The following is a 115,343-nucleotide window of genomic DNA, read 5'->3' on the forward strand; positions in this document are numbered from 1 at the left end:
GGCGAGTTAAGAGCTCAAATGCGTCGTCTGGACGCCTTAGGTGAGCGTTTAGCTGGTGTCGCTAATCTCGACAATGGTGAGTTTAACTTTAATCAGGAACTTCCCATTGGTGGGCCGGAACTAGAAGTTGCTGAACTTCCTCACAGCTCTGGTAAGGATGTCCTCACTGAAATTGAAGATATGCTGTCGCAGATCTCTGACAAACAAAAACAGCTATCGCTACTTGAATCTGTGATGATGAATCACCAACTTAATAATGATGCGTATATTGCAGGCCGTCCAATTTCAGATGGTTGGTTGTCTTCGCAATATGGAGTTCGTAAGGACCCTTTCAATGGCACACCCGCTATGCATAAAGGGTTAGATTTTGCCAGTTATAACGAAGACGTTAAGGTTATTGCTACCGGAGCCGGTGTTGTCACCTGGGCCGGCGACAGATACGGTTACGGCACCTTAGTCGAAATTGACCACGGTGGTGGCTTAAAAACCCGTTATGGTCATAACGACGAGTTAACAGTTTCAGTAGGGGATGTTGTTACCCGCGGTCAGCAAATTGCGAAAATGGGCAGCAGTGGTCGGTCGACCGGACCACATGTTCATTACGAAGTTTTGCGTAATGGCCGTCAAATTGACCCTAATCAGTTTGTGTATCGTAAAGCTGACTCAAAATAACTCGGTAATTAATTAGAACGTAGGCGGTACTTTAGGTACCGCTTTTGTTGTTCAGGAAAGTAACACAGGATAAATCAATCTCATGCTAGGCAGTCTGTTTCGAAAAGTATTTGGTAGTCGCAACGATCGCATTCTCAAAACTATGAAGAAAGACGTTGAGCGAATTAATTTGCTGGAACCCGAGTTTGAAGCGTTAAGTGATGCCGAGCTAAAAGAGAAAACCGCTGAATTTCGCAAGCGTCTGAACGATGGTGAGCGCATAGAGAAAATTTTACCCGAAGCCTTTGCTACTGTTCGTGAAGCCAGCAGACGTGTTTTCGGGATGCGTCACTTCGATGTACAGCTTATTGGCGGTATGGTACTGAACGATAACCGCATAGCAGAAATGAAAACGGGTGAAGGTAAAACGCTGACAGCGACCTTGCCTGCTTATTTGAATGCGTTACCGGGTAAAGGTGTTCACATTATTACGGTGAACGATTATCTGGCCAAGCGTGATGCTGAATTCAACCAACCATTATTTGACTTCCTTGGGTTGACCGTAGCGTTCAACATTCCGGGCATGGCGCCTGAAGACAAGAAAGCAGCTTATCAGGCCGACATTACTTACGGTACCAATAACGAGTTTGGTTTTGATTACCTGCGCGACAATATGGCCTTTGCGCCACAGGACAGAGTTCAGCGCGAATTAAACTACGCTTTGGTCGATGAAGTCGACTCAATTCTGATTGATGAAGCCCGTACGCCGCTGATTATTTCCGGTCCGGCTGAAGACAGTTCAGAAATGTACCGCAAAATGAATGAGCTGGTTCCACACTTGGTTCGTCAGGAAAAAGAAGACACTGAAGAAGAACAAGGCGACGGCGACTTTACCATTGATGAAAAAGCCAAGCAGCTGCATCTTACCGAACACGGTCAGGAACACATTGAAGAGCTGCTGAAAGAGAAAGGCATGCTGGACGCTGATGATTCGCTATACTCAGCCGCTAATATCAGTTTACTGCACCATATCAATGCTGCTTTACGCGCTCATCATCTATTTCAAAAAGATGTGGATTACATCATCAAAGACGACAAGGTTGTCATTGTTGATGAACATACAGGACGTACAATGGAAGGTCGCCGTTGGTCTGAAGGTCTGCATCAGGCAGTAGAAGCCAAAGAAGGCGTGCCAATTCAGAACGAAAACCAGACATTGGCATCTATTACCTTCCAGAATTATTTCCGTCTATACAACAAGCTAGCCGGTATGACCGGTACAGCCGATACTGAAGCCTTCGAGTTCCAGTCTATTTATGGTCTGGAGACCATTGTACTGCCAACCAACAAACCAATGGTTCGTGATGACAGAGCCGATCTTATTTATCTGACCACACTGGAAAAATACGAAGCTATAGCCGAAGACATTGAAGAGTGTCGTAAGCAGAAGCGCCCGGTGCTGGTGGGTACGGTTTCTATTGAAAACTCTGAGCTTTTGTCACAGTTGCTGAAGAAAAAGAAAATTCCTCATGCGGTACTGAACGCTAAATTCCACGAACACGAAGCAGACATTATTGCTCAGGCAGGCCGTCCGGGAACGGTAACCATTGCGACCAACATGGCCGGTCGTGGTACCGATATTGTTCTGGGCGGAAGCTGGATGGCAGAAGTTGAAAAGCTGGAAGAACCATCTAACGACAAAATCGAGAAAATAAAGCAAGACTGGCAGAAACTGCATGATGCCGTAATTGAGGCTGGCGGTTTGCACATTATTGGTACTGAGCGCCATGAGTCGCGTCGTATCGATAACCAGTTACGCGGTCGTGCTGGTCGTCAGGGTGACCCGGGTTCATCGCGTTTCTATTTGTCGCTGGAAGATCCACTTATGCGGATTTTCGCTTCAGACCGCATTGGAACTATGATGAAGCGTCTGGGTATGAAAGAAGGCGAAGCCATTGAACACCCTTGGGTAACGCGAGCTATTGAAAATGCGCAACGTAAGGTGGAAGGACGTAACTTTGATGTCCGTAAACAATTGCTTGAGTATGACGATGTAGCCAACGATCAGCGTAGTGTTGTCTATGACCAGCGTAATGAATTGCTGGACGAAGGTGATATCTCTGAAACCATCGTTGCGATACGTGACGACGTGATAAATTCAGTGATCAGCGAGTACGTTCCGCCTCAGTCTCTGGCTGAGCTCTGGGACTTAAAGGGTTTGGAAGAGCGTCTGCGTGGCGATTTCCACATCGAGCTGCCATTACAGCAATGGCTGGACGAAGAAGATCATTTCCATGAGGAAGTGTTGCGCGAGCGAGTACTGGAAGAGCTGGTTAAAGCTTACCAGGAAAAAGAAGAGATGGTGGGGCCTGAAGTGCTGCGCCGCTTCGAAAAATCCATCATGTTGCAAAGCCTTGACCAGCACTGGAAAGAACACTTAGCAGCAATGGATCATCTGCGTCAGGGTATTCACCTGCGTGGTTATGCTCAGAAAAACCCGAAACAAGAATACAAAAAAGAGGCTTTTGAACTCTTTACCGAGATGCTGGAAGCCCTGAAACTCGACGTTGTGACTATTCTGAGCAAGGTGAAAGTACGAGCTCAGGAAGATGTGGACGCAGTAGATGAACAACGTAAAGCAGCCGATAGCGCGCCACGTGAGTTCCGCCATGAGCAAAGTGGCCCGGCAGCTGAAGAGCCTCAGAAAAACACTGATAATGCTCAGGGACAACCGGTTCGTAAAGGCGCAAAAGTGGGTCGTAACGAGCCATGCCCTTGTGGGTCAGGCAAAAAATATAAACATTGTCACGGTAAACTATAGGTTTTTATGGAGACCCAAAAATCGCCTGCTGTCCATGTGGCAGTAGGCGTGATTGAAAATGAACAGGGCGAAATTTTTATCGCTCAACGTCATCCTGAACAACATCAGGGTGGTAAGTGGGAATTCCCCGGCGGTAAAGTCGAAGCTGGCGAGAATGTTCAACAAGCATTGCAGCGCGAACTAAAAGAAGAGTGCGGTATTGATGTGACCGACATGGCTCCATTAACCGTCATAGAGCATCAGTACAAAGATAAGCGAGTTTTACTCGATGTCTGGTGGGTGCTTTCATACAGCGGTGAAGCGCGTCAGTTAGAAGGTCAGGACTGGTGTTGGGTTGATAAAAACCAGCTGGATGCATTCCAGTTTCCGGAAGCTAATCAACCCATTGTCGAATGCATTATGCAGTCATTGAACGCTTATTAGTACAGCAACTCGTACTCTAATGGCTACTACCTGAACTAATAATCTGATTCTTCGTTGTTATAGTCGTCGTTAGCTATGACAACTGGCTCGCCCGGGATGCTTTTTTCCTCGTTTGCCCATTCACCTAAATCAATCAGCTTGCATCGCTCACTGCAAAAAGGTCTGGCAGGGGATTTTTCTGACCACTCTACCTTAGTCTGGCAGGTTGGGCAGTTAACACTAATACTCATGGACTACACCTTGCGAGTTCAAATTCAATATCGTGCAGGGATGTTTCTTTGCTCTCCCCGGGTAAGGGCATGAATCGTACCGTAAATCGCTGCCGATGCCCACTGATCACCGGATAAATCTTGGCAGAGCGGGGGACCTTAATTCGCAGCATAGCAAGCAGTTGCTCTGAACTTTCCTGCAGGAAGCCATTTTGCAATTGTATTGGCGCAAAAACGGATTGCTCGCGTAATAATGTCAGTTTTAAGGTAATAGCCAGTTCAACAAGAGCCAGTGTCTGACTCCAGCGTTCGCATTGTTGCTGCTTTTCTTCAGCAGACTGACTTAACCATAAATGTAGCTGAGGTAATTCAAATAAGCCGCTCATGCCCGGCTGGCTGAATCGCTGGCGTATACTCGTTAGCAGTGCATCGTCTTTGAGTTGGCGCAAGTACTTTGGAATATCCTGAAGCGTGTTGATGCAATGCTCAATTTCACTAATGGTTCTTTGCAATGCGTCACGGTCTACGTCGGGGTGTTCTTCCCATTTTTGTAAACGCTGTTTGTCGAGCTCTAAGTCTTTTGTCAGTTCGGTACGGATGTCACAGCGCTCAAGTAGTTCGGTGACAGCAAACAAGGCATTAAAAAAGGGTTCAGCCTGTTCATCAAAACAGACTCGGCTGGCTTTTAACTGTTCGAAGCCATGTTCTAAACGCAAATAAGTTCGCATACGCTCCTGAAGCGGATATTCATAGAGAATGTTGTCGTTATCAGTAGATGTCATGCGATTGCCGATTGTTGAACTCTGTTGCTATGATAGCGGATTACTCTTCCTGTGCAACGGTTGCCGCAAGATAGCGCTGATGCAATTGGTTAACTTGCCGACGTAATTGGTCGATACTGCTCTCGTTATTCAGAATATCATCCGCTTTGCGAAGTCGTGCCTTACGACTCAGCTGAGCTTTCATTATTGCCTCAACTTCTTCTTTTGGACTCTCGTCGCGCTGAATGGTTCTTTGCAGTTGCAATTCTTCCGGAACATCCACGACTAATACCCGCTGGCAGTACTTATCTAAATTATTTTCCAGTAACAGCGGCGCTGATAAAATTACATAGGGTGAGCTGGCCTGTTCCAGTTGAGTCAGAATTTCCTCGCGTATGGCTGGGTGTAACAAGCTGTTCAACCAGTCTTTTTCTGCAGGGTCAGAGAATACTTTTTGGCGTAGCGCTTTGCGATCAAGCTCGCCTTTGTCGGTTAGCAGATCTCGACCGAAATGTTCTGCAATTGCTCGCAGGCAGGGGGTGCCCGGCATTACCACCTGACGGGACACAATATCGGCATCGATCACGGTTATGCCCAATTTTTCAAACTCAGCTGTGGCTGCCGACTTTCCGCTACCGATACCACCGGTTACACCAACTACATAGGTCATACTCAAGTTCCCCCTAACCAATGCCAGTAGCTGAACAACAGCTCCATACCATAGAAATAACTCAGCAGGCCTCCGCCGATTAGAAAAGGCCCAAAAGGTATGGGTTGAGAGCGGCTTTGCCGGCGTAACATAATCAGGCCTATTACGGCTCCGCAAACCGAGCTGGCAAGAATTGTGACCGGCAACAGAGTCGCGCCGGTAAAAGCGGTGATAGCTGCCAGCAGTTTAAAGTCACCATAGCCCATACCTTCTTTGCCGGTGATAAGCTTATAGGCCCAGAACACGCTCCAAAGGCTAAGATAACCCGCTGCGGCACCAATAATTGCGGAGGTTGGAGTCATGTCACTTAAGTCAGAGATAGACCAGAGCAAAGCCACCCAGAGTAAAGGGTAAGTGAGCTGATCGGGCAGTAACTGATGACGCCAGTCAATGACGAACAGGCAAATTAATAACGAAAAGACCGTAGCATATACCAGCGCTGGCAGAGTGAAGCCGAAATACCAGCCTATTATGCCAAACGCCAGGCAACTGATAATTTCAACCAGCCAGTAGGTAACCGGAATGCGAGTTTGACAATGGCGGCAGCGTGCGCGCAAAACCAGATAACTCAACAGCGGAATATTATCGTACCAGGCAATAGAGGCCTTGCATTCAGGGCAATGGGAACCCGGAAACGCGATGGAAAAGCGGTCCTGTTTGGTTACCGGCGTTCCGTTCATTTCGGCACATTCGCGCTGCCATTGGCGTTCCAGCTGTATTGGTAGCCGGGTGATCACTACATTCAGGAAGCTCCCAATAACAGCTCCCAGCACCAGCGCGACCATCAATGTCGGTATTGATCCGGCAGCAAGCAAGTATTCCATACTTCTATTCCTTAGTTATTGAAACTGCTGCCCCATAGAAAACAGCGGTAAATACATAGCGACCAAAAGAGTGCCTATAATGCCGCCTAAAACGACCATCAGCAAGGGCTCTGCCAGTGCAGTCAGGCGCTCACAATTTTCCTCAAAACGTTGTTGCTTGAAATCGGCAAGTGCGGCGAAGGCATTATCGATTTTACCATTTTGCTCGCCAACTTTAAGAAAACTGAGAGTGCGGGGCTCATTCAGCGCACTGGAACGGAAACTGTCTACCCAACCGTTACCGGACTCTAGTTGCTGATGAATTTGACGCAAGGCTGCTTTATGGGGCAACCAGTTCAGGGACGATTCGGTGCTGAGAATAGCTTGCCGGGTTTCAATACCGGCACGCAGAGCTACTGCCAACCGGTGAAACAGCTGCTGCAGCTTAATATCCTGTAGCAATTGACCAATAACGGGTAATTGAGCAAGTGTGCGTTGGGAGAACAGCGGAGCTTTGTTTTTAACGGTCAAAAGAGTAACTGCCGCAGCTAATATCGCACTGAAAATGACAAATGCCTGCTCTTTCAAAAAAGCTGATGAATTCAGTAAAACGGCAGTGAGCCAGGGTAGTTCGCCTTCGCCAAAAAGCTGAGCAAAGGCAGGCAAAACCCAGCCCATCATCATGAAGCAAACACCAGCTGCCACGAGTAATACAATGACGGGGTAACGCAGCGCTTTGGTTAATTGCTTTTTCAGTTGATGCTGGCGTTTTTCCAGTTCTTGTAACTGCTGTAACGCATCCGCAAGCTGTCCGTTTTGTTCCGCCCAGGCTATGGCATTTATGTCAGCTTTGGGTAACCAGTGTTCATAATAAGTCAGTGCTCGACTGAAAGAGAAGCCATGCTCAATGCTGCGAATACAATCTTCAATTAACCAGCGCAGGCTTCTGGACTTAGTTTCACAAATACTGTGCCGCAGAGCTTCTGAAAGCGGCAGGCCACTCTCCAGTAAACTGGCGGTTTGTTGCAACAGAATGTACCAGAGCGATAATTTAGGCCTAATAAGTTTTCTCTGACGCTTCGATAAGCGTTTTATTTTTGTGCAACGGATATGATGTTGCGATAACAGCTGTTTCGCCTGCAACAGCGAGTCTGCATGAACCAGCCCAGACGCATTGTCAGCCTGCCACTGCCAGCAGTAATCAAGCGTCTTCATAAGTGAAACGCTCCTTTTCCGCAGGGCTGATTAAGCCGCTATCGATATAATGCTGTAGCGCCTGCGAAAAATCCGGAAGCTTCAAATGGCCCAGATAGTGACGCAAATCTTCAATGGAGGCTCGTGAGTTGGTTAATGTCTCAATTAACCCTTCAGTTGTATCCAGCCAGGGCACCACCTCAAATACTGCCTGACGGTTTTTCTCTGTTCGGCTGTGGCTGTCGGCTACAGGCAGTAAACGTTGACTGACAATAAGCTTTAATGAGCTGCGAATATCCAGGGGATTAACGCCCAGAGAGTGCAAACGCTTTAATGTATCCAGGCAGTTGTTGGTATGCAGTGAACTCAGAACTAAATGACCCGTTTGCGCGGCCTGAACTGCAATTTTGGCTGTCTCCGCATCGCGGATTTCGCCAATAAGGATGACATCGGGGTCTTGCCTAAGGAGGGCGCGAAGAATCGATGCGAAGGTCAGCCCCTGGCGCGCATTGACCATCACCTGACTGCAGCCCGGCAGCGGGACCTCTACCGGATCTTCAACACTGCAAACGTTGCTGCGCTCAGTATCCAGCTGGCTCATTGCGCTGTACAAAGTTGAAGTTTTGCCGCTACCTGTCGGTCCGGTCACCAGAATTAACCCCTGCGTCTGGCTTAAACAGCGGGCAAACCAAGCGTACTGCTGTTCCAGCAGCCCGGTTTGCTGTAAGGGGGTAATGTTGTGTGTGGGCTGTAAGCACCGCAGCACCAATTTTTCACCTCCGATAACCGGACAGCAGTTTAATCTGAATTCCAGTTGCGTGTTATCACGGAATTGCACGGACAAGCGTCCGTCCTGCGGTTGACGTTGTTCGGTTAAATCGAGGCTGGCCTGTACTTTAATTCGCGAGTAAACCTGCTGCGCAAACTCTCGCGCTATAAAATCTAAACGGTGCAACTGGCCGGCTTCTCTGCCTCTGACAACAACACCTTGGTTCAGAGGTTGCAGATGCAGGTCAGACAGCCCTTTCTCTGAGCAGTACAACAGCAACTGGTCAACGTATTCGATAGCCGAGTCCTTTGGCAGTTGAATACCGGATCGCTTGCCTTTGCCACGAATGAGCAATACTCTTTTATCGCTGTAAAAGCTCAGTAGTACCGCGTCAACCGGCGCAAACCCGGGTTTTTGCAATAACATGAGCCACTTTTCCCCTTGCGCAAAAGGCAGCAAACCATGTTGTTGTAGGAAAGGGTCGTACTCATTTTCCGACGAACTCGTCGGCCCGGGCAGGTGGGTGAGTGAACAGCAGGCGAAATCAGTCATTAGTAGCTTACCTGTTGTTCACAGTTTTGCACTACTGAGCGCATTTCGCTGTAATCGGAACAGGCAATGTTCCAGTCTAAATGCGTATTCGTGGCGTTGGGTGTCAGTTCAATCTGCAGTGGCTGATTATTAATACTCACCGAGTTGAGAGTTAGGCGCACCGCAGCAGATTCGGTCAGACTGAGGTCGCTGAGCTCATCGGGGAGAGGCGAGGGTAAACCGGGGATGCCTTTATTTCCGGCTTGATTGCATTTATTTAACTGCCCCTCAATTTGCCAGCACAAAGCAATACCCAGCTGTAGTGGCTGAGCATGGGCTAAGGCTTTACTGACTTTGGCCTGCTGGGTGTAATAGGTGTACGACGGAACGGCAATAGCCGAGAGGATGGCAATGATGGCCACCACGACCATCATCTCGATAAGACTAAAACCCTTACCTGGCAAACGAAGAACGGGCAAACGGCGAAAATGTGCTTCCTGCATAATTCAGCTCCCTGTTTAAGAACAGCAGAACTGTGGTTCACCCGGGCGAATTAGTAAATTCTATTTTCCTGTAAGTTATTGGCTATCCACCGCCATTTTCTAGTTATCTTCTGAAATTCTCATTGATAAATCAATTGCCTGGACGTTCTTTGTCAAAGCGCCGGAGGAGATAAAATCAACCCCGGTGGCAGCCAGTTCCGGTAAACGCTCATCGGTAATATTACCCGAAACTTCTAGTTGCGCGCTGTGCCCGGCATTGTCACGGTTTTGCTGCACGGCCTGCTTAATGTCTTCAATACTGAAGTTGTCCAGCATAATCACGTCGGCTTCGGCCTTCAGAGCCTGTCCAAACTCATCCAAATTTTCGACTTCAACTTCCACCGTTTTACCGGGGTTCAGGCGTTTGGCCGTAGCGACAGCCTGAGTAATACCCCCACAGGCAAAAATGTGATTCTCTTTAATCAGGTAGGCATCAAATAAACCAATGCGGTGATTCACACCGCCACCGCAGCGCACCGCGTATTTCTGTGCTAAACGCATACCAGGCAGAGTTTTCCGGGTATCCAGCAGTTGTGTTTTATAACCGTCGAGCAATTTGCTGTAATGATAAGTGGTGGTCGCGGTAGCAGATAGCGTCTGTAAAAAGTTAAGTGCCGTGCGTTCGCCGGTCAGCAAAATGCGGCTGGGGCCCTTTAAGCGGCAGAGTTCCGTATTGGCTTTGACGTTATCGCCGTCTTTTACCAGCCATTCTATTTCTACCTGATTTCCCATTTGGCGAAACACCTGATCAACCCAGGCACAACCACAAATGACAGCGTCTTCTCGGGTAATAATGCTGGCGCGGGACTGGCTTTGTTCCGGAATCAGTTGCGCAGTAATATCTAAACGGGCATCTTCGCCGAATAAATCTTCTTTCAATGCGGCGCGCACACCGTCCTGAATAGCAAGTTGCAGCTCGGGCTGACTCATAGATGGCTTTACCTTTTAACAGACAATACGGATACTAGGGGGCAAACTTTACCGTTTTGTTGAGCCTGTGAAAAGCGACCCGATAAAAAATCATAAAATAACCACTGCGGTGCAGCATCCGTCCCCGCATTACGATGATCGCCCGCAAAGCGCTGAAGTCAGTCTGCTGGTCATTCATTGTATTAGCCTGCCGGAAGGACAATATGGTACACCTTATATTCGCCAGCTGTTTATGGGCGAACTGGAACCCGATGCACACCCGGATTTTGCTATTCTGAACGGACTGAGGGTGTCGGCGCATTGTGTGATCCGCCGCAATGGTACAGTTGAGCAATACGTGCCCTTTGATAAAAGAGCCTGGCACGCGGGTATGTCCCGTTACTGCGGGCGTAGGCGATGTAACGATTTCAGTATAGGCATTGAGCTCGAAGGAACCGACCACAGTGCCTATACTCAACAACAATACGAACAATTAATTGCAGTCACTAAGGCGTTAATCAGCACATATCCTAGGTTAAACCGTCGACGTATTGTCGGCCATCAGGATATCGCCCCGGGTCGTAAAACGGACCCGGGCAGTGAATTTGACTGGCAAACCTATTTAAATGCCTTATAAGGAGTCATGAATGGTCCTCATTGCGTTGCTGATTGCATTAAGCGTTGAGCGTTTGTATCACAGCCCGGCCTTTTTGCACTGGTCGTTTTTTCTGGAACGCTGGCAACACTGGAGTGCGGCACGGCTTACAAACGAAAAGTGGAAAAGTGAGCCTCTGCAACTGGTTCGCCTGCTGGTTCCTGCTTTGGCTGTCGGTTTTCTGGTGGTGTTGCTGGACAACCTGATGGTGACCTTTATTGTCAGTATTTTGTCTTTACTGCTGGCGATGAATTGCGAGCCCGCCCGCAAAAGCTATAAGGCTTATTTAAAGGCCGCAAACCGGGGCGATGAACAACAGGTAAATGAACATCAACACGCATTAACTGAATTTGCCGGGCAGCATCAGCCAAAGCAGTTAAGTGACTCGTTAATCTGGATCAATTACCGGCAATATATTGCGGTAATGTTCTATTTTGTGCTGTTTGGCAGTTTCGGCGCTCTGGTATACGCCAGTCTGCGTTATGCCGAGAAGCAAATAAGCGAACCGGAGTCGACTAAACTCTGGCAGCAATTTATGTGGTTTGCAGACTGGGTTCCGGCTCGCTTAGCTGGATTCGGTTTATTAATTGTCGGGCATTTTTCGCGGGCGTTCCCAGTTTGGGTCAAGCACAGTCTGAACCCGCAGGCCGACCCGGATAAACTGCTTTTTAATGTCGCCAGCAAAGCAGAAGACATCCCTCAGCACCCCGACGACAGAACCGAGCACATCGCTTGCCAGTTGCGCTTAATGCGCCGCCAGCAGATTTTCTGGGTGTGTGTTATTGCCGCCTTAACCTTAACGGGTTGGGTGAATTAGAGGTTGTACCAGCTGAGAAAAATTTGGGCTCAGCCGTTAAATGATTTAGAATAACCGCATCTTTTGGTCTGACCAATTCACCGTTATGCCAGATTTACCCATAAAACAGACGAAGCTTTCCGACACTATCGTGGCGCATCTGGAACAGATGATCGTCGATGGTCGGCTTAGTGCCGGGCAAAAACTGCCGGCAGAGCGTCAACTGGCTCAGCAATTTAATGTTTCACGCCCATCGCTGCGCGAAGCCATTCAAAAATTGGAAGCCAAAGGTGTGGTAGAACGTCGCCAGGGCGGCGGAACTTACGTTGTGAATAGCATCAATGAGCAACTAACAGAGCCACTGTTTGAGCTCTTGGCCAAGCACCCTGAGTCGCAGTTTGATTTGCTTGAGTTCCGTCATGCACTGGAAGGCATCTCGTCCTTTTATGCAGCATTACGAGGCACCGAGGCCGATCTGGATCGGATTTCTGAGAGTATAAAAGACTTAGAGAATAGCCGGGCTAACAGCATCGATGATCAGGTCAATGCAATAGTGGAATTCTATCACCGTATTGCAGAGGCCTCGCACAACGTTATTTTGTTGCATGTCATTCACGGCATGCAGGAATTACTGGCCGAAAATATTAGGCAGAACCTGGAAATACTGGCGGGTCGTGACGACTTGCTGGGAAAACTGAATCAACACCGTCAGCAGCTGGTTAGTGCCATTGTTGCCGGTAAACCGGAGCAAGCGCGGGATGCGTGTCATCAACATTTAGCCTATATTGAACAGACATTGTTAAACTTAGGCAAAGAACAGTCACGCATTCAACGTTCGCTACGACGTTCCTGAATTGATAAAAAGGTAAGGAATAGCTATGAGTGAAGAATTAAACAAAGATGTCGACCAGCAGGAAACTCAAGAGTGGTTAGACGCTCTTGAGGGGGTGCTTGAGGCTGAAGGCCCGGAAAGAGCGCACTATCTGTTAGAGCAACTGGTCGACAAAGCTCGTCGCAATGGCGCTTATTTACCGTATAAGCCAACCACGGCATATCTGAATACCATTCCTGCCAGTCAGGAACCCACTATGCCGGGTAACCAGACGCTGGAATCGCGCATTCGTTCAGCCATTCGCTGGAATGCCGCCATGATGGTGTTGCGTGCATCGCAAAAAGGCGAAGAGTTAGGTGGCCACCTTGCCAGTTTTGCTTCTTCGGCGATGTTATACGATGTTGGCTTTAACCATTTCTTCCGTGCGCCAAATGAAGACGATGGTGGTGACTTCCTGTTTATTCAGGGCCATGTGTCACCCGGTATTTATGGTCGTGCTTTCATTGAAGGACGCTTGACCGAAGAGCAATTGAATAACTTTCGTCAGGAAGTCGACGGTAAAGGCTTACCTTCTTATCCGCACCCGAACTTAATGCCGGACTTTTGGCAGTTCCCGACGGTCTCTATGGGCTTAGGCCCAATTCAGGCTATCTATTTAGCCCGCTTCCTTAAGTACCTGACTGACCGTGGCATTAAAGACTGTTCAAAACAACGTGTTTACTGCTTCTTAGGTGACGGTGAAACCGATGAGCCAGAAAGCTTAGGTGCTATTGGTCTGGCTGCTCGCGAGGAGCTGGACAATCTGACTTTCGTTATTAACTGTAACCTGCAGCGCTTAGACGGGCCGGTACGTGGTAACGGTAAAATCATTCAGGAACTGGAGGGTAACTTCCATGGCGCCGGCTGGGAAGTGATTAAAGTTATCTGGGGGCGCTACTGGGATCCGCTGTTGTACCGCGACACCGAAGGTAAATTGCAGCAGTTAATGGAAGAAACCGTTGACGGTGATTACCAGAACTTTAAAGCCAAAGGTGGCAAGTTCACCCGTGAAAACTTTTTTGGTAAGTACCCTGAAACCGAAGAAATGGTCGCCAACTTGTCTGACGAAGACATCTGGCGCTTAAACCGTGGCGGGCATGACCCGGTAAAAGTCTACTCGGCGTACCATAAAGCCGCTAATACCAAAGGTCGGCCACAGGTTATTTTAGCGAAAACCGTAAAAGGTTATGGCATGGGTGCTGCGGGCGAAGGTAAAAACATTGCCCACCAGGTTAAGAAAATGGATTTAGACGCGGTTAAGCACATGCGTGACCGTTTCAATATCCCGTTTGAAGACAAAGAGCTGGAAGACCTGCCTTACTACAAGTTTGACGACGACAGCGATGAAATGAAGTATTTGAACGAGCGTCGCGAGAAGCTCGGTGGTTATATGCCAGTGCGTCGTCCGGAAAGCGATGTTGAGCTTGAGCTGCCCGCACTGAAAGCTTTTGATGCGGTTCTGAAAGGTTCAGGGGATCGTGAAATTTCCTCAACTATGGCCTTTGTTCGTGTACTGACAGCGCTGCTGAAAGACAAGAAAATTGGTAAACGTATTGTGCCAATTATTCCGGATGAAGCTCGTACCTTTGGTATGGAAGGCTTGTTCCGTCAGGTGGGTATTTATTCGCACCATGGCCAGAAATACACGCCGCAGGATAAAGACCAGGTTGCCTATTATCGTGAAGATAAAAAAGGCCAGGTGATTCAGGAAGGCATCAACGAACTCGGTGCTATGGCGTCCTGGATTGCAGCGGGTACCAGTTACTCGTTAAATAACGAGCCGATGATTCCGTTCTACATTTACTACTCAATGTTCGGTTTCCAGCGAGTCGGTGACTTAGTCTGGGCCGCAGGTGACAGTCAGACCCGCGGCTTCCTGGTCGGAGGTACTGCCGGTCGCACAACGCTTAACGGTGAAGGTCTGCAGCACCAGGACGGACACAGCATGGTTCACTTTGGCACGGTGCCAAACTGCATTAGCTATGATCCGACATACGGTTATGAAATTGCAGTTATCGTGCACGATGGCCTGAAACGCATGTTTGGCGACCAGGAGAATGTTTTCTATTACCTCACTGTAATGAATGAAAACTACCATCAACCAGAAATGCCGGAAGGTGTCGAAGAAGGCATCATCAAAGGTATTTACGAACTGGATAAAGTGAAGGCCAAGAACAAAGCTAAAGGCGATGTTCAGTTGTTAGGCAGTGGTACTATTTTGCAGCAAGTGCGTGAAGCAGCGACAATCTTGTCTGAAGAGTACGACGTGAACTCAACAGTTTACAGCGTAACTTCATTCAATGAGCTGGCGCGCGATGGTCTGGATACTGACCGTTGGAACATGCTGAACCCTGAGAAGAAAGAAAAAGAAGCCTACATTACGCAAGTGATGAAAAAGGCGAAAGGACCGGCAGTAGCAGCAACAGACTACATCAAGCTGTACGCTGATCAGGTTCGCGCCTGGGTACCAACCTCTTACCGGGTATTAGGTACCGACGGCTTTGGACGCTCGGACAGCCGCGCTAACTTGCGTAAGCACTTTGAAGTGAACCCGCACTATATTGTGGTTGCAGCACTGAAAGAACTGGCAGACCAAGGTGATATCGATAAGAAAGTGGTAGCTAAAGCTATCAAAGACTACGATATCGACACTGACAAGCTGAACCCGCGTTTAGCATAAGGAGGTACTGAGATGGCCGATCAAATCGAACTCAAAGTCCCCGACGTGGGCGGCGAAGAAGTAGAAGTCATTGAAATTTTGGTCAGTGAAGGCGATACCGTTGAGCAGGAAGACGGTATCGTTACTGTCGAAAGCGACAAAGCTTCCATGGATATCCCGGCATCTTCAGGCGGTAAAATTACCGAGCTGAAAGTAAAAGTTGGCGATACCATTAGCGAAGGCGACGTGCTGGCAATGATTGAGGCTTCCGGAGGAGCCGACGAATCGGATGAGTCTGACAGCGAAGAGGAAGCTGAAGACAAAACCGACGACAAAGCGGACGAAGAAGCAACCAAAGACAAAGCTGAAGAATCGGAAGATAAACAGGAAGAAGAGAAAGATGAAGACTCTGAACCTGAGAAAAAATCTTCCGGTGGCGGCAGTAAAGTTATCGACGTAGAAGTACCGGATATTGGTGACGAAGAAGATGTCGAAATCATCGAGATTCTGGTCTCTAAAGGCGACTCTGTTTCTGCCGAAGATGGTTTAATTACCCTGGAAACGGACAAGGCGACTATGGATGTGCCTTGCCCTGAAGACGGCGAAATTGAAGAAATGCTGGTGAAGGTCGGCGACAAGGTGTCGCAGGGCTCAGTTATCGCCAAGCTGAAAGTTTCCGGCGGCGCTGATGACTCTGAAGCTGAAGAGAAAGACTCAGCGAAAGAGGAGAAGTCAGAATCTAATAAAGAATCTGATAAAGACTCTGGCAAGAAATCTGAAGACAAAGACCAGAAAAAAGACAGTGGTAGTAGCGTTAAGCCAAGTAGCGAACGCCAGCCTCCGGTGCCTGATCATCCAAGCCAGCGGAGCGATCGTAAAGAAGGCATTCTGCATGCGTCACCTGCGGTACGTCGTGTGGCACGTGAATTCGGTGTCGACTTATCGCAAGTGAAAGGCTCGGGCCCTAAAGACCGCATACTGAAAGAAGACGTTCAGGAGTTTGTTAAATACGAGCTGTCCCGTCCCAAAGCCGTGGCTGGTGCAACAGGCCAGGGCGGCGGTGGATTGCAGGTTATTGACCCGCCTAAGGTCGATTTCAGCAAGTTCGGTGAAGTGGAAGAAGTTCAGTTGTCGCGCATTCAGCGTAAATCTGGACCAAACCTGCACCGTAACTGGGTGACTATCCCTCACGTAACACAGTTCGATGAGGCCGACATTACTGAGCTGGAAAACTTCCGCAAGTCAGAAAACGAAGTGGCTAAGAAGAAAGATCTGGGCTTCAAGATAACGCCGTTAGTGTTTATTTTGAAGGCCTGTGCCAAAGGCCTGCGTGAGTTCCCGACCTTTAATTCGTCCTTATCAGAGTCTGGTGAATCACTGTACATGAAAAAGTACGTGAACATTGGCGTTGCGGTTGATACGCCAAATGGTCTGGTGGTTCCGGTTATTCGTGATGTCGACAAAAAAGGCATTTACGAGCTTTCGGAAGAACTGGTGGAAATTAGTTCGAAGGCGCGTGACGGTAAGTTGAAAGCAACCGATATGCAAGGTGGGTGTTTCTCAATTTCCAGCCTGGGCGGTATTGGTGGTACAGCCTTTACGCCTATCGTGAATGCTCCTGACGTGGCCATTCTCGGGGTCTCTCGTAACGAGATGAAACCGAAATGGAACGGCAAAGAGTTTGAACCACGTCTGACTCTGCCATTATCGTTGTCATACGATCACCGTGTTATTGATGGTGCTGAGGCCGCGCGTTTCACCGCCTATTTAAGTGGTGTACTGGGAGATATCCGCAAATTGGTGCTTTAAGCACCAATTGGGGTAGGAAATACGAAAAAATTCGCGCTACAATAGCGCCACATTTAGCGTTGACTGAGCGCAGCCGGTGGCTCAACTGGCTGTGACAAAAAAGGGGTTAACATGAGCGACAAAATTACAACACAGGTAGTGGTGTTAGGTTCGGGCCCGGGCGGATATTCAGCAGCTTTCCGTGCAGCTGACTTGGGTCTGGATGTTGTTTTGATTGAGCGTTACAGCACCTTAGGCGGTGTTTGCCTGAACGTTGGCTGTATCCCGTCAAAAGCATTGCTGCACATGACCAAGCACATTGAAGAAGCTCAGCACCTGGCAGAAGAAGGTATTGAGTTTGGCGAACCGAAAATCGACCTGGATAAGCTGCGCAAACACAAAGAAAAAGTGGTTGGCCAGTTAACCGGCGGTCTTGGTCAGATGTCAAAAATGCGTAAGGTAAAAGTTGTTAACGGTTACGGCAAATTTACCGGCAGCAACACCATTAAAGTTGAAGGCGACGACGGCGAAACCGAAGTTAAATTCGATAACGCGATTATTGCTGCAGGCTCTCAAGCCATTAAATTGCCGTTCATTCCACATGACGACGACCGCGTATGGGATTCCACCGACGCGCTGGAACTGAAAGAAATTCCTAAGAAAATGTTATTGTTAGGCGGTGGTATCATCGCTCTGGAAATGGGGCAGGTTTACGCATCACTAGGTTCTAAGGTTGATGTGGTTGAAATGACGGACCAACTGGTACCGCCAGCGGATGCCGACATCATCAAGAACTTCAACAAGCAAATCAAAGGCCGTTTTGAGAATATTATGCTCAATACCAAAGCGACCAATGTTGAAGCGAAAAAAGACGGTGTGTATGTGACCTTTGAAGGTGATAAAGCGCCAAAAGATCCAGTCAAGTACGACGCTGTACTGGTTGCTGTAGGCCGCGCACCAAACGGTAATAAAATTGACGCAGACAAAGCTGGCGTTAATGTCGACGACCGTGGCTTTATCAAAGTTGATAGCCAAATGCGCACCAATGTTGACCATATCTTTGCCATTGGCGATGTTGTTGGCCAACCCATGTTGGCGCACAAAGCGGTACATGAGTCGCACGTGGCGGCAGAAGTGATATCCGGTAAGAAGCACTTCTTCGAACCTAAAGTCATTCCTTCTATCATGTACACTAACCCGGAAGTTGCTTGGGCAGGTGTTACTGAGAAAGAAGCGAAAGAGCAGGGCATCGAATATGATGCAGTGACTTTCCCCTGGTCAGCTTCAGGCCGCGCTATCGCTTCAAACGCACAGCAAGGCATGACCAAGCTCATCTTTGATAAGAACAACCGTATTATTGGTGGTTCTATGTGTGGCACTAACGCTGGTGAATTGTTGGGCGAAGTTTGCCTGGCAATTGAGATGGGCTGTGATGCAGAAGATATCGCTCTGACTGTTCATGCACACCCAACCTTACATGAATCAGTTGGTTTAGCTGCTGAAATTCAGGAAGGTGCTATTACCGATATGCCGAATCCTAAGGCGAAAAAGAAGAAGTAACATTTTGTTACGATAAATCATCGGTAAAACGGCTGCATTCATCGCGAATGCAGCCGTTTTTTTTGCGCTGAATTTAACAATGCGCTAGTTTAGTGGGGTTAAAATAACGAACACAAAAGAAAGGGTAATAACCGATGAAAAAATTAACCGCTGTAGCGCTTGGCGTATCTATGGCTTTAACTCTGGGCGCCTGTTCTCCACAGCAGGAAGAATCAAAACAACAAACCCAGCAGGCTGAAGAAGCAAAAAAAGAACTGAGCTCTGGCGTTGTACTTGAGAACTTTGATCACAGTGTTAAACCGCAGAACAATTTATTCCATTATGTAAACGGTACCTGGATTGATAAAACAGAAATCCCTTCTGATCGCTCATCTGTAGGTTCGTTTTTCGATTTGCGCGAACAAAATCAGAAACGTTTACGCGATATCATTGAATCAGCAGCCTCTTCTAACCCTGAACCAGGCACAAACGAGCGTAAAATTGGCGACTTCTTCAATGCCTATATGGATGTTGAAACACTGAATGAGCTAGGCGCAAAACCAATTGCGAGTGACTTAGACGTTATTCAGGCACTGGAAGATTACGACTCAGTTGCTGAGCATATGGCACGCATGTTCCGTGGTGGCGTTTCAGTTCCATTTGGTTTTTATGTTTACCCAGATGCGAAAGACCCGCAAATTAACGCGATGTATGTTTCTCAGTCAGGCTTAGGTCTGCCGGATCGAGACTATTACCTGAAAGACGACGAAAAGTTCGAAGAATTCCGTAACGCATACGTCGAATACGCAGAAGACATTCTGGGTATGGTTGGGGTCGAAGACGCAGCAGGCGCCGCAGAGCGTATTCTGAAGTTAGAAACTCAACTGGCAGAAATTCAGTGGAGCCGTGTAGAAAGCCGCGATGCGAATAAAACCTACAATAAAAAATCAGCCGGCGAAGTTGCTGAAATGCTTAACAACTTTGATTTCAAAAAGTTTATCGAGACGTCTGAGTTATCTGATGTAAAAGAAATGGTTATTCGTCAGCCATCTTATTTTGAAGAATTTGGTGAACTGTTTAATGAAGTGGACTTACAGGCGTGGAAAGACTACTTGAGCTTCCGTCTTGTGAACGAGTACGCTTCTGCGTTAAGCGAAGATATCAGCAAGCGTCGCTTTGATTTTTACGGCACAACATTACGTGGTACACCAGAGCAGGAACCTCGCTGGAAACGCGCGGTTGATGCAACCAACAGCGTATTAGGTGAAGTGTTAGGTCAAGTTTACGTTAAAGAGTACTTCCCGCCAGAAGCTAAAGAGAAAATGGAAGGTTTGATTGAAAACCTCCGTGACGCTTATGGTCAGTCTATTCGTAACTTGGAGTGGATGACGGACGAAACCAAAGAAAAAGCTTTGGAAAAACTGAAGAAATTTGACCCTAAAGTAGGTTATCCAAGCAAATGGCGTGACTACAGCGAACTGGAAATTTCGTCAACTGACTTAGTTGCTAACTACAAAGCTTACGCCGAGTTCAATTATCAGGAAGAAATTGCCAAAATTGGTGGTCCTGTTGATGAAGAAGACTGGGGTATGACTCCGCAAACAGTCAACGCCTACTACAGCCCGGTACGTAACGAAATCGTTTTCCCGGCTGGCATTCTGCAGCCTCCATTCTTTGATATGGACGCTGAAATGGCGGTGAACTATGGTGGTATCGGTGCGGTAATCGGCCACGAAATGGGACACGGTTTTGACGACCAGGGCGCCAAATATGATGGCGACGGTAACCTGCAAAGCTGGTGGACTGATGCTGATAAAAAGGCGTTCGAGGAACGGACTCAGCAACTGTCTGAACAGTATAGCCAGTACGAGCCAATTGAAGGCCTTAATGTTAATGGTGACCTGACTCTGGGTGAAAACATCGGCGATTTAGCCGGCCTGACCATCGCGTACGAAGCCTACAAAATGTCATTAGAGGGCGAAGAAGCCCCAGTTCTTGACGGCTTTACCGGTGAACAGCGCGTGTTCATTGGCTGGGCTCAGGTATGGCGCGGCAAGTATCGCGAAGACGCAATTCGTGAGCAGGTTATGAGTGACCCGCACTCGCCAGCGGAGTATCGAGTAAATGGTACTGTTGTTAACGTTCCGGCGTTCTACGAAGCCTTTGATGTTGAAGAAGGTGACGAATTGTACGTTGCGCCTGAAAACCGCGTTACTATCTGGTAATATAGCGGACTATGAAAACATTAACGGTTGTCTGGATATTGGTTACAGCACTGCTGGTGGGGAGTTTCTCCTCACCAGCAGTGCATGCTATGCCGATGTCAGACACCGTTAGTGCTTCGTCATCTCAGGATATGTCACAGCATGACTGTTGTGATGAGTCCGATATATCAATGGAGCAATCGAACTGCGACAGTGAAAGCTCCTTTTGCCAGCAGTGTGAACAACATTGTGCGGGTCAACTGGCGCTGTTGAACCCATTCAAACAACTTTCGCCAGCAGCATCCACGCACGCTGCCCATCCCCTTTATTCAAACCTTCCGGTTATTACTGAAACGCTGATACGTCCGCCGAAATACGCAGTTTAAGCCCAGTTTTTACGTCTTAAACCTTTGTTTTCGAGGAAATACCATGCGTTATTGGATAGCGATATTACTCCTGATCCCACTTCTATCTGTGGCTCAGGAACACAACCACAATCATTCAGAAGATCAAAACCCGTTTGAGCAGAGCTCCGAGTACGTGTGCCCTATGCACAGTCAGGTGGTTCGGAACGAGCCGGGAACCTGCCCAATTTGTGGGATGGATTTAGTCGAGAAAGAGCCTAAACAGGACCTTTCTGAGCATGAAGGAGAAAAAAGCTTCACCGTGCCGGAGTCCAGTCAGCAGGCTATTCGGGTAACTACCGCAAAAGCGGTTCGCAAAGACCTGCAACCGCAGCTTATGGCACAGGCTCAGGTACGCTGGCAGGAGTCCGCTCAGCGGCATATCCACAGCCGCGCCGAAGGCTGGGTAGAAGAATTACATGCTGACGTTGAAGGACAGTGGGTAGAGAAGGGTGACAAACTCTACAGCCTGTATGCACCAGACTTAGTTGTGGCTCAGGACGACTACCTGCAGTTACTTGATTCACTCTCAGATATCCGTAACGGTAACAGTCAGCAAAGTTTTAAACGCCGCGGCCAGCAGCGTCTGCGTTTGCTCGGTATGAGCGAAGCGCAGATTAAAGCTCTGGAACAAGGTGGCGAAACCGAATATGTGGTCGATTACTACGCACCTGAGTCGGGCTATATTACCAGTCTGGATATTCAGGAAGGCATGTACGTGTCTCCGGGGCTTAAGTTGCTGACGCTGACGCAGGATAATCAACTGTGGTTCTTTGCCGATGTTCCGGCGCATTACAGCAAACAGTTAAAAATCGGGCAAATGGCCCATATTTCTTCTGAGCACTTCCCTGGCGGCCACTGGATGAACGCCATTGACTATATTTATCCACAAATTGACCCGGTAACCCAGACAATCAAAGTACGTATTCCGGTTAACGACTCTATTGATCGGCTGCGTGAAGGACTCTGGGCGACGGCTCATATTGAACTGGAGGCAGTAAAAGATGCTGTGGTTGTGCCGGTTGCCAGCTTAATTGTCACCGGTGCCAATAACCGCGTGGTGGTAAAATCCGGAGCGCGCGAATTTGAAGTGCGCGAAGTGACGACCGGGCTGCGTGTGGGTAACCAAATTGCCATTGAAGAAGGCTTGCAGGAAGGTGAGTTAGTGGTCACTTCCGGGCAATTCCTTCTGGATTCAGAGGCCAGCTTGCAAGGTCTGGGTCTGGATAGCAGCGATGATGCCCCTGCGCCACAACATAACCACTAGGAGGTTTTATGTTAGCTCGTATTATTGAAGCCTCCATACGTAACTCGTGGATGGTGTTGCTGCTGTTCTTAGGTCTTGCATTCTGGGCCTGGCAGTCGCTGCAGCAAACCAAACTGGACGCAATACCGGACTTATCGGAAGTTCAGGTTATCGTCAAAACCAATTACCCGGGGCAAGCGCCGGCGGTAGTGGAAGAGCAGGTGACGTACCCGCTTTCGAGCGTGATGCTGTCCGTACCTAAAGCCACCTCAGTGCGCGCTTTTTCGTTCTTTGGCGACTCGTACGTTTACGTTATTTTTGAAGACGGAACCGACCCTTACTGGGCCCGAAGCCGGGTGAACGAGTATCTGGATCAGGCACAAAGCCAGCTTCCTGACCAAGTTCGGCCGGAGTTAGGCCCCGATGCGTCCGGTATTGGCTGGGTGTATCAATACGCATTGGTTGATGAAACCAATCAGCTCAATCTGGGTGAACTAACCCGCTTGCAGAACTGGTTTTTAAAACAGGAACTGCAAAGTGTGCAGGGGGTAGCAGAAATTGCCACAGTTGGCGGCATGGTTGAAACCTACCAGGTAGTGGTGCAGCCGGAAGCTTTACATCGTTATAACCTCACCCTGAACCAAATTAAGCAAAGCATTCAGCAGGCCAATAACGAAGTGGGCGGTTCGGTGGTTGAAATGGGTGAAGCCGAATACATGGTACGTGGCCTGGGATATCTGAAAAGCATAGAAGACATTCGCAAAATTCCCTTGCCGCTCACATCAGAGCAGCAGGGTACGGTGCTGTTGGAAGAAGTGGCGGATATTCGCATTGGACCGCAGGTACGCCGTGGCATTACCGAGCTGAATGGCGACGGTGAAGTCGTGGGCGGTATTGTGGTTATGCGCCATGGCGAAAATGCTCTACAAACCATTGCCGCAGTAAAAGATAAACTAGAAGAGCTAAAACAGGGCCTGCCCGAGGGCGTTAAAGTGGTGCCGACCTATGACCGCTCAAACCTGATCCAGGCATCGACAGATAACCTCACCACAAAGCTGATAGAAGAAATGTTCTTTGTTGCTGTGGTGTGCATTTTGTTTCTCTGGCATGCACGCTCGGCAGTGGTGGCCATTGTCAGTTTGCCGCTGTCGGTACTGTTCGCAGTGTGGATAATGAACATGCTGGGTATCAGCGCCAACATTATGAGTCTGGGGGGAATCGCCATTGCCATTGGCGCGCTGGTGGATGCCGCCATTGTCATGATAGAGAACACCCACAAGCACCTGCAGAATTATCAGGAGCGGCACAAAATCGTGGCTAAAGGCTCGGCGCGGCTTAAAGTTGTTAATGAAGCCTGTCGCGAAGTGGGGCCTTCGCTGTTCTTCTCGCTACTGGTCATTACCGTCAGCTTTGTTCCGGTGTTTGTGCTGCAAGGCCAGCAAGGGCGTCTGTTTGAGCCTTTAGCCTATACCAAAACTCTGGCCATGGCCGCTGCCGCAATTATTGCCGTGACACTTATTCCCGTGCTGATTGCGTTGCTGGTGCGCGGGAAAATACCCGCTGAAGAAAAGAACTGGCTGTCTCGCGGTTTAATTGCGCTTTACCGACCACTGCTGGCTTTCACACTTAAGTTCCCTAAAACCATTATTGTACTGGCTCTTTTGATCACCGCATCTGCCTGGCACCCGTATAAGCAGCTTAATTACGAGCTGATGCCGCCGCTACATGAGGGGGACCTAATGTACATGCCTACCACACTGCCGGGCATCAGTGTTGAAAGTGCCGGTAAGCTGTTACAGCAAACCGACAAGCTCATTGCTGCGCAGCCCGAGGTTGAGCGCGTATTCGGTAAAGTTGGTCGTGCTGACACCGCCACCGATCCTGCGCCAATGACCATGATAGAAACCAGCATTACGCTGAAGCCGGAAAGCGAATGGCGTGAAGGAATGACGGTAGATGACATTATTGCTGAGCTGGATGAGCGGGTGCAGATACCCGGCGTGACTAATGCCTGGGTACAGCCCATTCGTACCCGCATTGAAATGCTTGCCACTGGTGTTAAAACCCCGTTAGCCATTAAAGTGAGCGGTAGTGATTTTCGTGAAATAGAAAAACTGGCCACCCGTATTGAAGATACGCTTTCTGAGCAGGATGCAACGGGTTCGGTCATTGCAGAGCGTTCCGGCGGAGGTCGTTATATTGAGATAGAGCCGAAATTGCGACAAGCGGCTCGTTACGGCCTGACCCAGGCCGATATCCACGAGCATATTCAGTACGCCATTGGTGGAGCGAATATTGCGACATCGGTACAGGGCAATGAGCGTTTTCCTATTAACCTGCGTTATCCGCGAGAGCAGCGCGACCATATCGAGAAGCTGAAAACCCTGCCAGTTAAATCGGCTTCCGGGCAGTGGCTGACTCTGTCCGATGTCGCCGATATAAGGGTAACTCAGGGGCCGGCCATGCTGAAAAGCGAAGATGCCCGTTTAAGCAGCTGGGTCTTTATTGAGCCGGATAAAGGCGTCACGGTTGGTGACTATATTACCCAGGTTAGTGGCGTTATGGATAAGTTGGAAATACCGGTAGGTTACAACTGGAGCTGGACCGGGCAATATAAAGCCATGCAACAGGTGGAAAGTGACTTAAAAGAAATCATTCCTCTGACATTGCTGGTTATTTTGTTGTTACTGTACATGACCTTCCGTTCTCTACCGCAGGCGTTACTGGTGATAGGTACCTTACCGCTGGCATTAACCGGTAGCTTATGGCTGATTTATTTGTTGGACTACAACCTGTCACTGGCGGTTATTGTCGGCATGATAGCTCTTGCCGGTGTCGCTGCGGAATTCGGAGTGGTTATGCTGTTGTACCTGAACAACGCATGGAAAGCCGTGGCATACGACAAAAATCAGCTAAAAGCAGCAGTAGAAGAAGGCGCGTTGCTGCGCGTCAGACCGAAAGCCATGACCGTGCTGACCATTATTGTCGGCCTACTACCGATAATGCTGGGCGGCGGTGTTGGTAACGAAGTCATGCAGCGCATCGCCGCTCCTATGGTGGGTGGTATGGTACTGGCACCACTAATTTCCATGCTAGTGATCCCCGCCGTGTTTTATCTAGCGCGGAAATAACGCGGAGTAGCCTGACATTTATGTCAGGTGAGGTGGAAGATAGCGAGCGCTGGAGGTTGCAGGAACCATTGAGGAGGACGCCCGTAAATACATCCCTGTAGGGCTTGGGCAGCGCCATCCATGGCGCCGCACACCTCCTCAATGGTTCGCCGCAACCGTCGGGCGCGCTCACTATCTGCCACCGCACCTGACGCAAACTGCACCGAGCTTTCCGCCCGGCATCTCACCTGACATAAATGTCAGGCTACGTGCTGTGATCGTCACGCGCGCAATTCCCCCAAAATTAACGTCAGGCGAAACTTTCCCAAATGGCATTAGCCGCCGGGCCTAACGTCCTGTTTGCGGAGCGCACTAGGTGAATTTCCAGACGCACTTGCTGGACGAATCCGGGAATGCTGATTTCTACCAGCTTGCCCTGCTCAAGGGCGTCCAGAGCAATGTGTTTAGGAATAATGCCCCAGCCAAAACCTGCCATTAGCAATTCAAACTGAGTGTTAACCTCATTTACCCTTATGCGCTGCTGGCTGGGCAGACGCAGTACTGCATCCAGATTAATGCCTATCTCCAGGTTTTGCGGCACCAGCATAGGCAGCTCTAATAAATCCTGGCGGCTTTGCGGCATACGACCAAACTCTTTCATTAGCGCAGTTGAAATCACAACCGTTAATTCAAACGGTGCTACCGGCAGGGTTTCAAAGTCGCCATATTGACGAAATAAAGGCAGCCAGGGGCACAAAGCTAAGTCGGCACTGCCGTTATCTATACGCTTCAGCGCCCGCATTTGTGACTCGCCGTCTACGTGCAGTTCGGTAGTCGGGTATTGTTGTTGAATGTGCTGGATGCTGGGCACCCAAAGCTTACTGTCGCAGGTATGGTCATAGCATAGTGTCAGCAGGGGTTCGGCCCCATGTTTCAACTGTGTTGCCAGCGACTGGAGACGCTGTTGCTGACGCACCACTTCTTCTGCCTGGCGTAAAAAGTGTTGCCCCTGCTCGGTCAGTTCCAGTCGATAGCCATCGCGGTTAAATAGAGCGAAACCCGCGTTCTCTTCCAGTTTTTTTAACGCCATGCTAACCGCGGACTGTGTGCGGTTGAGTTGCTCGGCTGTTTTTTGCAGACTACCGAGGTTAGCTACCGTGATCATCATTTTTAGGTGAGATAAATTCATTAAATTTTTCTGATTATCTTTTTAATTTTAATTCAATATAACTGTAACTATACTTACGGTAAACTTATTCCAATTAAATTTCCCTGAAAATATCGGAACCGAATTCATGCGCTGGCTGAAACCTCTTTCTATCGCTCTGGCCGCTGTTGTTGTAGCGGCGTGCAGTGAACAAGCAGAAGTTAATGATACTCAACAGGCGCGCCCCGCGCGGCTTATGCAGGTGGCTGAAGCCGACGGGCCACGGTTACGTGAATTCCCTGCTGTGGTAGAGGCGGCCAAAGTGGCTCAACTGACGTTCCGTGTCGCCGGAGAAATTACTGAGTTACCAGCCCGCCCGGGTACCGAAGTCAAGCAGGGCGATCTCATCGCGCAGTTGGATCCAACCGACTACCAACTGGCTGCTGATCAGGCAAAAGCACAATATGAGCTGGCATCATCTCAATACGACCGAAACAAAGTTTTGGTTAATGAAGGAGTCATGTCGGAAGGCCAGTTTGATCAGATAGAGTCAGAGCTTGCGGTGGCAAAATCAAACTACGAAACCGCCAAAGCGAATTTAGGCTATACCAAGCTCACTGCGCCTTTCGACGGCGTTGTGGCGAACCTGGCCGTGGAAGCTTATGAAAATGTGCAGGCTAAGCAGCCTATTGTTACCTTACAAATCAGCAACGCGATTGATATCAGCATTAATGTACCGGAAAAACTTTTTGCCAAGGTCAAAAAACAAATCGATTACCAGCCTGAAGTGCGCTTTGATGCCGCGCCGGAATTCACTTATCCGGCTCACTTAAAAGAGTGGGATTCGCAATCGGACGGCGCGACGAATACCTACGAAGTCGTGTTCACACTACCTAAACCGCAAAATATCAATGTTCTGCCGGGTATGACGGCAACAGTTATTGTCGACATTAATGAAGTACTGCGTTCCTCTCAAATAGGCATGGTGGTGCCGGCAAAAGCGGTGTTTAGTGACACAAATGACGCTTCCTATGTCTGGGTTGTTAACGACGATATGCGTGTGCAAAAACGTAAAGTGAATGTCGGACCAATGACCAACGATGGCCTTACGGTACTTGACGGGCTGCAAGAAGGTGAAACCATCGTCATAGCCGGGGTTCATCAGCTGAAAGAGAATCAGCAGGTGCGTGAATGGCAACGTGAACGGGGTCTGTAATGAATATAGCTCAATACAGCATGGAGCGAAAAACCACGAGCTGGATGTTATTTCTCATCCTGTTAATTGGTGGTCTGGTTGCCCTGACTCAACTCGGTCGCCTGGAAGACCCCAAGTTCACAATTAAGCAGGCCATGGTCATTACGCCATACCCGGGCGCATCGGCTCAGCAGGTAGAAGAAGAGGTAACCTATAAGCTGGAAAATGCGATTCAGGAGCTAAGTTACGTTGACCACGTTAAGTCTATTTCCAAGCCCGGGTTGTCGCAAATAACGGTTGAGATGAAAAGCATCTACCGCGAAGAGCACTTGCACCAAATATGGGACGAATTGCGGCGTAAAATTAACGACACCAAAGGTCAGCTTCCTCCGGGCACCAGCGAGCCTATTATTCGCGATGACTTTGCTGACGTGTATGGCGTTATGATGGCCATTACCGGGCCCGATTATTCCTATAAAGATATTGAGCATTATGCTGACTTTTTGCGTCGTGAACTGGTTTTAGTTGATGGTGTAGGCAAAGTCACTCTTGCGGGAGAGCAACAAGAGCAGGTTGTGGTAGAAGTGTCGCGCTCACGCCTGGCAAATTTTGGGGTTCCCCCCAGCCGTATTGCTGGGCTGCTGCAAACTCAGAATGCCGTAGCAAACGCCGGACGGGTAACCGTTGATCAGGAAGCATTGCGCATTGCAACCAGCGGTGAATTTGCCAATGTGGAAGATATGGCAAAGCTGGTTATTAGTAACCCCGGTGCTGAACAGCGTATCTACTTGCGTGATGTAGCGACCATTTATCGTGAAACCAAAGACATTCCGGATCATGTGGTGCGCTATAACGGAAAGGCTTCCTTGTGGCTGGCATTGTCGTTTGCGGATAACGTGAATGTTGTCGAAGTGGGCGAGCGTCTGCAAAAACGAATGGATGAGCTGGAGTATGCTAAGCCGATAGGGATGTCTGTCGACCGTATTTACGATCAGCCGCATCAAGTTGAAAACTCAGTTAATGATTTTCTGCTGAACCTGGTAGAGGCGGTGGCCATCGTTATTATTGCATTACTGCTGACCATGGGCTTCCGTAGTGGCTTGCTTATTGGCACGGTACTGTTGTTGACGGTGCTGGGGACCTTCATTTTTATGCGCCTGGGAGATATTAACCTGCAACGAGTTTCCCTCGGTGCGTTGATTATTGCGCTGGGCATGCTGGTGGATAACGCGATAGTCATTGCCGACGGTATTATGGTCGGTATGCGACGGGGCATGAGTAAAGTGGATGCCGCCGTTAGCGTGGTCAAGCAAAACCAGTGGCCGCTACTGGGAGCGACTGTTATCGGTATTATTGCCTTCGCGCCAATCGGTTTATCGTCAGACGCCACTGGTGAATTTGCCGGGAGTTTATTCTGGGTGATGCTCATCTCCTTGCTGCTGAGTTGGGTGACTGCACTGACCCTCATTCCGTTTTTAGCCGACCGCTTATACTCTGCGAAGGACATTGGTAATAGCGATGAGCAGGACGATGTCTTTTCTCATCCGGTTTATCGTGGCTATAAGAAAATGCTGGCTGTTTGTTTGCGTCACCGCATTATCAGTATGCTGGTAATGCTCGTGACGTTGGTGGCAGCGGTGGTTGGATTCGGACAGGCGAAACAAGCATTTTTCCCGCCATCGACAACGCCGTTATTTTATGTCGATCTCTGGTATCCACAGGGTACCGACATTCGTCATACCGAACAGGACTCTAAGCGCCTGGAAGACTACTTGCTGGAGAAAAGTGAAGTGACCTCCGTAGCCACGACCATAGGTCAGGGAGCCCCGCGGTTTACCTTAACTTATCTGGTGGAAAAAAGTTACGAAAGTTATGCGCAGCTACTGGTACGGGTAGAAGACAAAGACGTTATGGACTCTTTAATGCGTGACATTCGTCAGCGAATTCGTGAAGAGCATCCGGACGTAGAGGACAAACTGATACGGGTTGAAATTGGTCCGGCTACTCCGGCAAAAATTGAAGCACGTTTTTCCGGCCCGGATATTGATACCCTGCGTGAGTTAAGTAAAAAGGCCCAGGCCATTCTTGCCGAAGACTCAGGCGCAGTAAACATTCGTTCAGACTGGCGTACGCCGACCAAATTGTTGCGGCCGGAATACGACGAAGCGGCAGGCCGGCGCGCCGGCATTACGAAAGAAGACGTGAATAACCTGCTACTGGCTAATTTTGTTGGCCGACAAATTGGCATTTACCGCGATGGCACTGATTTATTACCGATAGTGCAGCGTGCGCCTGCAGCTGAGCGGGTCGACTTAGACAACTGGCAGGAACTGCAAATTTACAGTCCGGCGTTCGACCGTTTTGTACCTTTGGCTCAAGTTGCACGTTCAATTGATGTCGTTTGGGAAGACCCTTTAATACTCCGCCGTGACCGTAAGCGAACACTCACTGTTATGGCCGATCACGACTTACTGGGAGAGGAAACGGCCGCGCAAGTATTTGAGCGGGTCCGGCCTAAGCTTGAGGCTATCGACTTGCCGCTAGGCTACGAATTAACCTGGGGCGGCGAGCATGAAGCCGCTGGTAAAGCCGAAAAAGCGTTGTTTGGTGCCTTGCCCTTAGGTTTTCTGGTGATGTTTATTATCACCGTGCTGCTGTTTAACAGCATTCGTCAGGCCGCTGTGTTGTGGACGACCGTACCACTTTCCATTATTGGTGTGACTGTTGGGCTCCTGCTGTTGGATAAACCCTTTGGCTTTATGGCGTTACTCGGCTTCCTCAGCCTTTCCGGCATGCTGATTAAAAACGGTGTGGTGTTACTGGAACAAGTGAATGCTGAGCTTGACGCCGGTAAAGAAGCAACCCATGCGTTAAGCGATGCTGCGGTTAGCCGTGTTCGTCCGGTAGGCATGGCGGCAGCCACCACCATTTTGGGGATGATCCCGCTGCTGTTCGATGACTTCTTTGCCAGCATGGCAACGGTCATCATGTTTGGTCTCGGTTTTGCCACTTTGCTGACCTTGTTTGTTGTGCCTGTCATGTACGCCATAGTGCAACGAGTACCGCGCCCGTAACCCGGGCGCATTCACCCCATTTATACCCTGAATTATCTGTTTTATAGCCCCGTGTCATGGGAATTTAACAGTAAAATCCGTATAATGCGCCGCACTAGTGAACCGTCTAGAATTCATGCAAGCAAATGAGAGGTACTATAAGTGCTTAAAGAATATCGTCAGCACGTAGAAGAGCGCGCCGCAGAAGGCATCCCTCCGAAGCCATTAAATGCCGAGCAAGTAGCCGATTTAGTGGAATTACTGAAAAATCCCCCAGCAGGCGAGGAAGACTTCCTGGTTGAGCTGCTGGCCGAGCGTGTACCGCCGGGCGTGGATGAAGCAGCCTATGTTAAAGCAGGCTTTTTAAGCGCCGTTGTTAAGGGCGAAATTGAAAGTCCGGTTGTGAGTAAAGAATACGCAGTGAAGCTGTTGGGCAATATGCACGGCGGTTACAACATCGTCACTTTGGTGGAATTGCTGGACGACTCTCAGCTGGCTGAACTGGCGGCAAAAGAACTGAAAGAAACCATCTTAATGTTCGACGCTTTCCACGACGTGGAAGAGAAAATGAAAGCCGGTAATGCGCTGGCGAAAGAAGTGGTTGAATCCTGGGCCAATGCTGAATGGTTTACCAACAGCGACGAGCTGGCTAAGTCCATTAAAGCAACTGTCTTTAAAGTGACTGGCGAAACCAATACCGATGATCTGTCTCCGGCACCAGATGCATGGTCTCGTCCGGACATTCCTTTGCATGCTAAAGCGATGTACAAAATGCCACGCGAAGGCATTACCGATGCGGGCAAGCAGATTGAAGAATTAAAAGAAAAAGGTCACCCGGTTGCCTTCGTTGGCGACGTAGTGGGTACCGGTTCTTCACGGAAATCAGCGACCAACTCGGTATTGTGGAACATCGGCGAAGACATGCCGGGCACACCGAACAAACGTGCCGGCGGTATCTGCATCGGTTCTAAAGTTGCGCCTATTTTCTTCAATACCATGAAAGACGCAGGTGCGTTGGTGTTTGAAGCCGACGTTGAAAAAATGAACATGGGCGATGTCATCACTATCTACCCATACGAAGGCAAAATCGAGAACGAAGCCGGCGAAATTATCGCTGAATACGATTATGCGTCCCGCGTCATTCTGGATGAAGTCCGTGCCGGTGGCCGTATTAACCTGATCATTGGTCGTGGCCTGACAGAAAAAGCACGTGAATCTCTGGGCATGGGTCCATCAGACTTATTCCGTAAGCCAGAGCAACCGGCAGACAGCGGTAAAGGTTTCTCGCTGGCGCAGAAGTTGGTCGGTAAAGCTTGTGGTATGGAAGGTGTTCGTCCGGGCGCTTATTGCGAACCTAAGATGACCACTGTCGGCTCTCAGGACACTACCGGTCCTATGACTCGTGACGAACTAAAAGACCTGGCATGCCTTGGTTTTAACTCAGACTTAGTTATGCAGTCGTTCTGCCACACCGCCGCTTATCCTAAGCCCGTTGACGTTGAAACTCAGCACACCTTGCCTGACTTTATCATGAACCGTGGCGGCGTAAGTTTGCGTCCTGGCGACGGTATCATCCACAGCTGGTTGAACCGTATGTTGTTGCCAGACACAGTTGGTACTGGTGGCGATTCGCACACGCGTTTCCCGCTGGGCATTTCATTCCCGGCAGGCTCTGGTCTGGTCGCGTTCGCTGCAGCTACCGGTGTTATGCCGCTGGATATGCCTGAATCTGTATTGGTGCGCTTTAAAGGTGAAATGCAGCCGGGTATCACCCTGCGTGACTTAGTTCATGCCATTCCTGCATTCGCTATCAAAGAAGGTCACCTGACCGTTGATAAGCGTGGCAAGAAGAACATTTTCTCAGGTCGTATCTTAGAAATTGAAGGTCTTGATCACTTAACCGTTGAGCAGGCATTTGAATTGTCTGATGCTTCTGCTGAGCGTTCTGCTGCCGGTTGTACCATCGATTTGTCTGAAGAGTCGGTTGCCGAGTACCTGCGTTCAAACATCACTATGCTGCGTTGGATGATCAACGAAGGCTACGGCGATGCGCGTACGTTGGAGCGTCGTGCCCGTAAGATGGAAGAATGGTTAGAGAACCCGCAGCTAACGCGTGCCGACAAAGATGCCGACTATTCTACGGTTATCGAAATTGACCTGAACGACATTAAAGAGCCTATCGTTTGCTGCCCGAACGACCCGGACGACGCGAAGTTCCTGAGCGAAGTTTCAGGTAATAACGTTGATGAAGTCTTCATTGGTTCGTGCATGACCAACATTGGTCACTTCCGTGCGGCGGGTAAATTGTTAGAGAAAAACTCTGACCCATTAAATACCCGTTTGTGGATTGCACCACCAACGAAAATGGACAAAGCGCAGCTGGAAGTTGAAGGGTATTACGACATTTATGAGCGTAATGGCGTTCGTACCGAAATGCCGGGTTGTTCACTGTGTATGGGTAACCAGGCACGGGTAGAACCGGGCGCAACGGTGCTGTCTACCTCAACCCGTAACTTCCCGAACCGTTTGGGTGATGGCGCTAACGTTTACCTGACTTCTGCAGAGCTTGCCGCTGTCGGTGCAATTGTTGGTCGTCTGCCAACACCGGAAGAATACCTGGAGTACGCACAGGACATCAACTCAATGGCTGGCGAAGTCTATAAATACCTGAACTTCGACCAGATGGATGCCTTCCGCGACGCAGAAAAAGCGGCCAAGGAAAACATCATCCCAACCATCAACGTGGCTTAATGAGTGCTTAGGTTGCAAGGACTCTTTACGAGGACGCCCGCAAGTACTTCCCTGTAGGGCTTGGGCAGCGCCATCCATGGCGCTGCACACCTCGTTAAGAGTCCTCGCAACCGTTGATCGCACTCATTAGCAATTTATAAAACCGCTTCGGCGGTTTTTTTGTGTCCGATATTCAGTAGCCTGATGTTCACATCAGGTGGGATACTGTCTCTTAGTGAGGAAAAAGAAAGATTAGCGCGTGCGTAAGAAAGGGGCAGGTTCTTCACTTATGAGCGTTATGAGTGTTGAGTACTTCTGTGGCGGAGTGTCGAAGGCCATGGAAGGCCTTCGTCAAGCCCTCATGGATGAGCTCGTAGCGTCTCCGTCACAGAAGTACTCAATGCTCAAGCGAAATAAGTGAAGAACCTGCCCCTACCTGATAGCGGGGCTTTTGTTCTATTTCTGCTCGGCAATCCAGTCGTTGATGTGCTGCTCGAGTACTTTCAGTGGCACGCTGCCGTTTTCCAGTACCGCATCGTGGAATTCTCGAATATCGAACTTATCACCCAGCTGTTGCTCGGCTTCTGCACGCAAACGCTTAATGGTCAGTTCGCCCAACTTGTACGAAAGTGCCTGCGCAGGCCAGGTAATGTAACGGTCAATTTCGGTTTTCACATTATGCAGTGACAACGCGGTGTTATTGGCCATAAAGTCCATTGCACGTTCACGACTCCAGCCTTTTGCATGCATACCGGTATCCACCACTAAGCGCGCCGCGCGCCACATTTCGTAGCTTAAACGACCAAAGTTGCTGTAAGGGTCTTCATAGAAACCGGCTTCCAGACCTAAGTACTCAGAGTACAGACCCCAACCTTCACCAAACGCAGAAATATAGGTTTGCTGGCGGTACTCTGGTAAATCTTCCAACTCGCCGGCAATAGCGTTTTGTAAATGATGACCCGGAACGGCTTCGTGCAATGTCAGCGCTTCCATCTGATATAACGGACGGCGATCCAGTGCGTAGGTATTGACCCAGTAGAAACCGGCGCGGTCGTCGCGATTCGTTCCAGAATAGCGACCTGTGGTGTATTTCGGTGCTATTTCTTCAGGAACCGGGGCAATGCCGTATGGCTTCCGTGGTAGGGTCTTGAACAGCTTGGGTAATTCGCCATCCATCTTTTTTGCTATCCAGGCAGCGTAATGCAGCAATTCTTCTGCGGTTTCCGGATAGAACTGGTCGTCGGTACGTAAGAACTCGACGAACTCATCAAAGCTGCCATCAAACCCGCTTGCTTCAATAGCTTCCAGCATTTCACCACGAATACGCGCCACTTCCTGTAGACCAATTTGGTGAATTTCATCCGCAGTTAAATCTAACGTAGTGTAATGTTTAATACGGTTTTGATAAAAAGCGTCGCCATTCGGCAGTTCGCTGGCACCAATGGTTTCACGTGCATTTGGAAGATACTCGGTGACCATAAAGTTGAAGTAGTCGTCATACGCCGGCATGACTTGCTGGTCAATGGCTGTTAAGGCATCTTCTTTTAGTTGCTTCCATTGCTCGTCATTAATAAAGCCCGGTTGTTCGGAAAACGGCGAGAAATAAACGCTTTGATCAGCGTCCTGTACAATGTAGGCCAGTATACTCTCTTCAAAGCCCGCCATTGCGGCAGCTGGCTGGGTATAACCTTCTTCTATCGCCTTACGCAACCAATGCGTTTGTTGTTCCATGTAACGAGGAATGGAACGCAGTTTCGCAATGTAATTCTGATAATCTTCAGCCGAAGAGAACGAGGTGTACGATGGCATAAAAGCAAGAGAACTATGGAAACTACCCTCTGCTGTCAATGGCATGTAGTGTGCTTTAAAACGATACTCATCTACTTTATTTTTTAACGTATAATGGATCATCGCATGATTAATTTGGTCATCCCGGCTAAGCGCGTTAAGGTTAACGGCGTTAAGCTGTTCGAGCCACTTTGAGCGTTGTTGATAGCGTTTTTCTAACGCCTCCGGTGACATATCGGTCAGCTCAGTATCGCTGGACTTATTCAGTTCTTCCCAGATAGTGTCAGCCAGCTGATGAAACTCGGCAGCAGGGCTCAGTTGCTGTGTGCTGCTACGCTGGGTTTGGTTATCAGCTGTGGTGGTGCAGGCAGTAACGCCCAGCAAACCAAAAATAAGTATCAGATTGCGCATGATTTTTCCTTGCGGTGTCATAACGAATACAGGCATTCTATAATGCCTCTTACGCTAATTAATGTAAAAGCGAATAGAACGAACCCACAAAAATAACAGTTAAATGGGAGAATAGGGTGGATAAAGCTCAGTCAGGAGTCTACGCGGAACCTAATCTGCATGGTCTGACGTTGTTTTGTCATGTCATGAGCGACGACGTTGAAAGTTTACGTCGCAAGTTAGCTCGTTTTCCAGCAATTTTACGCGATCTTGACGCCCGTTTCTCTGAAGGCATGTTAACAGGCTTTGTTGGCATAGGGGCGGACTACTGGGATATTCTTTATCCGCATAAGCGACCGCTTCACTTGCAGGCTTTTCCCGAGCTCAGCGATGGCGACCGTGAAGCGCCAAGACACCCCTATGATCTTGTTATACAGATTCGTTGTGATCGTTTTGACGCTAACTACTTGGCGGGACGCACGTTAATGGAATGGTTTGGCTACGACATTGAAGTGGCTGAGCAAATCCGTTCCTTTCGTTATCTGGACGGCCGCGACTTAACCGGCTTTATCGATGCGCCGGATAACCCGCGGGGTATGCGCAAGCGTAATGTCGCTTTAGTTGAGGCGCAGGACGATGCGGACTTTGTCGACGGCAGCTACTTATTCGTACAGAAGTTTCGGCATGACTTGCGTCGTTGGGACTACTTAGGCCCTGAAAAGCAGGAGCTGCTAATGGGACGCGAGAAAGTATCTGGTGAACGTTTATCAGAAGCCAAAATCGAAGGTGTCACTCACGCTGCGAAAAGTCGCTTAATTGATAGTAGCGAACAGCCTATTCCACTATTGCGGCAGAATATGCCCTGGGGCGACTTGCGCGAACAGGGGCTTCTGGCAATGTATTTTAGCCATTCGCCTAAAATGGTTGTTCAGTGGCTAAAGAACCGTTATTACGCCGACGAACAGGGAGCTTACGACCCTTTACTAGATTACTCACAAGCCGTGTCCAGCTCAGGTTTTTTTGTTCCTTCAATGCGCTTTATGGAAGCGAACAAAGAAGTTGCCGACGACATAGCTGACTATGAAGAGGGCAGTACCGCCTGATTCGCAAACAGCTCGCGTACTTTTCGCAGAGTGAATTCAATATCAGCAACTTTAAGCGGTGCAATAAAAATCGTGTCGTCACCAGCAATAGTACCAAGTACGCCTTCCTTTTTACCGACCGAATCCAGCAACCGCGCAATTAACTGGGCGGCGCCCGGGCTTGTGCGAATAATGACCATCACATCATTATGCTGAATATCCAGTACAAGCTGGCTTAATGGTGCCCGGGTGGAAGGCACGGCTAAATCAGGCGGTAAACAGTAGACCATTTCCTGTTTCGCATTGCGGGTACGAACCGCTCCTTGCTTACTCAGCATGCGCGACACTTTAGACTGGCTAATGTTATCAAAGCCCTCGGCTTTTAAGGCGTTAACAATTTCTCCCTGAGAGCCGTAACGCTCTTCGCGGAGCAAAGTTTTAAAAGCTTCGAGTAACGTGTCCTGCACCATGTGAGTGTCAAATTCCTATGCTGTTTACGTGCTATAATAATAGACAGTGTACTGCATAAAGATGCGCTATTCGAGTGCTGAATGTGTATCGCGCAAAGTTGTATTTTTATTGATATAGGAGTACAGTTTTGCCCCAAATCCTGCATTTTTAAGCAGTTTAAATTGACCAACAAAAACGGAGTCTGAGATGAAAGTAGCCGTATTAGGTGCGGCCGGTGGTATCGGCCAGGCATTGTCATTACTTCTGAAAACCCAATTACCAGCAGGTTCAGAATTATCGTTGTATGACGTTGCGCCAGTAGTTCCAGGTGTGGCGGTTGACTTAAGTCATATCCCTACCGACGTAAAAGTAACAGGCTTCGGTAAAGACGACTTAGCATCAGCATTAGTTGGCAGCGACATCGTATTGATTCCTGCCGGCGTACCACGTAAGCCGGGTATGGATCGCTCTGACCTGTTCAACATGAACGCCGGCATCGTTAAAAACCTAGTGCAAGGCGTTGCAGACAACTGCCCTAACGCCTGTGTTGGCATCATTACTAACCCAGTAAACACCACGGTTCCAATCGCTGCCGAAGTCCTGAAAAAAGCAGGCTGCTACGATAAGCGTAAACTGTTCGGTGTTACTACGCTGGACGTTATCCGTTCAGAAGCCTTTGTTGGTGAGTTGCGTGGTCTGAACCCGGAAAACGTTAATGTACCAGTTATCGGTGGGCATAGCGGCACAACCATTTTGCCATTGCTGTCTCAGGTTGAAGGCGTTGAGTTTACAGAGCAAGAAATCAAAGACTTAACTCACCGTATCCAGAATGCCGGTACTGAAGTTGTCGAAGCCAAAGCTGGCGGCGGTTCAGCAACCCTTTCTATGGGTCAGGCAGCAGCACGCTTTGCCTTGTCACTGCTGAAAGGCCTGCAAGGTCAGGACACTATCGAGTGCACCTACGTAGAAGGCCCGGGCGACAATGCTAAGTTCTTCGCGCAGCCAGTACGCTTAGGCAAAAACGGCGCCGAAGAAATCCTGTCTTACGGCAAGCTAAGTGCATTCGAACAAAAATGCATGGACGAAATGCTAGACGGCCTGAAAGGCGACATCCAAACTGGCATCGACTTCGCCAGCTAAGCTTTCAGCAATCCGCTCTTGAAAATATTGGGGCGGGCCAGCATTGGCTGGCCATTGCAGGTTATCTTCCGAAAGACGCCTGCAAGTACGTCCCTGTAAGGCTTGGGCAGCGCCATCCTTGGCGCTGCACACTTTCTCCAGATAACCCACAATGGCGTATCGCCAATACTGACCACCCCCAATACTTCCACGCTATTTGCTGAAAGTTATGTAGCCTGATGAGATGGTCCCCTCCCTCCTAAGCGGCATCGCAATGTGCCAATATAGAGGTTCAAGCTTCTATAGAACAGAGTGGAGAGGACCAATGGCTATTGTAAACAGAATTGCCCTGGATTTGGCAAAGGATTTTATTCAGGTTTTGGCGCTGGATGAAAATGAGCAGGAAGTTTTTAATAAAAAACTGCGCAGCAATAAAGTGTTAGCGAAGCTGGCGACGCTGAGCCGTACGGATGACTGTGAAGTAGCGGTTGAGTCCTGCGGCATGAGTCATTACTGGCGCCGCGAATGTGAAAAGCTGGGTTATAAAACGGTGGCGTTGCCACCGCGTTTCGTCAAAGCGTACCTGCAGGGTGAGAAGAACGATGCGAATGACGCCCGGGCAATAGCCGAGGCGGCATCACGACCCAACCGTCAGACGGTCAGGCTGAAAAGCATTGAGCAGCAGGACTTAGCATTGATGGTCAATCAGCGGGAAGGCTTCGTGCAGACGAGAACGCAGTTCTCGAATAGGTTGCGGGGGCAACTGGCCGAATACGGCATTCTTTTACCGAAGCGAGTCGGTACGATATTACAGAGAGTACCGGAGGTACTGGAAGACGACAGCAATGCGCTGACGCTTCAGTCACGGGACCTCATCAACCGGCTCTATCAGATGCTGCGAGCGGTGGATGAAGAAGTTAAAGCGCTGGATAAGCACTTAGCGACACAGGCCGAAAGGAATGAAGACAGTCAGCGGCTGATGACCCTGCCGGGTATCGGACCGATAACAGCGACCTCGCTGCTGGCACTGATAGGTGATGTGAGTGAATTTAAACGCGGCCGCAACCTGTCGGAATACCTGGGACTGGTACCACGGCAAAACAGCAGTGGCGGTAAAGACCGTTTAGGCGGTATTACCAAAAAAGGGAACACCAAACTCAGGACACTGCTGGTGCATGGCGCCCGCTCGGCACTGCGGGTGGCACAACAGCGCCACGACAGGCTGAGCCTCTGGGCACAGGATGTCGCTAAACGCAGAGGCAACAACGTTGCAGCGGTGGCACTGGCTAACAAGCACGCCCGGATAATCTGGGCGATGTTAAAGAATAAAGAAGATTACCGGATGACTGCTGCTTAACAGCATTCAGTAAAAGAGCACAGCGAAGGTTCATTCCTTCCGGGAGTTGCAAACGTCAACAGGATGGTAAAATAGGGTAAACCGACGACAACTGAGACTGTTGAACGTCCGTACATAAAGTACGTTAGCCTGATAAGCCAGTTGTCGTGCGGAGTTCATCCAGGCCAGGTGCGCAAAGCGCGCACCATAAACAGGCCGTATATATGCGAGCGCCCCGACATTTACCACGAGTTGCCGTTGCAAAACGGGAGGGGACCATATATGACGTTCACGTCAGGAGTTATCTTTGGACTTTCCACCTGATGTGAATATCAGGCTACGAAAATGGTTGGAGGGCAGGTTGCTCACTTGTGAGCGTTACGAGTGTTGATAGCTTCTGTAGCGGAGTGTCGAAGGCCAGGGATGGCCTTCGTCAAGCCCTCATGGATGAGCTCGTAGCGTCTCCGCTACAGAAGCTATCAATGCTCAAGCGAAACAAGTGAGCAATCTGCCCTCTCCCAAGCCCTACAGGGAAGTACTTGGGGGCGTCCTCCGAAACAGAACCCGCTCCCCCAAGGCATTTCTTACGCCACCCGGTCGACTGCAAGGTGGGTTAGGGTGAGCAGGGCTTGTTTGTAGTCGGAGTCGGGGAGTTCACTTAGGGATTCACGCGCTTGTTCGGCGGCTTCTAAGGCTTTGTCGCGGGTGTACTGCAAGGCTCCTGTCCGCTCCATAGCGGTTAGCACGGTTTGTAAGTGCTCACGTCCGTCGCCTTGCTCAATGGCTTCGCGAATCAGCTTTTGCTCTATTTCGTTGCCGTGCCACATGGCGTATAGCAAGGGTAGTGTAGGCTTACCTTCCGCTAGGTCATCACCGGCGTTCTTACCCATAGATTCGCTATCCGCGGTGTAATCCATTAAATCATCTACCAGCTGAAAAGCAGTGCCCAGGTAACGACCGTAGTCGGCCAGTTGCTGGGTTACTTTTTCGTCTTGTGCGGTTAAGACACCGGCTAACTCTGTAGCTGCTTCAAACAACTTGGCGGTTTTGCCGTAAATAACATTAAAGTAGCTGGCTTCTGAGGTATCTGGGTCGTTACAGTTCATTAACTGCAGTACTTCACCTTCAGAAATGATGTTGGTGGCATCCGCTAAAATCCGCAGAATCCGCAGTGAGTCTAAATCGACCATTAACTGAAAAGCGCGGGTATAAAGGAAGTCACCAACGAGTACGCTGGCTTCATTACCGAACACTGCGTTGGCGGTTTTGCGTCCGCGGCGCAGTTCCGATTCATCAACGACATCATCGTGAAGCAGAGTCGCGGTATGAATAAACTCGATAATCGTAGCAAGTTTGCGGTGATCGTTACCTTCATAACCCAGAGCCCGACAAGCTAATATGGCGAGCAGCGGCCGTAAGCGTTTACCGCCACTGTTGACAATATAAAGGCCTAATTGGTTAATTAAGGCAACATCCGATTGAAGTTGTTCACCTATTAATGCATTAACACCAAGCATGTCGTCTTTGGCTAATGCGTTAATGGACTGCATATCCATCATAGATATCTGTTTATTTACAAAATTTAACGGAAAACAGATGGTACACTATTTATAGCAGAGCGGAAACTCAATCCGCGGTAAGCGGTGCCGCTTTTAAGTTCAAATTAAGGGTTGCGATCGCTGACTGGATTACGTACAATTCGCGCCCTGATTTGAATTTGGATGCCCAATAGGGTTGTGGAGAATAATATGTACGCAGTATTCCAAAGTGGCGGTAAGCAGCACCGTGTGTCTGAAGGCCAAATCGTCCGCCTGGAAAAACTGGAAGCAGCTACCGGTGATGTAGTTGAATTCGACCAGGTTTTGATGGTTTCTGACGGCAACGATGTAAACATCGGTGCTCCGTTCGTGTCCGGTGGTAAAGTGAAAGCGGAAGTGATTGATCACGGTCGTGGCGATAAAATTAAAATCGTTAAGTTCCGTCGTCGTAAGCATTCTCGCCGTCAACAAGGCCATCGTCAGTGGTTCACGGAAGTGAAAATCACTGGTATCAACAGCTAATTAAGGAGTAACGACATGGCACATAAAAAGGCTGGTGGTTCTACTAAAAACGGTCGCGACTCAGAGAGTAAACGTCTCGGTGTTAAGCGCTTCGGTGGTGAGTCTGTGTTAGCAGGCAACATCCTGGTTCGTCAACGTGGTACTAAGTTCCACGCTGGTGCGAACGTTGGTATTGGTAAAGACCACACATTGTTTGCAACCTCAGAAGGCAAAGTGTCTTTTGATGTGAAGGGCAGCAAAAACCGTAAATTTGTGAGCGTTATTACTGACTAATAATGTGAACATAAACTGAAAAGTTTCGGTTCTGAAAGCCCTGCCTTACGGCGGGGCTTTTTCATATGTGCTAGAATTTTGCACAGTATTCTATAAGTGATAAGTAGCAGATTGCGATGAAATTCGTTGATGAAGTAGAAATCCGCGTAGACGCGGGTGACGGTGGTAATGGTTGTATCAGTTTCCGTCGCGAAAAATATATTCCCAAAGGCGGCCCTGACGGCGGCGATGGTGGCGACGGCGGTGATGTCTATCTAGAAGCAGACGAGAACCTGAATACCCTTATCGATTATCGTTTTGAACGTTTTCATAAAGCTGAACGCGGTAAAAACGGTATGGGCAAAAACTGTACGGGCAGGCGCGGTAACGACATCGTGCTGCCGGTTCCTCCTGGTACCCGCGCTACCGATATTGATACTGGCGAAGTTCTTGGCGATTTGACGAAACACGGTCAACGTTTAATGGTAGCCAAAGGTGGTTTCCATGGTCTGGGTAATACGCGTTTTAAAAGCAGTATAAACCGTGCGCCACGACAAAAAACCGATGGTACTCCTGGCGAAGTACGCCCGCTAAAGCTGGAACTGATGTTGTTGGCTGATGTTGGTTTGCTGGGTATGCCGAATGCCGGTAAATCGACTTTTATTCGCTCGGTTTCCGCAGCACGCCCTAAAGTAGCCGACTATCCGTTTACCACCCTGATACCAAACCTGGGTGTTGTGCGTCCCGCTCCGCATCAGAGTTTTGTTATTGCCGATATCCCCGGTCTTATTGAAGGCGCGGCCGAAGGTGCTGGACTAGGCATACAATTCCTAAAACATTTAGAGCGTTGTCGTTTATTACTGCACTTGGTAGATTTAGCCCCGTTTGATGAAACCGACCCTGCCGAGCAGGCGCGTATTATTATCAACGAGCTGGAAAAATACAGCCCGAAACTGGCTGAAAAGCCACGCTGGCTGGTCATCAATAAAGTCGACTTGCTGCTGGACGAAGAGGTTCAGGAAAAAGTAGATGAGCTGGTTAAATCTCTGAACTGGGACGGCCCGGTGTTCCAAATCGCAGCTCTGGAAGGGCGTGGCAGCGACGCGCTTTGTCGTGAGGTAATGTCTTATCTTGAAACATTGCCAGCACCTGACACTGAGCAGCATGAAGAAGCCGATCCGGTCGAGTTCATGTGGGACACTTACCACGAAGAAGTTCTTGAAGAAGAGATGGATGACGAAGATGACGACGATGACGATGATCACGACGTCGAAGTTATTTATCAGAAGTAGCCTGACATTCATGTCAGGTGAGGTCTTGGTCCTGACGTAAACGTCAGGCTACGCATTAAGGATATCGCCGAATGAAAATATCACTCGTGGTTGCTATGGCCGATAATCGGGTTATTGGAAAAGATAACAAAATGCCATGGCACCTGCCGGACGAGTTGCAATATTTCAAAAAAATTACCTTAGGTAAGCCAATTGTTATGGGGCGCCGGACTTTTGAGTCAATTGGTCGTCCTTTGCCCGGCCGCAAGAATATCGTTCTAAGCCGTCGAACGGATCGTTCGGAAAATCAGGACAGTCAGGTGGTTTGGGTGTCTGGGGTGCAACAGGCAATAGCCGCTGCAGGTCCGGTTGAGGAACTCATGATTATCGGCGGTGGAAAAATTTATGAGAAATTTTTACCCCTCGCAGACCGACTATATGTTACTAAAATAGAACTAAATGTTGAGGGTGATACTTACTTTCCCGATTATCATCAAGTCGCCGACTGGCAAGAGATAGAGCGGCAAAACTTTGCCGCTGATGAGCGCAACTCCCATAACTTTAGTACTCTTATTTTCGACAGAGTAAGTTAATAAGAAGTTATAAATTCAGTAACTTACATGTATTTTAAGCCATTGCAGCAGGCTTGAGTTCGTAGTATCATCTTGATGAATTTTTGAACAATCTTGTGATGGGGTTTTAGATGAAAGCAATTGTATTAGGCACCATGATGGCTGCCGTTGCGGCAACTGGCGTAACGTTTTCAAAGAGCGCAGAGGCAAATGAATTAGCCTTAAGCTTATGCACATACGTACAGGGTGATGACACCATGCGTATGCGTAAAAAATTACGTGATGCTCGTGTCCGCGTACGCGATATTTACAGTGGTATTCAGTGTAATGGTCAGAGCTTATTGCAATTTGCCATGTCAAATGGCTCACAAGACATTGGTGAGTTCATTGTTGGTCGCTTGTCAGTAGATGAACTGAAAGCTTCTGGCGACTACGAATGGGCGCAATCTAACGGTCATGGCAGCAGTGCAATTGCAGTAGCAATTAAAGATCGCGCTGGCCTGTAAGTTAGGCACTAATAAAATTATTTTCTAAAAGCCTGCAATTTTTGCGGGCTTTTTTACATCTTCTAACAAATCAATCAGTGACTTACCTTGTAATTCTCCCCTGTTCTCTACGACAATAGATCCGTTGCATATATAAACGGAACCGCTATGAAACAATGGATGGCATTATCGCTACTGTTACTGGGACTGATACCGCATAGCGGTCAGGCACAGACAAAAATAAATGAAGCTTCGGGCTGTTATTTACCCGGCGTGCAAGAGAAACTGCACTGTGGCACAGTTTCAGTTCCTGAAAATTACGAACAACCCGACGGCAAGCATATTGGTATTTACTACGCGATTCTTCCCGCTATTCAGGAAGGAGCGCAAGCCGATCCTATGCTCATTCTGGCCGGAGGGCCGGGACAGGCCGCTACCGAATTAACTCCAATGATAGCGCGTATGTTCGAAGCGGTGCGTCAAAAGCGCGATATCCTTCTAATTGATCAGCGTGGCACAGGTAAAAGTCACCCGCTTGAATGTGGTATTGAACGCCCTGATGAATTGATACGAGCTGACGATGAGCAGGACCTTAGAGCCTTGAGTCGTGAATGTCAGGAACAGTACCCTGATACAGACACAACGCAATATCATACGGTTAACGCAGTTAAAGACTTTGAGCGAGTACGTGAACATTTAGGTATAGAGCAACTGAACCTTTATGGCGGCTCTTATGGAACGCGCGTTGGACTAACTTATTTACGTGAAGCACCGAGCTCAGTTCGTACGGCTACCCTCGATGCCGTAGCTCCGCCTCAGGTGATCATCGGGCCTTTTGGTCAACACGGAGCCAATGCATTTGACGAAATGCTCAAAGACTGTTCCGAACAAAGCCCGTGTCATGAGAAGTTCCCTAACCTAGAGCAAGAATACTATGAGGTGATGAGTGAGCTTGAAGCTGAGAATATATTGCTGGAAACGCGTGACCCCCTCTCTTTTGAGCCGCTGGAAATAAAACTGACTCCCGGGCGTTTTAGCTCAATTATTCGTGTTGCTTTATATCACCCCAGTACTCGTCAGTTATTGCCTTACGCGATTCACTCAGCAGCTGAAGGAAACTACCATGCAATACTGGGGCTGATGGGCGGTACTATGTCACAAAACAGTATTTACCTGGGGCTTATGCTCTCGGTTGTGTGTGGCGAAGACTTGCCAAGGGCGACTCCTGAGCTTTTCGCTCAGGACGGCAACAATGAGTTTATTGGCAGCCGCACCGGTGATGCCTTTGTCGACATGTGTGCGGGTTGGCAATCATCGAGTGTTCCATCTTATTGGTCCGATCCGGTTGTTAGTGATAAGCCGGTTTTGTTGTTATCGGGAGAGCTGGACCCGGTGACGCCTCCGGAATGGGGCGAAATTGCCCACAGAACCTTACCTAACAGTAAACATCTGATTGCACCTAACGCCGGGCATACCATAGCCAGCCATACCTGCGCTAATAAGCTCATTGCAGATTTTATCGAGCAAGGTTCTATCGAAAATATTGATGGCAGCTGCTTAAAAGAACAAAGGCTGAAGCCATTTGTGCTGAACCAGAATGCAGCGGGGCTATAAATAATGATAAACGTAGATGCACTGACAAAAACATTCAAAAATGTGCAAGCGCTGGACTCTCTTTCATTTCAGGCAAAAGATGGCGAAATTACCGGGCTTCTTGGGCCTAACGGAGCCGGGAAAACGACTTGTCTGCGTATTATTTACGGGTTGTTGCAGGCAGATACCGGCAAAGCAGAGATTGAAGGTGTTGATGCCAACCAGAACCCGATTGATGCACGCCGTAACCTCGGTATATTCCCTGATAAATTCGGTTTATACGAACGCTTGACCGTACGCGAGCAAGTAGCTTATTTCGCCGGGCTGCACGGGCTAAAAGGCACGGAGCAAAAGCAGGCGGTTGAGAAGGTGATAGAGAAACTGGATATTAAAGAACTTGCAGACCGTCGTACTGCCGGGTTTTCACAAGGTCAGCGGATGAAAGTAGCGTTGGCTCAGGCTTTAGTACACAGCCCGAAACACTTGATTCTGGATGAACCCAGCCGCGGTCTGGACGTGATGAGTACCCGAATTTTAAGAGATGTGTTGCGCGAACAACGCGCTCAAGGCACCTGTATCTTGTTTTCCAGTCACGTTATGCAGGAAGTTGCCGCTCTATGTGACCGAGTGGTGGTGATGGCAAAAGGCAAAGTGGCAGCTGAAGGAACACCGCAGGAGCTGTGCGATATGACCGGCGAGCAACAGCTGGAAGACGCCTTCGTTAAAATTATCGGTACCGACGAGGGGATAGCAGCCTAATGAGTGCATTAACTTCCGTATGGAAAAAAGAGTTCCGGGACGCTATTCGTGATAAACGTTCTGTTTTAGCGGCAATGTCCTATGCGTTTTTTGGCCCTTTATTAATGGCCGTAGCCTTCTTTTTCTTAATAACCCAACTGACCGACCCAGCAGACGTTGAAATTACCATTGAAGGCAAAGAAAATGCCCCTCAACTCGTTGAATTTTTGAACGAACGTGGTGTTGTTGCTAAAGAAGGGGAGTGGGCGAAAACCGAAACGCCAATAATATTGACCTTACCGCAAAACTGGCAGGAAAGTGTGAGTAAAGCCGAACCGGTGGAGGTAACATTACGCGCCGACTGGTCCGCACAAAAACAGCAGACCGAAATTAAGCGTGTAGAGCAGGCCGTTCAGGCATACTCCAGTCAAATAGCGGCTTACCGTCTGACTTTACGGGGTGTGGATCCGCGTGTCGTGCAACCAATACAGTTACAAAAGCAAGACTTAGCAACCCGGGGCTCAAAAGCGGCCTTGATTATGGGCAGTGTGCTGGTATTTATTATCTTGTCTGTATTCTGGTCTGGTATGAATGTGGCTATTGATATCAGTGCTGGTGAGCGTGAACGTAACTCGCTGGAATTTTTGCTGAGTCAGCCGTTAAGCACCTGGGACATTGTTACCGGTAAAGCACTGACCGCAACGACCTTTTCATTGTTCGGGGCAATACTGTCACTGGTACTCATACCCATTATATTTGCCTACGTTCCATTACACGAAATTGGTATGAACGTGAACTTTAGTGTGGGTATGATGCTACTAATGTTTGTTTTGCTGGTACCGCTAGCTTTGTTCGCGACCGCCCTGCAATTGTTTGTGTCCTTTCGCGCGAAAAACTTCAAAGAAGCACAAACCTACATCAGCTTCTTATTGATCATTCCCATGGCAGCGTCATTCGGTGTCGAATTTGCACGGCTTAAAAATCCAATTCTCTACTATCTCCCGCTAACCGGTCAGCATCAGGCTTTTCTGTCACTGATACGCGGTGAGAACGTGAATGTCATGGGAACGGTCATCAGCGCAATTGCCACCCTGGCAGCCGCTCTGCTGCTCATGAAATACATAGCCCGAATGCTCAAAAGCGAAAAAATCGTCTTCGGCCTGTAGCGGGGCTGAATAGCGAGCGCTGAGGTTACAAGGGCCATTGTGGAGGACGCCCGTAAATACATCCCTGTAGGGCTTGGGCAGCGCCATCCATGGCGCTGCACACCTCCACAATAGCCCTGTGTAACCGTCGGCGCGCTCACTATCTTCCGCTTTAGTTAAGAAGCCACTTAAGCCGTGATGAGAGAGATTAGAAGGGCAGGCTGTTCACTTGTGAGCGTTACGAGTGTTGAAAGCCTCTGTGGCGGAGTGTCGAAGGCCATGGATGGCCTTCGTCAAGCTCTCATGGATGAGCTCGTCGCGTCTCCGTCATAGAGGCTTTCAATGCTCAAGCGAAGCAAGTGAGCAGCCTGCCCCTGTCCCCCCTCAGTCGCGTAGGCGGCCGTAGTGGTAGTAGAGCCATTGGCCGAGGCGGCGGAAGCGTGGTAATGGAAAGGGCTTTAGTTTTGACTGGTAGTACGGTAGCTCGGGCAGGTTTTTTTCCATGGCGGCTTCTGCCAGTCTTTGACCGGCCAGGGCGGTAAAGCCAACACCGGCGCCGCAGTAACCCATGCTGGCGTAGATATTATCTTTCACTTTGCCTACTCGCGGGTAATCGTCCAGTGACACACTGACCCAGCCACTCCAGAAATACTCCCACTTGTTCACTTCTCGCAGTTGCGGGAAAGTCTGGTGTAATGCCTGCAGTAAGCGTTTAGCATATATCGGCTTCTCTGCGCTTTTCCCTTGAATGGCACCACGACCACCAAACAATAAGCGGTTATCGGGCAGTAAGCGGAAGTAATACTTCAGGATGCGTGTATCCATTATGGCGTATTGAGGTGAAAGCTTAATACTCTCAACCTGTTCGTTACTCAGAGGTGGGGTGGTAATAATGCTTGAGAGTACCGGTAGCGAGCGGCTGGCAAGCTCCGGCAACAGTTTCCCTGAGGTATAGCCATTAGAACAAACCAACAGCTTACGGGCGCGTACAGAGCCTTTGGCGGTTTGCAGATACACTCCTTTGCCGCCAAGTGACACGGCCTGAGTTACCGGGCAGTGTTCAACTAATTGCGCACCAGCGGCAGTTGCCCTTCGCGCGGTAGCTGCTGCTAACAAAATGGGGTTAAGGGTAAAACAATCAGTAAAGCGTAATGCGGCATGGGCCTGTGGGCTTGAAATAAGCCCCGAGAGTTGATTTTGGGTGAGCCATTCAACGGGTTGATTAAACTTTTTAAGCTGCTCATATTGTTGTTTCAATGGTGCCACGGCGCTGTTGCGGTGCGCTATTTTCAGGTAGCCACCGTTTTGGCGCTGGCACTGCGAAGGGCAATAACGCAAAGTTTCTTCAACCAGTTGCAGTGCCTTTTGATGTTCATCGGCAATGTCTTGCGCAATGTCAGCACCAAGGCGTTCAGCCCAGGCCGACAAGCCCAGTCGGCCGGTACTTTTCATCACAAACCCGGCATTACGCGACGAACAACCCCAGGCCAGTTGGTTGGCTTCAAAAACTGCAACAGAATGCCCATTTTCGGCCAGAACCCGAGCCGCATTTAACCCCGTATAACCCGCACCAATAACAGCAAATTCGACTTCCTCCGGCGCATCCACACACTCCGGAAACTCGGCCTGCGTATGCTGCTGCCAATAACTAGGCTCAGGAGCATCATGAGGCCCCGGAGGCGCATTAACCAAAGGATCATACATAAACACCCACCTATAAAACGGAGAGGGAAGACAGCGAGCGCTGAGGTTACAAGGGCTATTGTGGAGGACGCCCGTGAATACATCCGTGTAGGGCTTGGGCAGCGCCATCCATGGCGCTGCACACCTCCACAATAGCCCTATGTAACCGTTGGCGCGCTCACTATCTCCCGCCTCATGGATGAGCTCGTCGCGTCTCCGCCACAGAGGCCTTCAATGCTCAAGCGAAACAAGTGAGCAGTCTGCCCCAAGCCCATGCAACCTCAGCGCTCGCTATTCGGAGCCTTACGTATCGAATTTCAGCAGCATTTCGCCGGCGTTGCAGTAGCAGGTGCCGTCGCATACTGGGCAATAGTAACCGTCTTCTACTGAGGCTTTGTACCAGCGCTTTTCATGTTGCTTAATCATTTCACCGCCGCAGCGGGTGAAATATTCATAGGCGCTGTTATTGGGGCTTTGCATCCAAATGTGCGCTAAACCACCACGGCAGCCCAGTTCTTTGGCGGTTTCAATACTACGGAACAACAGTTCTTTGCCTATGCCCAGACCGCGTGCCTTTTCTGACACCGCCGCGCATTTAAAGTAGCACAGCTTCTCGGCTGGAATTGGCCAGGCGTCTGGGGTGCAAAAATCATCGATTGGCCATTGTCCGGGCGCCAGGGTAATGCGCACGCCCAACGGGGTCTCGCCGCGCAAAGCTATCCAGTTCAACTGCACGTTACCCGCGGTTCCGCCAGCCAGATACTGCTGGAAACTGTCTTCGTTCAGGTAGTTGTCGCCATGAACTTCGTTGGCCAGATCAATAACGGCCGCCATATCGGCAGCCGTTATTTCACGATAAATAATATCGCTCATTAGTAGCGGTACTCGTCTGTCTTAAACGGACCTTCCACATCAACGTGAATGTAGTTAGCCTGATCCGCGGTTAGCTTAGTGATAACACCGCCGAAGCCCTGCACCATATAACGCGCGACTTCTTCGTCCAGTTGCTTAGGCAGAACTTCTACACGCAGATACTCTTCCTGCTGTTTAATTTCCATGTCGGCAAATTTCTGTTCGAACAAGTGAATTTGAGCAAGTACCTGGTTAGCAAATGAACCATCCATAATACGGCTGGGGTGACCGGTTGCGTTACCCAAGTTAACCAGACGGCCTTCGGCCAGCAGTATCAGGTAGTCGTTGTCGTCGTCTGAACGGTAAATTTTATGAACCTGCGGCTTAATTTCTTCCCAGCGCCAGTTTTTACGCATAAAGGCTGTATCAATCTCGTTATCGAAGTGGCCAATGTTGCAAACCAGAGCGGTAGGCTTAAGTGCCGCCAGCATGTAGCGGTCACACACGTCCATATTACCGGTTGTGGTGACAATCAGGTCGGTATTGCTCAGTAAGTCTTTGTTGATGTTGTCGCCGGTACCGTTGTTTTTGCCTTCAAGGTAAGGAGAAACCACTTCAAAGCCGTCCATGCAGGCCTGCATGGCACAAATTGGGTCAATTTCGCTGATTTTAACAATCATGCCTTCCTGACGCAGGCTAGCGGCAGAACCTTTACCCACATCACCGTAACCAACTACCAGAGCTTTCTTACCTGACAATAAGTGGTCAGTGGAACGCTTAATGGCATCGTTTAGTGAATGACGGCAGCCGTACTTGTTGTCATTTTTTGACTTAGTTACGGCATCGTTCACGTTAATGGCCGGTACTTTCAGAGTGCCTTTTTCCAGCATATCGAGCAAACGGTGAACACCGGTAGTGGTTTCTTCAGTAATGCCGTGAACTTTCTCCAGCATCTGCGGGAATTCGTCGTGGATCATCAGGGTTAAATCACCGCCGTCGTCCAGAATCATGTTGGCATCCCACAATTCGCCGTCTTTGTGACAAGTCTGCTTTAAGCACCAGTCGTATTCTTCTTCGGTTTCACCTTTCCAGGCAAATACCGGCACACCGGCAGCAGCCATAGCGGCAGCAGCGTGGTCCTGAGTAGAGAAAATGTTGCACGACGACCAACGCACTTCGGCACCCAGTTCAAGCAAAGTTTCAATCAACACGGCGGTTTGAATGGTCATGTGAATACAGCCAATAATACGAGCACCTGCCAGTGGTTTGCTGTCAGCGTATTTACGGCGGATAGTCATCAACGCCGGCATTTCAGATTCAGCAATCGCAATTTCCTTGCGGCCCCATTCGGCTAAGCTAATATCTGCTACTTTGTAGTCTTGTGAATTTTCTGCACTCATAGTGACTCTCTTTTTCAGTGATTTCTGTCAGTGAATTTTAAGTAAATTCAAGCAGTTTGGGCGCTCATAACGCGCTCAATTAATTGTTGCTGTCGGTCTTTATTCAGTCGGGGACCAAATTCAGTGACCAGCTCCGCCGCCGCATGGCTGGCTAAACGACCAGCGTCTTCCAGCGACATATTACGCGTTAAACCATAAAGCATAGCACCAGCAAACATGTCGCCTGCACCATTGGTATCAATGGCTTTAACCGGCACGCCCGGAATATGTACCTGACGTTCACGGTTAGCAATTACAGCACCGTCTTTACCTAAAGTAATAGCAACCGTGTCGGCCTGCTTTAGTAATACGGATAAAGCCGCCTGAGGATCGTCCTTACCGGTTAATAATTCTGCTTCTTCGCGGTTGCAGAACATTAAATCGACACCACCATCCAGAATTTCATCAATTCCGCTACGGAAAAACTTCACCATGGCAGGGTCAGAGCAAGTCATAACCAGCTTTGTATTGTTTTCCCGTGCCACTTTTTTCGCATGCTGAATCGCGCCACGCGCAATTTCTGAGGTAATTAAATAACCTTCAATATAAAGGTAGTCTGCCGCTGCAATGGCATGGTCGTCAATTTCCGCACTAGATAAATCGGCCGTTATGCCCAAATGAGTACGCATGGTGCGTTCGGCGTCAGGAGTCACCATAACCAGACAGCGCCCAGTAGTGCCCGGATTCTTTTGTTGGTGAAGGCTGGTTTCTATGCCTATTTTTTCTAAATCCTGACGGTAAAACATGCCTGCTTCGTCGTCAGCAACTTTACAGCAGTAGTAGGCCTTGCCGCCGAATTGAGCGAAAGCCACCAACGAGTTAGCTGCTGAGCCACCGCCGCTTTGCTTTTTCAATTCGCCCAGTTGGCTTAGTTCTGCAATCAGAGTGTTTTGAGCGTATTCATCAATCAGCTCCATCATGCCTTTTTTTAAATCGTGCTTTTTCAGGAAGTCCTCAGAGACTTCAAACTCCTGATCCACCAGCGCATTGCCAATGCCGACTACATCAATGGTTTTCATAATATTAAACGGTTGCTTATTAGGGCGCGTAGTATACCCGATGAGTCACTCAGGGTCGATAAATGAACAAGGCAAAAAGTGCAATAAGCAGACAAGCAATGAAAAAGCCCTGCCATTGCCTTTGCCAGCGGGAAGCTCTCGGTATTAACAACTCGGCAGGTCGTCCATCAAAACGTTGTCTGGCGATACGAATTCCCTGCACTTGTATAGGCCCGCCCAAACTTACCCGGTGGCAATAGCTGAAGCTTTGCAGCCAGCTGAGCAAAATAGTAGAGAACAAAGGGTTACGTTTTAACGGCTGCAGCCTGAATTTATTACGCTGAAATAGCGCCATAAACCGTGCTGCCAGGGCCAGTATAAATGAAGGTAAGAAATGCGTGATGGTGTGAAGCCAGTGTGTTGCCAGACCAAAGTGTCGGTACTTTGCCTGTGCAACCGGCCAAACCTGAGTCAGTTCAGAAAGGGTTCGTACTCCAAGAGCCGCCAGTGGCCCACCAACAAACCAGAAGAGCAAAGGTGTAAAGCGATGCTCCAGAATACTGGTTGCGCGCAGTTCGATGCTGGTTTTGGCAATGCCGTGTTCACTCAGTAAATCGCAGTCACGCCATGTTATGCGGCTTAGCCAGGCGCGGGCTGCGTTCTTACGGCCGCGCTGAAGATGGCTGTCGGCTAGTTTGACGGCGTGACTGACGGGTTGTTGACGCAGGCTAACCAGTAAAATTAACCAGCCAATAGCTAAAGACACTTCAGCACCGGCAAATACAATGGCCGCTGGCAGTAATACCAGCAGTGACATAGTTAACCAGGCCAAAAAACCGGCAAGGCGTTGCTGGCCGACAGGGCGGTTGGGTCTGTTAACCTTGCCGCTCATGTAGGCGGCCATTAGCCGCAAAACGGCAAAGGGGTGCCACTGCTCCGGCCAGGGAAACCAGCGCTCTGCCAGCAAAGCTAGCAGAGCCAGAGCAACAGGTGATAATATAATGTCGGTTAAAAGTTCCGTGTTCATGCAGCTATACTGCCACGGAGCAAGTTAAGCGGCAATTGGCTGTTTATTCTTATCTTTATTTGTGGGTACCGCGGCGCGTACATGTTCAGCCTGACGGATTTTACCGTGAATGTAGTCGTGTAGCTCGGCAACCCGATAACCAGGTTTTGCTTTAAAGCGCAGGAACGGCAGTCCGGCAGCGGCTAAGGTGTTTTTCAGGAATAAGTTACGTTTCTGCTGGTTCAGTGATGACTGACCCGGTTCCAGCTCGATAGCTGCTTTAACCTGCATGGTGTGAATGTCGCACAGCACATAGTCTAGAATGCGCTGGCTGGCTTTGTTGTGGGCATCTTTGCGTGCGGTTGAGGACAAGCCCGAGCGTACGGTTACAATGTCGCTTAACCGAACTTTAGTGAATATGCGAAAGCTGTCACCGACGGACTTTTCCAGTAGAGTCAAAAACTGATCTTCCTGCGCGGTGCACAAGGAAACGTCTTTTAGCTTATAAGGGTAGGGCACATAGTTTTCAGACATTCGGCTGGCAATAATAGCCACCGCAATTAACACTACAACAAACAACAACAGGATAATTTCCATTTTTCACACCTCATCAGAAAATTGACGCTCTGTGAGGTGTGAAGCAAAAGCTGTGCCAGTTATGGCTGCTTATGGAATTAATTTAACCTGATTTACGCCGAGTAACCGCCGGGAACACCTTTGGTCGTGACACTCACTGCGTCGTGCGCGTGCAGTGACTCATAGTGGTTAACCCGCAACCAGAAATCACGGAAGTTCGACATCTGGTTTAACTGATGTTGTAAGCGACGCGAGGCGTCCTCACAGAACATCAGGTTCTGTCCATTTAAACGCGCAAACTCTTGCTCGTCTTCACGTTTAACGGCGGCTTGTACTGGTGTTTTAAGAGCCCCTTCAATGGCGTCAATGAGTTCTACAATGGGAAAGTCATTAACACTGTCGCTTAAGGCAACTTTAACCTCAGCAACTGAACGTTGGCTGTGCGGTGTTGCAACAATACCTTCGGTGGAACCCAGCCACTCGTGCATGATGCTGGCATCTACCTGTTCCTGACCGGCAAATTTCTCGCTAAAGGCATCCTGAATTAACTGGCGCGCTAAAGCCGCAGAGCAAGGGCAAGTCGATGAATAAGGGACATCGACAGACAACTCCAGCTTTAACTGACCCGCATCGTAGCGGCCGGTTAAGCTGACGGGGTACGCTTTCCAGCCCTGCTTTTTGCTAATCAGTGATTTGCGGCGCAGGTGATAGTCAAAATCAAACTTAATAAAGGCCTGATCACTGATGTCTTTATGACTTTCGATAAAGTCATTCAGCAACTGCTTTAAAGTATCGTGACTGAGCTCACCTTCGGTCGACATTTTGTCCAGCAACAAATACAAGCGAGACATGTGAATACCCTTGGTTTTCGGGTTTTTCAAATTGACAAAAGCTTCCACTTTAGCTGCTACCGGGCGTTCTGGTACGCCGGCTGCTGCTACCATCAATGGAACTTCAATATTGCTCATGCCAACCCAATCGAGAGCTCCCTCTGTCTGGGCCTGCGTTTGGTTGGCTACGTCGGGCATAACTGTTGGCATTCGTTGTGAACTCCAAGTGTCGTGAATATTGTCCGGCCTGTTTGATCTTGATCAATGAGGCTCAGTCTAAAGGTGGGCATTATATCGCAGAATTTCACTAGGTGACACCGATTGCCCTAATCGATTCTGTCTGCACAGTGGTTGACTCAAAACAGGAATACGCCGAGGATAGGGTTTTGGATTGATGGAGCATAAAAAGATGGCAGAAAAATCGGCGATAGACACCGAGTTATTACAGCAATACGTCGATACCTTAGGCGTTGAAGGCGTGAATTCAACGCTGGCGACTTTTGACGGTATTATTCAAAGCTATGCGCAATTATTGCATCAGGCAGCTAAAAGCCGTAATGAAGACGAGCTACGCAAACAGGCGCATAAAGTTAAAGGTGCTTGCGGTTCAGTCGGTTTAACTGAGTTATCTAAGCTGATGGAAAAGGTTGAGAAAGACGAGTGGGAGTGGCCGGTAGCTGAGCGTTTATTAATTGAATGGGCCGATGCGGTTATTCCGCACCGACGCCAAATTGATGCCTGGTTAGCTGAGCATCACTGAGCTTGCTGATCAACCTCGCCGATAAAGCGATAGCCTTCACCATGGATGGTGGTTATTAAGTTCGGTGTTTCCGGGTGAGACTCAAAATGCCGACGAATGCGACGAATGGCAACGTCAACGGTACGGTCATTCGGACGCAGTTCGCGATCCAGCATACGTTTAACCAGTGTTTCACGGTCAAGAATGCGGCCCGGGTTAGATAAAAATACTCCAACGCACGATACTCACTTTTCGGCAAGCGGAACATTTGGTTTTCCGGTGAGTACAGGCAGCGACTGTCGCTGTTCAAACGCCAGCCATGGAACTGGAATTCAACACTGTTGTTTTCAACCGGACTGCCTGAGCGTGATGCTTCAATACGGCGACACAGGTTGCGTACACGAATTGTCAGCTCTTTTGGGTTATAAGGTTTAATGAGGTAGTCATCAGCCCCTAACTCCAGTGCTAACAGGCGGTCATCTTCGCTGTCACGACCGGTTAAGAAAATTAACCCAATGTTGTCGCTTTCACGTAAGGATTCCGCAAGTTCCAGACCATTTTTACCTGGCAAATTGACGTCCATAATTACGACATCCACACGTTCCTGACGCATGATGTTTTCCATTTGCAGGCCATCAGCAGCATCAAAAACTTCGTAGCCTTCTTGTTGGAATAGACGTGTGAGGGTCTGGCGCGTAACAACTTCGTCTTCAACAATCAGTATTCTGGCATTCATAAGCGTTGATTTTCCCGGAAAGTTCGTCGCTGTGCGTACGGTGTTGAACTTATATTTATAAAAGTTATGACGTTACATTATGACTTTTGTTTGAGATTTTTCAAGCATTGCTGACCAAAGTGACAGGAAAACGGACAATAAACTCCACGCCGTTCTTTTCTTCACTAAAGAAGTGAATGTTTCCGCCCAGTACCTGAGTCACTAAATTGTAGACCAAATGCAGACCCAGCCCGCTGCCGCCGGAACCTCGTTTGGTGGTCACAAAAGGGTCAAATATTTTACGGTTAATATCACTGGGAACACCTTTACCATTGTCGGTATAAACCATTTCCAGCTTGTCATCACCTACCATAGTAAAGCTAATGTCCACTCGTCCGCTGCTATACCCTTCAAAAGCATGGATCATAGAATTGACAATAAGGTTAATAAGCACCTGATTTAACGGTCCGGCTTTAGCGCGCACAGTCAGCCCTTCAGGGCATGAAATACGGATAGGGAATTTCTCCGGGTCCAGACGTCTGGGCTTAACCGAAATAAGAACATCGTTCATGAACGACGGAATATGAATATCCCGGTCAATTTCTGATGACTGATCAACTGCCACCTGCTTGAAGCTGGTAACCAGATCCGCCGCCCGGCCCAAATTACGGTAAATAATTTGCAGGTTTTCATCGCAATCACTTAAAAAGCGCTCGAACTCTGAGGTTGAAATTCGCTTCTCGTCGAATTTCTCCTGCATTATCGTTAATTTGTCCTGCAGCAAAGTGGAAGCGGTAACTGACAGACCTATTGGTGTATTAACCTCGTGGGCAATACCGGCCACCATGTCGCCCAGTGACGCCATTTTTTCCGATTCAACCAGTTGCCCCTGATACTGGTGCAATTGTTCCAGTGTTTTAAGCAACTCACTGTTGGATTCTTTTAGTGCCTGGGTACGCTGAGTAACCTGACGTTCCAGCTCGGTATTTAACTGACTGGCTTCTTCTTCGGCCCGGCGCTGCCGGCTAATGTGTTGCTGCACACGATCAAGCATGGTGTTAAATGCGTGCGCCATCATATCGAATTCAACCAGCTTTGACGGCGCCAGGCGCAATGAATAGTTTTTGTCCCGGGCAACCTGAGAAATCACATCAACTACGCTGTCTAATGGCGTGACAATAGTCTTTCGCAAGCGCAAAGTTATTAGCCAGCAAAGTAGCAGTGTCAGTACGAAAACCACGCTGGCAATGCCAATTGAGCGCCACATGAATAAGCGGGCCTGCTCCAGTGAGCCACGCAAATACACGTAACCAATGACTTCATCGTCAAGTACTACGGGCTGAGAAACTTCAATGTAGTTGTCGTTAGTTTGCGGTGTTGTCAGTTTATCCAGTTTAGCGAACCGCGCCGGAATAGGGGGCAGGCCTTTTTTATTGTAGCTCGAGAAAAAGGTCAGTTCGTTACTGGTTTCATCCATTTTGTAGACATGAACATGCTGAATAAACGAGGTGTTCTCTAATGAACTCAGGCGTTGTTTTTCGTTAGCGTTGTCATTAAAAACTAAGCTGCTGGCAGCGTTGCCAGCCACAATGCGGGAATAAGACAAAGCCTGGTCATGCAATGATTCCTGATATTGTGCAACCTGGCTCACAATATTAACCGTAAAACCGACGAGAAGCGCGAAGCTGGTGACCAACAACACGATATAAATCAGTATGCGCTTCAGTGAAATGGTATGCATTCAGTCTACGGCTCAATCTCTGAAAAAATTATATGTTTACTAATGTTAGCAAAGCGTTAACAAAAAAGGCATCGGTTAAACAAAAAAACGGCTTATTTATCGACAAGTGGCATGGTAAACACGATAACGGCCATCGTCGGCTATAACACTGCAGTTGCCAAACACCGATTCAATGACCTCTGGCCAGGGCAAGAAACGGTTCGCAACGACTCTAAAAACACCTTGCTTATTCAGGTGTTGCCGGGCATTGCTAATAAATTCACGAGCAATTTCATAATCGGTTCTCTGTCCGGTGTGAAACGGAGGATTACTGACAATGAAATCAAACTGTCCGGCATTGTCCGGTATGCCATCGGCTAAACGCAACTCAGTTTTTACTGGTTCATTGGCCAGCGTTATCTCACTGGCAGCAATGGCAATAGGACTCACATCACAGGCCATAAGTTCAGTGGCCACTGAAGCTAACTGCTTAGCGATAACTCCCGCACCGCAGGCAAAATCCATACCGCGGCCTTTGGGTAGATCCTTAATATGTTGCAGTAACAGCAAAGTTGCCGGGTCAATATGCTCACGACTGAATACGCCAGGCAAAGTAACAAAAGACTCTTGTTGCTGGTTTAATTCATAAGTGATGTTTTTGGCGTAGTCCTCAATCGAGGCGCTTTGATGAACCTGCTCATTGCGTTCACTGGCAAAAAGCAGGCAATGGTTTGCCGAAGCCAGTTTCTGCGGCGGCTGTAACCAGGCAGGCAAATGTTTCATTAAAGGTTGAATACCAGAGCGTTTTTCGCCGGCAAACCATACCGGAGTGCCAGTTGGTAATGACGCTAACTGTTCCAGTAAATACTGATTCAGCTCTTTTTCCTTTGCTACCAGAAATAAAACACCGTCGTAATGACTAAGGTTAGGAGGTTGAATTTGGCAAAAAACCGGGCGCCCGGCTGCTTTCCAATAAGCCGCGTGACCCGCGTGAAAACTCCAGGCCGAGGCATTAGGTAAGGCAGATAATTCGCCACCACCGGGGTGAATAACCAATAATGAGCCATTAGCCCAGGGTTGCGCGGACTGACGCCCAAGCATGGATAAAATTGCAGCTGACATAGTGATACTTAACGGCTTAGAGTAAGCTGTCTACTCGTAGTTGTTTGTCCTGAAGTAAGAACATTGTACCATTTCGATGTTCTTTTATGCGCAGACTTTTCTCTTTAAAGATAAACAAAATACCCGGAAAGACTTCTTTGCTGACCATAGTGCGCAAAACTGGGTGGTTTTCGAAAGCCTCCAGTATTGAATCTATGCTGGTTCGGGTATTAATAATGCGGGTCTTAAGTTTGCGTAACTCAATTTTTAGTTTTTTCTGGTATTCCAGCTTTTTCACACCATCTTCCAGTTTGTCGCAACGATTTAACCCTTGCTGTACCACTTTTACCCTGGCCAGAGTTTTTGTCAGCAACGCTCGCATACTATTTAAATGCTCAAGCGACTGAGGGTCAGCAGGCGGCAGCGACCAGTAAATTCGGGTTTTTGTGCCGGCCGGCGCGCCCAACTGCCCACAATAGACATGAGCACAGGTTTCAATAGTGCCGCCAATGAGTTTGCCGCGGGCATTACGACCTTCACCACCAATGGCCAGAGGGCCTTTTGTTATAACATGGCAATGGGTTAGTTGTTTGTCTGTATTCACACCCGTTTGAGCTTCAAAGTAGGAATACTGGGCATAGGCACACCAGATGGAGCCGCCCGCAATAAGTTTGGTGGACACGTCCGGTATCCATTCATCGGCGTCTTCGTCGTTCTCAGCATTATCGCCTGAATGAATCAGATGACCGATACAACCTTTACGCACCGTGATATTGCCTTCGGCATGTAACTCAGCTGAATCGACATAACCACCTACCGTAATATCGCCTGAACAAGTGACTTTCATTCCTTCACTGACATTACCGGTGACAATTACGCTACCCTTAAATTTAACGTGGCCAGTTGATACATCGACGTTGTTTAGCTGCATAACATCATCAACCTGCACGCTGTTTTCGCTAAAGCTGGGCATGCCGGTCCGGTCTGCAACAATTAAATTGGCATCGGTATCGCTAACACGAGTGCCTTCACCGGGTTTAAAGTCGCGGTCCTCACCGTCGCGGGCTTCCAGTTCCTGGCCAAAAACAGTAAAGCCAGCGCGACCTTTGCTCGGAGGTATTTTCTGTAATAGCGGATGGTCAGGATCAACCGTGACTTCAGCACCTAAATCGCGCATGTCTGCCGTACCGTCTTCACGTAACTGAGGACGTAAAACGCGCTTGCGGGCATCGTCTGTCAGGGGTTTAAATTTGGCATTACTGCCATTGATAGGGTACTTGCCCTTTGCCACAGTAACTGACAACTCAGCACCCGGTGGAGCTTCATTAGTGTGTTCAACCAAGGCGTCAATAGCCTTGCGCTGAATGCCGGAGGTAATTTTCTTTTCCTTCAGCTTGGCAATGATAATTTCCTGCGTCAGGGCTTTGCCGCCATAACCGACAATACCGCTGGCGGTGACTTTCATATCGTCGTCGCTTACCTGCAAATTTAAATCGGCGTCAAAAATCTCAGCAATAGCGACTTGAAAGGGAATGCTGCTGTTAGAGTCTTTACTGTAATGCTGGGCGTACTTTGTTGCAGTTTGTAGCAGCATTTGAGGATCAAGTAATTTTGCAGCCGAAAACTTAGAAGCCTGCCAGGCTTGCTGGAGTTTATCTGCTTTGACCTCTGAGGGAGGAGTGCCGGCATCAATACTGATGTACACATCTCTTTCAGAAACCCGGAAACTGACCGGACTGGACATAGGGCGCCTGTACTCTAACTGTTGTTATAATTTTTATCGGGCTATTTTAACGAATGTTTACCCTTTTTTGTATTAAATTTAATCGTCCGGGACAACATCATTACAGTAGCTTGCTATTTTTTCATTCACTGCGGCTAATTCAGCGTTAACTTGTGTAACTGCTTCAATGCGCTGTTCGTAAGTCTTTAACTGCCAGTCTTTGAAAAGTTGTGCAGCCAAAAGGCTCAAGTCAGTCGCGCCAATAGTAGCACTTAAACTTTTTAACGTATGTAACTTTAAGCGGGCCGCTTCAACATCTTCTAATAAGTCCTCTGTATTCAGCAAAGGAGCAAACTGTTCCAGATAACAGTTCAGCACTTCCCGGTAGAGGCTGTGCTGATTGTCACAATGGCGCAGACCGCGGTTAAAATCAATCTGTGCTGAATTACTGCTCATAAGGTTTGTTCTCGTAAACCTCGGTAAAAGAATCAACGCTTTCGGTGGCGTCCGACATGGCGTCTTTATCAAACTGTGCAACATTGAATAAGGCTTCGCCTTCATTAGCTACCGGAATATTGCTGCAGCCTATAATAATGCCGCGTACCGGAGATTCAATCGCATCGCCTTCGCCACCATGCGGGTTAACGCTTAAGGCTAATACTTGTTGTTTCTGAATGGTTTGTCCTAGCTCAACTTTGGGAATAATAAGGCCGTCGCGTTCTGCCCGAACCCAGGTGGAACGACGGGCAATGACAGGTGTAATACGACGACCACGACGGCGGCCTTTCATCATTTTCAAATGCTTCATCACGTTTTCTACACCAATAACGCCGGCACTTATCGAGGCCTCATCAAAGCGCAGTCCTTCACCTGCCTCATATAAAATGAGAGGAATACCGAGCTCATTGGCTAAAGCCCGCAAGGAACCGTCGCGCTCTTTAGAGTGCAGAATAACCGGCGTGCTGAAAACCTTCGCCATGGCCAGTGCTTTTTCGTTTTCAACGTCTACCCGAATTTGCGGCAGGTTACTGCGGTGAATAGCTCCCGTGTGCAAGTCCACAATGTGGGTCGACTTTTTGACCAGCTCTTCACTGAACAAATACGCCATACGACTTCCCAGAGCACCGCGTTCCGAGCCGGGAAAGCAACGGTTTAAATCACGCCGGTCAGGCAAGTATCGAGACTGCTGAATAAACCCAAATAAGTTAACAATAGGCACCACGACTAAAGTGCCGCTGAGCGTGCGGGCGTCGGTGGTATTAATTAAGCGTCGGCAAACTTCAATGCCGTTCAGCTCATCACCATGAATAGCCGCGCAAATCAGCAATACCGGTCCGGGCTTTGTGCCATGAAACACATCTATGCGTAAGTCCAGCGGTGCGTCGTTATATAAACGCAACGCGGGCAGAGTTATATGCTGATGCGATCCCGGCTCTACCCATTGTCCAGCCAGTTCAAAACCGTTCATTTTATCCTTGCCCTTTGGTACGGGTTTTATGCGCTTTGGCGTTTTTCTCAAGGAAGGTAATAATTTGTGACGCAACGTCTTTCTCGGTTGCCTGTTCAATACCTTCAAGCCCGGGTGACGAGTTCACTTCCATAACTAATGGCCCGTGGTTAGAGCGTAAGATATCCACACCCGCTACGTTAAGCCCCATGGTTTTAGCGGCTTTAACCGCCGTTGCGCGCTCAGCCGGTGTTAGTTTAACTAACGACGCGCTGCCGCCACGGTGCAGGTTTGAACGAAATTCGCCGGCTTTTGCCTGGCGCTTCATTGCTGCAATAACTTTGTCGCCAATAACCAAACAGCGAATGTCCGCACCACCAGCTTCTTTAATGTATTCCTGCACCATAAAGTTGGAGTGCAGACCCATAAAGGCTTCAATAACACTTTCAGCGGCCTGACGGGTTTCGGCTAACACCACACCAATGCCCTGAGTACCTTCCAGCAATTTAATAACCAGCGGCGCGCCGCCAACCATGTCAATGAGGTCAGGAATGTCCTGTGGCTGACTGGCAAAACCAGTTGTCGGCAGGCCTATGCCTTTTCGCGACAGCAATTGCAGTGAGCGCAACTTGTCGCGGCTACGGGAAATGGCAACCGACTCATTTAACGGATAGCTGCCTATCATTTCAAACTGGCGCAAAACAGCGGTGCCATAAAACGTCACTGACGCTCCAATACGCGGAATAACACAGTCGTAGTGGGGCAGTTCCTTGCCGTGCTTATGGATGGATGATTCACGCGCATTAATGTTCATGTAACATCTTAGCGGGTTAAGCACGTCAACTTCGTGGCCACGCTCTTCAGCGGCTTCCACTAAGCGGCGAGTTGAATAAAGTGAGGCGTTACGCGATAAAATCGCAATTCTCATTGCTCTTCTCCTAATAAGTGAGAGGCTTGTGGATCTACGATAAAGTTTCCGCGCATGGCTTGTCGACCCAATAACATACGGAACTTCATGGTGTCTCTATTAGTTAATGTCAGTTCGACCGCCTGGTCAAACTTACCCAGTTGTAATCGGGTTCGGATCACATAACGGGTTTCAGTATGACCGCCGGAGTCGGTTACTTCACGTTTATCAAATACCGGGGCTTCGCACACTTGTTCGCGCAAAGAGCCTTGCTCCGGGTGCATAAAAATACGCAACCATTCCTGGCCGTCGCGTTCAAAAGGTTCAAGTTTGAACGCGTGTAAACACGAAGTTTTGGCGCCAGTATCGACTTTCATATGAATCAGATTAATATTGAGTTCAGGAAGTGCTCCCCACTCTTGCCAGCCAATTGTTGTCATTGTGCTACCTTGTTGTAAATCTTGAATGCTTAATACAGTATTTTTGGTAAAACGCAATTTTTATTTATGTAGCCTGATGAGATGGTCCCCTCCCTCCTAAGCGGCATCGCAATGTGCCAATATAGAGGTTCAAGCTTCTATAGAACAGAGTGGAGAGGACCAATGGCTATTGTAAACAGAATTGCCCTGGATTTGGCAAAGGATTTTATTCAGGTTTTGGCGCTGGATGAAAATGAGCAGGAAGTTTTTAATAAAAAACTGCGCAGCAATAAAGTGTTAGCGAAGCTGGCGACGCTGAGCCGTACGGATGACTGTGAAGTAGCGGTTGAGTCCTGCGGCATGAGTCATTACTGGCGCCGCGAATGTGAAAAGCTGGGTTATAAAACGGTGGCGTTGCCACCGCGTTTCGTCAAAGCGTACCTGCAGGGTGAGAAGAACGATGCGAATGACGCCCGGGCAATAGCCGAGGCGGCATCACGACCCAACCGTCAGACGGTCAGGCTGAAAAGCATTGAGCAGCAGGACTTAGCATTGATGGTCAATCAGCGGGAAGGCTTCGTGCAGACGAGAACGCAGTTCTCGAATAGGTTGCGGGGGCAACTGGCCGAATACGGCATTCTTTTACCGAAGCGAGTCGGTACGATATTACAGAGAGTACCGGAGGTACTGGAAGACGACAGCAATGCGCTGACGCTTCAGTCACGGGACCTCATCAACCGGCTCTATCAGATGCTGCGAGCGGTGGATGAAGAAGTTAAAGCGCTGGATAAGCACTTAGCGACACAGGCCGAAAGGAATGAAGACAGTCAGCGGCTGATGACCCTGCCGGGTATCGGACCGATAACAGCGACCTCGCTGCTGGCACTGATAGGTGATGTGAGTGAATTTAAACGCGGCCGCAACCTGTCGGAATACCTGGGACTGGTACCACGGCAAAACAGCAGTGGCGGTAAAGACCGTTTAGGCGGTATTACCAAAAAAGGGAACACCAAACTCAGGACACTGCTGGTGCATGGCGCCCGCTCGGCACTGCGGGTGGCACAACAGCGCCACGACAGGCTGAGCCTCTGGGCACAGGATGTCGCTAAACGCAGAGGCAACAACGTTGCAGCGGTGGCACTGGCTAACAAGCACGCCCGGATAATCTGGGCGATGTTAAAGAATAAAGAAGATTACCGGATGACTGCTGCTTAACAGCATTCAGTAAAAGAGCACAGCGAAGGTTCATTCCTTCCGGGAGTTGCAAACGTCAACAGGATGGTAAAATAGGGTAAACCGACGACAACTGAGACTGTTGAACGTCCGTACATAAAGTACGTTAGCCTGATAAGCCAGTTGTCGTGCGGAGTTCATCCAGGCCAGGTGCGCAAAGCGCGCACCATAAACAGGCCGTATATATGCGAGCGCCCCGACATTTACCACGAGTTGCCGTTGCAAAACGGGAGGGGACCATATATGACATTCATGTCAGGTGTGATAGCTTTTTACGTAAGCAACGAAAACTGCTACTTTTGATAAAATAAGTAATAAGACTCAACTTAAGGATAGCCTATGTCGGTTTGCCCATCTTGTGATTGTCGAAAACCTTTGGGGTTTGGCATTAAAATGGCCTTTCAGCCCATTGTTGATATTTCTGACAAAAGCGTATTCGCACACGAAGCCCTAGTGCGGGGAGAAAACGGCGAGGGCGCAGGCCGAATATTGGGGCAAGTGACAGAAGACAACAAGTATACCTTTGATCAAAGTTGCCGGGTTAAGGCAATAGAGACCGCGTCTCGTATCCAGCTACCGGGCAGTTTGAGTATTAATTTTATGCCTAACGCCATTTATGAACCGGAAACCTGTCTGGCAACCACCTTATCGACAGCCCGCAAAACCGGGTTCGACCGGAATAAAATTATTTTTGAGGTGACTGAACAGGAACAGGTTGTGAGTCAGGAGTTTCTGGTGGAAGTGTTTGAGGCTTATCGTAAAGAGGGGTTCAGAACCGCCATCGATGACTTTGGTGCCGGTTACGCCGGGTTGAATTTACTGGCTGACTTTCAGCCGGACATTCTGAAAATTGATATGAAGCTTATTCGTGACATTAACCAGAATAAGGTAAAGCAAACTCTGGTTCGTTCCATTCAGCAAATTTCAGAAGAGCTGGGGATTCAGCTTATCGCCGAAGGCATTGAAACCGAAGACGAGTATAAATACCTGCGCGACAGCGGCATTACCCTAATGCAAGGCTACTTCTTCCAAAAACCCATGCTGGAAGCCTTCCAGAACATTAATTTCCCGTAGCCTGACATTTATGTCAGGTGAGATATCGCTCCTGACGTGAACGTCAGGCTACGTACGCGATGCCTGTAACTTCTGCAAATGCGCTTTAAAATCGTAAATGTCGCGGTCCAGCGCATTGGAACTTACGTAAAGGTCGTAACCAAGTAATTCCCGCATTTGTTCCATGCGCTTACCAAACACACCAATTAGCCCCTTATAAACAGTGCCATTAGGGCTAATGTAACTGTCTGGAATATCAAAATAAGGCGTATAATCCTCGCGCTCCGGTGCCTGATGCCGCAAAGCCATAGTCAGCAACTGACGTTGTTCGAACAATAAGGCAGAAGCAAGCCGGGGCGAAATATCATCCAGCACTTCTTCAACCTGATACAACCGGAACCCCAGAAAGGGGGCGTCTTCAAGCTCCAGCACCCGGTTCACTCGGGGAACGTCGTAACGGATAATATTCTCCCAGCGAATCTGCCATTGTCCACGGCGGTGCAAATAACGAATGCCGTCTTCGGTGATCACCAGTGAAACCGGAGGCTCTATCACTTTACCAATGCCTAACAGCAAGAATATGCCGGACGTTGCGCCGAGCACCACAGTAACACCCACCGGAATATCGTCTCGCACCAGATGAAGGAAAACCAGTAGCGCAAACAACAATACCGCCAACCCACAAAAGGTTAATGCATTGCGCTTAGCCTGAGGACTGACATTAAATTGCATAGTTTCTCCTGTGTACAACCGATGATGCCTCGGATTACATAAACATCCGCTGCAATATCTGCCGGGTGAAATCCTTCTTAAGATAAAAGCCCCGTGGGCGCACTTCAATTATAGTACCTTCCGGGCCAATGGCCTCGGTCAGCGCCGAACCGTCTGCGGCTTTGGGGCGAATTTGCATGGCTTCCCCCTGACGTGCGGTAATACTCTCAACCTGGCCCAAAGCAATACGATCCATGTGTTCTTCCCAGTCGTTGCGCAGCAAGGCTTCCTCCTGTTCGCTAGGCACCCACAAAAACGCACTGCCAACTACCCGCTCGGCTAAAGGCACTTCGCGGCGGCCGTCAATGGGTAGCCACAACACCTGTTGTAATTTATTTCGTACGTTAGAAGTGGTCCATTGGACTCCCTGAATATTTACTAAAGGAGCGGTACAGACAAAAGTGGTTTCCAGCGGTTCACCGTCGGGCGTTACCGGTAGCGTTTTGAGTTCAACACCCAGCTCAGGGAAGTCCTGCGTGGGCTTGGAGCCCGCAGTGGCGCCCAGTTGCAGCTCCAGTAGTTGTCCCACCCAGCCTTTGTCGCGGCGTAAATCTTTGGGTACCTGCAACCCGGTTTCAGCAGCCAGGTCAGCAAATGTACGGCCAGCTAAAGCCGCCGCGCGCTGAAACAATTCATCAATGGACTGAGGGCGTTGTGGCTTGTCGGTCATGACTTAAATCTTCGTAAATAGTGAATCAGCATTTGCCCGCAACCGGGCTTTATGGAAGAATCCACTGTAACAGAGAATAATTGAGGATGCTCGCGTGATAGATGCAGAAGGGTTCCGGGCAAACGTAGGAATCGTCATCTGTAACGGGCATGGGCAGGTATTTTGGGCTCGTCGAATTAACCAGCAAAGCTGGCAATTTCCGCAAGGAGGAATTCACGAAGGCGAGACCCCTGAGCAGGCAATGTACCGCGAACTCTACGAAGAGGTCGGGTTAAAGCCGGAGCAGGTTGAAATTCTGTACACCAGCCGACAGTGGTTGCGTTATCGCTTGCCAAAGCGCTTAATTCGACGTGAACAGCGGCCCATGTGTGTTGGACAAAAGCAAAAGTGGTTTTTGTTACGGCTAAAATGTCGTGAAGAAGACGTAGATGTTTTACATTCAGGCCACCCTGAATTTGATGGCTGGCGCTGGGTCAGTTATTGGTACCCGGTGCGGCAGGTCGTATCCTTCAAGCGCGATGTATATCGTCGGGTGATGAAAGAGTTTGCCACGCAGGCGATGCCATTTCGAGCTTCGGGAGGGCGTCAGCACAGGCGCAAACGTTAAATATGATGTTGGTTACATTGCAAAGGATAGTCCAGGGCGTCAATAAAGCGCCTGATTTCAACATGGCATTAACTACCATGGTGAGTCAGGTGCGCGAAGCCTTAGAAACCGACAGTTGCAGTGTATTTTTGGCCGACAACGACCAGCGTCAGTTTGTTATGGCGGCCAGTGACGGCTTGCGTGCCGAAGACGGAAAACCCGTCCGGGTCGACTTTGGCGAAGGTATTATCAGTTTAGCGGCACAACGAGAAGAGCCGCTAAACATTGCCGATGCCAGTATGCATCCCGCCAACAAAAAACTCAGCGACACCAACGAGAATATTTATAAGGGCTTACTAGCCGCTCCTATTATCCACCGCCGCAAAGTGCTGGGTATAGTGGTGGTGCATCAAAGTGTGGCGCGCAGTTTTAGTCGTGAAGAAGAAGCTTTTATTGTTACTTTGGCAGCGCAGTTGGCGGCAGTTATAGCGCATGCCGATGCCAAAGGTTTGCTGGTTAGTGAACACTCCCCCTGGATACACAGCTTAAGGGGCTTGCCCGGTTCGCCCGGTGTGGCCGTGGGTGAGGCTTATGTGTCGCGACCAGAAGCGCGTATAGATGAAGTGACTCCACGACGTTCCGACAAACCCATTCACGAAATTCGCAAGTTCCGTCAGGCGGTTGCACGTACCCGAGCCGACTTAAAAGAACTGTCCAGGCGCATGGCGGGGCAGGTGCCGGATGATACGCTGGCAATTTTCGATGTGTACCAGGGCATGCTGGACGCGGCCAGTATGGGCGACGCCGTCGAAAACATGATTAAAGAAGGCTGGCGCGCGCAAACCGCATTAAAATACGTGGTCGAGCAGTTTGTTGCTCAGTTTGAGGCATTAGAAGACTCTTATCTGCAAGAACGCGCCACCGATGTGCGTGACATAGGTCAGCGGGTGCTGTTGCACTTACAAAACCGTCAGCGTAAACGCAAGCCCTTGCCGGACAACTTCATTTTGATAGCGGACGAAGTCACTGCTTCAATGTTGGCCGAGCTGCCGCGAGAGCAAATTGCCGGTATCATTTCATTAAATGGTTCGAGTAACTCGCATGCTGCTATTATGGCGCGCAGCATGAACATTCCGGCGGTGCTGGGTGTCGACGACATCGAGCTGCACTTCTTCTCCGACCGCTTGCTGGCAGTGGATGGCTACACTGGCGAAATTTATGTGGACCCGCCAGCGCAAGTATTAACTCAGTTTCATCAGTTAGCCGAAGAAGAACAAGAACTGCGTGACATTGTTACTGAGCATAGTCATTTGCCTGCAGAAACGCAGGATGGTCAGCGCATAAGCCTGCACCTGAACCTTGGGCTGGATGTTACTCACGACTACCTGAAAACGCTGAACATCGATGGCGTGGGTCTGTATCGCTCAGAAATACCTTTCATGATGCGCGACCAATTGCCCACAGAAGACGAACAAACGGAAATGTATCAGGAAGTGCTGGATCAGTTTCCTGATCAGCCAGTGGTTATGCGTACGCTCGATGTTGGCGGAGACAAGCCGCTACCCTATTTTCCGTTAAAAGAAGACAACCCATTTCTGGGGTGGCGCGGTATAAGGTTAACTCTGGACCATCCGGAAATTTTCCTGATTCAAATTCGCGCTATGTTGCGAGCCAGTATTGGCAAAAGCAATTTGCGTATTTTGCTGCCCATGATAACTAGCACCAGCGAAGTTGACGAAGCGTCACGGCTTATCAAACAAGCGTACTTTGAGGTAGCCGAAGAGCAGGGCTGTGAAGTGGGTGTTAACCTGTTTCAGCCGCAGCTGGGCGTGATGATAGAAGTGCCCGCCGCTATTTATCAGTTGCCGGCGATGGCCAGCAAAGTCGACTTTTTCTCGGTCGGCAGTAATGACCTGACACAGTATTTGCTGGCGGTGGACAGGAATAACCGCCGCGTTGCCAGCCTTTATGACGCCTACCACCCGGCAGTATTAGCCAGCCTGGATGAAATCGCCCGGCGCTGCGAAGAAATTGGTAAGCCCGTTAGTGTCTGTGGCGAGTTAGCCGGTGATCCGGGCGGTGCTTTACTGCTGGTGGCTATGGGTTATCGACAGCTCAGTATGAACAGTTATAACGTCGACCGGGTGCGCTGGATACTGCGTAATGTGCGTTCCAGCACGTTAAACGTGATGCTGGCTAAAGCTTTGCAGGCACGTAACCCCGATCAAATTCGCAAAATGATTGCCGAGAAGATGGAAAGCATCGGACTCGGTGGTTTTGTCAGAGCAGGGAAATAAGCATGTTACTCACCACCTGGATTTGGTGTATTGGCGGCGGAGCAGTGGCGGGTTTATTAGCCGGCTTGCTGGGTATTGGCGGTGGTCTGGTTATTGTGCCACTACTCATTTATTTACTGCCTATTATTGGCGTGCCGCCGGAGCTGGTTGTCCCCAGTGCTATCGCCACCAGTCTGGCAACCATTTGTATGACCACAGCCAGTGCATCACGTGCGCACGCCAAACATGGTTTGATGGAAAAATTCTGGCTAATTAGGGTATTGCCAGGGTTATCGGTTGGCGCAATGACGGGCGCTTTTCTGGTCACTGTTGTTGATCCGGACTGGTTAAAAATCATTTTCTCAATTGTGTTAATAGCCCTGGCTGCCCGCATGGTACTTCCGCAGAAAACTGGCGAACCATTAACTTCAGTTTCTAAACGGTTAGTGGCTCTGGGCAGTTATATTATCGGGACCATATCGGGCCTGGTTGGCATTGGCGGTGGTGCGCTGACCGTGCCATTTTTAAGCCGTATGCGCTTACCGGTGCGCCAGGCTATCGCTATTTCCTCGCTCGGCAGTTTTGTTATTGGTTGTAGCTCGGTCGTAATGTTCATTTTAAATGGCTGGTTGTCGGGTAGGGAAACCGGTGCTTTAGGTCTAATTAATGTGCCTGCCTGGTTAGGGATTTCCGTTGCATCGGTGCTATTCGCCCCACTGGGTGCTAAACTGGCGCACAAATTACCAGTTAAACAGTTACAGCGCGTTTTTGCGGCGTTTTTAATTCTGGTCGCCATACAACTTATTTTTAACTAACCATAAAGCAGGGAGTACAAGCAGTGCCGTCTAATGACTATTGGCAATTTCCCGCCATTGATCCTGTTCTTTTTCATATTTGGGGACCTTTGGACATTCGCTGGTATGGCCTTGCCTATATAGCGGCTTTTGCCTTCGCTTATTTTTGGGGCATGCGCCAGACCAAAACAGACCCTAACTGGAGCAAAGAAGAGTTCAGCGACCTGATGTTCTGGGGTTTTATTGGCGTTATTCTCGGTGGTCGCATCGGTTATACACTGTTTTATCACTTCGACTACTTTATCGATAACCCGTTGTACCTGTTCTATATTCACGAAGGTGGTATGTCGTTCCACGGCGGTTTGCTGGGTGTTATTGCCGCTATGTATCTGTATGCCCGCAAAAAACAGCGCTCGTTTTTGCAAGTAGGCGACTTTGTTGCTCCGTTAGTGCCTATGGGCTTATTTTTCGGACGCATTGGTAACTTTATTAACGGCGAGCTTTGGGGGCGTGCGGCAGAAGTGCCCTGGGCTATGTATTTTCCCAGTGGCGGGCCGGTGCCACGCCATCCGTCACAGCTATACGAAGCTTTGTTAGAAGGCCTGCTGTTGTTCGCCGTTATTCTGTGGTTCCAGCGCAAACCCCGAGGCGTTGGTGCGGTTAGCGGGTTGTTCCTGCTCGGCTATGGTGTTGCACGCTTTATTGTCGAATTCTTCCGCGAACCCGATGCTCACTTAGGTCTGCTGTCTTTAGGCATGTCCATGGGCCAATGGCTGACCCTGCCAATGATTATTCTGGGTATTATTCTCATGGTACGTGCAAAGAAGCAATTGCCTACAGGCTGATGGATACGGGATGTAGCCTGACATTCATGTCAGGTGAGATATTGGCCCTGACATGAATGTCAGGCTACGAAGAGGGCATGCGGGATACCGTTCCTGACGTCAACGTCAGACTACTGCAGATGGGCTTTCACAGATAAGATCTCACCTGATGCAATAGCATCAGGCTACAGCATCAGGTACGATGTAAAACATTACGCAAAATACAATTTATATAAAAAATGAAACAATATTTACAACTGTGCCAACGCATTGTCGACGAAGGGGTCTGGGTTAAAAATGAACGTACAGGCATTAACTGCCTGACGGTTATAAACGCCGACTTAGAGTATGATGTTGCGAACAATCAATTTCCTTTAATTACTACTCGGAAAAGCTATTACAAGTCGGCTATTGCTGAGCTTCTAGGATACTTGCGAGGCTACAATAGTGCCGCTCAATTCCGCGATATTGGCTGCAAAACCTGGGACGCCAATGCCAACGAAAACCAGGCCTGGCTGAATAATCCGAATCGCAAAGGCGAAGACGACATGGGCCGTGTATACGGTGTGCAGGGGCGCTCATGGCAAAAGCCGGATGGCAGCCACTTAGACCAGCTGAAAAAGGTCATTAATAACCTGTCGAAAGGCATTGATGACCGTGGGGAAATTGTTACTTTCTATAACCCTGGCGAATTTGAACTGGGTTGTTTGCGTCCGTGCATGCATACCCACAACTTTTCGCTGTTAGGCGACACGCTTTACCTAACCTCTTACCAACGCAGCTGTGACGTGCCCCTGGGACTCAACTTTAACCAAATTCAGTGCTTTGCTCTTTTAGCTTTGGTGGCACAAATTACTGGTCACAAGCCGGGCAAGGCCTACCACAAGATAGTGAACGCTCACATTTATGAGAACCAGTTGGAACTCATGCGTGATGTACAGCTGAAGCGAGAGCCTTTTCCATCGCCACAGCTGCATATTAACCCAGAGATAAAGTCTTTAGAAGACATTGAAACCTGGGTCAGCAAAGACGATTTCATCGTCAGCGGCTACCAGTGTCACGACCCCATTAAATACCCATTCGCAGTGTAGCCTGACGTTTACGTCAGGAGCGATGTCGAATACACGGCATCGCTTAATTATTTAAGCGGTATTTTTACCGAGGATACCTCACCTGACATAAATGTCAGGCTACATCACCAGCGTAGGTTGTGTCATGGGTCATATGCGGCCAAGTTACTGTCTACCCAAGATTCGTTAATGTAAGCCCAATCGGGCGGGTATCGATTGTTACGCAGGTAACGATTCAAAGTTGAATAGGGCCATTCGGTAGCGTTTGAAACGTAACGGTGTTTTACCGGGTTGTAGCAACAGTAAAGTAAATACATGTATAGCTCTTTCTCATTACGAATTGTGTGCTCCCAATACCCTTTCTGCCATAGGCTGCTTAACTGGCGCTTTTGTCTACTTTTATTCTTATAGTGCTTACTATAATTTTTGGCGGAGAACTCAGGTAAAGCTTTAGAAGTTAAGGCCTTAATTTTAGACCATCGGACTGGAGCATTCGTGTCCATTATTCGCAATACGCAATGCAGGTGATCAGGCATGACAACCCAGGCCTCTATTTCAAAAGGGTGAGTACGCATGGTTTCTCTCACGGCATTGCGTAACGCCGCCAGAACATCAGGCCGCGTCAGTATTTTTTGCCTTTTGTGGGTGCAGAGAGTAAAGAAATACCATCCACCTTCGTAGTATCTGCGTACATTAGTCATGCAGGTAATTAATAGCCATAACCCGGAAACGGTCAATTTCATTGTGTTGTAGGAAAACGGCGTATTGGTTGATGTGGCTTGACATTGATGTAGATACCATCTTGTACCAATCGACTTCAAACACTCAATGATGTTTGAGGTCGATATTCTTCCTGGTGCTTGATAACGCCGAAGCAGATTTGTACCAGTTTCCTCATGGCGGCACCAAGCGCCTGCATTTTCGTCTTACCCTGAGCTAACAACCTTTGTTTCTGATAAGCGATGTCCGGGTTACAACGGCTGGCAACTACGGCCGGCAGGTACAGTAAAGCTCGTATGGCCGAAGGCCCGATTTTGCTTAACCGGGTCATCCCTTTATGTGAGCCGGACTCCTGTAGCCTGGGTATCAACCCCAGATAGGCCGCCGCCTCTTTGGCGCTGCTGAAGCGTTTTACGCTGAACAAGCTGGTCAGCTCTCGGGAAACCGTCGGTCCCACACCATCAATACTCTCAAGCAACTCACGGTTTTTCTTTAACTGCGGGTGCCCGTCAATATGGTCATCAATTTCTTTTAGCAGTGCTTTAATTTCCTCATTGAGAACGGCGATCATGTCTTCAATCGATTTCACCACCCGTGGTGAAGTGTCGGTATTCGCGCAGGCTTCCAGCCGATTCCTCTCGCGCAAAACGTCCTTTTGCAAAGCATTCAGGCGTCTGAGTAACAGTTTCAGGTGCCGGGCTTCCGGCGATTCAGGCTCCCACCAGGTAATGTCACCTTTATGGGCTTTATCTTCCGTAAAACGAGCCAGCAGGAGGCTGTCGGATTTGTCCGTTTTATGGGTAACGCCAAGCGACTCGAAGTATTTCTTTGCCCGTCCCGGGTTAGCAATAAAGAGCTTAAATCCCTGCTCGTGCAGCGTATAAATCAAAGCTTCGTGATAAATCCCGGTCGCTTCAATCCCTATCGCGATGTTCTGTGCTTTATGCTGAGTCTGCTGTTTTAACCAGCTCTCAAGCTGAGAGAACGCCTGACGGTCGTTCTTAAAGACCTTCGTTTTCTTCTTCCTCTGTCCGTTTTTACCCAGCTTGTCGGAATAAAAACCAACGTCTAATTTCTTTTTACTTACATCAATGCCAACGTATGCTGTCATCTCTCTTTTTACTCCGCTTGTTCATACGGCCTCACCATTTATAATGGGGACCTGGATACCATTCAGTGTCTAAGAGAAATGGGGCTGGGGTCTGAATCTACGGCGCAGCATTAAATGCTTGCCTGACGTACTGACTCACCAGCCCCTATTGTGACATTCGGTAGCTAATCAAATGCCACTGACAGATACAAGCCTGACGTTTACGTCAGGAGCGATGTTGAACACATGACATCGCCTAATTATTTAGGCGGTATTTTAACTGTGGGTATATCTCACCTGACATAAATGTCAGGCTACGTCGGCGGGTATATCCACATGCAATGGCATCAGGTTGTGGCCTGCGCTAGAATAAAAGCATTCAACAATGGCCGGGAGCCTGAATCTATGACGTTAAAAGTCACCCTGTGCGATGATTCCAAAATGGCGCGTAAGCAGCTACTACGCACGCTGCCAGATGACTGGGATGCAGAGGTTCACCAGGCGGAGCACGGCGAGCAGGCGCTGACGTGCTTGCGCGAAGGTCGCGCCGAAGTACTGTTTCTGGACTTAAACATGCCGGTAAAAGACGGCTACGAAACTCTGCAGGCTATAAAAGAAGAGCAACTAGAGACTCTGGTTATTGTCGTGTCCGGTGACATTCAGCCCGAGGCTCAAAAGCGTGTGCAGGCGCTGGGGGCTATGGCTTTTGTGAAAAAGCCCATGAAGCCAGAAGACATACAAACTCTGTTGCAGCAATTTGGTTTGTACCAACCGGCCGCGGGTCAGCTTAAACTGGCCGATGAAACACCACAGGCTCCGGCGAATCCGCTGGATGTTTACCGGGAAGTATCGAACGTTGCCATGGGGCAAGCAGGTGATCACTTAGCCCGGGTGCTGGATACCTTTATTGAACTGCCTGTACCTAATGTCAATTTTATCGCCCCTTCCGAGCTGCACATGGCCATAGAGTCTATCGACACCAACAAGCAGGTGGCCGCGGTAAGTCAGGGGTTTTCCGGCAGCGGTATTCTGGGTGAAGCACTAACACTGTTTAACGACGCCTCTATCGACGATATTGGCAAGTTGCTGGGCGCTAAGCTTGGTGAAAGCGGCTCAATTAAGCAGCAACGCATAGAGTCATTAATGGATGTCGCCTCCATTTTGTCCTCGGCGTGTTTAAACGGCTTAGGCCAGCAACTGCATGTGGAATTTGCGGCGTCGCAGCCGGTGCTGTTAGGCGAACATCAGTCAATGCGGGAATTAATTAAACATGGCGAACATCGCTGGCAGAAAATTCTGGCAATAGAAATAGGTTATCAGTTACCGGAGCACAAACTGGCTTTCGACTTACTGCTGTTATTTCCGGCCGACGCGGTTAAAATTCTTGACCAGCAGCTGGCTCATTGGCTTCAGGGAGACGACGAATGATAGACGATATGGACGAACTGCACAGTAAACTGAGCATTCTGGGCGCCATTGATGTCGGTATTGTGGTTATTGATAACGACAACAACATTCAGATGTGGAACGAGTTTATGCAGAACCACAGTGGCCTGCGGCCTAGTGAAGTACGCGATAAAAACTTATTTCGCTGCTGTCCGGGTATCGAAGAGGCTTGGTTTCAGCGTAAAATTGACCGGGTGCGGCAGTTAAATTCGCGGGTGTTTATTACCTGGCAACAGCGTCCTTACGTCTTTCGTTTTCGCCACAGCCGCCCAATAAGCGGGCAGAGTGAATGGATGTACCAGAATGTCACCTTAATTCCGCTGAAGAACCCGCGTGGTGAAGTGCACCAGGTGGGCATTATTATTTACGATGTGAGTGAACAACCCAGCCATGAGTGAAGAAGTACCGGATCAACGTTTTGGCGGCGTAAGCCGTGTATACGGACAAGCGTCGTTAACGCAGTTTCAGCAGTTACATATTGTGGTCGCCGGGCTTGGCGGCGTTGGCTCATGGGCGGTGGAAGCTCTGGCGCGTACAGGTATTGGTAAGCTAACGCTAATCGACCTGGACGATGTGTGTGTCACTAACATTAACCGACAGCTACCGGCTACCGATGACACCATAGGCCAGCTTAAGAGCGAAGTACTGGCGCAGCGGGTGAAAAGCATTAACCCTAACTGCGAAGTGCGGGTAATTGACGACTATTTGCTGCCGGAAAACTTTGAAGAGTACTTAACCGGCGCCGATGCCGTGCTCGATGCCATAGACAGCGTTAATACTAAGTCTGCTTTGGTGGCTTGGTGCAAGCGTCGCAAGTTACGCATAGTGGTGTGCGGCGGAGCAGGTGGGCAGATAGACCCTGGTATGATCCGCGTCGGTGACCTTGCCAAAGCCAAACAAGACCCGTTGTTGGCTAAGGTACGCTCACAACTGCGCCGCGACTACGGCTTTTCCAAGAACCCCAAACGTAAATGGGGCGTTGACTGTGTCTATTCCGAAGAGCAGCTGCGCTATCCAATAATTTCCGGTGAGCAAGAAGGCGAAGTCACGCTGCAGAAGCCCGGTTCGGGCTCCATGCGCATGGACTGCAGCTCCGGCTTTGGCGCCGCCATGGTGGTCACTTGCAGCTTCGCCATGCAGGCCACGGCTATCCTACTGAAGCGGTTATCACACCTGACATAAATGTCAGGCTACGCAGGGCTTGTAGCCTGACGTTTACGTCAGGGACGATGTTGAACACAACGTCGTCATCTAATTATTTGGGCAGTATTTTAAGTGGCTATATCTCACCTGACATAAATGTCAGGCTACAGGGTGCACGTAGCCTGATGTTTACATCAGGTGCGGTGTTGAACAACCCGCAGCTTCAAGGTTTTGGCTACCTGGTACAGGCCGTTGCTGCGCGAGGGGCTGAGCGCGTTGTCCAGGCCTTCGGCGCGGTAAAAGGCGTCAATATCAAAGGCCGCTATTTCCGCTACAGGGCATCCGTCCAGCCGTTGTTGCAAAAGCGCCAGTAAGCCGCGCACAATGCGTGACTCCGAATCAAAACGAATCACTACTGCCTCCACATCAGAGGTATCCAGCCACAGCCACACCTTCGCCTCGCAGCCACCCACCAGATGATCGTCATCACGACATTCCGCCGGGTATTCTGGTAGACTTTTAGCTTGTTGAACTAAGTGACGAAAAAGCTGTTCCCAGCTGGCCATGTAAACTCTCCCTTACGGCAATAGAGTTTTATTCTCCCATAACTTGTGAGATCGACGCCAGTCTAGGATAATGGCAACATAATAAATACCAACATTCAGAACATTCCAGAAAAAGGAAGACAACATGAAGATACTTGTCGCGGTTAAGCGCGTCATTGACTACAACGTCAAGGTGCGTGTTAAACCAGATCAGTCCGATGTCGATTTGGCAAACGTCAAAATGGCACTTAACCCATTCTGTGAAATTGCGGTAGAAGAAGCCGTACGCTTGAAAGAAGCGGGCACTGCAGACGAAGTGGTTGTTGTTTCTATTGGCCCTAAAGCCGTGCAGGAACAGCTTCGTACCGCCTTAGCACTAGGTGCAGACCGTGCTATTCAGGTTGAAACCGACGACATGCCTGACTCTTTATCTGCCGCCAAAATCTTAAAAGGCGTAGTAGAGAAAGAAGGCCCCGACATGGTTATTCTGGGCAAACAGTCTATCGACTCAGACAACAACCAGACCGGCCAGATGCTGGGTGCTTTAACCGGTATGCCACAGGGCACTTTCGCGTCTAAAGTGGAAGTGGGCGACGGTTTTGTTAATGTCACTCGTGAAATTGACGGCGGACTGCAAACCGTTAAGCTGACTCTGCCAGCGGTTGTCACCACCGACCTGCGCCTGAACGAGCCGCGTTATGCGTCGTTGCCAAACATTATGAAAGCCAAGCGTAAGCCGCTGGAAACCACAACTCCGGACGAACTGGGTGTGGAAGTTAAGCGCACTATTAAGCTACTGAAAGTTGAAACGCCTGCGGAACGTAGTGCCGGCGTGAAAGTAGCTGACGTAGATGAGCTGGTCGACAAACTGAAAAACGAGGCGAAAGTATTATGAGCATCTTAGTGGTAGCAGAACACGACAATAACGCGGTTGATCCATCAACCCTGAAAACGTTAGCCGCTGCACAGAAAATCGGTGGCGACATCGAGGTACTGGTTGCCGGCAAAGGGTGCTCAACCGTTGCTGAAAACGTAGCAAAAGCAGACGGCGTGAAGAAGGTCTTCCTGGCAGACAATGAAGCTTACGAGCATCAGTTGGCGGAAAACATCAGCGAACTGGTAGCCGACTTAGGTAAAAACTACAGTCACATTCTGGCTCCGGCCACAACTACCGGCAAAAACTTCATGCCGCGCGTTGCTGCATTATTAGACGTAGCGCAGGTGTCTGACATTATCTCGGTAGAAAGCGACGACACCTTTAAGCGTCCTATCTATGCGGGTAACGCTATTGCCACTGTGCAGTCAGAAGACAAAATCAAAGTCATTACCGTTCGTGCAACAGCGTTCGACGCAGTCGCAGAAGAAGGTGGTAGCGGCGACGTCGAAAACATCGATTCTGTTTTTAACAACGACAAATCTGAGTTCGTTGAAGAACAACTGGCCGAATCTGAACGCCCTGACCTGACCTCAGCAGAAATTGTTATTTCTGGTGGTCGCGGTATGCAAAACGGCGAAAACTTCCATCTGCTCGAAGACGTTGCTGACAAACTGGGCGCTGCCGTAGGTGCATCACGCGCTGCAGTAGACGCCGGTTTCGTACCTAACGACATGCAGGTTGGTCAAACCGGTAAAATTGTTGCACCGCAGCTTTATATTGCGGTAGGCATTAGTGGTGCTATCCAGCACTTAGCCGGTATGAAGGACTCTAAAGTCATTGTTGCCATCAACAAAGACGAAGAAGCACCTATCTTTCAGGTTGCAGACTACGGGTTAGTTGCCGACTTATTCGACGTACTACCGGAATTAAACAGCAAAATCTAACGCCTATAGAGCTGTTAAAATCGCTACTGACGTGCAGTTTTAGCCGTCAGTAGCGACATTTCCCCGCACTTTTTCTAACAACTTGTTATATTTTCGTGTTCATATACTTGCATATTTTTAACTCATCGGACATGATTCAGACATAACCGCCAAACAAGTTAAAAAGATTAGGTGGCTCACAATGAAAAGAAGAACAACTATGCTAAAAAAACTTCCTCTGGCTACGGCCATTGCACTGAGCTTTGCAGCATCAGGCCAGGCAGCTGACTTTGAAGTCGGCGATTATGAAATTAAATTCGATTCTATTCTGTCTTACGGCGCAGCGTGGCGTATGGAAGATCAGGCTAACCATCTGATTCATCCGGGTAACATGGCTGGCGGAACGGCAGGTTCTAGTGTCGGCGACGACGGTAACCTTAACTTCGATAAAGGTGACTTAGTCTCATCGGTATTCAAAGGCGTACACGATTTAAGCATTGATGGCGGCAGTCATGGTGCCTTTATTCGTTTCAACTATTGGTACGATCATGTGGTTTCAGAAGAAAATATGCCGCATGGTCACGCGGGTAACAATTATTATCCTGATACCAAATTAAATGACGATATCTTTGACGATTACTCACAAGGTAAAGGTATCGAGTTATTGGATGCCTTTGTTTACGCTAATTTCGACTTAGGCAGTATGCCAGCCAGCGTACGTTTGGGTCGTCAGGTATTAAGCTGGGGTGAAAGTACCTTTATTTTTAACGGCATTAACGACATTAACCCGTTAGACGTTAACGCGGCACGTCGCCCTGGTGCAGAAATTAAAGAAGCTTTGCTACCCGTAGGAATGTTCAGCACCAGCATTGGTTTAACCAACTCACTCAACTTAGAAGCGTTTTACCAGTACGAGTGGGATAACACCAAGCTGGACGGCTGTGGTACGTACTTCTCGAGTGTTGATATTATTGGTGGTTCAGGCTGTGGCAAAGTTACGCTTAACCCGCAATTAGTTCAGGGCGACCCTGACAGTTACCTAAGTGACTTTGAATCGGTACAGGCAGGTGCTTATATCGGCAGTAATCCAACCCTGGAAGCTTCTGACAGTGGTCAGTGGGGTGCAAACCTGCGTTATTATTCGTTAGATCTTGGCGCTGAATTTGGCGTTTATTATCTTAACCTGCATAACAACACGCCTATTATTTCGGCTTATAACTGGATAGAAGATCCTCGAGCTAGTCAGCAAGGCGTATCGCCTCTGGATCTTGGTTTCACCTGGTCTTCTCCTAATGGCTACCCTATTGATGGCCCCCGGTTAGTACTCGAGTACCCTGAGGACACCGAAGTTTATGGCTTTAGCTTTAGTACTAACTTAGGCTTGTGGTCGGTTTCAGGTGAGTACAGCTACAGAGATGGCGTGCCTGTGCAAATTAACACCACCGAAATTTTAACGACAGGTCTGCGTCCAAATGTGCCAAGTACTTTTTCAAACCGTTTTAATAACACCGCGTTTGGCGGTGACGGTTTAGCTCATGGTTATGACCGCTTAGATGTTAGCCAAACCCAGTTAAGCTTTGTGCGTTTCGTTGACCGTCTGTGGGGTTCTGATCGCATGACTTTCGTGGGCGAAGTGGCGATGAATAACGTTCACGACATGCCTGGGCTACAGGAACAACGTTATGGTCGTCTTCCATTGTATGGCAAGTGTTTAACTCAAGCAGATATGAGCCCGCTAATTGGAGCAGCGGAACAAGCTGGCCTTAGTGGTGTTGCTCAACAATTCCAAAGCCAGGTTGGAAACTGCGAAGGTTTTGCAACATCAACGGCTTGGGGTTACCGCACCCGTTTCCAGTTTGAATACTCAAACGTTTGGCAGGGCTGGGGTTTAAACCCAACTATTCAGTTTAACCATGACGTAAACGGCTACTCAACTAACAGTAACTTTATTGAAGGTCGTAAGTCATTAGGTTTGAATTTGGTAGCCGACTACCTGTCAACCTACAAGGTTAGCTTAGGTTACACCATGTATTCTGATGAAGAACTCGATCCGCTTTCTGACCGCGATTATGCGTCAGTTAGCTTCTCATACGCGTTCTAATACATTGATTCACACCGTGAATCACGATAAAACCGTCTCTACTGAGGCGGTTTTTTTATTATGTAGCCTGACATTTATGTCAGGAACAATATCTCACCTGACATAAATGTCAGGCTACATCACGGCAGGTTACATTTTCCGGGAGAACAACAATGAAAAAATGGATAATAACAGCGGCGGCGCTGATGCTTTCAGGCACAGCCGCAGCCCAGGAAAAACTCCAGTTAGAAGACATCTTCACGCTGGAATACGCATCATCACCGACTATTCACCCCAGCGGCGAATGGACAGTATTTGTTCGTCAGTCTATGGACATAAACAACGATCGCAAAGTGGGGCGTTTATGGGCCAGCCTGCCAGACGGTGATATTCGCCCGTTAACCGGCAGTCAGGGCAGTGAAAGCCAGCCGGTCTGGTCACCCAGTGGCGACCGCCTGGCGTACGTATCAACCGAAACCGGCTCTCCGCAAGTGCATATTTACTGGGTCGATTCCGGTGACAGCGCGGCAGTTACTCAGCTAACACAAGCGCCATCTGGCTTAAGCTGGTCACCCGATGGCAGCCAAATTGCGTTTTCCATGTTTACACCGAAATCACAGCCGGCTCCGGTCAGCTTACCGGGCAAACCCGAAGGTGCCGACTGGACTGCTGCGCCTAAGTATATCGATAAAGGCAACTACCGTTATGACGGCGGTGGTTATGCCAAAGACGGACACCAGCAAATCTATGTTATTCCGGCGACCGGTGGCTCTCCGCGTCAGCTAACAGACGAAGAATTCAATCACGGTGGACAACTCTCGTGGTCGCCGGACAGTAAGCATATTTTCTTTTCAGCTAACCGCCGTGATGACGCATTCCGTCAGCCAGTTAACAGCGAAATTTATCGCCTAACGCTAAGCACCAAAGAAATTACTGCAATCACCGAGCGTGACGGCCCCGATGGTTCGCCAAAAGTCTCTCCAAACGGTGAAAAAATTGCTTTTACCGGTTATGACGACACCAAAATGAGCTTTCAGGCCTCTAATTTGTATGTAATGGACTTAGACGGTTCCGACGTCGAACTGCTGACAGGAGACTTAGACCACAGTGTTACCGGGTTTGAATGGGACCGCGACAGCGAAGGTGTTTACTTTACCTACGACAACAATGGGGTCGGACAGCTGGCGCGCACCGACTTAGACGGAGATCATACCCAACTGACCAACAGAGTCGGCGGTCTGTCTTATGCCCGGCCATATGGCGGAGGTGACTTCAGCGTAGCCAAAGGTGACCGCATAGCGTTCACCATCTCCAACCCAATGCGTCCAGCGGAGCTGGCACTGTGGGACGACGGCGACGTACAGCAGCTCACCCGGTTAAACGAGGACGCGCTGGCGCACAAGCAGTTAGCTAAAGTAGAAGAAATTAACTATAAATCGAGTGTTGACGGCATCGACCTGCAGGGCTGGATAGCCTATCCGCCGGGTTTCGATAAAGACAAAGATTATCCGCTAATGCTGGAAATTCACGGTGGTCCGCACACTAACTATGGTCCTCGCTTCGCGGCTGAAATTCAGTTGTTTGCTGCGGCCGGCTACGTGGTGCTTTATACCAACCCGCGGGGCAGTACCAGTTATGGTTCGGACTTTGCCAATGAAATTCACCACAACTACCCCAGCCACGACTACAACGACTTAATGGACGGCGTAGACGCAGTTATTAACAAAGGTTTTATCGATAAAGACGAGCTTTACGTTACCGGTGGTAGTGGCGGCGGCGTGCTAACCGCCTGGATAGTCGGACATACCGACCGCTTTAAAGCTGCGGTTGTGGCTAAGCCGGTTATTAACTGGTACAGCTTTGTGCTTACCGCCGATATGTACAACTTTTTCTATCAGTACTGGTTCCCGGGTCTGCCGTGGGAGAATATGGAACATTACATGAAGTATTCGCCTATCAGCTATGTCGGCAATGTGACTACGCCAACCATGCTGCTGACTGGTGAAAACGACTATCGTACGCCTATGTCAGAAACCGAGCAGTACTATCAGGCACTGAAATTGAAAGGTGTGGACACCGCTATGGTTCGCATTCAGGACTCAGGCCACGGTATTTACGCGCGGCCCAGTAACCTGATGAACAAAGTAGCTTATATTCTGCATTGGTTTGAAAAATACCGGGACGAATAACTCAGGTAGACTAAGTCACGGTAGAACGTGATAAACTACGCGATATTTTTAAGTCGTCAGGTCAACAAAACGAATGAATGTTGCATTGATAACCGCCCGCGGTGGCTCGAAAGGGCTACCCGGGAAAAATATCGCGTTACTGAACGGTAAGCCGCTTATTGTCTGGACCATACTGGCCGCACAAAAGGCTGCGTCGGTTGACGCTGTTTATGTGTCGACAGAAGACCAGGCCATTGCCGACATCAGTCAACAGGCCGGAGCTCAGGTTATTCCGCGCCCGGCGGAGCTGGCACAGGACGACACCAGCAGCGAACCAGTTATTGCACACGCCATTAATTACTTAAAAAAGCAGTCACTTAACCTTAACAGCGTAACGCTGCTGCAACCTACGTCGCCGTTAAGGTCGGCACAGCATATTGACGAAGCCTACCGTATTTATGCAGACAGCGACGCCAGCTGCGTTTTAAGTGTTATTGAACCGGTGCATTCTGCTGCAAAAGCTTACAAATTGAATTCAGACGGGTCACTATCCGGTCTTTTGAGCCTGGACGCGCCTTATATGCGTCGTCAGGATCTTCCCCGTACCGTTCATCCCAACGGTGCCATTTATATATTTAGTACAGCAGCCTTCGAAGCTGGCGGCGGTATTCCGCGCCAAAATGTCTACCCTTACATTATGAGCGAAGAGGCGTCTGTCGACATTGACAGAGCAAGTGACCTGCAACTTGCCGAACAGATTATGGAGAAAACACAACATGGCTAACACCCCGGAAAAACACCCAGTAATGAAAATTGGCTCACGCGAAATTGGCTACGACCACGACCCGGTTGTGGTAGCTGAAATAGGCATTAACCACGAAGGCAGCCTGGAAACCGCTTATGAAATGGTCGACGCTGCAGTCTCTGCGGGCGCTGAAATTATTAAGCACCAGACTCACGTGGTTGAAGACGAAATGAGCGCCGACGCGAAGAAAGTCATTCCGGGCAATGCCGACGTGTCTATCTACGAAATTATGGAACGTTGCGCGCTGAACGAAGAAGACGAAACCAAGCTGAAAGAATACGTTGAAAGCAAAGGCGCCATATTCATCAGTACGCCGTTTTCCCGCGCCGCCGCCGAGCGTTTAGAGCGCATGGGTGTTGAAGCCTATAAAATTGGCTCTGGCGAATGTAACAACTATCCGTTGCTGGAGCTTGTCGCTTCGTACAAAAAGCCCATTATTCTCAGCACCGGCATGAACGACATTCCGTCTATTGCTAAAGCCGTTGATATTTTCCGTAAGCACGGCGTGCAGTATGCGCTGTTGCATTGCACCAACGTGTACCCAACGCCGGATAACTTAATCCGTTTAGGTGCTATGAACCAGTTGCAGGACGCTTTTGACGACGCGGTTGTCGGTTTGTCTGACCACAGTATTGATAATCTAGCCTGCCTGGGCGCCGTAGCCGTTGGTGCCTCTATTCTGGAGCGTCACTTTACCGACCACAAACAGCGTACCGGACCGGACATTAACTGCTCTATGGACACCGAAGAGTGCCGTTCGTTAATTCAGGAGTCCAAGCGCATGAAAGCCATGCGCGGCGGCCAGAAAGGCGCAGTAGCTGAAGAGCAGGTAACCATCGACTTTGCCTACGCCAGCGTTGTGACCATTAAGCCCATTAAAAAAGGTGAAACCTTTAGCCAGGACAATTTATGGGTTAAACGTCCGGGAACCGGTCAGTTCCTGGCAGACGACTACGAAAACTTAATGGGTAAAACCGCCGCACAAGACATTGAAAACGATGTTCAACTGCGCTCTGAGGATGTTCAGTAATGAAAAAGAAGGTGCTTTTCGTAACCGGTACCCGTGCCGACTTTGGCAAACTGAAAAGTTTAATTGAAGTCACCGATAAAGCGGACGAGTTTGAAGTTCAGCTGTTTATTACCGGCATGCACATGATGTCCCGCTACGGCATGACTTCCATAGAAGTCGAGCGCCTGAAAATAGCTTCCAGCTATAAGTACATTAACCAGACCAAAAACGACACCATGGACGTGGTTCTGGCTAAAACCATTACCGGTTTGTCGGACTACATTCACGAGAATAACCCGGATGTGATTGTGGTTCACGGCGACCGGGTAGAAGCCATGGCTGGTGCCATTGTGGGTAGCCTGAACAACATTCTAGTGGCTCATATTGAAGGCGGCGAGGTGTCGGGCACCATTGACGAGCTTATTCGTCACTCCATATCCAAAATGGCGCACACGCACTTTGTGTCTAACAGCGAAGCGCAGGAGCGACTGGTGCAGCTGGGCGAGGCGAAGTCGTCCATTTTTACCATCGGCTCACCCGACCTCGACGTGATGAATTCACCGAATTTGCCTTCGCTGGAGACTGTAAAAGAAAAGTACGACATTGCGTTTAAAGACTACTCGGTGTTTATGTACCACCCGGTGACCACCGAGCTTGAGTCGCTGGAGTCGAATATCAAATCGACTGTTGATGCCATGCTGGAAAGTGATGAAAACTTTGTGGTGGTGTACCCCAATAACGACCACGGCACCGACACCATTCTGGCGGAGTTAAAGCGCTGCGAGAACCATCCGCGTTTTCGCATTTACCCCAGTATTCGGTTCGAGTACTTTCTGGTGCTGCTGAAAAACGCCAATATGATCATCGGTAATTCAAGCGCTGGCGTTCGCGAAGCGCCGTTTTACGGCATACCCACTATTAACCTGGGCAGCAGACAGCAAAGCCGGGCTACAGCCGAGTCTATCTTAAACGTAGAAGAGCAGACTCCGGCTATTTTAGAAGCCATAAAAACCTTTAAAACCAAACGCTTCGAGCCTTCGTCGGAATTTGGTGATGGCAATAGCGCAGAGGGCTTTATCAGTACCTTGCGATCGGAAGCGTTCTGGGCAATATCCAAGCAAAAAGTTTTTGTAGACTGGGACAAACGTGAAAAAAGTTAATTACTATTTTATTTCATCGCCTCTGCACTTGCTGTTCAGTGTCACTACGGCCCTGAGTCATAAAGACGATGTTAACGTTGCGGTTATCGATTACTACCTTGAAAGCAATCGTCTGTTATTTACTCAGGCGCTGGAAAACAGCTCTATTTTTGAAACCGTTATTAGCTTTAGCGATGCGCACGTAAAAAGTAAGCTCAGTAAGCGTAAAGCACGACTAAAAAGGTTGGCCAATCTGGTTGCAGAACTGCCGCCGTCGCGGGTTTATACCGGCTCTGACCGAAGCGTTGAGTTTCAGTACACTATGCACCTGGCGAACCGCGGGAAAAACAGTGCCGAAGGCCATTATCTGGATGAAGGAACCCAAACCTATTTGGGGCACCGGCACATGCACAGCTTTGTGCACAACTACGTCGACCCTTTATTGAAGAAGCTGGCTTACGGTATGTGGTGGAGCAGTCCGCAGATGATAGGTGCGTCTAAGTGGATATCGACCATTCACGCAACTTTCCCAGAGTTGATACACCCGGTTTTGCGGAACAAGAAAGTTGAGCCTATTTCAAAAGAGGCGTTTAAACTGCCCGAGTTCGATGAGTTTAATAAGAACCTGCTGGCGCTGGCGGATATTGACATAGAGCCGTTAAAGAATGTCGATTACGTTATTATATTAACGGGTGATTCTTTCTATAAAGACGTGAATGAACACCTCGACAGAATGGTGGATATTTTCAGCCGCAAGACCGAGAAAAGCCGCATAGCGTTAAAAGCTCACCCGCGGTCAAACTATATTGAGCACTTTAAACAAAAGCATCCGGAGCTGGTGCATATCGACAATCGGGTTGGGTTTGAGTTGCTGCTGCCGCAGTTTCCCGAGTCCTGTACTTATGTCGGTGACGTCAGCTCAACCTTGTTTACCATCCGCTGGTTGAGCAACAAACAGAATGTTATGGCCGTGAAGCTGGAGCAGAAAACACCCGAGCATTTTTCAGCACCATTGGCTAAATTATTAAGCGAAGTTGACGTAAAACAGTTGAGTTATCAGGAGTTGTAGCCTGACACAAAACAAAGGAATAAGACCATGCCCTGGAGCACTCTTTTAGCCGAAGAAAAGCAGAAGCCTTATTTTCAGCAGCTGTGGCAGCGGGTAGAGCAGGCGCGGCAGGAAACCGTAGTGTATCCGCCCAAAGAAGACGTCTTCAACGCACTTAAGCTCACCGACCCGGAAAACATTAAAGTGGTTATTCTGGGACAGGACCCATACCACGGCCCCGGTCAGGCGCATGGTTTGAGTTTCTCGGTACCCGAAGGCGTCAAGTTTCCGCCGTCGCTGCGTAACATGTTTAAAGCCATAGCCATAGACTACCCGGACACGGTATTGCCACAGCATGGCGATTTAACCAGTTGGGCCGAGCAGGGTGTGTTGTTGCTGAATACGGTACTTACGGTAGAGCAGGGTAATGCGCACAGTCATGCCAGCTGGGGCTGGGAAACCTTCACCGATACCGTTATCAGCAAGGTGTCGGACGCAACCGATCATGTGGTGTTTTTGCTCTGGGGCTCGCATGCGCAGAAGAAAATACCGCTTATTGACGGCAACAAACATTGCATACTGACCGCACCGCATCCATCGCCGCTGTCAGCACATCGCGGGTTCTTCGACGCCAACCATTTCCGCAAAACCAACGATTATTTACAGCAACACGGCCGCCAGCCCATTCGGTGGGTGTAGTTCACGTAACATTAAACAAACCGTTGCAGCAGCTTGGCGACCATGGGGTGTTCGAATGGGCGCTTCAGGGTTATGGCGTAAAAATGCTCGAACACATTGGGCAGAGTTAAATAGCGTTTCAATTGCCCGCTGGTCAACTCGTCCCGAACCACAACGTCCGGAATCACCGCCAGCGCGCCGGTATCCCTGGCTAACAGCCGCAGCATCGCCATATCGTCGGCCTCGGCCAGCACCCGCGGTTGCCAGTTGTATTCCGCACTGAGCATATCGAACGCCGCCCGCAGCGGCATATTTTCCGGCGGTAACACCCAGTTATTATTGCGCAAAGCCACATCGGTTAACTGCTCAATGTCACGACCCGGTGGCCCAATAACAGACACCGGCTGCCTCGCCAGTAAACGGCTCTGCCACAATTGCTTGTCGCTGCCGCGCACACTGGTATTGGCCAGCGCAATATCAATTTGATGATCCGCCAGCTCATTAAATAACTGATCCGGCGTCATAGAATGCAGCCGGTACTGAACGTCCTGCTGATGCACCAGCTCGTGAATAAAAGCTTCCACAAAGTTACGCGACATAGTCGAGGCATGACCAATGCGCACAACCAAATCACTGCCGTCCATGCCTTGCTTTAGCTGGTTAACCAGGTTCTCACCTTCGTGAAAAATTCGGTCGGCATACTGGCGCGCAATGTATCCGGCCTGAGTCAGTACCAACTTACGCCCTGTGCGCTCAAACAGCGGCGTACCCAGCCACTCTTCCAGTTGTTTTATCTGCGCCGACAACGCCGACTGCGACACATGAAGCTTTTGCGCGGTTTGGGTTAAATGCCCGTTTTCTGCCACGTGCCAAAAGTAATAAAGGTGCTTATAATTCATCGGGCTCACCAACCGTTCACTTAAAACGAATGAATTTATAGTTTATATCTATTTTACTTAACATCAAGCCAGCACCCATAATTGCTCCAAACAAGACACACGAGGCGCATTCATGGCGGAATGGTTGACACTATCGGGCATACGACCGGTTTTACTGGTGCTGGTTGCAGTATTAGCATGGGTCGTTACGCGTTACGCCTTCAGAAATTTCCGGCTGGATCCGCGCCGCCGCTCATTCGTCACCAAGCTGGTTGGCTGCCTTATAGCGGTCTTCATTCTTATTGTCAGCAATAACCTTATTGTCTTTTTCGCCGCCTGGATGGCAATAAGCCTGCAGTTGCACAGCCTGCTTATGTTCTACCCCGAACGCGACCGCGCCGTACTGGCTGCGCACAAAAAATTCATTCTGGCACGCTGCTCCGAAACCTTTCTGGGCACGGCGTTTATTATTATGTACTTAACCACCGGCAGTCTGCAGCTGGACACGGTTTTGCAGCAGTTCGGCACTGCCCCCACGCACCTTTCTCAGCACATTGCCGCGCTGTGTCTGGTTATGGCGGCTCTCATTAAATGCGCCCAGCTACCCTTGCACGGCTGGCTCATTCAGGTGGTTGAAGCACCAACCCCGGTTTCTGCTTTACTGCATGCCGGCATTATTAACCTGGGCGGTTTTTTGCTGCTGGCAACCGTACCACTATGGAGTAACAGCGCGCCGGCCGTATGGCTGCTGTGTCTGGTGTCGGCGGCGTCGTGCTGCTTTGCCGCCCTTATTATGGCCACCCGCATTAGCATAAAAGTGCGTTTAGCCTGGTCTACCAGCGCGCAAATGGGGCTTATGCTGCTGGAAATTGGTCTGGGTTATTACGACTTAGCTTTACTGCATCTGGTGGCGCACTCGGTTTATAAAGCCTATGCGTTTTTGTCGGTAAGCGAAGTCGCAATAATAAAGCAGCCTCAGGCCCGGTCGTTGTGGCGTATTGGTGTTGTCTTTATAGCGTTTCAGGGCATTATTGCCGCCGCCTGCTGGTGGTTTCTCGGTAACCCTAAATGGCTTCCGTCGGCGTTACTCGCCATGGCGCTCACCACCTTATGGATGAATCTGCATCAGAAGCTGCTGCGAATTGCGGTGTCGGCGTTAACTGTCGTAGTTTACCTTTTGCTGGGTGCGTTGGCGCATCAGGTTATTGAGCCGCAGCCACCGTTCAGCAGTGTCTGGCTGGAACCCGCGGTAACCCTTATGTTCAACGTCTTCGCCTTTACTTATTGGCTGGTGCATCACACGCCATCGCATCGGCTTAGCCAGCGCTGGTTTATTACCCTAAACGCCGGGTTGTATCTAGACGAATGGTTAACGCGGCTGGTGCTGTGGCTCTGGCCCAGCCACCCCATTCATTACTATCAGCGGCAGGGTCGCATTCAGCGGGAGAAACACTCATGAGCACAGCGAATCGTTTAGCGACTATTGCCGGGCAGGTGAGTAAAGCCATTGCGCCGCAGTGGCCGTTGTCTCAGTGGATAGCGGTTAACCCCTTCTGGCATTACCGCCAACAGCCGGTAGCCGGTGTTGCTGCGCACTGGCGTTACAGTGCCGGAACACGTTTGCTCATGAGCCCGGACTTTTACTGGCAACAATGGCAGCAAAACCGAATAGACGCAGCGCTGGTCACCAACAAAATGGTAAACGAGCTGGAGCAGCGCTCCCTGCTAAAAGCGCAACTGCCGCAGTGGCGTAACCTCAGCCGGTTGGTGGACAAATACACGCGGCGCCGCCGCAAAATGCGCTGGAACGACGAGGTGGTGCTGCAAATTAGTCAAACCTGTGGCTTATTCATGCAGTTTCCAACCCGCTTTCAGCAGGCCGGTAAAGACAGTTCGTTGTATCAGCATTGGCTGACTATTTCGCGTGCCGATCGCGGCATTGAAACCTTAATGGACGAGGCTGAACTCACCGAATTGTTCGCACAATTGCCGGATGACCCACACAAGCTTATTCAAGTGTGCCATGACAACTTTTTAAGTGACGCGTCAGATTACGCTCTACGCTGTTACAGCCAGGCGCTTATCAGTGACTTATGGGGTTGGGCCGCGGCATTTTCCTATCAGGACGCTCGTCAGGACAGCCAGTGGGTATTCGAACTGCTGTGCATTCGGCTGGCCTGGGAATATATTCTGTGGCAGCTGGCCGAGCGCACCAATACTAAGGTTTATCAGCAGCTGCAGCAGGCGCTTAGCGCACAAGTTGAAAATTGTGAAGGGCAGGTGGCTCATATTGAGCAGCACAACAGCTTATTGTGGCAATGGCAGGCGGCTTACGAACGCTCGCAGCTAAACAGGTTGCAGTTTAAATCCGACACAGTAGAAGAGAGCAACGCGCCGGACGTGCAGGCAGTGTTTTGTATCGACGTGCGCTCAGAGCGTTATCGTCGTGCGCTTGAACAGGCCGGAAAAAGCCTGGGCAGCTACGTACAAAGCAAAGGCTTTGCCGGGTTCTTCGGTGTGCCGCTGGCCATTCAGCGCAAAGGTCGCGATGTTCCTCATGTACCGGGGTTACTGCAACCGGCGTACTACATTAAAGCACCGGCGCGTAAGCAATCGGTTGGTTCCTTATTAAGCAATATGTTCAATGCGCCGGTCTCCATGTTTAGCGGCGTAGAGGCGCTGGGGTTAAGTAAACTGAAGTCCTTACTCACTGGTGTGCCCGGACAACTGGCTACGGCTAATAATGCGTATATTGCCGACGGCAGCATTTGTGAGCACAACGGCGAGGCGTCAATGGAATCGCTGGTGGGCATTTGTCAGCAGGCTCTGGCCGGAATGCAGTTTACCCGCTTCGCGAGGCATATTGTGCTGGTCGGGCATGGATCGCATCACAGCAACAATGCTCAACGAGCAGGACTTAACTGTGGCGCCTGCGGTGGTCAAACCGGTGCGTTAAGTGCCCGGGTGTTAGTACGGCTGCTTAATAATCAGAATATTCGTGAGCATTTACGCGAGCAGGGCGTTGCTATTCCCGACGCTACTCAGTTCCATTCCGCTATGCATGAAACCGTAACCGATAAGGTTATCTGGCTGTCCAATACTGTTCCGGACAGCGTCAAACAAGTGTTCCGCGCAGCAACAGAAAAGCTAACCCAGGCCTGCGGCGAGTCAGAAAAAGACCGTAAAACACGTTCCGGCCATTGGGCTGAACTACGCCCGGAATGGGGGCTGGCTGACAACAACGTCTTATTTTTCGGACAGGCTGATCGGCTAACCTCGGCTGATACCATCGGCAGTAATTTTTTGCACGACTACAACAGTATCAATGACCCTGACGGAGAGCTGCTGGCTCAGCTCATGAGCGCTCCGGGGCTGGTCGCTAACTGGATAAACTGGCAGTACTACTGCTCAGTAACCGAGCCCAAACAACTGGGTAGCGGTAATAAGTTGCTGCATAACCGGGTAGCTAACGACATTGGCGTTTTTGAAGGCAACGGTGGCGACTTGCGCCAGGGGCTGGCCTGGCAGTCGGTGCATAACGGTAGTGATTTTGTGCACCGGCCCATGCGCCTGCAGGTTATTGTCGAAGCCGACGAAGCCACCATTCAGCGGGCGCTGGCCAAGGCTGTCGCTTTTAACGAACTCTTTGAACAACAGTGGATCAATCTGCATCGACTGAACGCGCGAGGTGAACTATGTCCAGTGACAACACCAGTAACAGCAAAATGACAGCGACAACCTGTCATACCCTGAAAGCCTTTTATGACTGCGTGCGCTCGCGGCCGTTTAACCAGCCCTTCGCCCTGCGCTACAACGACGGCAGCATCGACCACGGACTAAACTCCGAAGAAGCAGCCAAAGAAAGCCTGCGCGCACACCACAACCCCTACCTCGAACAACCCGTTGTTGTTGAGTGGGGGTGACCACCCGCCTTGTCGCCGGACATGCCCACCATGTACCTGACATGCACGCCATGTAGCCTGACATTTATGTCAGGTGAGATATTGGCCCTGACATAAATGTCAGGCTACATTCACTCGATTGCGTGAATTAGGAGCTGCTATGTTGTTAGAGGCGAAAAACACAAAGGTCATTGGAAAAGTAGCGAAAGTTGTGCGGCAACAGCAAAAGCTGGATCAGACAACAGCTGGCGCTTTTGCAGGCTGTGGTATTAATTTTGTGAGTCAATTCGAAAACGGCAAGCCAACAGTGCAACTGGAAAAGGCCCTAAATGTACTAAATGCACTTGGCATAAAAGTTTACTTAGACATTCCTGACAGCGCTTCGGGCGACAAGCTCACTGAATTAACCGGACGCCTCAATCATGAGTAGTTCACTTGTCGAAGAACGCCGTCTTGTCGTTTATATCAACGATAATATTGTCGGCGAACTGCGGGAGCATAATGGCTTATGGGCATTTGAATACGCCCTCGACTGGCTCAGTAAGCCGAATGCCTTTCCGCTCACTCCGTCGCTTCTTTTGCGGCAAGAAGCGCATATCGATACCGGCACCAAACGTCCTGTTCATTAACGGTTCCACGTGTTGCTATCGATTACATCCCGGAACCGGTCTACATTGTTGAACGTTTTGATCGTATTGGGCAAGTCACCCGGGAGGACGTGTTAGCTTTCGCGCATAAGCGCCATGTAGTTTTCAATTGGACGATTATAAACTTTCAATTGGACGATTATAAATTTTCAATTGGACGTAGATTGACTTACAATTGGTCGAAGTTTAATTAAAGGTGGCGACGCTGATGAATAAACCCTTACTTGAGCGGTATACAAAGGAGAGTCTATTAGACGCTCTAGAAGACACTCCCGTTATACTCATACATGGCTCGCGACAATGCGGAAAAACAACGCTTGCTAAATCTGTTGGTGAAGTGCTGGGTTATGCCTACATTACTTTCGATGACGAAAACCAATTGGGCGCAGCAAAAGCTGATCCTGTTGGCTTTGTAAAAAGCTTGCCTGAGAAAACTATATTAGATGAAATTCAGCGCGTTCCTGAACTTTTCCTCTCAATAAAAGAGAGCGTAGATGCTAACAGGGTGCCTGGTCGGTTTATTTTAACGGGATCTGCCAATGTTCTACTCTTACCTCAGTTGTCCGACTCTCTTGCTGGAAGAATGGAAATTATACACCTAAGACCGCTAGCTCAGTGCGAAATTACAGGCCAAAAACCTAACTTTCTGGCGTCTCTATTTTCCGAAAGCTTATTCTCCGCTGTCACTAATAAAAAAACTGCTTCGCTGGGAAGCTCACTGGCCGATATCCTTGTCCAAGGAGGCTACCCTGCAGCCATTCAAAGAAAAGCAGCTAAACGTCGCAATGCTTGGTATCGAGGTTACATTACAACTATTTTACAAAGAGATATTAAGGACTTAGCGAACATTAGAAACGTCAACTTGTTGCCAAAGCTGCTCTCGTTGGCCGCTTCACAAACAGGACGGCTGTTTAACTCCAGTGAGCTAGCATCTCCATTTTCTGTTAGTCGCCCGACGGTTCGTGAATACCTGGCCTTACTTGAACAAATATTTCTTATTGAGGAATTATCTCCCTGGCACAGCAATCGAATTAGCCGCCTTATAAAAACCCCAAAGTTGCATCTATCGGATACCGGGCTTGCTAGTTCACTACTGGGGGTAAATGCTGACGAGCTTTGGAAAGATAAAGAATTATTGGGACAATTGCTGGAAACTTTCATTTATCAGGAGCTTAGAAAACATGCGAGTTGGCATGATGAGGATCTGAAGTTCTACCACTTCAGAAACAAGGACAAAGTGGAAGTTGATATTATCATTGAGAAAGGCCGTTTAAAGGCAGGTATAGAAGTAAAAGCGGCGGCAACTGTAAAGCAGTCAGACTTCAAAGGCCTGATTAGACTTAAAGATGCCTGTAAAGGTGACTTCGCTGGTGGGATTGTTTTTTACGACGGGGAGCAAGTCCTGCCTTTTGGTGACAAACTTTACGCTGTTCCAATATCCCACCTGACGTGAACATCAGGTGACACTCACCCCATACCGCTCGCGGATCTTAGCCGCCAGTGCCAGCCGTGCATCGGCTTCGCCATGAATTAACCGTATGCGCTTAACCGGTTCTTCGGTGGCGTCAATAAAGTCCAGCAGCTCCTGCTGGTCGGCGTGGGCGGAGTAGCCGCCTAAGGTATAAATGCCGGCTTTAATCCAGACCCGCTCGTGGTCAAGCTCAACATAACCGCCGTCCGGGCCATATTGCTGAATATCCCGCCCAGGCGTACCCGCTGCCTGATACCCGACAAACAGCACATCGGTGCGAGGGTCGGGCAATAAAGCTTTTAAGTAGTTAAGCATGCGTCCGCCGGTACACATACCGCTGGCAGCAATGACTATGCAAGGGTCACCGCTACTCTGCAAAAGGTTCACAATGCGCTCGTGTTCGCTGTGCTCATCTACCGTCAGCAAGCGGTCAAAATTAAGCGGATGGCGATCATCACTTAAACGCTTGCGAGCTTCTTCGTCCCATAAATTCTTCATTGTTCGGTATTGTTTTGTGAACTGCACAGCCAGCGGGGAATCCAGAATAACGGTCATTTTATGCCAAACTTTATTCACCTCACCGGTTTCAGCTTCCTGCTCACGCGCGGTGTGAATAATGTCTTCCAGTTCGTACAGCAGCTCCTGAGTGCGACCAATACTAAAAGCCGGAATTAAAATAACGCCTTTGTTCTCCACACAACGCTCAACTACCGCCTTTAACCGCTGAGACCGATCAATGCGGGACTCATGGTTTTTGTCGCCGTAGGTGCTTTCCAGCAACAGAAAGTCAGCACGCTCTAATGGCGTAGGGTCGGGCAGTAGTGGCGTATTTTTGCAGCCTAAGTCACCAGAGAACACCACGCGGTAGTGGGTACTCACATTCTCAATTTCAACGTAGGCCGAACCCAGAATATGCCCGGCTTGACGAAAACGTAGCTTAAAGCGCTCAGAGGCAAACTCAGTAGGCAGTTCAATCCATTTATCGTAAGCCGTAGGCCGCAGTTGGCGATGCAAACGCGCAATAACCGCATCAATAATCTGGGCGTTTCGGGTTAACCCAATTTTCAGGGCGTCTTCAATAACCAGCGGCAGCAACAGTGCGGTAGCTTTGGTGCAGTATATGGGACCGACAAAGCCCGCAATAAGCAACCAGGGCAAACGGCCTACGTGGTCAATGTGGCAGTGAGTCACTACCAGCGCCTGTACCTTGCTTATATCAAAGTCTATTTCCTGGGCGTTAGAATTCGCGCCGGAACCCGAGGTTTCCGCCCCCTGAAACAGCCCGCAGTCAACTAAAAGTGAGTGGTCACTGTCTAAAAAAAGCTCGTGGCAAGAGCCCGTAACCCCTTCAAACGCGCCGTGGTGTATTACGTCCATGTGTTGGTTCCTTTCCATTGCTGATTATGGGCCTACATCGAATTCAACTTTTCGGTTAAAAATTTCTGATAAGCAGTTAAGTCGAACAGGCTGGCGGTAACTAAGTGGTGGACGGGGATGGTCAGTGAGTATTGATTAAGAAAATCTTTTATCTGCAACTCAGTCGCATCAGACGAAAGCTCAGCCGAATAATGTTTTTCATAATGTTCAGTCAGTTGAAGCTCTAAGGTGCTTTCGTCTTGGTAACCACTGTGCATAGGTACTAAAACAATATTACTGCATACACCGCGTGTAATATCACATCGAATTAGGTTTCCGATATAGACTTTTCGGTTGCTCAATACTACTCGTACCAACATTCGTTTGTCAGGAGATTCATCGCCATTATGAGGAATGAAGTCATCCATTTCTAATGCTCTCAGCAGAAACAACTCGAGCTCGTCATCGACTAGCTTGTGTATTAAGAATTTACTGTTATTTTGTTTCCAGTTAGCATCCGCTTTACTCTGAAATTTAGTAACGCTTAAAAAGGAAATTACTAAACCTATAGTAAAAAGCAGAAGCACTGACGATTTGTCGGGCTCAACTCCTCCAGGTGAACCAGTGAGTGTTTGCATTGCAACCCATGCTGAAGATAGCGAACCTGATACTACTAGTGTTATGAGTCCCCATAAAAGCAAGAGTAAAAAAGTAGCGAAGACAGCACCGAAAAGAATCACTGTACCGCTAATGAACAATGTAATAGCTAGCCTCGAGGGAACTAGACGGTTAAGTTTTAGTTTGCCAAGTTCGGTGGAGTTAAGGTTTGCATAACCTAAAACAGAGACAAGTAGAACAATAAGGGGAGTAACGACCATCCTTGGCCTCCTTTCTAGATTTAAGCGGTGAGCTCCTGCTCTTTGCGTTTCTGATTAATTTTCTTCTGTAATTCGCGCAACACAGCATCGTTATTTTCGTCGATGCGTCCAATAATCGCTTGGCGAACTTTTTCGTTGGCTAAGTTTACCGACAACATTCCATTGTTATCTATAACCACCGTTGGTTGTTTTACGGGAACTGTCATAGAACCTCCCTCAATGAGCTTGTTTTGGATTAAACAAAGTATAGCAGATTTTTGAAAAATGCGAGTCTAGTAGCTTTCTTTGAAAAATTCAGCGTCAACTTTCAATCAGCCGAAGCTTTACTTTCAATTAGCCGCAACTAAAAGCGCACTAAAACCTATAAATGGTAAAACATTAAAACCTAGAAAACATAACGGGGTGACTGCCGTCAGTCTACAAATTTTAGTGTTATAGTTATGTATTAAATGGCATTTAATGCGACAGTTATGTCAAATTATTGTTTTTGCGCTATAGTTATGTCTACTACTAAAAAGCAGCGGGTGCTTTATGGCTGAATTGTATTTCTCAACAACAACAGAACAAAGTCGCGAATTGACTCGCCGGGAGAAAAAGGGCGAGCTAAAGCGCCTGTATCGGGGAGTTTATACTGATGCTAGTTACGAAGAGTTAACGAGTCTGGTTCTAAGAGACTGGGCTAAGATAGTTAATTATTTGCTACCTAACGCTATAGCGGCTTATAGAACGGCTCATGAACTACGTCCAGTAGAAGGCACCGTGTTTGTCGCTGATGCCGTGGCGGCGCGCAGAACCATCGATATTGCGTCCATTTTAACTATTTATATTTGGCCGGGTTCAACCAGCGACCTTGTCGAACCGTTTTTGCCCGAAATGAAGCGCTCCGCACCAGCTCGTCAGTATTTAGAAAACTTAACGGTGAGTCGCTCTAAAGTAAAAAAGAGCCTGGGCCAAAGTTGGGTGGAGGAGCGCCTGTGTATTGAACTTAAACGAACCAATAATGAAGATAGTTTGAATCAGATACGCGACCAAGCACGAGTGTTTGCCAATAGACAGGGGTTTGAAACTGAGTTTGAAAAATTAAATGCTATCATAAGCGCTTTGTTGACAACCCATTCAGGTGAATCGATATTAAAAACCGAAGTGGGCATGGCTAGTGCTAAGCAAGAACCGTTTGACGTGCATCGCATTGCACTGTTTAAAGACCTGGCCAATTACCTTAAGCGCTGTCAGTTACCCAAATTACCTTATGAATACAATAAGTCTGGTTGGAATCATCTCGCTTTTTTCGAAAGTTATTTTTCAAATTACATAGAAGGCACAGAGTTTGAGATTGACGAGGCGGAACAAATCGTCTTCCAACGCAGTGAAATTAATAATCGACATGCAGACAGTCATGATGTTCTTTCTATCTACGACCAGGTGGTCGACTACCAAGGCATGAGCATTACACCCGAAACACCTGACGAACTAATTAAAAGTCTGCAGCGCCGTCACTTCGAATTTTTGTTTGAGCGCCCCGACAAAAACCCCGGGCGATTTAAATCGAAAGTAAACAAAGCCGGTAGCAGCACTTTTGTAAGCCCAGATGATGTCGTAGGCACACTAACGCAGGCATTTTCCATTTATAAGTCTGTGCCTGAGGGGCTAGCCAGAGCCATATTCTTGCAATTTTTAGTGTCAGAATGTCATCCATTTGACGACGGTAACGGCCGGCTGTCACGTATAATGATGAATGCTGAGCTGCACGCAGCAGGCGAATACAAACTGATAGTACCGACAGTGCATCGAGACAGTTACTTAAACGGCCTTAGAAAAGCCACTCGCGATAGAAACTTTAAAACCCTGGTAAAAGTGTTCTACCAACTGCAACGCTATACCGCATCTATAGACTGGGCGGACTATGGTGAAGCAAGAGATACGATCGAAGCGCATAAAGCCCATTTGTTACCTGATGAAGGCATTGCTGATTTTAACCGGCAGATTCGGCAATACCGGTTTACTCCGCCGGTCACGTAGCCTGACACTTGTGTCAGGTGAGCTCTCGTTCCTGGCACAAGAGCCAGGCTACACAAACAGACGGAAAGCTATTATCGAAAGATGTTTGATATCAATCCATTTTCTTTCGAGAAAGTCGTTTTCTGACACTTAAATCTACAATTACCTGTTATTTAATTTCAATTGGACGGAGCCAAACTTTCAATCAGCCGCGATGCAAGCTGTCGTAGTCACTCCATAAACTCCTTGCAATCTTTACAAAACTTTTGCACTGTCTGTTTCTCTAGAATGTTAATAAAGTCCCAATTGATGTCACGGATAGGCTTTTACCGCCTAATATTATTTAAAAGGAATTTCAATGAGTTGTGCAGCAGTTGGTGAGTTTATGGCTCACCTGATCATATCCGACGAACATATTCATGCTGACCAAATTGTTATGCTCAGAGAGTTTATTGAATTATATGGTTTGGAGAATGATCAGGAGAAAATCTTCAAAGTATTAGAAGGAAAAGGAGAGGAGAGACTCCCTCAGCTTTATAAAGAATTAGAGCAACTCAGTAAGAAAGAACAAGAAATACTGATTGAAAACTCAGCCGCAATTGTCGGTTTTAATCGACATTTTGCAAAGCAAGAAAAGCAGGTAATCGCTACTCTATGCAAAGCTGCAAACATAGAGCCGTCAGAACTAATCGCCGCTGTAAATGACATTATCGAAAACTCGACAAGAGCCTTTAATGACAGGCTCGCTTCACCTGAGATCCAGGATAAATACAGTACGGTAAGCTTAAAGGTTCGTCGATTTTTTTCGAGGGGAGCCAAGCGAGAATACTTAACGACGAAAATAAAAGAAAGTGAACTGTCAGGGCCTGAGTATGGCAACGCAATAAAGAAGACCGGTGAAATAGCAGAGAAGGACTGTCAGCTGGTTGAAGCTGAGCTTTCCAAAATCTTCTCCGCCTTAGAAAGCACCCGCAATGAATTTCAAAGCGTTATCAAAGAGAACTCGATAGATAGAAACAAAGCCAGCGAAGACGAAGTTAATTTCCACACCTTTCTCGTTGATTTAAATGACCGGCTTGATAAGCAAGCAAAAGAAAGCAATGAAGAGTTAAAAGACCTGGTGGATAAGAAACGCCGGGCAAAAAATGCTTTTACTATCGCTCTTATGGGCAGAACAAAGGCGGGAAAGAGCACTCTGCACTATGTTATGACCGGCGAAGGTAAAGAGTTTATAGGCGTAGGAGCTGAGCGGACAACCCGGTTTAATCGAGTTTACGAATGGGAAAACTTGAAACTAATTGACACCCCAGGTATTGGAGCTGCCGAAGCCGGGGGCCGCTCAGATGAAGAAATTGCGTTAAGCGTTGTGGATACCGCCGATGTTATTTGCTACGTAGTAACGAGCGACTCAGTTCAAGAAGTGGAATTCAAGTTTTTATCTCAAATCCGTAATAGTAATAAGCCCGTTTTTGTTCTTCTGAACTACAAAGAGAATATAGAGTCGCCACCGCCTCAATATAAAAAGTTTGTCAAATCTCCACTGCACTGGTTTTCTCGTGACGATGAGAAAAATATACAAGGAACTGTTAACCGCATAAAGCGAGGCATCGAATCGTACTATGATGGTAACTCCGTCACGATAGTTCCTGTTCACCTAATGGCAGCAAAAATGGCAATGGATGATCGCTGCAAAGCTGACAAGACAGCTTTCCGCAGCGGTTCGCGAGTTGATAACTTTTTTAATGAAATCCGTGAAAACGTTATTGAATTAGGTCAACTAAGAAAGTCACAGACGCTGCTTGATAATACGGCTTGCCGCTTGTGCCGAATGTTGTCTGTGGTTAGAGAAAAGCAAGAGAGCTCAGTAAAAGTAGCGAAGGATATAGAGAACAAACAGCAAAAACTTTTAAAGTTAATTGATAAGCAAGTAAAGAAAAATAAATCTGCATTTATTAGAGAACTCAAGCTTACTATGGAAAGCGAGCATGGTTCAGCTAAAGACTTTGCATCAGAAAACTATAAAGGCAAAAAGAAGGATATTGAACGCAACTGGAAAAAAGAAGCAGAGCGAATTGACCAGCAGTTGAAGGAAAAACTGGAAGTAAAATTGAAAGACTCGGCCGCTGTAGTCCAAGAAGCCGTAAATGAAGCAATGGAGGACATCGCGATAGGTTTTGACGCCATAAGAGAAGCGGACTTCGATGAGCAAAGTACGTTTAATACAAGTCGCTTGATGTCAGCTCTGGGAGCGTTAATGTCTACAGGTGGCGGAGCTGCCCTTATTATAATTGGTTCAATGTCGACTCCCGCAGGTTGGGTCGCAGCCGGATTCGTGGTTGTAGGGATATTCGCTGGTTTTTGCTCAGGCCTGGTAAAGTCGAAAGAGCGAAAAAGAAAAGAGGCTATTGATGCAATTCTTAAGCAAGCCAATAAAAACTTAGATGACCTGGAGCAAAGTTACACCGAGCAAGTGGATAAACTTTTTGAAGAGTTTCATGAAAAAGCCTCCAGACAATTATCTAGGGTGTTGTCTCGCGTGTCGGAGCAGTACCGAAACTCTGCAAATCTGCTTACACCGTATTGTAACTCGCTAAACAACGCCATTAATGAACTGAACCAACAGTTTGCTGTTCGCATCATTGAGTTCGCACGTGACGAGCAACTTCCCGAAGAGCGTATTGGTGAGTTAAAAGTCACTCGTGACTTAGGTAAGAAAACCGAAATTGAGACTAGTTTAAGGATTTCAGAGCAGGGCATACAAAGAGCGGAAAAAGCATTAAGAGAAAAACTAACGGTAAAAACATTGGCAAAAGGTGTGCAATGAACTTCTCAGAGAAAGCAGAAAGAATTACCTCACTAAAGACTCAAGTGTTCGAGGTATTAAATGAGTATCCGGGCTACGAAAACCTGCGGAATAAGCTAAGTTCGGAGCTAGATGAAAAAGAACAAGACTCAAAACTTCGCCTTGTTTTCGCGGGCCAGTATAGCTCAGGTAAGTCTTCTATTATCTCGGCACTAACAGATAATAAAAGCATAAAAATAGACTCCGACATTGCGACGGATAAGTCTGAGGATTACGAGTGGCGATCGGTTACGTTAACCGACACTCCCGGGATATCAGCGGGCCGACCTGATCACGATAAGGTTACTCACCAAAGAATCCAGCATGCGGACATACTTGTTTATGTGGTCACATACTCGCTATTCGACAATGTTCTTATAGAAGACTTTAAAAGGCTGGCGATTGATTACAACTACAAGCACAAAATGGTTTTAGTCGTTAATAAAATGTATTCGGAGGAAGGCGAGTATGACCAGCTGTGTGAGACTTACCTCAAAAATTTAGAGCAACAGATAGGAAAAGAAACGATTCAGCTTATGCCTGTGGCATTTGTGTCTTCGGGTAATGCTTTGGAGGAGGATGCCGATTTTCATCCCTATGGTCATATGGATGACTTAGTAAAGTTGCTTGATGACATGATAGAAAAGAATCAGTCGTTAGCAGGTGTTGAGGCTGTAGCTCAAATTATCGCTACACACATAGAAGACGAGCTGGCTACTAAGGTGGAAGGCACAACGAAGGAAGAGCAATTACTTTTACAGCGCATTGAAAGAGTGATCTCTCAAATTAAAAAGGACGCCGAATCGGCACTGAGAGAAGAAGCCTCAAGAATAAAAGCATTAGCTAAAAGCATGGGCAGCGAAAATGCTTTAAATGTTGGAACTAGCGAGACACTAGAAGAGGATGTACAAGCGTCCTCTGAACTGCTTAACACAGAAGCACATAACGCATTTGATAATTTGACAGCACGTTTTGATGAACTGGATAAAGAGCTTGATAGTGAATTGTCGGAGCTAAATGACAGCAACTTAGCTGAACAGTTTTTCATGAGGTTTGAAGAAAATTCCTCCGAGAATTCGCTAGGCGAGACTCCCGATATTGGCGATGCCGCTGATTTTGCCGTAGCGAATCAGCTGTCAGCGTTACTAGGTCGTGGGAGCGGAGCTGTCGCCAGTAAGGCTATGGGCGCAAAAGCGGGTGCCGGCTTGCTTAAAGCGAGCGGAGCCTCAGGTAGTTCAGTTCACCAAACGGTATTGCAAGTGGGTAAAGCTTTGGGAGTTAAATTTCAGCCGTGGCAGGCAGTTAATATCGCCAAAAACATCGGTAATGTGGCTAAAGTATTAGGCCCTATTATGGCGGCATTGCCGATTATATTTGAAGGCATCGATATTTATAATGAAGAAAAAAGAGAGAAAAAAATAGCAGAAGCTCGCAGGAATATCCGCGAACAGTTTCAAGATGCAGGTGACCAGATAACCCAGCAAATGAAAGACTCCGCAGGCGAGTTTATAACTGCAAAGTATGGTCAGCTATTAGAGGAAATTAGTAAGCTACGGCGCGCCAGAATCAATGAAGCGCAAAATTTAGAAACTTGTGGTCAGAAGCTAAAGTCACTCTCCAATAGCCTTCGTGAAGTTTTGGTTTGAGTTAGGGCTTTTCATGTCTGTACGCTCCTGGACGTTATTCAGATCCAGGAGCGTTATTCACACTTTAAGCTAAATCAAGGCAGTCAGAGTCTTTTCCTAATTTTTCTGATAAAAAGTTGCGAAGAAAACCAAGCACTTCGTCTCCACCAATGGCCTTTTCCATCAATCTGGGATCTGGGTCAAAAGCGGTTTCAAAAACGGCTTTTATCAAAGAGCTTTTGCCAGAATTAAGCTCAAGGCGTTCATTAATACTATTAATCAGAGCTTCTTTATCCGCATCATTTTTCGGCGTATCTACTTTATTAATGCATAAAACAACCGGACGATTATAGCGTTTTAGCTTTTCAAAGGTTTCTAGCTCTGTACCTGTAATACCGCGTTGAATATCAACCACCCAAACAAACACGTCGGTGTGAATTAAGTAGTCTGCAGTGTTCTCATTCACCTCATGCTCGCTGTCATGGAAACCGGCATAGTTCATAACGGTTGCGGCTTCGTTAAGTGCATAGGCTTCAGCTTTACTCGTTGAACCGGGTACGGCACTAACATTATTTGTATCAACGCCAAACGTTTCACGAATTAACGAGTCTTTGCCGCACGAACCTTCACCCACAATGCCAATATTAACTCTTTTTTCTGCCAGTTGACGCAACATAGCTATTTGCACAACCGCGGGTATGGTTTTCCGGTAAGCCGGGCCTGCAAGGTCAAAAGCAAGCCAGAGTCCTGAAGCAAACCAGCCTACAGGGCCTAAAGCCACGCCAATTGTTCGGGTTACCAGAATATTTCCGCCGAAGGTTAAGCCTCTGTTGAGTAATGCTCTGGCAATATAGTTGGCAATAATGACCGCCATTCTATAAGTGCTGAAGCCTAGCGAACGTAGCCCCAGCTGAGTTCCCATGACCGATAGTGCGGCTGGTATTTTCGTGGTTTCGTAACCAAACTCTAATAAAAGTTCGGACTTCTCTTCTTCACTCATTTCAGCTACTGCATCTGCGAACAGCTTGCCAATAATGAGATCTTCGTTTTCCTTAGCTAAGTTGGTTTTACTCACATCGGCTTTTAGCTTTAAACCCACGTCATACACAATTTCACTGTAGTAAGAAGGCTCCGTAAAGACAGACTTCAAACTGTTGCTACCAGCGTCTCTCAAGTCATTGATGAGTTGTTCTGCATGCTGTTCTTTTACAAAGTAATTTGCCGTATTACCTGTTTGTTGCTGAGCCTCACGTGCTGCGATTCCAATTGAGCGCTGCAGGTCTTTATCAACTTTTAGATACTCTACTAAAGGTAAAATGTCGGCGTAATGTGTTTTACACAGTGTTTCTACTGGATGATTATTCATAATTTTTTCCTTGTTTGTTATTTCAGAAACAATCTAGAGATTGCTGATATACATACAGCAACAAAGGTGCCAACTTTAATTTTTTAAATTAATATATTAAATATCAACATCTTAGCTGTTAATTAGGTTTCATCAGATAAAACCGCGTGTTAATAAATATTAATTTAAATTAAGATAATTCAAATCAACTGAAATTTTTTAATTTGAGGCTGGCATGAAAAGAGATTATGAGCACTTAGAGGCGAACTTATCGTGTTTGGTTAGCCGCTATTCGGAAGATCCAGAGCAGGCTAAACAAGTATTTTCGTCACTTTTTCACGAGTTTCTAACCGGCGAAATTGGCAAACAGCTTAAGCACAGCTTAAAGGAAAGGTATGAATCGATAACTCCCCCCTCTGACGAGGCGAGCAAACTTTTTAACGTGCTGAGTAAAAAATCAGACGAGAAGCTTATTGAGCTAATGTCAGAGCTTTCAGCTGCTGAAAGAGGACGGGAATATGGAGAGCTTGGTTTAACGCATTTGTCTGCTCAGTTACGTCGCCCACTTGTGCTGCATTTATGTGATGCACTATTTAAACCAGAAAACTCAAAGCTGTTAGATGAACTCGTTAATTACCTTATCCAGTCAGGTATGCGAAGCCTTGACTCGAATATGGCGCTGAGATGGGAGTGGACGGAAGAGCTCAATGACAGAGCAAAGGAGTTTTTAGCTAAGTTACAACTTGCTGTAGCAAAAGACGGCGTTCCCGATTTAGATATGAATAAGGAAGGGCCCGTCATGATCTGTGGTCCAACGGGTTCAGGTAAAACGTTAATTGCAAAGCTGCTGGCCGACTCACTCTTTGAGAGCAAGCTTATCAGTCTTAATATTGCGGCAGTAACCGACAGCGTCCTGGAAAGCCGAATTCGGGGGCATACGAAAGGAGCGTTTACTGGTGCCAGCCAACAAGTAAAACCAATATTCGCGAGTGCCCATAACGGCGTCCTGGTGTTTGACGAGCTTCAGTCTGCTTCCCGGCAATCACAGACTCAGTTATTAGACTTGTTGCACTCAATAAGCGATAAGGTTCAAGTCGCTCCTATGGGGAGCCACGAGTCGAGTTTATATCAGGTCAGGACATTGTTTCTGGTCAATGAGCCGTTAAATGAGTTATTAAACAGTAATGAACTTCGCCTGGACTTTCTCCATCGTATGCGGCAAATCGTTACATTCCCGAGTTTGCATGAGCGTTTAAACCAAAAAACGAAAAACTTAAAACTGCTGCCGGCACTCATTTCATTAATGAAGCTTTCGTTCATATTAAATTATTCGTCTGATGGCCACTTCTCCGATATATCGCGTGCACAGCTGTTCGACATTATCTGGAACCTGAAGCTGGAAGATGAAGCCGAGGCACAACTTCGTCATTATTCCTGGCCTGGCAACCTACGTGAATTTGAGCGGTTATTTACCGACTTGTTTCATGAGCAACTTCTGCTTGATCGTAAAAGCAATACAATAAAATTGATTAAAAGAAGTTTCTTCCGAGATTTTGCCTTAGCCACCGAACAGCGGCAGGCTGAAGCAAAAGGGTTAGGAGATGAAAACAGACTGAGTGAAGCCGAAAGCTCTGACTTAAATGAAGTTGAGCAATTAAAAGTAAAATTAGTGTCAGATGCATTAAGAGAAAACAACTTTGTGCTGAAGGATACCTACGAAGCATTAAAGAACTATGATGTCGGTTTGGGTCACCATAAAGCACTGAAACTGTTCCTGCTAGGTTATACAGCGCATTTTCCGGAAGGCATACGACACTGGATTAATGAGAAGCATGTTCAGAACGCGTAATGTAGCCTGACACTTGTGTCAGGTGAGACACCGGCCCTGACACAAGTGTCAGGCTACGCCACCCAACGCGCCCCCCAACCAACGGAACCAACCGCTCAAAATATCGTCAAAAAGTTGCAACAAAGCCTTTGTAGGGCAAGGGCTGCATGCGGTATCATACGCGCTTGATCTAAATTTAGTAACGCGCAAAATACAAAAAAATAACAGCACCATCGGTCTATGGGAGCCGCACCCTATGGGCGGTAGCGTGCCCAACCGTTGTAGCCAGGGTTAAAACGAATGAAAATTGCAGTAGCAGGTACAGGATACGTAGGTTTATCAAATGCGGTTCTCTTTGCACAACATAATCAGGTTACCGCAGTCGACATAGACCAAGAAAAAGTAGAAAAAATAAATAAAAAACAATCACCTATAGTCGACAAAGAAATTCAGCATTTTTTACAGGAAAAGCCCCTGAACCTCAGCGCCACCACCGACGCGCACGCGGCATACAAAAACGCCGACTTTGTGGTTATTGCCACCCCCACCGACTACGACCCGCAAACCAATTACTTCAACACCAAAACCGTTGAAAGCGTTATAAGCCAGGTAATAGAAGCCAACCCAAATGCCGTTATGGTTATTAAGTCGACCATTCCGGTAGGGTATACACAGTCGCTAAAAGAAAAGTTTGGTACCAACAACATTCTGTTTTCACCAGAATTTCTGCGTGAAGGCAAAGCCTTGTACGACAACCTGCACCCGTCACGCATTATTGTCGGCGAACGTTCAGAGCGCTCTGAAACTTTCGCAAACCTGCTAAAGCAGGGCGCCGAAAAGCAAAATATAGACACCCTGTTTACCGATAGCACCGAAGCCGAAGCCATTAAGCTGTTTGCCAATACCTATTTAGCCATGCGTGTTGCCTACTTTAATGAGCTAGACACCTACGCAGAAGTGCACGGTTTAGACACCAAACAAATTATTGAAGGCGTCTGCTTAGACCCGCGCATAGGTTCGCATTACAACAACCCCAGCTTTGGTTACGGCGGCTATTGCCTGCCAAAAGACACCAAGCAGCTTCTCGCCAACTACGATAACGTGCCACAAACCCTAATTAAATCGATTGTGGACGCCAACCGTACCCGTAAAGACTTTATTGCCGACCAAATTATTGCCAAACAACCCAAGGTAGTGGGCGTGTACCGCCTGGTGATGAAGTCGGGCTCAGACAACTTTCGGGCGTCGGCCATACAGGGCATTATGAAGCGCATTAAAGCTAAAGGCATAGAAGTGGTAGTGTACGAACCAGAGTTAAAAGAGGAGCGCTTCTATAACTCGCGGGTTATTAATAACCTGACAGAATTTAAAGCCGTGTCGGAAATTATACTCAGTAACCGGCTGGCCGATGACTTAAAAGACGTGCAAGAAAAAGTGTATACGCGCGACTTGTTTAACAACGACTAACTTATAAGAAAAGCCATGACACAAGAAAACCAGCAAAACCCAAATAACCAACCGCCAGCGCCATACGGGCCCGGGCAATACCCACCCAACTATTATAATGGCCCATACCCGCAAGACGATGAAATAGACCTGCGCGAGCTGTTTGGCATTATATGGGACGGTAAATGGATTATTATTGCCATTACCTTTGTATTCGCAGTGGGCTCGGTTATTTACTCGTTAAGTTTACCCAATATTTATAAAGCCGAAGCGACTCTAGCACCTACTGAAGAAGCTCAAGGCCAAGGGCTGGGCGGTGAACTGGGAGGTTTAGCGAACTTAGCCGGTATTAGCGTAGGTTCCGGAAAAGTCGACAAAGTGACCATGGCGATGGAAATATTACAATCTCGTCAGTTTATTAAAAATTTTGTGCAAAAGCATAATATTCTGCCAGAAATCATGGCGGTTAAAGAGTGGAATGAATCAAGTGGTGAGTTAGTTTTTAATGAGGAAGTCTACAACCCTAATGCAAACAAATGGGTTAGAAAGACTGAGTCATCTAAGCAACCAGCACCTACTAGCTGGGTATACGTAAATGTTTTCAAAAATGGGCTGCTAGTAGAAAAAGATGAGGAAACCCCAGGCTTAGTAAATTTATCGGTGAGTCACCGGTCGCCGATTATAGCGCATCGCTGGGCCGAATGGTTAATTCAAGACATTAACGACCATATGCGTCAGCGTGATATTAAAGAGGCGCAAAGTAGTATGGAATACCTGCAAAACGAGTTAGGCGAAACCAATTTAAGCAGTATGCAGCAGGTTTTCTATCAGCTTATTGAAAAGCAAATACAAACCATTATGTTGGCGAATGTAAGGCCGGAGTATGTATTTCAAGTATTAGATCCGGCTGTAGTACCGGAACAGAAAAGTGCGCCGTCGCGCGCCTTAATTTGTATTGTTGGTACATTCTTAGGCGGCTTCTTATCGCTATTAGTTGTATTTATTCGTCACTTAATTCGCTCAAGCAAAAGTAAAGCTGATTCTTAAAGTAGCCTGATGCTATCGCGTCAGGTGCTATCCTTCTATTTAAAAAAAGCAGTTATTAAAAACCATGTTCAAACGCCTAAAAGCATTATTTAAATTATTAACCCCAGAGCAACGAAAGCGCTTAATAGGCTTACAGTTTTTAGTGGTGTTAATGGCTTTTGCAGAAGTTGCAGGTGTTGCGGCAATCGGGCCGTTTATGGCTTTGGTGGGTGACATAAGTCTGTTGCAAGGCGAAGGTAAACTTGCTCAACTATATACTGTAAGCGGTTTTGAAAACCCCGAAGACTTTCTTTTCTGGCTGGGAATTGCCGTATTAATAGCACTGTCTGGCGCGGCAGCGGTTTCAATGTTCACCACTTGGCGGCTGTCCTTATACGCTGCTCAGGTAGGGGCTGAAATATCAACTCGTTTATATAAGCATTATATGCAGCAGTCTTGGCTCTTTCATGCTAGTGGCAGTAGCAGTCAATTAACAAATCGTATAGCCCAGGAAGCTGGCCGTGTAACGAATGTGGTCATTCAACCACTAATGCAAATGAACGCTAAAGGTGTTTTGGCATTAGTTATGGCAACAGCTATTTTTATTTTTAATCCGACAGTAGCTTTAGCCGGGCTCTTAATATTCGGGTTGGCATATGTTGCACTGTATAAAACAGTACGTAAACAATTAGGTAAGAATGGACGCGCTATATCTGAAGCAAATCAGCAACGCTTCAAACTAATGAACGAAGGTTTTGGTGGTATTAAAGACACGCTATTATTAGGTCGGCAAGCTGAGTTTAATGAACGCTTTGAAAAATCTAGTCATAAGTTAGGTCGAGCACAAGGGGTTACAAGGGGGCTTGCACAAGTACCACGCTATGCAATGGAGCTTATAGCATTCGGTGCAGTTATATTTTTAGTACTGTATTTGTTATCCGCTTATGACGGTAACCTTGGGAATATTTTACCAGTTCTATCGGTGTATGCCTTGGCTGGTTTTAAGCTGCTTCCAGCCTTTCAGCAAATGTACACGAGCTTGGCGCAAGTAAAAGGAAATATAGCGTCGTTTGATAGTATTGAAGAAGATTTAACTGCAAGCCAGGAAATTGAAGATATAAAGCCAGCGTCTAGCGCTGGTAAGCTCTCTCCGAAAAAGCTGATAAAGCTTGATAACATCAGTTTCGGCTATCCGGACAAAGAAGAAAAAGCATTAGTTGAATTTACTCTAGATATTCCGGTAAACCAAGTGATTGGTTTGGTCGGTGCTTCTGGTTCTGGTAAGTCAACCGCTATAGATGTGCTTTTGGGCTTAATAGAGCCTCAGAGTGGTTCTTTAATAGTGGACGGAGAAGAAATTAAAGGCGGGAAGAAGAGAGCGTGGCAAAACAATGTGGGCTTCGTACCTCAGGCTATATTCTTAGCCGACTCTAGTATTAGAGAGAATATTGCTTTCGGAATACCTCCAGAAGAAATTGACGAGAGCCGCGTAACTAGCGCTGTTAAAATGGCTCATTTAGATGAATTGCTTAAGCGCTTACCCGAAGGTTTGAGTACACGAGTCGGCGAACGTGGTATTCAGCTTTCGGGCGGTCAAAGACAAAGAATAGGCATTGCGCGTGCGTTATATGACGACGCAGAAGTTTTAGTTCTGGACGAGGCGACCAGCGCCCTTGACGGTATTACTGAAAAGCTGGTTATGGATGCTATTCACGACTTTTCAGGTAAGAAGACGATTATTATGATTGCGCATCGATTAACAACGGTTAAGCAGTGCGATTCAATATATATATTAGAAAATGGAAGGGTTTTGGATAAAGGTCATTATGATGATCTAGTTTCCAGAAATAAAACTTTTCAGGAAATGGCACACCACAGCTAGCAGATAATAAGACAAAGATGAAAATATTAGTAACAGGCGGAGCAGGCTTTATCGGCTCGGCGGTCATTCGCCATTTAATAAAAAATACCAGTCATATCGTTATTAACATTGATAAGCTGACTTATGCAGGAAATGTAGAGAGTTTATTACCAGTTAGCGATAGCGAAAATTATGTTTTTGAGCAGGTTGATATCTGTAATGCGCCAGAAGTAAAGCGAGTATATATAGAGCATAAACCGGATGCAGTAATGCACCTAGCGGCCGAAAGCCACGTTGATCGCTCAATCGAAGGGCCTTCAGAATTCATTCAAACAAACATCGTTGGTACTTACACGTTACTTGAGGCCACGCGCTCATATTGGTCTAATTTATCAGAAGAGATGAAATCAACGTTTCGGTTTCATCATATCTCCACCGATGAGGTTTATGGTGATTTAGGCGATCCTACTGAGCTTTTTACAGAAACAACGGCGTATGCCCCTAGCTCGCCTTATTCCGCTTCAAAAGCAAGCTCCGACCACTTAGTTAGAGCTTGGCATCGAACTTATGGTTTGCCAGTCATTATAACCAACTGTTCAAATAACTACGGTCCTTACCATTTCCCTGAAAAGCTAATTCCACACATAATTTTAAATGCTTTATCTGGGAAAGAGTTGCCTGTTTATGGAGACGGAAAGCAAATACGAGATTGGCTTTACGTTGAAGACCATGCTCGAGCACTAGTCAAAGTTGTGACTGAAGGCAAAGTTGGGGAAACGTATAATGTTGGAGGCCATAACGAGAAGCAAAATATTGAAGTGGTGAACACAATTTGTGAATTGCTTGACGAATTAAAACCGAGCGCTTCAGGTAAGCCTTATAAAGAACAAATTACGTTTGTTAAAGACCGCCCAGGCCACGATAAGCGCTACGCCATTGACGCATCTAAAATAGAGGATGAGCTAGGGTGGACTCCAGAAGAGAGCTTTGAAACAGGCCTTCGTAAAACTGTTGAATGGTATCTAAATAATAAAAATTGGTGGCAGCGCGTACTAAGTGGTGACTATCAGCTTAATAGAATTGGAGAGTCAATATGAAAGGCATAATTCTCGCCGGTGGTTCAGGGACTCGTCTGTACCCAATTACTATGGGTGTATCAAAGCAGCTATTGCCTATCTACGATAAACCAATGATCTACTATCCACTGTCAGTACTCATGCTGGCGGGAATTCGTGAGGTTTTAATCATATCGACACCAGAGGATCTGCCTAATTTTAAAAAACTATTAGGTGATGGTTCCAAATTCGGTATCGAATTATCTTACGCTGAGCAACCGAGTCCTGATGGTTTAGCACAGGCTTTTATCATTGGAGAAGAATTCATTGGTGATGACACTGTGTGCCTAGTACTTGGTGATAACATTTATTATGGGCATGGATTTAGACCCAAACTGCTAGATGCTGTAAAACGAACTGAGACTGATGGTGGGGCAACCGTCTTTGGCTACCAGGTAAAAGACCCTGAGCGTTTTGGAGTGGTGGAATTTGATAACGACAACAAGGTTCTGTCAATTGAAGAAAAACCAGCCGAACCAAAATCAGATTTTGCGGTTACCGGTTTATACTTTTATGACAACGACGTGGTTGAGATTTCTAAAAATGTGACTCCTTCAGCGAGAGGAGAGTTAGAGATAACGGACGTCAACAAAGCCTATTTAGAAAATGGAAGCTTAAACGTCGAGTTATTGCGCCGAGGCTTTGCATGGTTAGATACTGGTACGCACGAGAGCCTGCTCGAAGCTGCCCAGTTTGTCGAAACTATCGAAAGACGCCAAGGGTATAAAATTGCATGCTTAGAGGAAATTGGATTTAATCAAAAATGGCTCTCGGAATCTCAATTGTTAAAAAATGCTAACCTGTTGAAGAAAAATGGATACGGTCAGTATTTGTTAGATTTGATAAGAAGTAAATAGTCCTTCAGTGATGCTTCATGTAGAAAATGTCGATAAACGTTAGTAGAAAGAGGGAAGCACAATTACCATCTTTGGGGATGGAGAAAACGGTTTTATGTGGGAATGCCTTCCCATTAGCTATTTCTAGATGGACTAGGCGTTTCGTGTTGTGACGTATAAAAATTAAGTGATGTAGTTCTTAAGTTTAACAAAAATATAGCTAATAGCTATTTGAGCAAGAAAAACTAACCGACCAACTAAATAATATATTCGAATAAATTATGGCTTATCTAACAGAAAATGAATTAAAGAAAAAAGGCTTTAAGCATTTAGGAAAGAATGTGCGGATTAGTGAAGATGCCCGTATATATAACCCTGAATTAATTAGCATAGCTGATAATACACGTATCGATGATTTTTGCGTGATATCCGGACTGGTCAGTTTCGGAAGGAATGTGCATATAGCTCCTCAGTGTCTAGTGGCTGGTGGGGAAAAAGGGATAACCTTCTCTGACTTTTCTGGGCTAGCTTATCAATGTCAGGTTTTTGCTCAGAGCGATGATTACTCTGGCCGAACTTTGACCAACCCTACGGTTTCTGCAGACTTTAAAGCTGAGAAAAAAGCGCCGATAGTTTTGGGCAGACATGTAATAGTGGGGGCTGGTAGCTTGATATTTCCTGGGGTTACCGTCGCCGAAGGGTGTTCAGTTGGCGCTCTTTCTTTAGTCAATAGAAGCACTGACTCATGGGGAATTTATGCAGGTAACCCGGCTAAAAGAGTGAAAGAACGAGAAAAAAGTTTGCTCGAGTTAGAGCAGAGTTACTTAAGCAAGGATTGAGTTTTGACGATGAATGATAAAGCAAAGGTTGCATTAGTTACTGGTGGAAGTAAAGGTATTGGCCTTGAAATATCAAGGCTTTTAGTGGGAAAGGGCGTAAAAGTTATAAGTTTAACGAGAACGACTTATAAGCCTATTCAGTCTCGTTTATTCGAAGAATTCAACGTTGATTTAAGCAATGATGATAGTGGCGAGAGAGTCCTAGAGTACTTGCGAATGAATGAAGTTAACGAAATATCGTATTTGGTGAATAATGCAGGAGTAACTAAAGACTCCTTAATTGAAAAAATGTCTATTGGCGATTGGGATACTGTACTAGCATCAAATCTAAAGTCGGCCTTTCTTAT

General features: G+C 48.2%; 100 protein-coding genes and 1 pseudogene (2 of these 101 cut by a window edge). 64 read left to right on the plus strand and 37 right to left on the minus strand.

The genetic code is table 11. The features are described 5' to 3' along the window. The 3 genes from IL_RS02260 to mutT form a co-directional block, all read left to right on the plus strand. Positions 1-672: the 3' portion of a M23 family metallopeptidase gene (locus IL_RS02260; protein WP_011233705.1), read on the plus strand. The gene continues 261 nt to the left of window position 1, outside the view; the window shows 672 of its 933 coding nt (coding positions 262-933); its start codon lies beyond the left edge, outside the window; the stop codon is at positions 670-672. Between the two features lie 82 nt (positions 673-754). After that, the gene (secA, locus tag IL_RS02265) at positions 755-3,472 is read left to right on the plus strand and encodes a preprotein translocase subunit SecA (RefSeq protein ID WP_011233706.1); all 2,718 of its coding nucleotides are present in this window, start codon (positions 755-757) and stop codon (positions 3,470-3,472) included. A gap of 6 nt (positions 3,473-3,478) precedes the next feature. Further along, complete coding sequence (mutT, locus tag IL_RS02270) at positions 3,479-3,895, plus strand: 8-oxo-dGTP diphosphatase MutT (protein ID WP_011233707.1); 417 nt, start codon at positions 3,479-3,481, stop codon at positions 3,893-3,895. Between the two features lie 35 nt (positions 3,896-3,930). Here the strand turns inward: mutT and yacG are convergent, their stop codons facing one another. From yacG to nadC, 8 genes are all read right to left on the minus strand, one after another. Further along, positions 3,931-4,125: a DNA gyrase inhibitor YacG gene (yacG, locus tag IL_RS02275; RefSeq protein ID WP_011233708.1), complete on the minus strand. Its 195-nt coding sequence runs from the start codon at positions 4,123-4,125 to the stop codon at positions 3,931-3,933. Beyond that, positions 4,122-4,886, minus strand: a complete 765-nt coding sequence (gene zapD, locus IL_RS02280; protein ID WP_011233709.1) for a cell division protein ZapD — start codon at positions 4,884-4,886, stop codon at positions 4,122-4,124. Before zapD ends, yacG begins: the two co-directional genes overlap by 4 nt. A 40-nt stretch (positions 4,887-4,926) precedes the next feature. Beyond that, a complete protein-coding gene (gene coaE, locus IL_RS02285; protein WP_011233710.1) occupies positions 4,927-5,535 on the minus strand; it encodes a dephospho-CoA kinase in 609 nt (202 codons plus the stop codon). Between the two features lie 2 nt (positions 5,536-5,537). Beyond that, positions 5,538-6,398, minus strand: coding sequence for a prepilin peptidase (locus IL_RS02290; RefSeq protein WP_011233711.1), 861 nt, complete (start codon positions 6,396-6,398; stop codon positions 5,538-5,540). Between the two features lie 15 nt (positions 6,399-6,413). Continuing rightward, on the minus strand, positions 6,414-7,592 hold the full coding sequence (locus tag IL_RS02295) for a type II secretion system F family protein (RefSeq protein WP_011233712.1): 1,179 nt from the start codon (positions 7,590-7,592) through the stop codon (positions 6,414-6,416). Then, the gene (locus tag IL_RS02300; protein ID WP_011233713.1) at positions 7,579-8,892 is read right to left on the minus strand and encodes a GspE/PulE family protein; all 1,314 of its coding nucleotides are present in this window, start codon (positions 8,890-8,892) and stop codon (positions 7,579-7,581) included. Before IL_RS02300 ends, IL_RS02295 begins: the two co-directional genes overlap by 14 nt. After that, positions 8,892-9,374, minus strand: a complete 483-nt coding sequence (locus IL_RS02305) for a pilin (protein WP_011233714.1) — start codon at positions 9,372-9,374, stop codon at positions 8,892-8,894. The genes IL_RS02300 and IL_RS02305 overlap by 1 nt, the downstream gene beginning before the upstream one ends. A 99-nt stretch (positions 9,375-9,473) precedes the next feature. Beyond that, positions 9,474-10,343 carry a carboxylating nicotinate-nucleotide diphosphorylase gene (gene nadC, locus IL_RS02310; protein WP_011233715.1) on the minus strand — a complete coding sequence of 290 codons (870 nt, stop codon included), beginning with the start codon at positions 10,341-10,343 and terminating at the stop codon, positions 9,474-9,476. A 67-nt stretch (positions 10,344-10,410) separates the two neighbouring features. Between nadC and ampD the strand changes: the two genes are divergently transcribed. The 10 genes from ampD to IL_RS02355 all read left to right on the plus strand — a co-directional run bounded on the left by ampD (position 10,411) and on the right by IL_RS02355 (position 25,615). Continuing rightward, the gene (ampD, locus tag IL_RS02315; protein ID WP_011233716.1) at positions 10,411-10,959 is read left to right on the plus strand and encodes a 1,6-anhydro-N-acetylmuramyl-L-alanine amidase AmpD; all 549 of its coding nucleotides are present in this window, start codon (positions 10,411-10,413) and stop codon (positions 10,957-10,959) included. A gap of 10 nt (positions 10,960-10,969) precedes the next feature. Continuing rightward, entirely contained in the window at positions 10,970-11,794 is an 825-nt protein-coding gene (gene ampE, locus IL_RS02320) for a beta-lactamase regulator AmpE (RefSeq protein WP_011233717.1), read from the plus strand. 85 nt (positions 11,795-11,879) lie between these two features. After that, the gene (pdhR, locus tag IL_RS02325) at positions 11,880-12,626 is read left to right on the plus strand and encodes a pyruvate dehydrogenase complex transcriptional repressor PdhR (RefSeq protein ID WP_011233718.1); all 747 of its coding nucleotides are present in this window, start codon (positions 11,880-11,882) and stop codon (positions 12,624-12,626) included. A 25-nt stretch (positions 12,627-12,651) separates the two neighbouring features. After that, positions 12,652-15,324, plus strand: a complete 2,673-nt coding sequence (aceE, locus tag IL_RS02330; protein ID WP_011233719.1) for a pyruvate dehydrogenase (acetyl-transferring), homodimeric type — start codon at positions 12,652-12,654, stop codon at positions 15,322-15,324. A gap of 12 nt (positions 15,325-15,336) precedes the next feature. Continuing rightward, on the plus strand, positions 15,337-17,112 hold the full coding sequence (aceF, locus tag IL_RS02335) for a dihydrolipoyllysine-residue acetyltransferase (RefSeq protein WP_011233720.1): 1,776 nt from the start codon (positions 15,337-15,339) through the stop codon (positions 17,110-17,112). A gap of 111 nt (positions 17,113-17,223) precedes the next feature. Beyond that, positions 17,224-18,651, plus strand: coding sequence for a dihydrolipoyl dehydrogenase (lpdA, locus tag IL_RS02340; RefSeq protein WP_011233721.1), 1,428 nt, complete (start codon positions 17,224-17,226; stop codon positions 18,649-18,651). 134 nt (positions 18,652-18,785) lie between these two features. Then, complete coding sequence (locus IL_RS02345; protein ID WP_011233722.1) at positions 18,786-20,855, plus strand: M13 family metallopeptidase; 2,070 nt, start codon at positions 18,786-18,788, stop codon at positions 20,853-20,855. 11 nt (positions 20,856-20,866) lie between these two features. Beyond that, positions 20,867-21,220, plus strand: coding sequence for a hypothetical protein (locus tag IL_RS13695; RefSeq protein WP_145914804.1), 354 nt, complete (start codon positions 20,867-20,869; stop codon positions 21,218-21,220). Positions 21,221-21,263: 43 nt separating this feature from the next. Continuing rightward, entirely contained in the window at positions 21,264-22,505 is a 1,242-nt protein-coding gene (locus tag IL_RS02350; protein ID WP_011233724.1) for an efflux RND transporter periplasmic adaptor subunit, read from the plus strand. 8 nt (positions 22,506-22,513) lie between these two features. After that, the gene (locus tag IL_RS02355; RefSeq protein WP_011233725.1) at positions 22,514-25,615 is read left to right on the plus strand and encodes an efflux RND transporter permease subunit; all 3,102 of its coding nucleotides are present in this window, start codon (positions 22,514-22,516) and stop codon (positions 25,613-25,615) included. 289 nt (positions 25,616-25,904) lie between these two features. Here IL_RS02355 and IL_RS02360 read toward each other — a convergent pair whose 3' ends face one another. Then, positions 25,905-26,783 (minus strand): LysR family transcriptional regulator, encoded by an 879-nt coding sequence (locus tag IL_RS02360; RefSeq protein WP_011233726.1) that lies wholly within the window; start codon positions 26,781-26,783, stop codon positions 25,905-25,907. A gap of 106 nt (positions 26,784-26,889) precedes the next feature. Between IL_RS02360 and IL_RS02365 the strand changes: the two genes are divergently transcribed. The 3 genes from IL_RS02365 to acnB all read left to right on the plus strand — a co-directional run bounded on the left by IL_RS02365 (position 26,890) and on the right by acnB (position 33,740). Beyond that, positions 26,890-27,957, plus strand: a complete 1,068-nt coding sequence (locus IL_RS02365; RefSeq protein WP_011233727.1) for an efflux RND transporter periplasmic adaptor subunit — start codon at positions 26,890-26,892, stop codon at positions 27,955-27,957. Further along, positions 27,957-31,010: an efflux RND transporter permease subunit gene (locus tag IL_RS02370; RefSeq protein ID WP_011233728.1), complete on the plus strand. Its 3,054-nt coding sequence runs from the start codon at positions 27,957-27,959 to the stop codon at positions 31,008-31,010. The genes IL_RS02365 and IL_RS02370 overlap by 1 nt, the downstream gene beginning before the upstream one ends. Positions 31,011-31,151: 141 nt before the next feature. Then, a complete protein-coding gene (acnB, locus tag IL_RS02375; protein WP_011233729.1) occupies positions 31,152-33,740 on the plus strand; it encodes a bifunctional aconitate hydratase 2/2-methylisocitrate dehydratase in 2,589 nt (862 codons plus the stop codon). Between the two features lie 435 nt (positions 33,741-34,175). Here the strand turns inward: acnB and IL_RS02380 are convergent, their stop codons facing one another. Next, entirely contained in the window at positions 34,176-35,918 is a 1,743-nt protein-coding gene (locus tag IL_RS02380) for a DUF885 domain-containing protein (RefSeq protein WP_016341271.1), read from the minus strand. 116 nt (positions 35,919-36,034) lie between these two features. Between IL_RS02380 and IL_RS02385 the strand changes: the two genes are divergently transcribed. Beyond that, positions 36,035-37,000 carry a Dyp-type peroxidase gene (locus IL_RS02385; RefSeq protein WP_011233731.1) on the plus strand — a complete coding sequence of 322 codons (966 nt, stop codon included), beginning with the start codon at positions 36,035-36,037 and terminating at the stop codon, positions 36,998-37,000. On the opposite strand, the gene argR is transcribed toward IL_RS02385, so the two are convergent. Beyond that, on the minus strand, positions 36,976-37,449 hold the full coding sequence (argR, locus tag IL_RS02390; protein WP_011233732.1) for a transcriptional regulator ArgR: 474 nt from the start codon (positions 37,447-37,449) through the stop codon (positions 36,976-36,978). The genes IL_RS02385 and argR overlap by 25 nt on opposite strands. 187 nt (positions 37,450-37,636) lie before the next feature. On the opposite strand from argR, the gene mdh reads away from it, so the two are divergent. Then, positions 37,637-38,569 carry a malate dehydrogenase gene (gene mdh, locus IL_RS02395; protein ID WP_011233733.1) on the plus strand — a complete coding sequence of 311 codons (933 nt, stop codon included), beginning with the start codon at positions 37,637-37,639 and terminating at the stop codon, positions 38,567-38,569. Between the two features lie 304 nt (positions 38,570-38,873). Continuing rightward, positions 38,874-39,905 (plus strand): IS110 family transposase, encoded by a 1,032-nt coding sequence (locus tag IL_RS02405; protein WP_011233734.1) that lies wholly within the window; start codon positions 38,874-38,876, stop codon positions 39,903-39,905. Positions 39,906-40,468: 563 nt separating this feature from the next. Here IL_RS02405 and ispB read toward each other — a convergent pair. Continuing rightward, complete coding sequence (gene ispB, locus IL_RS02410; RefSeq protein WP_016341272.1) at positions 40,469-41,440, minus strand: octaprenyl diphosphate synthase; 972 nt, start codon at positions 41,438-41,440, stop codon at positions 40,469-40,471. A gap of 192 nt (positions 41,441-41,632) precedes the next feature. Between ispB and rplU the strand changes: the two genes are divergently transcribed. The 8 genes from rplU (at position 41,633) to IL_RS02450 (ending at position 48,021) form a co-directional block, all read left to right on the plus strand. Further along, complete coding sequence (gene rplU / locus IL_RS02415; protein ID WP_011233736.1) at positions 41,633-41,944, plus strand: 50S ribosomal protein L21; 312 nt, start codon at positions 41,633-41,635, stop codon at positions 41,942-41,944. 15 nt (positions 41,945-41,959) lie between these two features. After that, on the plus strand, positions 41,960-42,217 hold the full coding sequence (gene rpmA / locus IL_RS02420; protein ID WP_011233737.1) for a 50S ribosomal protein L27: 258 nt from the start codon (positions 41,960-41,962) through the stop codon (positions 42,215-42,217). A 116-nt stretch (positions 42,218-42,333) separates the two neighbouring features. Beyond that, entirely contained in the window at positions 42,334-43,488 is a 1,155-nt protein-coding gene (cgtA, locus tag IL_RS02425) for an Obg family GTPase CgtA (RefSeq protein WP_011233738.1), read from the plus strand. Positions 43,489-43,559: 71 nt separating this feature from the next. After that, complete coding sequence (gene folA / locus IL_RS02430; RefSeq protein ID WP_011233739.1) at positions 43,560-44,060, plus strand: type 3 dihydrofolate reductase; 501 nt, start codon at positions 43,560-43,562, stop codon at positions 44,058-44,060. A 110-nt stretch (positions 44,061-44,170) separates the two neighbouring features. Then, positions 44,171-44,545 (plus strand): DUF3718 domain-containing protein, encoded by a 375-nt coding sequence (locus IL_RS02435; RefSeq protein WP_011233740.1) that lies wholly within the window; start codon positions 44,171-44,173, stop codon positions 44,543-44,545. Between the two features lie 147 nt (positions 44,546-44,692). Further along, entirely contained in the window at positions 44,693-46,138 is a 1,446-nt protein-coding gene (locus IL_RS02440) for an alpha/beta hydrolase (protein ID WP_011233741.1), read from the plus strand. Positions 46,139-46,141: 3 nt separating this feature from the next. Next, the gene (locus tag IL_RS02445) at positions 46,142-46,876 is read left to right on the plus strand and encodes an ATP-binding cassette domain-containing protein (RefSeq protein WP_011233742.1); all 735 of its coding nucleotides are present in this window, start codon (positions 46,142-46,144) and stop codon (positions 46,874-46,876) included. After that, a complete protein-coding gene (locus IL_RS02450; RefSeq protein ID WP_011233743.1) occupies positions 46,876-48,021 on the plus strand; it encodes an ABC transporter permease in 1,146 nt (381 codons plus the stop codon). The genes IL_RS02445 and IL_RS02450 overlap by 1 nt, the downstream gene beginning before the upstream one ends. Before the next feature lie 363 nt (positions 48,022-48,384). Here IL_RS02450 and IL_RS02455 read toward each other — a convergent pair whose 3' ends face one another. The 7 genes from IL_RS02455 to folE2 form a co-directional block, all read right to left on the minus strand. Further along, complete coding sequence (locus IL_RS02455) at positions 48,385-49,704, minus strand: NAD(P)/FAD-dependent oxidoreductase (RefSeq protein ID WP_011233744.1); 1,320 nt, start codon at positions 49,702-49,704, stop codon at positions 48,385-48,387. Between the two features lie 282 nt (positions 49,705-49,986). Next, the gene (locus tag IL_RS02460) at positions 49,987-50,556 is read right to left on the minus strand and encodes a GNAT family N-acetyltransferase (protein WP_011233745.1); all 570 of its coding nucleotides are present in this window, start codon (positions 50,554-50,556) and stop codon (positions 49,987-49,989) included. Continuing rightward, positions 50,556-51,935, minus strand: coding sequence for an adenosylhomocysteinase (ahcY, locus tag IL_RS02465; RefSeq protein ID WP_011233746.1), 1,380 nt, complete (start codon positions 51,933-51,935; stop codon positions 50,556-50,558). The genes IL_RS02460 and ahcY overlap by 1 nt, the downstream gene beginning before the upstream one ends. Positions 51,936-51,982: 47 nt before the next feature. After that, entirely contained in the window at positions 51,983-52,993 is a 1,011-nt protein-coding gene (locus tag IL_RS02470) for an adenosine kinase (RefSeq protein WP_011233747.1), read from the minus strand. Between the two features lie 49 nt (positions 52,994-53,042). Then, a complete protein-coding gene (locus IL_RS02475) occupies positions 53,043-53,999 on the minus strand; it encodes a cobalamin biosynthesis protein CobD/CbiB (RefSeq protein WP_011233748.1) in 957 nt (318 codons plus the stop codon). Positions 54,000-54,023: 24 nt separating this feature from the next. Beyond that, a complete protein-coding gene (locus IL_RS02480; RefSeq protein WP_011233749.1) occupies positions 54,024-54,575 on the minus strand; it encodes a DUF2726 domain-containing protein in 552 nt (183 codons plus the stop codon). A gap of 92 nt (positions 54,576-54,667) precedes the next feature. Beyond that, positions 54,668-55,594, minus strand: a complete 927-nt coding sequence (gene folE2, locus IL_RS02485; RefSeq protein ID WP_011233750.1) for a GTP cyclohydrolase FolE2 — start codon at positions 55,592-55,594, stop codon at positions 54,668-54,670. 199 nt (positions 55,595-55,793) lie between these two features. Between folE2 and IL_RS02490 the strand changes: the two genes are divergently transcribed. Further along, positions 55,794-56,144 carry an Hpt domain-containing protein gene (locus IL_RS02490; protein ID WP_011233751.1) on the plus strand — a complete coding sequence of 117 codons (351 nt, stop codon included), beginning with the start codon at positions 55,794-55,796 and terminating at the stop codon, positions 56,142-56,144. Here the strand turns inward: IL_RS02490 and arcA are convergent. The 8 genes and pseudogenes from arcA to IL_RS02530 all read right to left on the minus strand — a co-directional run bounded on the left by arcA (position 56,138) and on the right by IL_RS02530 (position 64,176). Further along, positions 56,138-56,859 (minus strand): annotated as a pseudogene (arcA, locus tag IL_RS02495) (two-component system response regulator ArcA). The gene IL_RS02490 and the pseudogene arcA overlap by 7 nt on opposite strands. Positions 56,860-56,959: 100 nt before the next feature. Then, positions 56,960-58,579: an ATP-binding protein gene (locus IL_RS02500; protein ID WP_011233753.1), complete on the minus strand. Its 1,620-nt coding sequence runs from the start codon at positions 58,577-58,579 to the stop codon at positions 56,960-56,962. A 96-nt stretch (positions 58,580-58,675) separates the two neighbouring features. Further along, complete coding sequence (locus IL_RS02505; protein ID WP_011233754.1) at positions 58,676-59,680, minus strand: class I SAM-dependent methyltransferase; 1,005 nt, start codon at positions 59,678-59,680, stop codon at positions 58,676-58,678. A gap of 16 nt (positions 59,681-59,696) precedes the next feature. After that, positions 59,697-61,403, minus strand: coding sequence for a DUF342 domain-containing protein (locus IL_RS02510; protein ID WP_011233755.1), 1,707 nt, complete (start codon positions 61,401-61,403; stop codon positions 59,697-59,699). A 78-nt stretch (positions 61,404-61,481) separates the two neighbouring features. Next, positions 61,482-61,838: an Hpt domain-containing protein gene (locus tag IL_RS02515; protein ID WP_011233756.1), complete on the minus strand. Its 357-nt coding sequence runs from the start codon at positions 61,836-61,838 to the stop codon at positions 61,482-61,484. Next, entirely contained in the window at positions 61,828-62,850 is a 1,023-nt protein-coding gene (locus IL_RS02520; protein ID WP_011233757.1) for a succinylglutamate desuccinylase/aspartoacylase family protein, read from the minus strand. Before IL_RS02520 ends, IL_RS02515 begins: the two co-directional genes overlap by 11 nt. Before the next feature lies 1 nt (position 62,851). After that, complete coding sequence (gene rimK, locus IL_RS02525) at positions 62,852-63,757, minus strand: 30S ribosomal protein S6--L-glutamate ligase (protein WP_011233758.1); 906 nt, start codon at positions 63,755-63,757, stop codon at positions 62,852-62,854. Beyond that, positions 63,754-64,176, minus strand: coding sequence for an ATP-dependent zinc protease family protein (locus IL_RS02530; RefSeq protein WP_011233759.1), 423 nt, complete (start codon positions 64,174-64,176; stop codon positions 63,754-63,756). Before IL_RS02530 ends, rimK begins: the two co-directional genes overlap by 4 nt. A gap of 162 nt (positions 64,177-64,338) precedes the next feature. On the opposite strand from IL_RS02530, the gene IL_RS02535 reads away from it, so the two are divergent. Both IL_RS02535 and IL_RS02540 read left to right on the plus strand, forming a co-directional pair. Continuing rightward, positions 64,339-65,370: an IS110 family transposase gene (locus IL_RS02535; RefSeq protein ID WP_011233734.1), complete on the plus strand. Its 1,032-nt coding sequence runs from the start codon at positions 64,339-64,341 to the stop codon at positions 65,368-65,370. 357 nt (positions 65,371-65,727) lie between these two features. Beyond that, positions 65,728-66,462 (plus strand): EAL domain-containing protein, encoded by a 735-nt coding sequence (locus tag IL_RS02540; RefSeq protein WP_011233760.1) that lies wholly within the window; start codon positions 65,728-65,730, stop codon positions 66,460-66,462. Positions 66,463-66,510: 48 nt separating this feature from the next. On the opposite strand, the gene IL_RS02545 is transcribed toward IL_RS02540, so the two are convergent. Both IL_RS02545 and mutH read right to left on the minus strand, forming a co-directional pair. Then, the gene (locus tag IL_RS02545) at positions 66,511-67,173 is read right to left on the minus strand and encodes a DUF2982 domain-containing protein (protein WP_011233761.1); all 663 of its coding nucleotides are present in this window, start codon (positions 67,171-67,173) and stop codon (positions 66,511-66,513) included. A 34-nt stretch (positions 67,174-67,207) separates the two neighbouring features. After that, entirely contained in the window at positions 67,208-67,882 is a 675-nt protein-coding gene (mutH, locus tag IL_RS02550; RefSeq protein ID WP_011233762.1) for a DNA mismatch repair endonuclease MutH, read from the minus strand. Between the two features lie 94 nt (positions 67,883-67,976). Between mutH and rppH the strand changes: the two genes are divergently transcribed. From rppH to IL_RS02575, 5 genes are all read left to right on the plus strand, one after another. Then, on the plus strand, positions 67,977-68,489 hold the full coding sequence (gene rppH, locus IL_RS02555; protein WP_011233763.1) for an RNA pyrophosphohydrolase: 513 nt from the start codon (positions 67,977-67,979) through the stop codon (positions 68,487-68,489). A gap of 5 nt (positions 68,490-68,494) precedes the next feature. After that, a complete protein-coding gene (ptsP, locus tag IL_RS02560) occupies positions 68,495-70,765 on the plus strand; it encodes a phosphoenolpyruvate--protein phosphotransferase (RefSeq protein ID WP_041291772.1) in 2,271 nt (756 codons plus the stop codon). Between the two features lie 2 nt (positions 70,766-70,767). After that, positions 70,768-71,559 carry a sulfite exporter TauE/SafE family protein gene (locus tag IL_RS02565; RefSeq protein WP_011233765.1) on the plus strand — a complete coding sequence of 264 codons (792 nt, stop codon included), beginning with the start codon at positions 70,768-70,770 and terminating at the stop codon, positions 71,557-71,559. Positions 71,560-71,582: 23 nt separating this feature from the next. Next, on the plus strand, positions 71,583-72,383 hold the full coding sequence (gene lgt / locus IL_RS02570) for a prolipoprotein diacylglyceryl transferase (protein ID WP_011233766.1): 801 nt from the start codon (positions 71,583-71,585) through the stop codon (positions 72,381-72,383). Between the two features lie 218 nt (positions 72,384-72,601). Further along, positions 72,602-73,453 carry a thymidylate synthase gene (locus IL_RS02575; RefSeq protein ID WP_011233767.1) on the plus strand — a complete coding sequence of 284 codons (852 nt, stop codon included), beginning with the start codon at positions 72,602-72,604 and terminating at the stop codon, positions 73,451-73,453. Between the two features lie 122 nt (positions 73,454-73,575). On the opposite strand, the gene IL_RS02580 is transcribed toward IL_RS02575, so the two are convergent. Next, positions 73,576-74,175 (minus strand): REP-associated tyrosine transposase, encoded by a 600-nt coding sequence (locus IL_RS02580; RefSeq protein ID WP_331271826.1) that lies wholly within the window; start codon positions 74,173-74,175, stop codon positions 73,576-73,578. Positions 74,176-74,249: 74 nt separating this feature from the next. Beyond that, positions 74,250-75,263, minus strand: coding sequence for an IS110 family transposase (locus IL_RS02585; RefSeq protein WP_011233769.1), 1,014 nt, complete (start codon positions 75,261-75,263; stop codon positions 74,250-74,252). A gap of 315 nt (positions 75,264-75,578) precedes the next feature. Between IL_RS02585 and IL_RS02590 the strand changes: the two genes are divergently transcribed. Genes IL_RS02590 through tcdA form a run of 3 tightly spaced genes read left to right on the plus strand, consistent with a single transcriptional unit; the run spans position 75,579 to position 77,870 of the window. Then, complete coding sequence (locus IL_RS02590; RefSeq protein ID WP_237699334.1) at positions 75,579-76,670, plus strand: response regulator; 1,092 nt, start codon at positions 75,579-75,581, stop codon at positions 76,668-76,670. Further along, complete coding sequence (locus IL_RS02595) at positions 76,667-77,086, plus strand: PAS domain-containing protein (protein ID WP_011233771.1); 420 nt, start codon at positions 76,667-76,669, stop codon at positions 77,084-77,086. The genes IL_RS02590 and IL_RS02595 overlap by 4 nt, the downstream gene beginning before the upstream one ends. Then, on the plus strand, positions 77,079-77,870 hold the full coding sequence (tcdA, locus tag IL_RS02600; protein WP_011233772.1) for a tRNA cyclic N6-threonylcarbamoyladenosine(37) synthase TcdA: 792 nt from the start codon (positions 77,079-77,081) through the stop codon (positions 77,868-77,870). The genes IL_RS02595 and tcdA overlap by 8 nt, the downstream gene beginning before the upstream one ends. 155 nt (positions 77,871-78,025) lie before the next feature. On the opposite strand, the gene IL_RS02605 is transcribed toward tcdA, so the two are convergent. After that, entirely contained in the window at positions 78,026-78,397 is a 372-nt protein-coding gene (locus IL_RS02605) for a SufE family protein (RefSeq protein WP_011233773.1), read from the minus strand. Between the two features lie 124 nt (positions 78,398-78,521). On the opposite strand from IL_RS02605, the gene IL_RS02610 reads away from it, so the two are divergent. The 9 genes from IL_RS02610 to ung all read left to right on the plus strand — a co-directional run bounded on the left by IL_RS02610 (position 78,522) and on the right by ung (position 89,124). After that, complete coding sequence (locus IL_RS02610) at positions 78,522-79,271, plus strand: electron transfer flavoprotein subunit beta/FixA family protein (protein ID WP_011233774.1); 750 nt, start codon at positions 78,522-78,524, stop codon at positions 79,269-79,271. Next, on the plus strand, positions 79,268-80,197 hold the full coding sequence (locus tag IL_RS02615; protein WP_011233775.1) for an electron transfer flavoprotein subunit alpha/FixB family protein: 930 nt from the start codon (positions 79,268-79,270) through the stop codon (positions 80,195-80,197). Before IL_RS02610 ends, IL_RS02615 begins: the two co-directional genes overlap by 4 nt. A gap of 181 nt (positions 80,198-80,378) precedes the next feature. Further along, a complete protein-coding gene (locus tag IL_RS02620; RefSeq protein ID WP_231378621.1) occupies positions 80,379-82,277 on the plus strand; it encodes a DUF1302 domain-containing protein in 1,899 nt (632 codons plus the stop codon). Positions 82,278-82,429: 152 nt separating this feature from the next. Beyond that, on the plus strand, positions 82,430-84,445 hold the full coding sequence (locus IL_RS02625) for a S9 family peptidase (RefSeq protein ID WP_011233777.1): 2,016 nt from the start codon (positions 82,430-82,432) through the stop codon (positions 84,443-84,445). A gap of 73 nt (positions 84,446-84,518) precedes the next feature. Next, complete coding sequence (locus IL_RS02630) at positions 84,519-85,208, plus strand: cytidylyltransferase domain-containing protein (protein WP_011233778.1); 690 nt, start codon at positions 84,519-84,521, stop codon at positions 85,206-85,208. Next, on the plus strand, positions 85,201-86,259 hold the full coding sequence (neuB, locus tag IL_RS02635) for an N-acetylneuraminate synthase (protein WP_011233779.1): 1,059 nt from the start codon (positions 85,201-85,203) through the stop codon (positions 86,257-86,259). Before IL_RS02630 ends, neuB begins: the two co-directional genes overlap by 8 nt. Next, positions 86,259-87,398: a UDP-N-acetylglucosamine 2-epimerase gene (gene neuC, locus IL_RS02640; protein WP_011233780.1), complete on the plus strand. Its 1,140-nt coding sequence runs from the start codon at positions 86,259-86,261 to the stop codon at positions 87,396-87,398. Before neuB ends, neuC begins: the two co-directional genes overlap by 1 nt. After that, positions 87,385-88,446: a polysialyltransferase family glycosyltransferase gene (locus IL_RS02645; protein WP_016341274.1), complete on the plus strand. Its 1,062-nt coding sequence runs from the start codon at positions 87,385-87,387 to the stop codon at positions 88,444-88,446. Before neuC ends, IL_RS02645 begins: the two co-directional genes overlap by 14 nt. Positions 88,447-88,473: 27 nt before the next feature. Then, on the plus strand, positions 88,474-89,124 hold the full coding sequence (gene ung, locus IL_RS02650; protein WP_011233781.1) for a uracil-DNA glycosylase: 651 nt from the start codon (positions 88,474-88,476) through the stop codon (positions 89,122-89,124). An 11-nt stretch (positions 89,125-89,135) separates the two neighbouring features. Here ung and IL_RS02655 read toward each other — a convergent pair whose 3' ends face one another. Beyond that, entirely contained in the window at positions 89,136-90,002 is an 867-nt protein-coding gene (locus IL_RS02655; protein WP_011233782.1) for a LysR family transcriptional regulator, read from the minus strand. Positions 90,003-90,114: 112 nt separating this feature from the next. Here IL_RS02655 and IL_RS02660 point away from each other — a divergent pair, with 112 nt between their 5' ends. The 6 genes from IL_RS02660 (at position 90,115) to IL_RS02685 (ending at position 95,983) form a co-directional block, all read left to right on the plus strand. Continuing rightward, entirely contained in the window at positions 90,115-91,440 is a 1,326-nt protein-coding gene (locus tag IL_RS02660) for an NADH-quinone oxidoreductase subunit L (RefSeq protein WP_011233783.1), read from the plus strand. Next, positions 91,437-93,710 (plus strand): putative inorganic carbon transporter subunit DabA, encoded by a 2,274-nt coding sequence (locus IL_RS02665; protein WP_011233784.1) that lies wholly within the window; start codon positions 91,437-91,439, stop codon positions 93,708-93,710. The genes IL_RS02660 and IL_RS02665 overlap by 4 nt, the downstream gene beginning before the upstream one ends. Next, positions 93,677-93,904, plus strand: coding sequence for a hypothetical protein (locus IL_RS02670; RefSeq protein WP_227016342.1), 228 nt, complete (start codon positions 93,677-93,679; stop codon positions 93,902-93,904). The genes IL_RS02665 and IL_RS02670 overlap by 34 nt, the downstream gene beginning before the upstream one ends. A gap of 139 nt (positions 93,905-94,043) precedes the next feature. Then, the gene (locus IL_RS02675) at positions 94,044-94,313 is read left to right on the plus strand and encodes a helix-turn-helix domain-containing protein (protein WP_011233786.1); all 270 of its coding nucleotides are present in this window, start codon (positions 94,044-94,046) and stop codon (positions 94,311-94,313) included. Beyond that, positions 94,306-94,512, plus strand: coding sequence for a HipA N-terminal domain-containing protein (locus tag IL_RS02680; RefSeq protein WP_016341275.1), 207 nt, complete (start codon positions 94,306-94,308; stop codon positions 94,510-94,512). The genes IL_RS02675 and IL_RS02680 overlap by 8 nt, the downstream gene beginning before the upstream one ends. Before the next feature lie 226 nt (positions 94,513-94,738). Continuing rightward, a complete protein-coding gene (locus tag IL_RS02685) occupies positions 94,739-95,983 on the plus strand; it encodes an ATP-binding protein (protein WP_011233787.1) in 1,245 nt (414 codons plus the stop codon). 3 nt (positions 95,984-95,986) lie between these two features. On the opposite strand, the gene IL_RS02690 is transcribed toward IL_RS02685, so the two are convergent. From IL_RS02690 to IL_RS02700, 3 genes are read right to left on the minus strand one after another with little or no spacing between them, the layout of a single operon-like run. Beyond that, positions 95,987-97,378 carry an MBL fold metallo-hydrolase gene (locus tag IL_RS02690; RefSeq protein WP_011233788.1) on the minus strand — a complete coding sequence of 464 codons (1,392 nt, stop codon included), beginning with the start codon at positions 97,376-97,378 and terminating at the stop codon, positions 95,987-95,989. Positions 97,379-97,410: 32 nt separating this feature from the next. Further along, positions 97,411-98,235 (minus strand): hypothetical protein, encoded by an 825-nt coding sequence (locus IL_RS02695; RefSeq protein WP_011233789.1) that lies wholly within the window; start codon positions 98,233-98,235, stop codon positions 97,411-97,413. A 20-nt stretch (positions 98,236-98,255) separates the two neighbouring features. Further along, entirely contained in the window at positions 98,256-98,441 is a 186-nt protein-coding gene (locus IL_RS02700; RefSeq protein WP_011233790.1) for a hypothetical protein, read from the minus strand. A gap of 325 nt (positions 98,442-98,766) precedes the next feature. Here IL_RS02700 and IL_RS02705 point away from each other — a divergent pair, with 325 nt between their 5' ends. The 3 genes from IL_RS02705 (at position 98,767) to IL_RS02715 (ending at position 104,721) form a co-directional block, all read left to right on the plus strand. Next, positions 98,767-100,254, plus strand: a complete 1,488-nt coding sequence (locus IL_RS02705; protein ID WP_011233791.1) for a Fic family protein — start codon at positions 98,767-98,769, stop codon at positions 100,252-100,254. 337 nt (positions 100,255-100,591) lie between these two features. Continuing rightward, on the plus strand, positions 100,592-103,057 hold the full coding sequence (locus IL_RS02710; RefSeq protein ID WP_011233792.1) for a GTPase: 2,466 nt from the start codon (positions 100,592-100,594) through the stop codon (positions 103,055-103,057). Continuing rightward, a complete protein-coding gene (locus tag IL_RS02715) occupies positions 103,054-104,721 on the plus strand; it encodes a GTPase domain-containing protein (protein ID WP_011233793.1) in 1,668 nt (555 codons plus the stop codon). Before IL_RS02710 ends, IL_RS02715 begins: the two co-directional genes overlap by 4 nt. A 64-nt stretch (positions 104,722-104,785) precedes the next feature. Here the strand turns inward: IL_RS02715 and IL_RS02720 are convergent, their stop codons facing one another. Next, positions 104,786-106,066: a GTPase gene (locus IL_RS02720; RefSeq protein ID WP_011233794.1), complete on the minus strand. Its 1,281-nt coding sequence runs from the start codon at positions 106,064-106,066 to the stop codon at positions 104,786-104,788. Positions 106,067-106,280: 214 nt separating this feature from the next. Here IL_RS02720 and IL_RS02725 point away from each other — a divergent pair, with 214 nt between their 5' ends. From IL_RS02725 to IL_RS02760, 8 genes are all read left to right on the plus strand, one after another. After that, positions 106,281-107,894, plus strand: a complete 1,614-nt coding sequence (locus IL_RS02725; RefSeq protein WP_011233795.1) for a sigma 54-interacting transcriptional regulator — start codon at positions 106,281-106,283, stop codon at positions 107,892-107,894. 279 nt (positions 107,895-108,173) lie between these two features. Continuing rightward, the gene (locus tag IL_RS02730) at positions 108,174-109,340 is read left to right on the plus strand and encodes a nucleotide sugar dehydrogenase (protein WP_011233796.1); all 1,167 of its coding nucleotides are present in this window, start codon (positions 108,174-108,176) and stop codon (positions 109,338-109,340) included. A gap of 15 nt (positions 109,341-109,355) precedes the next feature. Further along, positions 109,356-110,366 carry a Wzz/FepE/Etk N-terminal domain-containing protein gene (locus tag IL_RS02735; RefSeq protein ID WP_011233797.1) on the plus strand — a complete coding sequence of 337 codons (1,011 nt, stop codon included), beginning with the start codon at positions 109,356-109,358 and terminating at the stop codon, positions 110,364-110,366. A 64-nt stretch (positions 110,367-110,430) separates the two neighbouring features. Beyond that, positions 110,431-112,227, plus strand: coding sequence for an ABC transporter ATP-binding protein (locus IL_RS02740; RefSeq protein ID WP_011233798.1), 1,797 nt, complete (start codon positions 110,431-110,433; stop codon positions 112,225-112,227). A gap of 17 nt (positions 112,228-112,244) precedes the next feature. Next, complete coding sequence (gene rfbB, locus IL_RS02745) at positions 112,245-113,303, plus strand: dTDP-glucose 4,6-dehydratase (RefSeq protein ID WP_011233799.1); 1,059 nt, start codon at positions 112,245-112,247, stop codon at positions 113,301-113,303. Continuing rightward, a complete protein-coding gene (gene rfbA, locus IL_RS02750; RefSeq protein WP_011233800.1) occupies positions 113,300-114,178 on the plus strand; it encodes a glucose-1-phosphate thymidylyltransferase RfbA in 879 nt (292 codons plus the stop codon). Before rfbB ends, rfbA begins: the two co-directional genes overlap by 4 nt. 260 nt (positions 114,179-114,438) lie before the next feature. Beyond that, entirely contained in the window at positions 114,439-114,996 is a 558-nt protein-coding gene (locus IL_RS02755; RefSeq protein WP_011233801.1) for an acyltransferase, read from the plus strand. 9 nt (positions 114,997-115,005) lie between these two features. Next, on the plus strand, positions 115,006-115,343 hold the beginning of the coding sequence (locus IL_RS02760; RefSeq protein WP_011233802.1) for an SDR family oxidoreductase. The gene runs 388 nt beyond the window's last position; the window shows 338 of its 726 coding nt (coding positions 1-338); it begins with the start codon at positions 115,006-115,008; its stop codon lies off the right edge, out of view.

This window comes from Idiomarina loihiensis L2TR (genome assembly GCF_000008465.1).
In the GTDB taxonomy this organism is placed as follows: Bacteria; Pseudomonadota; Gammaproteobacteria; order Enterobacterales; family Alteromonadaceae; genus Idiomarina; species Idiomarina loihiensis.

Excerpts from the sequence above, each read along its gene's own strand:
- secA (WP_011233706.1), top strand. The coding sequence starts at position 755 with ATGCTAGGCAGTCTGTTTCGAAAAGTATTTGGTAGTCGCAACGATCGC.
- mutT (WP_011233707.1), top strand. The coding sequence starts at position 3,479 with ATGGAGACCCAAAAATCGCCTGCTGTCCATGTGGCAGTAGGCGTGATT.
- yacG (WP_011233708.1), bottom strand. The coding sequence starts at position 4,125 with ATGAGTATTAGTGTTAACTGCCCAACCTGCCAGACTAAGGTAGAGTGG.
- zapD (WP_011233709.1), bottom strand. The coding sequence starts at position 4,886 with ATGACATCTACTGATAACGACAACATTCTCTATGAATATCCGCTTCAG.
- coaE (WP_011233710.1), bottom strand. The coding sequence starts at position 5,535 with ATGACCTATGTAGTTGGTGTAACCGGTGGTATCGGTAGCGGAAAGTCG.
- IL_RS02290 (WP_011233711.1), bottom strand. The coding sequence starts at position 6,398 with ATGGAATACTTGCTTGCTGCCGGATCAATACCGACATTGATGGTCGCG.
- IL_RS02295 (WP_011233712.1), bottom strand. The coding sequence starts at position 7,592 with ATGAAGACGCTTGATTACTGCTGGCAGTGGCAGGCTGACAATGCGTCT.
- IL_RS02300 (WP_011233713.1), bottom strand. The coding sequence starts at position 8,892 with ATGACTGATTTCGCCTGCTGTTCACTCACCCACCTGCCCGGGCCGACG.
- IL_RS02305 (WP_011233714.1), bottom strand. The coding sequence starts at position 9,374 with ATGCAGGAAGCACATTTTCGCCGTTTGCCCGTTCTTCGTTTGCCAGGT.
- nadC (WP_011233715.1), bottom strand. The coding sequence starts at position 10,343 with ATGAGTCAGCCCGAGCTGCAACTTGCTATTCAGGACGGTGTGCGCGCC.
- ampE (WP_011233717.1), top strand. The coding sequence starts at position 10,970 with ATGGTCCTCATTGCGTTGCTGATTGCATTAAGCGTTGAGCGTTTGTAT.
- pdhR (WP_011233718.1), top strand. The coding sequence starts at position 11,880 with ATGCCAGATTTACCCATAAAACAGACGAAGCTTTCCGACACTATCGTG.
- aceE (WP_011233719.1), top strand. The coding sequence starts at position 12,652 with ATGAGTGAAGAATTAAACAAAGATGTCGACCAGCAGGAAACTCAAGAG.
- aceF (WP_011233720.1), top strand. The coding sequence starts at position 15,337 with ATGGCCGATCAAATCGAACTCAAAGTCCCCGACGTGGGCGGCGAAGAA.
- lpdA (WP_011233721.1), top strand. The coding sequence starts at position 17,224 with ATGAGCGACAAAATTACAACACAGGTAGTGGTGTTAGGTTCGGGCCCG.
- IL_RS02345 (WP_011233722.1), top strand. The coding sequence starts at position 18,786 with ATGAAAAAATTAACCGCTGTAGCGCTTGGCGTATCTATGGCTTTAACT.
- IL_RS13695 (WP_145914804.1), top strand. The coding sequence starts at position 20,867 with ATGAAAACATTAACGGTTGTCTGGATATTGGTTACAGCACTGCTGGTG.
- IL_RS02350 (WP_011233724.1), top strand. The coding sequence starts at position 21,264 with ATGCGTTATTGGATAGCGATATTACTCCTGATCCCACTTCTATCTGTG.
- IL_RS02355 (WP_011233725.1), top strand. The coding sequence starts at position 22,514 with ATGTTAGCTCGTATTATTGAAGCCTCCATACGTAACTCGTGGATGGTG.
- IL_RS02360 (WP_011233726.1), bottom strand. The coding sequence starts at position 26,783 with ATGAATTTATCTCACCTAAAAATGATGATCACGGTAGCTAACCTCGGT.
- IL_RS02365 (WP_011233727.1), top strand. The coding sequence starts at position 26,890 with ATGCGCTGGCTGAAACCTCTTTCTATCGCTCTGGCCGCTGTTGTTGTA.
- IL_RS02370 (WP_011233728.1), top strand. The coding sequence starts at position 27,957 with ATGAATATAGCTCAATACAGCATGGAGCGAAAAACCACGAGCTGGATG.
- IL_RS02380 (WP_016341271.1), bottom strand. The coding sequence starts at position 35,918 with ATGCGCAATCTGATACTTATTTTTGGTTTGCTGGGCGTTACTGCCTGC.
- argR (WP_011233732.1), bottom strand. The coding sequence starts at position 37,449 with ATGGTGCAGGACACGTTACTCGAAGCTTTTAAAACTTTGCTCCGCGAA.
- mdh (WP_011233733.1), top strand. The coding sequence starts at position 37,637 with ATGAAAGTAGCCGTATTAGGTGCGGCCGGTGGTATCGGCCAGGCATTG.
- IL_RS02405 (WP_011233734.1), top strand. The coding sequence starts at position 38,874 with ATGGCTATTGTAAACAGAATTGCCCTGGATTTGGCAAAGGATTTTATT.
- ispB (WP_016341272.1), bottom strand. The coding sequence starts at position 41,440 with ATGGATATGCAGTCCATTAACGCATTAGCCAAAGACGACATGCTTGGT.
- rplU (WP_011233736.1), top strand. The coding sequence starts at position 41,633 with ATGTACGCAGTATTCCAAAGTGGCGGTAAGCAGCACCGTGTGTCTGAA.
- rpmA (WP_011233737.1), top strand. The coding sequence starts at position 41,960 with ATGGCACATAAAAAGGCTGGTGGTTCTACTAAAAACGGTCGCGACTCA.
- cgtA (WP_011233738.1), top strand. The coding sequence starts at position 42,334 with ATGAAATTCGTTGATGAAGTAGAAATCCGCGTAGACGCGGGTGACGGT.
- folA (WP_011233739.1), top strand. The coding sequence starts at position 43,560 with ATGAAAATATCACTCGTGGTTGCTATGGCCGATAATCGGGTTATTGGA.
- IL_RS02435 (WP_011233740.1), top strand. The coding sequence starts at position 44,171 with ATGAAAGCAATTGTATTAGGCACCATGATGGCTGCCGTTGCGGCAACT.
- IL_RS02440 (WP_011233741.1), top strand. The coding sequence starts at position 44,693 with ATGAAACAATGGATGGCATTATCGCTACTGTTACTGGGACTGATACCG.
- IL_RS02445 (WP_011233742.1), top strand. The coding sequence starts at position 46,142 with ATGATAAACGTAGATGCACTGACAAAAACATTCAAAAATGTGCAAGCG.
- IL_RS02450 (WP_011233743.1), top strand. The coding sequence starts at position 46,876 with ATGAGTGCATTAACTTCCGTATGGAAAAAAGAGTTCCGGGACGCTATT.
- IL_RS02455 (WP_011233744.1), bottom strand. The coding sequence starts at position 49,704 with ATGTATGATCCTTTGGTTAATGCGCCTCCGGGGCCTCATGATGCTCCT.
- IL_RS02460 (WP_011233745.1), bottom strand. The coding sequence starts at position 50,556 with ATGAGCGATATTATTTATCGTGAAATAACGGCTGCCGATATGGCGGCC.
- ahcY (WP_011233746.1), bottom strand. The coding sequence starts at position 51,935 with ATGAGTGCAGAAAATTCACAAGACTACAAAGTAGCAGATATTAGCTTA.
- IL_RS02470 (WP_011233747.1), bottom strand. The coding sequence starts at position 52,993 with ATGAAAACCATTGATGTAGTCGGCATTGGCAATGCGCTGGTGGATCAG.
- IL_RS02475 (WP_011233748.1), bottom strand. The coding sequence starts at position 53,999 with ATGAACACGGAACTTTTAACCGACATTATATTATCACCTGTTGCTCTG.
- IL_RS02480 (WP_011233749.1), bottom strand. The coding sequence starts at position 54,575 with ATGGAAATTATCCTGTTGTTGTTTGTTGTAGTGTTAATTGCGGTGGCT.
- folE2 (WP_011233750.1), bottom strand. The coding sequence starts at position 55,594 with ATGCCAACAGTTATGCCCGACGTAGCCAACCAAACGCAGGCCCAGACA.
- IL_RS02490 (WP_011233751.1), top strand. The coding sequence starts at position 55,794 with ATGGCAGAAAAATCGGCGATAGACACCGAGTTATTACAGCAATACGTC.
- IL_RS02500 (WP_011233753.1), bottom strand. The coding sequence starts at position 58,579 with ATGCATACCATTTCACTGAAGCGCATACTGATTTATATCGTGTTGTTG.
- IL_RS02505 (WP_011233754.1), bottom strand. The coding sequence starts at position 59,680 with ATGTCAGCTGCAATTTTATCCATGCTTGGGCGTCAGTCCGCGCAACCC.
- IL_RS02510 (WP_011233755.1), bottom strand. The coding sequence starts at position 61,403 with ATGTCCAGTCCGGTCAGTTTCCGGGTTTCTGAAAGAGATGTGTACATC.
- IL_RS02515 (WP_011233756.1), bottom strand. The coding sequence starts at position 61,838 with ATGAGCAGTAATTCAGCACAGATTGATTTTAACCGCGGTCTGCGCCAT.
- IL_RS02520 (WP_011233757.1), bottom strand. The coding sequence starts at position 62,850 with ATGAACGGTTTTGAACTGGCTGGACAATGGGTAGAGCCGGGATCGCAT.
- rimK (WP_011233758.1), bottom strand. The coding sequence starts at position 63,757 with ATGAGAATTGCGATTTTATCGCGTAACGCCTCACTTTATTCAACTCGC.
- IL_RS02530 (WP_011233759.1), bottom strand. The coding sequence starts at position 64,176 with ATGACAACAATTGGCTGGCAAGAGTGGGGAGCACTTCCTGAACTCAAT.
- IL_RS02535 (WP_011233734.1), top strand. The coding sequence starts at position 64,339 with ATGGCTATTGTAAACAGAATTGCCCTGGATTTGGCAAAGGATTTTATT.
- IL_RS02540 (WP_011233760.1), top strand. The coding sequence starts at position 65,728 with ATGTCGGTTTGCCCATCTTGTGATTGTCGAAAACCTTTGGGGTTTGGC.
- IL_RS02545 (WP_011233761.1), bottom strand. The coding sequence starts at position 67,173 with ATGCAATTTAATGTCAGTCCTCAGGCTAAGCGCAATGCATTAACCTTT.
- mutH (WP_011233762.1), bottom strand. The coding sequence starts at position 67,882 with ATGACCGACAAGCCACAACGCCCTCAGTCCATTGATGAATTGTTTCAG.
- ptsP (WP_041291772.1), top strand. The coding sequence starts at position 68,495 with ATGTTGGTTACATTGCAAAGGATAGTCCAGGGCGTCAATAAAGCGCCT.
- IL_RS02565 (WP_011233765.1), top strand. The coding sequence starts at position 70,768 with ATGTTACTCACCACCTGGATTTGGTGTATTGGCGGCGGAGCAGTGGCG.
- IL_RS02575 (WP_011233767.1), top strand. The coding sequence starts at position 72,602 with ATGAAACAATATTTACAACTGTGCCAACGCATTGTCGACGAAGGGGTC.
- IL_RS02580 (WP_331271826.1), bottom strand. The coding sequence starts at position 74,175 with ATGAAATTGACCGTTTCCGGGTTATGGCTATTAATTACCTGCATGACT.
- IL_RS02585 (WP_011233769.1), bottom strand. The coding sequence starts at position 75,263 with ATGACAGCATACGTTGGCATTGATGTAAGTAAAAAGAAATTAGACGTT.
- IL_RS02590 (WP_237699334.1), top strand. The coding sequence starts at position 75,579 with ATGCAATGGCATCAGGTTGTGGCCTGCGCTAGAATAAAAGCATTCAAC.
- IL_RS02595 (WP_011233771.1), top strand. The coding sequence starts at position 76,667 with ATGATAGACGATATGGACGAACTGCACAGTAAACTGAGCATTCTGGGC.
- tcdA (WP_011233772.1), top strand. The coding sequence starts at position 77,079 with ATGAGTGAAGAAGTACCGGATCAACGTTTTGGCGGCGTAAGCCGTGTA.
- IL_RS02605 (WP_011233773.1), bottom strand. The coding sequence starts at position 78,397 with ATGGCCAGCTGGGAACAGCTTTTTCGTCACTTAGTTCAACAAGCTAAA.
- IL_RS02610 (WP_011233774.1), top strand. The coding sequence starts at position 78,522 with ATGAAGATACTTGTCGCGGTTAAGCGCGTCATTGACTACAACGTCAAG.
- IL_RS02615 (WP_011233775.1), top strand. The coding sequence starts at position 79,268 with ATGAGCATCTTAGTGGTAGCAGAACACGACAATAACGCGGTTGATCCA.
- IL_RS02620 (WP_231378621.1), top strand. The coding sequence starts at position 80,379 with ATGAAAAGAAGAACAACTATGCTAAAAAAACTTCCTCTGGCTACGGCC.
- IL_RS02625 (WP_011233777.1), top strand. The coding sequence starts at position 82,430 with ATGAAAAAATGGATAATAACAGCGGCGGCGCTGATGCTTTCAGGCACA.
- IL_RS02630 (WP_011233778.1), top strand. The coding sequence starts at position 84,519 with ATGAATGTTGCATTGATAACCGCCCGCGGTGGCTCGAAAGGGCTACCC.
- neuB (WP_011233779.1), top strand. The coding sequence starts at position 85,201 with ATGGCTAACACCCCGGAAAAACACCCAGTAATGAAAATTGGCTCACGC.
- neuC (WP_011233780.1), top strand. The coding sequence starts at position 86,259 with ATGAAAAAGAAGGTGCTTTTCGTAACCGGTACCCGTGCCGACTTTGGC.
- ung (WP_011233781.1), top strand. The coding sequence starts at position 88,474 with ATGCCCTGGAGCACTCTTTTAGCCGAAGAAAAGCAGAAGCCTTATTTT.
- IL_RS02655 (WP_011233782.1), bottom strand. The coding sequence starts at position 90,002 with ATGAATTATAAGCACCTTTATTACTTTTGGCACGTGGCAGAAAACGGG.
- IL_RS02660 (WP_011233783.1), top strand. The coding sequence starts at position 90,115 with ATGGCGGAATGGTTGACACTATCGGGCATACGACCGGTTTTACTGGTG.
- IL_RS02665 (WP_011233784.1), top strand. The coding sequence starts at position 91,437 with ATGAGCACAGCGAATCGTTTAGCGACTATTGCCGGGCAGGTGAGTAAA.
- IL_RS02670 (WP_227016342.1), top strand. The coding sequence starts at position 93,677 with ATGTCCAGTGACAACACCAGTAACAGCAAAATGACAGCGACAACCTGT.
- IL_RS02675 (WP_011233786.1), top strand. The coding sequence starts at position 94,044 with ATGTTGTTAGAGGCGAAAAACACAAAGGTCATTGGAAAAGTAGCGAAA.
- IL_RS02680 (WP_016341275.1), top strand. The coding sequence starts at position 94,306 with ATGAGTAGTTCACTTGTCGAAGAACGCCGTCTTGTCGTTTATATCAAC.
- IL_RS02685 (WP_011233787.1), top strand. The coding sequence starts at position 94,739 with ATGAATAAACCCTTACTTGAGCGGTATACAAAGGAGAGTCTATTAGAC.
- IL_RS02690 (WP_011233788.1), bottom strand. The coding sequence starts at position 97,378 with ATGGACGTAATACACCACGGCGCGTTTGAAGGGGTTACGGGCTCTTGC.
- IL_RS02695 (WP_011233789.1), bottom strand. The coding sequence starts at position 98,235 with ATGGTCGTTACTCCCCTTATTGTTCTACTTGTCTCTGTTTTAGGTTAT.
- IL_RS02700 (WP_011233790.1), bottom strand. The coding sequence starts at position 98,441 with ATGACAGTTCCCGTAAAACAACCAACGGTGGTTATAGATAACAATGGA.
- IL_RS02705 (WP_011233791.1), top strand. The coding sequence starts at position 98,767 with ATGGCTGAATTGTATTTCTCAACAACAACAGAACAAAGTCGCGAATTG.
- IL_RS02710 (WP_011233792.1), top strand. The coding sequence starts at position 100,592 with ATGAGTTGTGCAGCAGTTGGTGAGTTTATGGCTCACCTGATCATATCC.
- IL_RS02715 (WP_011233793.1), top strand. The coding sequence starts at position 103,054 with ATGAACTTCTCAGAGAAAGCAGAAAGAATTACCTCACTAAAGACTCAA.
- IL_RS02720 (WP_011233794.1), bottom strand. The coding sequence starts at position 106,066 with ATGAATAATCATCCAGTAGAAACACTGTGTAAAACACATTACGCCGAC.
- IL_RS02725 (WP_011233795.1), top strand. The coding sequence starts at position 106,281 with ATGAAAAGAGATTATGAGCACTTAGAGGCGAACTTATCGTGTTTGGTT.
- IL_RS02730 (WP_011233796.1), top strand. The coding sequence starts at position 108,174 with ATGAAAATTGCAGTAGCAGGTACAGGATACGTAGGTTTATCAAATGCG.
- IL_RS02735 (WP_011233797.1), top strand. The coding sequence starts at position 109,356 with ATGACACAAGAAAACCAGCAAAACCCAAATAACCAACCGCCAGCGCCA.
- IL_RS02740 (WP_011233798.1), top strand. The coding sequence starts at position 110,431 with ATGTTCAAACGCCTAAAAGCATTATTTAAATTATTAACCCCAGAGCAA.
- rfbB (WP_011233799.1), top strand. The coding sequence starts at position 112,245 with ATGAAAATATTAGTAACAGGCGGAGCAGGCTTTATCGGCTCGGCGGTC.
- rfbA (WP_011233800.1), top strand. The coding sequence starts at position 113,300 with ATGAAAGGCATAATTCTCGCCGGTGGTTCAGGGACTCGTCTGTACCCA.
- IL_RS02755 (WP_011233801.1), top strand. The coding sequence starts at position 114,439 with ATGGCTTATCTAACAGAAAATGAATTAAAGAAAAAAGGCTTTAAGCAT.